At 43.5% G+C, this 114608-nt stretch carries 114 protein-coding genes (1 of these 114 running past the window's edge); 42 read left to right on the top strand and 72 right to left on the bottom strand.

Going from position 1 to position 114608, the window contains the following annotated elements; translation table 11 throughout:
* Positions 1-82: 82 nt before the first annotated feature.
* The 16 genes from BLS64_RS09425 to BLS64_RS09500 are packed head-to-tail and all read right to left on the bottom strand — an operon-like array spanning position 83 to position 17957.
* A complete protein-coding gene (locus BLS64_RS09425) occupies positions 83-1105 on the bottom strand; it encodes a glycosyltransferase family 4 protein (RefSeq protein ID WP_093113296.1) in 1023 nt (340 codons plus the stop codon).
* Positions 1077-2459 carry an O-antigen ligase family protein gene (locus tag BLS64_RS09430; RefSeq protein WP_245693417.1) on the bottom strand — a complete coding sequence of 461 codons (1383 nt, stop codon included), beginning with the start codon at positions 2457-2459 and terminating at the stop codon, positions 1077-1079. Before BLS64_RS09430 ends, BLS64_RS09425 begins: the two co-directional genes overlap by 29 nt.
* A gap of 22 nt (positions 2460-2481) precedes the next feature.
* Positions 2482-3600, bottom strand: a complete 1119-nt coding sequence (locus tag BLS64_RS09435; RefSeq protein WP_093113297.1) for a glycosyltransferase — start codon at positions 3598-3600, stop codon at positions 2482-2484.
* Between the two features lie 56 nt (positions 3601-3656).
* Positions 3657-4061, bottom strand: coding sequence for a four helix bundle protein (locus BLS64_RS09440; protein ID WP_093113298.1), 405 nt, complete (start codon positions 4059-4061; stop codon positions 3657-3659).
* A gap of 40 nt (positions 4062-4101) precedes the next feature.
* A complete protein-coding gene (locus BLS64_RS09445; protein ID WP_093113299.1) occupies positions 4102-5427 on the bottom strand; it encodes a glycosyltransferase family 4 protein in 1326 nt (441 codons plus the stop codon).
* Entirely contained in the window at positions 5424-6236 is an 813-nt protein-coding gene (locus tag BLS64_RS09450; RefSeq protein WP_093113300.1) for a class I SAM-dependent methyltransferase, read from the bottom strand. The genes BLS64_RS09445 and BLS64_RS09450 overlap by 4 nt, the downstream gene beginning before the upstream one ends.
* Positions 6226-7215, bottom strand: coding sequence for a glycosyltransferase family 2 protein (locus tag BLS64_RS09455; RefSeq protein ID WP_093113301.1), 990 nt, complete (start codon positions 7213-7215; stop codon positions 6226-6228). Before BLS64_RS09455 ends, BLS64_RS09450 begins: the two co-directional genes overlap by 11 nt.
* Positions 7215-9092 carry an asparagine synthetase B family protein gene (locus BLS64_RS09460; RefSeq protein WP_093113302.1) on the bottom strand — a complete coding sequence of 626 codons (1878 nt, stop codon included), beginning with the start codon at positions 9090-9092 and terminating at the stop codon, positions 7215-7217. The genes BLS64_RS09455 and BLS64_RS09460 overlap by 1 nt, the downstream gene beginning before the upstream one ends.
* A complete protein-coding gene (locus tag BLS64_RS09465; protein ID WP_093113303.1) occupies positions 9089-10648 on the bottom strand; it encodes a glycosyltransferase family 2 protein in 1560 nt (519 codons plus the stop codon). Before BLS64_RS09465 ends, BLS64_RS09460 begins: the two co-directional genes overlap by 4 nt.
* The gene (locus BLS64_RS09470) at positions 10645-11673 is read right to left on the bottom strand and encodes a glycosyltransferase (protein WP_093113304.1); all 1029 of its coding nucleotides are present in this window, start codon (positions 11671-11673) and stop codon (positions 10645-10647) included. Before BLS64_RS09470 ends, BLS64_RS09465 begins: the two co-directional genes overlap by 4 nt.
* Before the next feature lie 7 nt (positions 11674-11680).
* Positions 11681-12679, bottom strand: a complete 999-nt coding sequence (locus BLS64_RS09475) for an N-acetylneuraminate synthase family protein (RefSeq protein ID WP_093113305.1) — start codon at positions 12677-12679, stop codon at positions 11681-11683.
* A gap of 31 nt (positions 12680-12710) precedes the next feature.
* Positions 12711-13334 (bottom strand): class I SAM-dependent methyltransferase, encoded by a 624-nt coding sequence (locus BLS64_RS09480; protein ID WP_093113306.1) that lies wholly within the window; start codon positions 13332-13334, stop codon positions 12711-12713.
* Positions 13335-13342: 8 nt separating this feature from the next.
* Positions 13343-14422, bottom strand: coding sequence for a glycosyltransferase family 2 protein (locus tag BLS64_RS09485; protein ID WP_093113307.1), 1080 nt, complete (start codon positions 14420-14422; stop codon positions 13343-13345).
* Positions 14423-15604, bottom strand: a complete 1182-nt coding sequence (locus BLS64_RS09490) for a hypothetical protein (protein WP_093113308.1) — start codon at positions 15602-15604, stop codon at positions 14423-14425.
* Positions 15601-16746, bottom strand: coding sequence for a glycosyltransferase (locus BLS64_RS09495; protein WP_176763467.1), 1146 nt, complete (start codon positions 16744-16746; stop codon positions 15601-15603). The genes BLS64_RS09490 and BLS64_RS09495 overlap by 4 nt, the downstream gene beginning before the upstream one ends.
* Positions 16743-17957 (bottom strand): glycosyltransferase family protein, encoded by a 1215-nt coding sequence (locus tag BLS64_RS09500; protein ID WP_245693418.1) that lies wholly within the window; start codon positions 17955-17957, stop codon positions 16743-16745. The genes BLS64_RS09495 and BLS64_RS09500 overlap by 4 nt, the downstream gene beginning before the upstream one ends.
* 204 nt (positions 17958-18161) lie before the next feature.
* Between BLS64_RS09500 and wecB the strand changes: the two genes are divergently transcribed.
* Complete coding sequence (gene wecB / locus BLS64_RS09505; RefSeq protein ID WP_093113310.1) at positions 18162-19247, top strand: non-hydrolyzing UDP-N-acetylglucosamine 2-epimerase; 1086 nt, start codon at positions 18162-18164, stop codon at positions 19245-19247.
* Here the strand turns inward: wecB and BLS64_RS09510 are convergent.
* The 15 genes from BLS64_RS09510 to BLS64_RS09580 are packed head-to-tail and all read right to left on the bottom strand — an operon-like array spanning position 19234 to position 34033.
* Complete coding sequence (locus BLS64_RS09510) at positions 19234-20178, bottom strand: glycosyltransferase family 2 protein (RefSeq protein WP_093113311.1); 945 nt, start codon at positions 20176-20178, stop codon at positions 19234-19236. The genes wecB and BLS64_RS09510 overlap by 14 nt on opposite strands.
* Positions 20175-21143 (bottom strand): glycosyltransferase family 2 protein, encoded by a 969-nt coding sequence (locus BLS64_RS09515; RefSeq protein WP_093113312.1) that lies wholly within the window; start codon positions 21141-21143, stop codon positions 20175-20177. The genes BLS64_RS09510 and BLS64_RS09515 overlap by 4 nt, the downstream gene beginning before the upstream one ends.
* 34 nt (positions 21144-21177) lie before the next feature.
* Complete coding sequence (locus tag BLS64_RS09520; RefSeq protein ID WP_093113313.1) at positions 21178-22017, bottom strand: FkbM family methyltransferase; 840 nt, start codon at positions 22015-22017, stop codon at positions 21178-21180.
* A gap of 4 nt (positions 22018-22021) precedes the next feature.
* Entirely contained in the window at positions 22022-22945 is a 924-nt protein-coding gene (locus BLS64_RS09525; RefSeq protein WP_176763468.1) for a glycosyltransferase family 2 protein, read from the bottom strand.
* Complete coding sequence (locus BLS64_RS09530; RefSeq protein WP_093113315.1) at positions 22942-23784, bottom strand: glycosyltransferase; 843 nt, start codon at positions 23782-23784, stop codon at positions 22942-22944. Before BLS64_RS09530 ends, BLS64_RS09525 begins: the two co-directional genes overlap by 4 nt.
* Positions 23772-24908 carry a glycosyltransferase family 4 protein gene (locus BLS64_RS09535; protein WP_093113316.1) on the bottom strand — a complete coding sequence of 379 codons (1137 nt, stop codon included), beginning with the start codon at positions 24906-24908 and terminating at the stop codon, positions 23772-23774. Before BLS64_RS09535 ends, BLS64_RS09530 begins: the two co-directional genes overlap by 13 nt.
* 48 nt (positions 24909-24956) lie before the next feature.
* Complete coding sequence (locus BLS64_RS09540; protein WP_093113317.1) at positions 24957-25847, bottom strand: glycosyltransferase family 2 protein; 891 nt, start codon at positions 25845-25847, stop codon at positions 24957-24959.
* A complete protein-coding gene (locus tag BLS64_RS09545) occupies positions 25844-26800 on the bottom strand; it encodes a glycosyltransferase family 2 protein (RefSeq protein WP_093113318.1) in 957 nt (318 codons plus the stop codon). The genes BLS64_RS09540 and BLS64_RS09545 overlap by 4 nt, the downstream gene beginning before the upstream one ends.
* Positions 26801-26810: 10 nt before the next feature.
* Positions 26811-28031, bottom strand: a complete 1221-nt coding sequence (locus BLS64_RS09550; RefSeq protein ID WP_093113319.1) for a glycosyltransferase — start codon at positions 28029-28031, stop codon at positions 26811-26813.
* Positions 28032-28056: 25 nt separating this feature from the next.
* Positions 28057-28986: an FkbM family methyltransferase gene (locus BLS64_RS09555; RefSeq protein ID WP_093113320.1), complete on the bottom strand. Its 930-nt coding sequence runs from the start codon at positions 28984-28986 to the stop codon at positions 28057-28059.
* 36 nt (positions 28987-29022) lie between these two features.
* Positions 29023-30249 carry an ABC transporter ATP-binding protein gene (locus BLS64_RS09560; protein WP_093113321.1) on the bottom strand — a complete coding sequence of 409 codons (1227 nt, stop codon included), beginning with the start codon at positions 30247-30249 and terminating at the stop codon, positions 29023-29025.
* A 2-nt stretch (positions 30250-30251) separates the two neighbouring features.
* Positions 30252-31094 (bottom strand): ABC transporter permease, encoded by an 843-nt coding sequence (locus BLS64_RS09565; RefSeq protein ID WP_093113322.1) that lies wholly within the window; start codon positions 31092-31094, stop codon positions 30252-30254.
* 17 nt (positions 31095-31111) lie between these two features.
* The gene (locus BLS64_RS09570) at positions 31112-32251 is read right to left on the bottom strand and encodes a glycosyltransferase family 4 protein (RefSeq protein WP_093113323.1); all 1140 of its coding nucleotides are present in this window, start codon (positions 32249-32251) and stop codon (positions 31112-31114) included.
* Entirely contained in the window at positions 32251-33087 is an 837-nt protein-coding gene (locus tag BLS64_RS09575; RefSeq protein ID WP_093113324.1) for a polysaccharide pyruvyl transferase family protein, read from the bottom strand. The genes BLS64_RS09570 and BLS64_RS09575 overlap by 1 nt, the downstream gene beginning before the upstream one ends.
* A gap of 10 nt (positions 33088-33097) precedes the next feature.
* The gene (locus BLS64_RS09580; RefSeq protein ID WP_093113325.1) at positions 33098-34033 is read right to left on the bottom strand and encodes a glycosyltransferase family 2 protein; all 936 of its coding nucleotides are present in this window, start codon (positions 34031-34033) and stop codon (positions 33098-33100) included.
* 93 nt (positions 34034-34126) lie between these two features.
* On the opposite strand from BLS64_RS09580, the gene BLS64_RS09585 reads away from it, so the two are divergent.
* Positions 34127-34918 (top strand): sulfotransferase family protein, encoded by a 792-nt coding sequence (locus BLS64_RS09585; protein WP_093113326.1) that lies wholly within the window; start codon positions 34127-34129, stop codon positions 34916-34918.
* Here BLS64_RS09585 and BLS64_RS09590 read toward each other — a convergent pair.
* On the bottom strand, positions 34907-35758 hold the full coding sequence (locus tag BLS64_RS09590; protein WP_093113327.1) for a class I SAM-dependent methyltransferase: 852 nt from the start codon (positions 35756-35758) through the stop codon (positions 34907-34909). The genes BLS64_RS09585 and BLS64_RS09590 overlap by 12 nt on opposite strands.
* A 236-nt stretch (positions 35759-35994) precedes the next feature.
* Positions 35995-36888, bottom strand: a complete 894-nt coding sequence (locus tag BLS64_RS09595; RefSeq protein WP_093113521.1) for a polysaccharide pyruvyl transferase family protein — start codon at positions 36886-36888, stop codon at positions 35995-35997.
* 137 nt (positions 36889-37025) lie between these two features.
* Here BLS64_RS09595 and BLS64_RS09600 point away from each other — a divergent pair, with 137 nt between their 5' ends.
* The 4 genes from BLS64_RS09600 (at position 37026) to neuC (ending at position 41896) form a co-directional block, all read left to right on the top strand.
* Positions 37026-38423, top strand: a complete 1398-nt coding sequence (locus tag BLS64_RS09600; protein WP_245693420.1) for a glycosyltransferase family protein — start codon at positions 37026-37028, stop codon at positions 38421-38423.
* Positions 38396-39223, top strand: coding sequence for a hypothetical protein (locus BLS64_RS09605; protein WP_093113328.1), 828 nt, complete (start codon positions 38396-38398; stop codon positions 39221-39223). Before BLS64_RS09600 ends, BLS64_RS09605 begins: the two co-directional genes overlap by 28 nt.
* Before the next feature lies 1 nt (position 39224).
* On the top strand, positions 39225-40385 hold the full coding sequence (locus BLS64_RS09610) for a glycosyltransferase family 4 protein (protein ID WP_093113329.1): 1161 nt from the start codon (positions 39225-39227) through the stop codon (positions 40383-40385).
* A 353-nt stretch (positions 40386-40738) separates the two neighbouring features.
* Positions 40739-41896 (top strand): UDP-N-acetylglucosamine 2-epimerase, encoded by a 1158-nt coding sequence (gene neuC, locus BLS64_RS09615; protein ID WP_093113330.1) that lies wholly within the window; start codon positions 40739-40741, stop codon positions 41894-41896.
* A gap of 160 nt (positions 41897-42056) precedes the next feature.
* On the opposite strand, the gene BLS64_RS09620 is transcribed toward neuC, so the two are convergent.
* A complete protein-coding gene (locus BLS64_RS09620) occupies positions 42057-42356 on the bottom strand; it encodes a GIY-YIG nuclease family protein (RefSeq protein ID WP_093113331.1) in 300 nt (99 codons plus the stop codon).
* A gap of 750 nt (positions 42357-43106) precedes the next feature.
* On the opposite strand from BLS64_RS09620, the gene BLS64_RS09625 reads away from it, so the two are divergent.
* From BLS64_RS09625 to asnB, 4 genes are all read left to right on the top strand, one after another.
* Positions 43107-44090 (top strand): polysaccharide deacetylase family protein, encoded by a 984-nt coding sequence (locus BLS64_RS09625; protein WP_093113332.1) that lies wholly within the window; start codon positions 43107-43109, stop codon positions 44088-44090.
* Positions 44062-44850, top strand: coding sequence for a formyltransferase family protein (locus BLS64_RS09630; protein WP_093113333.1), 789 nt, complete (start codon positions 44062-44064; stop codon positions 44848-44850). The genes BLS64_RS09625 and BLS64_RS09630 overlap by 29 nt, the downstream gene beginning before the upstream one ends.
* 281 nt (positions 44851-45131) lie before the next feature.
* On the top strand, positions 45132-45839 hold the full coding sequence (locus tag BLS64_RS09635) for an acylneuraminate cytidylyltransferase family protein (RefSeq protein WP_093113523.1): 708 nt from the start codon (positions 45132-45134) through the stop codon (positions 45837-45839).
* Between the two features lie 141 nt (positions 45840-45980).
* Positions 45981-47780, top strand: coding sequence for an asparagine synthase (glutamine-hydrolyzing) (gene asnB, locus BLS64_RS09640; RefSeq protein WP_245693422.1), 1800 nt, complete (start codon positions 45981-45983; stop codon positions 47778-47780).
* A 36-nt stretch (positions 47781-47816) separates the two neighbouring features.
* Here the strand turns inward: asnB and BLS64_RS09645 are convergent, their stop codons facing one another.
* From BLS64_RS09645 to BLS64_RS09655, 3 genes are read right to left on the bottom strand one after another with little or no spacing between them, the layout of a single operon-like run.
* Positions 47817-48263, bottom strand: coding sequence for a four helix bundle protein (locus BLS64_RS09645; protein ID WP_317039636.1), 447 nt, complete (start codon positions 48261-48263; stop codon positions 47817-47819).
* The gene (locus tag BLS64_RS09650; protein ID WP_093113334.1) at positions 48256-50724 is read right to left on the bottom strand and encodes a GumC family protein; all 2469 of its coding nucleotides are present in this window, start codon (positions 50722-50724) and stop codon (positions 48256-48258) included. Before BLS64_RS09650 ends, BLS64_RS09645 begins: the two co-directional genes overlap by 8 nt.
* A 3-nt stretch (positions 50725-50727) precedes the next feature.
* On the bottom strand, positions 50728-51516 hold the full coding sequence (locus tag BLS64_RS09655) for a polysaccharide biosynthesis/export family protein (RefSeq protein WP_093113335.1): 789 nt from the start codon (positions 51514-51516) through the stop codon (positions 50728-50730).
* A gap of 183 nt (positions 51517-51699) precedes the next feature.
* Here BLS64_RS09655 and BLS64_RS09660 point away from each other — a divergent pair, with 183 nt between their 5' ends.
* From BLS64_RS09660 to BLS64_RS09720, 14 genes are all read left to right on the top strand, one after another.
* On the top strand, positions 51700-53565 hold the full coding sequence (locus tag BLS64_RS09660) for an ABC-F family ATP-binding cassette domain-containing protein (RefSeq protein ID WP_093113526.1): 1866 nt from the start codon (positions 51700-51702) through the stop codon (positions 53563-53565).
* A gap of 71 nt (positions 53566-53636) precedes the next feature.
* Positions 53637-54248, top strand: a complete 612-nt coding sequence (locus BLS64_RS09665; RefSeq protein WP_093113336.1) for a hypothetical protein — start codon at positions 53637-53639, stop codon at positions 54246-54248.
* Positions 54249-54268: 20 nt separating this feature from the next.
* Complete coding sequence (locus BLS64_RS09670) at positions 54269-55141, top strand: O-methyltransferase (protein ID WP_093113337.1); 873 nt, start codon at positions 54269-54271, stop codon at positions 55139-55141.
* Positions 55142-56125: 984 nt separating this feature from the next.
* On the top strand, positions 56126-56830 hold the full coding sequence (locus tag BLS64_RS09680; RefSeq protein ID WP_093113339.1) for an ABC transporter ATP-binding protein: 705 nt from the start codon (positions 56126-56128) through the stop codon (positions 56828-56830).
* 51 nt (positions 56831-56881) lie between these two features.
* On the top strand, positions 56882-57046 hold the full coding sequence (locus BLS64_RS15075) for a protein BatD (RefSeq protein ID WP_143019299.1): 165 nt from the start codon (positions 56882-56884) through the stop codon (positions 57044-57046).
* An 80-nt stretch (positions 57047-57126) separates the two neighbouring features.
* Complete coding sequence (locus tag BLS64_RS15230) at positions 57127-57303, top strand: hypothetical protein (RefSeq protein ID WP_176763469.1); 177 nt, start codon at positions 57127-57129, stop codon at positions 57301-57303.
* A gap of 110 nt (positions 57304-57413) precedes the next feature.
* On the top strand, positions 57414-57989 hold the full coding sequence (locus BLS64_RS09685; RefSeq protein ID WP_093113340.1) for a cob(I)yrinic acid a,c-diamide adenosyltransferase: 576 nt from the start codon (positions 57414-57416) through the stop codon (positions 57987-57989).
* 154 nt (positions 57990-58143) lie between these two features.
* A complete protein-coding gene (locus tag BLS64_RS09690) occupies positions 58144-58365 on the top strand; it encodes a DUF2795 domain-containing protein (protein ID WP_008272287.1) in 222 nt (73 codons plus the stop codon).
* Between the two features lie 87 nt (positions 58366-58452).
* A complete protein-coding gene (secA, locus tag BLS64_RS09695; RefSeq protein WP_093113341.1) occupies positions 58453-61806 on the top strand; it encodes a preprotein translocase subunit SecA in 3354 nt (1117 codons plus the stop codon).
* Between the two features lie 121 nt (positions 61807-61927).
* Positions 61928-62416 carry a DUF4199 domain-containing protein gene (locus BLS64_RS09700; RefSeq protein WP_093113342.1) on the top strand — a complete coding sequence of 163 codons (489 nt, stop codon included), beginning with the start codon at positions 61928-61930 and terminating at the stop codon, positions 62414-62416.
* Positions 62417-62505: 89 nt separating this feature from the next.
* The gene (locus BLS64_RS09705; protein ID WP_093113343.1) at positions 62506-63036 is read left to right on the top strand and encodes a hypothetical protein; all 531 of its coding nucleotides are present in this window, start codon (positions 62506-62508) and stop codon (positions 63034-63036) included.
* Between the two features lie 27 nt (positions 63037-63063).
* Complete coding sequence (locus BLS64_RS09710; protein WP_093113344.1) at positions 63064-63792, top strand: VIT1/CCC1 transporter family protein; 729 nt, start codon at positions 63064-63066, stop codon at positions 63790-63792.
* 166 nt (positions 63793-63958) lie between these two features.
* Positions 63959-64459: a PA2169 family four-helix-bundle protein gene (locus BLS64_RS09715; RefSeq protein ID WP_093113345.1), complete on the top strand. Its 501-nt coding sequence runs from the start codon at positions 63959-63961 to the stop codon at positions 64457-64459.
* 88 nt (positions 64460-64547) lie between these two features.
* Complete coding sequence (locus BLS64_RS09720; protein WP_093113346.1) at positions 64548-65126, top strand: DUF2911 domain-containing protein; 579 nt, start codon at positions 64548-64550, stop codon at positions 65124-65126.
* A 6-nt stretch (positions 65127-65132) separates the two neighbouring features.
* On the opposite strand, the gene BLS64_RS09725 is transcribed toward BLS64_RS09720, so the two are convergent.
* From BLS64_RS09725 to BLS64_RS09745, 5 genes are all read right to left on the bottom strand, one after another.
* Positions 65133-65831 (bottom strand): peptidoglycan DD-metalloendopeptidase family protein, encoded by a 699-nt coding sequence (locus tag BLS64_RS09725; protein ID WP_093113347.1) that lies wholly within the window; start codon positions 65829-65831, stop codon positions 65133-65135.
* Positions 65832-65853: 22 nt separating this feature from the next.
* Positions 65854-67230 (bottom strand): YggN family protein, encoded by a 1377-nt coding sequence (locus BLS64_RS09730; protein ID WP_093113348.1) that lies wholly within the window; start codon positions 67228-67230, stop codon positions 65854-65856.
* The gene (locus BLS64_RS09735; RefSeq protein WP_093113349.1) at positions 67211-67822 is read right to left on the bottom strand and encodes a hypothetical protein; all 612 of its coding nucleotides are present in this window, start codon (positions 67820-67822) and stop codon (positions 67211-67213) included. Before BLS64_RS09735 ends, BLS64_RS09730 begins: the two co-directional genes overlap by 20 nt.
* On the bottom strand, positions 67806-68351 hold the full coding sequence (locus tag BLS64_RS09740) for an RNA polymerase sigma factor (protein ID WP_093113350.1): 546 nt from the start codon (positions 68349-68351) through the stop codon (positions 67806-67808). The genes BLS64_RS09735 and BLS64_RS09740 overlap by 17 nt, the downstream gene beginning before the upstream one ends.
* A gap of 210 nt (positions 68352-68561) precedes the next feature.
* Positions 68562-68978: an Ohr family peroxiredoxin gene (locus BLS64_RS09745; protein ID WP_093113351.1), complete on the bottom strand. Its 417-nt coding sequence runs from the start codon at positions 68976-68978 to the stop codon at positions 68562-68564.
* Between the two features lie 45 nt (positions 68979-69023).
* On the opposite strand from BLS64_RS09745, the gene meaB reads away from it, so the two are divergent.
* On the top strand, positions 69024-70109 hold the full coding sequence (gene meaB / locus BLS64_RS09750) for a methylmalonyl Co-A mutase-associated GTPase MeaB (protein WP_245693430.1): 1086 nt from the start codon (positions 69024-69026) through the stop codon (positions 70107-70109).
* On the opposite strand, the gene BLS64_RS09755 is transcribed toward meaB, so the two are convergent.
* On the bottom strand, positions 70104-71045 hold the full coding sequence (locus BLS64_RS09755; protein ID WP_093113353.1) for an NAD-dependent epimerase/dehydratase family protein: 942 nt from the start codon (positions 71043-71045) through the stop codon (positions 70104-70106). The genes meaB and BLS64_RS09755 overlap by 6 nt on opposite strands.
* A gap of 134 nt (positions 71046-71179) precedes the next feature.
* Between BLS64_RS09755 and BLS64_RS09760 the strand changes: the two genes are divergently transcribed.
* Genes BLS64_RS09760 through BLS64_RS09770 form a run of 3 tightly spaced genes read left to right on the top strand, consistent with a single transcriptional unit; the run spans position 71180 to position 74115 of the window.
* Positions 71180-71896, top strand: a complete 717-nt coding sequence (locus tag BLS64_RS09760) for a glycosyltransferase family 2 protein (protein WP_093113354.1) — start codon at positions 71180-71182, stop codon at positions 71894-71896.
* Positions 71889-72512 (top strand): lipid-A-disaccharide synthase N-terminal domain-containing protein, encoded by a 624-nt coding sequence (locus BLS64_RS09765; protein ID WP_093113355.1) that lies wholly within the window; start codon positions 71889-71891, stop codon positions 72510-72512. Before BLS64_RS09760 ends, BLS64_RS09765 begins: the two co-directional genes overlap by 8 nt.
* On the top strand, positions 72505-74115 hold the full coding sequence (locus BLS64_RS09770; RefSeq protein WP_176763470.1) for an ArnT family glycosyltransferase: 1611 nt from the start codon (positions 72505-72507) through the stop codon (positions 74113-74115). Before BLS64_RS09765 ends, BLS64_RS09770 begins: the two co-directional genes overlap by 8 nt.
* On the opposite strand, the gene BLS64_RS09775 is transcribed toward BLS64_RS09770, so the two are convergent.
* From BLS64_RS09775 to BLS64_RS09790, 4 genes are all read right to left on the bottom strand, one after another.
* Positions 74081-74674, bottom strand: a complete 594-nt coding sequence (locus BLS64_RS09775; protein WP_093113356.1) for a phosphatase PAP2 family protein — start codon at positions 74672-74674, stop codon at positions 74081-74083. The two genes, BLS64_RS09770 and BLS64_RS09775, sit on opposite strands and share 35 nt — an antisense overlap.
* Positions 74675-74679: 5 nt before the next feature.
* On the bottom strand, positions 74680-74907 hold the full coding sequence (locus BLS64_RS09780) for a hypothetical protein (protein ID WP_093113357.1): 228 nt from the start codon (positions 74905-74907) through the stop codon (positions 74680-74682).
* 16 nt (positions 74908-74923) lie between these two features.
* Positions 74924-76294 (bottom strand): MATE family efflux transporter, encoded by a 1371-nt coding sequence (locus tag BLS64_RS09785; RefSeq protein WP_093113358.1) that lies wholly within the window; start codon positions 76292-76294, stop codon positions 74924-74926.
* A 69-nt stretch (positions 76295-76363) separates the two neighbouring features.
* Positions 76364-77785, bottom strand: a complete 1422-nt coding sequence (locus tag BLS64_RS09790; RefSeq protein ID WP_093113528.1) for a M20/M25/M40 family metallo-hydrolase — start codon at positions 77783-77785, stop codon at positions 76364-76366.
* 171 nt (positions 77786-77956) lie between these two features.
* Here BLS64_RS09790 and BLS64_RS09795 point away from each other — a divergent pair, with 171 nt between their 5' ends.
* Positions 77957-78550, top strand: a complete 594-nt coding sequence (locus tag BLS64_RS09795) for a hypothetical protein (RefSeq protein ID WP_093113359.1) — start codon at positions 77957-77959, stop codon at positions 78548-78550.
* Between the two features lies 1 nt (position 78551).
* Here BLS64_RS09795 and BLS64_RS09800 read toward each other — a convergent pair whose 3' ends face one another.
* The 7 genes from BLS64_RS09800 to BLS64_RS09830 all read right to left on the bottom strand — a co-directional run bounded on the left by BLS64_RS09800 (position 78552) and on the right by BLS64_RS09830 (position 85707).
* Complete coding sequence (locus BLS64_RS09800) at positions 78552-79715, bottom strand: sigma-54-dependent transcriptional regulator (protein ID WP_093113360.1); 1164 nt, start codon at positions 79713-79715, stop codon at positions 78552-78554.
* A gap of 1 nt (position 79716) precedes the next feature.
* Positions 79717-80613: a DUF6268 family outer membrane beta-barrel protein gene (locus BLS64_RS09805; RefSeq protein WP_093113361.1), complete on the bottom strand. Its 897-nt coding sequence runs from the start codon at positions 80611-80613 to the stop codon at positions 79717-79719.
* Positions 80603-81514, bottom strand: coding sequence for a mechanosensitive ion channel family protein (locus tag BLS64_RS09810; protein ID WP_093113362.1), 912 nt, complete (start codon positions 81512-81514; stop codon positions 80603-80605). Before BLS64_RS09810 ends, BLS64_RS09805 begins: the two co-directional genes overlap by 11 nt.
* Positions 81515-81516: 2 nt before the next feature.
* A complete protein-coding gene (locus tag BLS64_RS09815) occupies positions 81517-82809 on the bottom strand; it encodes an ABC transporter permease (RefSeq protein ID WP_093113363.1) in 1293 nt (430 codons plus the stop codon).
* Complete coding sequence (locus tag BLS64_RS09820) at positions 82802-83731, bottom strand: ABC transporter ATP-binding protein (protein ID WP_093113364.1); 930 nt, start codon at positions 83729-83731, stop codon at positions 82802-82804. The genes BLS64_RS09815 and BLS64_RS09820 overlap by 8 nt, the downstream gene beginning before the upstream one ends.
* A gap of 233 nt (positions 83732-83964) precedes the next feature.
* Positions 83965-85092, bottom strand: a complete 1128-nt coding sequence (gene dnaJ / locus BLS64_RS09825) for a molecular chaperone DnaJ (protein WP_093113365.1) — start codon at positions 85090-85092, stop codon at positions 83965-83967.
* A gap of 33 nt (positions 85093-85125) precedes the next feature.
* Positions 85126-85707 carry a nucleotide exchange factor GrpE gene (locus BLS64_RS09830; protein ID WP_093113366.1) on the bottom strand — a complete coding sequence of 194 codons (582 nt, stop codon included), beginning with the start codon at positions 85705-85707 and terminating at the stop codon, positions 85126-85128.
* Between the two features lie 157 nt (positions 85708-85864).
* On the opposite strand from BLS64_RS09830, the gene BLS64_RS09835 reads away from it, so the two are divergent.
* On the top strand, positions 85865-86542 hold the full coding sequence (locus BLS64_RS09835) for a YceI family protein (protein ID WP_093113367.1): 678 nt from the start codon (positions 85865-85867) through the stop codon (positions 86540-86542).
* Between the two features lie 39 nt (positions 86543-86581).
* Here the strand turns inward: BLS64_RS09835 and BLS64_RS09840 are convergent, their stop codons facing one another.
* The 3 genes from BLS64_RS09840 to BLS64_RS09850 form a co-directional block, all read right to left on the bottom strand.
* Positions 86582-87499: a TIGR01777 family oxidoreductase gene (locus tag BLS64_RS09840; protein WP_093113368.1), complete on the bottom strand. Its 918-nt coding sequence runs from the start codon at positions 87497-87499 to the stop codon at positions 86582-86584.
* A gap of 68 nt (positions 87500-87567) precedes the next feature.
* Positions 87568-88251 (bottom strand): tRNA (5-methylaminomethyl-2-thiouridine)(34)-methyltransferase MnmD, encoded by a 684-nt coding sequence (gene mnmD, locus BLS64_RS09845; protein ID WP_093113369.1) that lies wholly within the window; start codon positions 88249-88251, stop codon positions 87568-87570.
* A 2-nt stretch (positions 88252-88253) separates the two neighbouring features.
* Positions 88254-88757, bottom strand: coding sequence for a DUF4920 domain-containing protein (locus BLS64_RS09850; protein ID WP_093113370.1), 504 nt, complete (start codon positions 88755-88757; stop codon positions 88254-88256).
* A 109-nt stretch (positions 88758-88866) separates the two neighbouring features.
* On the opposite strand from BLS64_RS09850, the gene BLS64_RS09855 reads away from it, so the two are divergent.
* The gene (locus tag BLS64_RS09855) at positions 88867-89943 is read left to right on the top strand and encodes a branched-chain amino acid aminotransferase (protein WP_093113371.1); all 1077 of its coding nucleotides are present in this window, start codon (positions 88867-88869) and stop codon (positions 89941-89943) included.
* 2 nt (positions 89944-89945) lie between these two features.
* Here BLS64_RS09855 and BLS64_RS09860 read toward each other — a convergent pair whose 3' ends face one another.
* Positions 89946-90983 (bottom strand): Gmad2 immunoglobulin-like domain-containing protein, encoded by a 1038-nt coding sequence (locus BLS64_RS09860; RefSeq protein ID WP_093113372.1) that lies wholly within the window; start codon positions 90981-90983, stop codon positions 89946-89948.
* A gap of 56 nt (positions 90984-91039) precedes the next feature.
* On the bottom strand, positions 91040-91429 hold the full coding sequence (locus BLS64_RS09865; protein WP_093113373.1) for a pyrophosphohydrolase domain-containing protein: 390 nt from the start codon (positions 91427-91429) through the stop codon (positions 91040-91042).
* 33 nt (positions 91430-91462) lie between these two features.
* Between BLS64_RS09865 and BLS64_RS09870 the strand changes: the two genes are divergently transcribed.
* Entirely contained in the window at positions 91463-91651 is a 189-nt protein-coding gene (locus tag BLS64_RS09870) for a hypothetical protein (protein ID WP_093113374.1), read from the top strand.
* A 53-nt stretch (positions 91652-91704) separates the two neighbouring features.
* Here BLS64_RS09870 and BLS64_RS09875 read toward each other — a convergent pair whose 3' ends face one another.
* A complete protein-coding gene (locus BLS64_RS09875; RefSeq protein WP_093113375.1) occupies positions 91705-93741 on the bottom strand; it encodes a dipeptidyl-peptidase 3 family protein in 2037 nt (678 codons plus the stop codon).
* A 156-nt stretch (positions 93742-93897) separates the two neighbouring features.
* Between BLS64_RS09875 and BLS64_RS09880 the strand changes: the two genes are divergently transcribed.
* Both BLS64_RS09880 and crcB read left to right on the top strand, forming a co-directional pair.
* Positions 93898-94926 (top strand): SRPBCC family protein, encoded by a 1029-nt coding sequence (locus BLS64_RS09880; RefSeq protein ID WP_093113376.1) that lies wholly within the window; start codon positions 93898-93900, stop codon positions 94924-94926.
* Positions 94927-94932: 6 nt separating this feature from the next.
* A complete protein-coding gene (crcB, locus tag BLS64_RS09885; RefSeq protein WP_093113377.1) occupies positions 94933-95301 on the top strand; it encodes a fluoride efflux transporter CrcB in 369 nt (122 codons plus the stop codon).
* A 4-nt stretch (positions 95302-95305) separates the two neighbouring features.
* On the opposite strand, the gene BLS64_RS09890 is transcribed toward crcB, so the two are convergent.
* The 4 genes from BLS64_RS09890 to BLS64_RS09905 all read right to left on the bottom strand — a co-directional run bounded on the left by BLS64_RS09890 (position 95306) and on the right by BLS64_RS09905 (position 98334).
* Complete coding sequence (locus BLS64_RS09890; protein ID WP_093113529.1) at positions 95306-95902, bottom strand: DUF1684 domain-containing protein; 597 nt, start codon at positions 95900-95902, stop codon at positions 95306-95308.
* A 17-nt stretch (positions 95903-95919) separates the two neighbouring features.
* Positions 95920-97317: a hypothetical protein gene (locus BLS64_RS09895; RefSeq protein ID WP_093113378.1), complete on the bottom strand. Its 1398-nt coding sequence runs from the start codon at positions 97315-97317 to the stop codon at positions 95920-95922.
* A 122-nt stretch (positions 97318-97439) separates the two neighbouring features.
* Positions 97440-97631, bottom strand: coding sequence for a cold-shock protein (locus BLS64_RS09900; protein WP_093113379.1), 192 nt, complete (start codon positions 97629-97631; stop codon positions 97440-97442).
* Between the two features lie 88 nt (positions 97632-97719).
* Complete coding sequence (locus BLS64_RS09905) at positions 97720-98334, bottom strand: MarC family protein (RefSeq protein WP_093113380.1); 615 nt, start codon at positions 98332-98334, stop codon at positions 97720-97722.
* 177 nt (positions 98335-98511) lie between these two features.
* On the opposite strand from BLS64_RS09905, the gene BLS64_RS09910 reads away from it, so the two are divergent.
* From BLS64_RS09910 to BLS64_RS09925, 4 genes are read left to right on the top strand one after another with little or no spacing between them, the layout of a single operon-like run.
* Complete coding sequence (locus BLS64_RS09910) at positions 98512-99105, top strand: DNA polymerase ligase N-terminal domain-containing protein (RefSeq protein WP_093113381.1); 594 nt, start codon at positions 98512-98514, stop codon at positions 99103-99105.
* A 7-nt stretch (positions 99106-99112) separates the two neighbouring features.
* Positions 99113-99928, top strand: a complete 816-nt coding sequence (ligD, locus tag BLS64_RS09915) for a non-homologous end-joining DNA ligase (protein ID WP_093113382.1) — start codon at positions 99113-99115, stop codon at positions 99926-99928.
* Positions 99929-99946: 18 nt separating this feature from the next.
* Positions 99947-100360: a YkvA family protein gene (locus tag BLS64_RS09920; RefSeq protein WP_093113383.1), complete on the top strand. Its 414-nt coding sequence runs from the start codon at positions 99947-99949 to the stop codon at positions 100358-100360.
* Between the two features lie 3 nt (positions 100361-100363).
* Complete coding sequence (locus tag BLS64_RS09925; RefSeq protein ID WP_093113384.1) at positions 100364-100843, top strand: hypothetical protein; 480 nt, start codon at positions 100364-100366, stop codon at positions 100841-100843.
* A 44-nt stretch (positions 100844-100887) separates the two neighbouring features.
* On the opposite strand, the gene BLS64_RS09930 is transcribed toward BLS64_RS09925, so the two are convergent.
* Together BLS64_RS09930 and BLS64_RS09935 are read right to left on the bottom strand one after the other, a co-directional pair.
* On the bottom strand, positions 100888-101352 hold the full coding sequence (locus tag BLS64_RS09930) for a DoxX family protein (protein WP_093113385.1): 465 nt from the start codon (positions 101350-101352) through the stop codon (positions 100888-100890).
* 300 nt (positions 101353-101652) lie between these two features.
* Positions 101653-105084 carry a methylmalonyl-CoA mutase family protein gene (locus tag BLS64_RS09935; protein WP_093113386.1) on the bottom strand — a complete coding sequence of 1144 codons (3432 nt, stop codon included), beginning with the start codon at positions 105082-105084 and terminating at the stop codon, positions 101653-101655.
* Between the two features lie 183 nt (positions 105085-105267).
* Here BLS64_RS09935 and BLS64_RS09940 point away from each other — a divergent pair, with 183 nt between their 5' ends.
* On the top strand, positions 105268-105975 hold the full coding sequence (locus BLS64_RS09940) for a DUF4197 domain-containing protein (RefSeq protein ID WP_093113387.1): 708 nt from the start codon (positions 105268-105270) through the stop codon (positions 105973-105975).
* A 210-nt stretch (positions 105976-106185) separates the two neighbouring features.
* Positions 106186-106371 carry a Lacal_2735 family protein gene (locus tag BLS64_RS09945; RefSeq protein WP_093113388.1) on the top strand — a complete coding sequence of 62 codons (186 nt, stop codon included), beginning with the start codon at positions 106186-106188 and terminating at the stop codon, positions 106369-106371.
* On the opposite strand, the gene BLS64_RS09950 is transcribed toward BLS64_RS09945, so the two are convergent.
* The 3 genes from BLS64_RS09950 to prfA form a co-directional block, all read right to left on the bottom strand.
* Complete coding sequence (locus BLS64_RS09950) at positions 106353-107171, bottom strand: ABC transporter substrate-binding protein (protein WP_317039637.1); 819 nt, start codon at positions 107169-107171, stop codon at positions 106353-106355. The genes BLS64_RS09945 and BLS64_RS09950 overlap by 19 nt on opposite strands.
* A gap of 65 nt (positions 107172-107236) precedes the next feature.
* On the bottom strand, positions 107237-108046 hold the full coding sequence (pyrF, locus tag BLS64_RS09955; protein WP_093113389.1) for an orotidine-5'-phosphate decarboxylase: 810 nt from the start codon (positions 108044-108046) through the stop codon (positions 107237-107239).
* Between the two features lie 66 nt (positions 108047-108112).
* A complete protein-coding gene (gene prfA, locus BLS64_RS09960; RefSeq protein WP_093113390.1) occupies positions 108113-109189 on the bottom strand; it encodes a peptide chain release factor 1 in 1077 nt (358 codons plus the stop codon).
* Positions 109190-109320: 131 nt separating this feature from the next.
* Between prfA and BLS64_RS09965 the strand changes: the two genes are divergently transcribed.
* Together BLS64_RS09965 and BLS64_RS09970 are read left to right on the top strand one after the other, a co-directional pair.
* Entirely contained in the window at positions 109321-109794 is a 474-nt protein-coding gene (locus tag BLS64_RS09965; protein WP_093113391.1) for a peptide-methionine (S)-S-oxide reductase, read from the top strand.
* A gap of 104 nt (positions 109795-109898) precedes the next feature.
* Positions 109899-110234: a GxxExxY protein gene (locus BLS64_RS09970; RefSeq protein WP_317039638.1), complete on the top strand. Its 336-nt coding sequence runs from the start codon at positions 109899-109901 to the stop codon at positions 110232-110234.
* Positions 110235-110279: 45 nt separating this feature from the next.
* Here the strand turns inward: BLS64_RS09970 and BLS64_RS09975 are convergent, their stop codons facing one another.
* The 3 genes from BLS64_RS09975 to BLS64_RS09985 form a co-directional block, all read right to left on the bottom strand.
* Positions 110280-111461 (bottom strand): AIR synthase related protein, encoded by a 1182-nt coding sequence (locus BLS64_RS09975; RefSeq protein WP_093113392.1) that lies wholly within the window; start codon positions 111459-111461, stop codon positions 110280-110282.
* Positions 111462-111574: 113 nt separating this feature from the next.
* Complete coding sequence (locus tag BLS64_RS09980; protein WP_093113393.1) at positions 111575-113761, bottom strand: glutamine synthetase III family protein; 2187 nt, start codon at positions 113759-113761, stop codon at positions 111575-111577.
* Positions 113762-113882: 121 nt separating this feature from the next.
* Positions 113883-114608, bottom strand: partial view of a calcium/sodium antiporter gene (locus BLS64_RS09985; RefSeq protein ID WP_093113394.1) — the 3' portion only. It continues 222 nt past the right edge of the window; 726 of the gene's 948 nt are visible here — the last part of the coding sequence; its start codon lies beyond the right edge, outside the window; its stop codon occupies positions 113883-113885.

The following is a 114608-nucleotide window of genomic DNA, read 5'->3' on the forward strand; positions in this document are numbered from 1 at the left end:
ACAACTGAGAACTCACAACTGAGAACTCACAACTGAGAACTCACAACTGAGAACTCACAACTGAGAACTCACAACTGAGAACTCACAACTGAGAATCCAAAACCTTCCTCCACTCCTCCCGGACGATCTTCCAATCGAAACTTTCTACCTTCTCACGAGCTGCCTGTGCGATCTCAGCTGCTTTCTCCTGATCTTCCAATAGCTCTTCCAAGGCAAGCAGCATATCATCGGCGTTTTGTTGCGGCACCAGGTAGCCATCTTTCATGTGGTCAATGAGATAAGGCATACCACCCACATCTGTAGAGATCACCGGAAGGCCCAGGGCCATGGCTTCGATCACACTGATGGGGGTATTGTCAACATCGGTGGAATTAATAAAGAAATCATAGTTTACTGAAAGAGCAGCCCATTCCTTCTTTTTCATTTTTCCGGGAAAACTTATCGGGAGCTCCTTTTCTTTTGCATACACCATGCATTTTCTAAGGGAACCGTCCTTTTCAGGACCAACCATACAGAGTTCCGCATCAGGATATTTCTTCAGGAGCTTTTCATATACCTTCACCGTGAGCATAGGATTGTACCGCTCCTGGAAACGGCGTACCCAAAGCAGTTTTGGAGCGAACTCCGTCCGCTTTTTATAGGGGTAATCCTCAAGAATTATGGAATTTGGAACGATCTTTACATTCTCTATACCTGCTTCTTTAAAGGCCCTGAATAAGAATTGGGAGGGAGCAATATTCACCAGGGCTTTCCCAAAGAGTTCCCTGCTAAGGTCTTTAGAATTCCTAAGGCGGTGTGGCAGATTTCCCCCGTGTAAAATAGGAATATAAGGCAGGTTCAATTTTTGACACAGCTTTCCGGTGCTATAGGCATAGTAGAAGTTCTGGGCTCCATAGGTATCGATCAAAACAAGGTCGGTGGTTTTACGGTTGCGCCAGATGAGCTTAAGCATATCGGTGAGGCGCAGGATCTTGTTGTCTTTTGCCGATGCAGTTTTTACATCATAGCCCTCCTGCTTCAACACCTCGCTAAAAAAAGAAATATAGGTAGCGGTGAAGGTGGGATTCGTAAGATTGTTACCTATATAGAGTATTCTTTTTTTCATCAACTATGTATAAAAGCGCCAGTCCGTAAACAAAGGCCGGCAGGGCGATCCTCATGGCCGAATGGTTAATGGTAAGGAACCAAAAGGCAAGGAAAGCGAGAAAATAGTAATTATTTTTGAACTTGGTCCAGAAAACTATGGGAACAAATATAAGAATTAGGACGGCTACCACTCCTAAAATGCCATGTTCTGATAATAATCGGCTGATTTCATTGTGTGTGTTGATCTCAATTCCTAAATTTTCCTCGCGGTATTCCCGACCTTTTCCTACACCTATCCCTACGATAGGATGCTCATAAAACCCTTGTAACTCTGTTACCACCAATTCCACCCTACCTGTAGTAATATCCTTTTTTAAATTTCCGGCCGCATCCCGACCTTCATATCTATTTTCTAATAACCCAAACGTTTGAAGTGATGAAAAACTCCAAATACCTATCATTGTAAATAAAAGAACAAAAAGCTTGAACCTTATTTTCACTTGCTCCTGTATATCCTGTTTATAATAGAAAAGCATAATAAAAGCTACCATACAGATTACAGCGGTTATTACACCTCCCCTAGAAAAGGTAATTAGAGCTCTGTATCCCATCATACCTAACAGTATAAAGTCTATTAAATTGATAGTCTTATTTTTCACAGTAAAAAGACGAGTCACAAGCAGAAAAGCACCCAACCCAAAAACTGTAGAGATCTGGTTTGGCCCATAACCACCGGTTGCGGCATAATTTCCCGACAAACTAATGATACCTTCGTGTAACGATGGAGTATACAAGTACAAGTAAAGCATTTGTGAAAGCAATGGCAACAACAACATCAGGATCACCTTTTGGAAATGACTTTTTTTGATTTTTTTATAGTAACAATAAAGTGCGGCGATTCCTAAAGTCACAGGACCTGTAAGATTAAAAGCAACAAGTCTTCTAAAATCTGCTTCATAGCTTACTGTTACAGATGCCACAACAATACCAGGAATTAGAATTAATAAATAGGTCCAAAAAGGAACTGTTCGTGAAGAAGTTCCTTTGAAGAACATTCCAACTAATAAGAAAAGAATAACCCCATATTTTCCAGTTTCATAAAATAAAAGTGCTCCTGTCATCCGCCAATAAACCTCAGCCCCCGCAATATAGGCCGCGGCCATAAGGGCTTCATTGTTACGGTTCTCGTTCTGGATGGTAATGAACAGGAAGTAGCCAAATATTCCAAGGAAGTAAAAAAAGGAAATACCCTCATACAGGTAGATCGCGAAGGCGATCCCAAAATGCAGCAACAGCAGCCGCACATACTCGATCTTCCCCAGTTTTTCCAGGAGAGCTCTTTGTCGGCTAATATTTATACTTGCGGCATTCACAGGTTACAATATTAAGCAAAACTTATTGTTCGCTATTCTCCAAAAGGATTTCAGAAAAAAAGCCGATCACCTCCGGGAGCACCCCCTCCCGGGAATATTGCTCCATTACTGTCTTTTTCAGTCGGGCACTGTCATGCAGGCGTTTTTCTGAATCCTGCATATAGGATCGTATGGCAGTTGCCAGGGCTTCGGGATCACCGGGGGGCACCAGGACTGCGTCTTCCCCAACCACCTTCGGGATCTCTCCCACCCGGGTGGCTACCACAGGTAATCCTGCCCTCGCATATTCCAGCAGTGCCACCGGAAGGCCTTCCGAGGCTGATGACAGTACTCCCAGATCAGCTTGTCTCAACAGATCTGCAACATCCTCCTGCTCCCCGTAAACGAACACCTTTGGTCGTAGCTCGTTTTCTTGGATGAAGTGCTCGATGCTTTTTGAATAGGAGTCTTCTAATACCTTTCCTACCAGGTGGAGGCTAAGATGCTTATTATCTTTGAGTAAGGTCTCAAAAGCCCGTAACAAATTCAGGTGATCCTTCTGGGGTCGAAAGTTGGCCACACAGATGATCCGAAAATCATCAGCCTCTCCCTTGAGTTCTAAACGAGAAACAATTGCCTCCTCAGGAAGGAAATTCCTGAAATATCTTACCTGCTTCACCTGCAATTCCTGCAGAACCCAATTCCGTAGGTCTGAATTGACGGTTATCACCCCGTCAAATAAGGAAGAAAAACTTCTTAGCAGCCCGGCTTTCCTCTGTTTCAGGTCCTTCCCGTAATGATCGTGCCATACCACCTTTATCCCGGGTAGCGATAGTTTCAACATAACTGCCAGGAACCAGGAAGTACCGTGTGCCTGCACAAGACCGATCCTATTCTGTTTCACGAACTTTCTAAGCTTCCAAAGAGCTGGCAGATCTAAAGAATGCTTTCTGTTCAGATAAAGATAACCTACGTCACCCGACAATCTTTTCTTCAACAGTCCCTCTTTTCGGGTACAGCACAAAAAAGAACCATCGATCTCTTTCGCAAGGGCATTGGCGTAAGATACGGCCATTTGCTCGGCGCCACCGGATCGTAAGGTGTCGATTAGCTGTAATACTCGCATATTGCTTTGCGGGGAAGCTTCTTTTTTTCTACTCACGTAGGTTTTGTTTACCGTTCAATGTTTAACGTTCAAAGGAGCTTTCTAGTTTCAGACTATTGCCCTTGATCCTTTTTAAATTTTGAGCCTTTAAGGTTAGATCTATTTAAAAAAGCAATAAATGCCGTGATCTTGGCTATTTCCCTTTCACATTTGCTCGCCAGCCTTTGAAACTCATCTTCTGAGATCAGATTTTTATCTCTAGCTCGATAAAGTTGCGACTTTAATTCGGTACAGGACCCACGTGAGAAGCTGAGAAAATTGCGGAACTCCAGGTTTCCACCTCTACCAAAGCCTTCTGCTATATTATCCATGATAGAACCGGAACTTCTGTCCATTTGATTCATAAGAGAATATCTTTTACCCAGTGGTGTAGATTCAAAAAGCTCCTCCAGATCGCTACATATCTCCCTTGCCAGGACCCAAACCTCCAGATCCTCGAATTTCTCAACCTTACTCATAATTTTAATATTGGTTCAAAAGCACCTTGAACATTGAACGTTAAACGATGAACCTTTTCCCAAGAACTTCCTTTATCCCCCCCTCAAACCTTTCCAGGGTATACTGCTGACTCCATTTTTTAGCTTCATCAGACATTCTTTTCATTTCCTCCTGGTCACTTAACAAGCTCAGAATTTTCAGAACATTCTCTCCTTTATCCATTGTACATTCTCCTGTCCTGCCTTGAATCCTGAATTTTGAATTCTGAATGTCTGCCCTCTGTCCTCTGACTACTTCCTTTTCTTCCCCCGTCACTAGAGAAAAGCCTGTTCTCGATACATTCTTCAAACCTGCTGCTGCAGGCTCTGAAGAATACTCGAACTGACAGATTTTCTGAAGAAATGGGTCCGATAACAATATTCCCCTGCTCCCGTAATCAAGCATCCACGGCACGCAACTCACAGGAGTGGCAATGGGAATACATCCATAGAACATACCTTCTGCAATGGCTTTTGGCCAGCCTTCAGACCGGGAAGGGAGAATTACAAAATGTGCTTTTTGATAGGCTATTTTCAAATCCTGCAAAGGCCTGCTGCCATGAAAGATCACCTGCTCACCCAGACCGTGTTCTTTGCAGTAATTTTCCAGGCGGTCCCACTCGGGCCCGTCTCCGTAGACCTCCAGGCGGGCCCCGATCTCCTCATCTGTGCCTGCTGTATGTATGGCTTCCACCAGCTTCACGGCCTCCAGTGGCTGTTTTCCCGGTACAAGATTCCCTACAAAAAGAAAGGTCAGCGGACCTGAAAAACGTTTTTCTTCAACTTCCGGGATCTCTTTTTCAGAAAAGGATGCCGTAAAGAACGGCACCACATTTTTAGATCCCTTGTCCCATTCCCCGTAGACCAGTGCTTGCATATTCCGGGTTAAAAAAGGGTTTTTCAGGATCCACTTTTGCAACCTGTAGGTCCATGGCTGTTTAGCCGCCGGATCCCAGTTTCCCGCGTATTTAGCAGTCTTGGATTTCTTCGGAAAAAAGATCTGGCAGATGCAGGCAATAAGGCCAATGTTTCCCGGGCAGCGTAGATGCAGATGATCCGCCCGATGCATGGCGGCAAGAGTTCTGGCAAAGATCACCGGGAACTTCAGAATTGCTACCAGAGCGTTTTTAGGGCTAAGCAGATCAAAAGCGGGAATAGAGGTAAAGATTAGACGGTCATGCCGATAAGCTTCGGCATTGAATCTCAGTTCTTTTCTAAGTGGAGCAACGACCTCAACTTCCTTTACCAATTGCAACCACAAATTCATTTCCTTTATGTAGGGGGCATAGGCGAAATAGGAGCTGCCTTTCGGTACATGTTCTACATGAGTAAAAATCACGAATCTCATGAAAGAGATTTTTTTTGCAAGAATAAACTCAGGTGCATGCAGCGGAACATATACTCATCAGATTCTGCAGATTTTTCCCAATCTTCCCGGTGCCAGCTTTTGGCTCTATCCAGTTTTTTTTCCTCAGATACCGGCAGGACATTCAGAAGGAAAGTCCATTTGGTTTTTCCCAAAACCGCCCTCCGTTCCTTGATCTGAAATGCTTTTTCAAATTGGTAATATGTTTTTCTGGAAAACGGCCACTCCCAATCCTTGTCACTTTGGAAAGGACGGTAAACAGAACGAATGGTTTTTATAGGAAGGCTGGTCTCTAAGGGATCATGACTAACGATCATACCACCCGGTTTCAACTTTTCATTTAATCGCTGGATAAGTTCTTGCACATCTCTGAAGTGATGCAATACGCCATATGCGTAAATAAGATCAAAATCCTTTTCGGTAAATTCCTCCGAAAGAAAATCCATCACCTCGGCTCTTGCACCCTCCACATTTTTGAGACGTCTGCTTAAGTGCTCTATGCCCTTTCCGCTGAGATCAATGCCCAAATAACTTTTTGAATTTTCTGCCAGGTACATACTCAGGCTGTTACCCATATAACATCCCAGATCCAGTACTTTTTTATTTGAAAGATTCCCAAACCAGGTTTTATGGAGGTCATAAATATCCCTTTCAACGCCGATCCCTTTTTTGATTCGGTTCAGTAGCCCGTTCCTGAAATAGGACCAGATACGGGTAGGCAGGTTCTTGTTCTTCCTGTTATAGAATTCCTCCTGGCGTTTATTGATGGCTATCCTTTCTTCAGGCTTCATGTGAGGGTTTGTTAAAAATGAGACTCCACCAACCCGCGATCCTGCCAAGGCTTTCGGTAAAGGCTGCTTTCCTTTCCCTGGTGGTAAAGATATTTCCCATCCGCACCAAAGTTAGCAATAATGCAATGGCATTCCACTTCAGCCTGACCTTTAGTCCGGGGGAGGGATATTTGACCCGCCATACATACCAGCCGTTCCTGATCACCATTTTTCCATAATTATAGCGATTAGGCCTTCCCAACTCCTCGTGATAATGGTATAATTGAGCTGCAGTATTCAGATACAGCTGCCCGAACTCGGAAGCCCGTAAGCAAAAATCCATATCCTCATATAAGCCATAGCCTTCAAAATATGAGGAAAATTTTATTTTTTCAAAAAGTTCCTTTCGGTAAGAAGCCACGCCCCCCATAAAAAATTCCACCGGATAGGTCTTTCCTGTAGGAGGATAAAAACCTGTGGAAAACCCATTGGAAAAAGCGGGCATAATTCCCGGGGGCTGATCGCTCAGCAAGCCGAATTTCTTTCGAAGTACATTTCTGCTTCCCAGTTTCCTTGAAAAGCCTTCGATCCCGAATTCATCATAAAATGGTTCTCGTTTTTCCCATTTCACATCACTTAGTATATACCCGGCGACGCCTATTGCATCCGAATGGATATCGTAAGTAGCAATAAGCTGCTCAAAATAGACCTTTTTAAGAACGGTATCGTCATCCAGGAAACAAATGACCTCAGAGTCTGGAGAGACTTTTGAAATCCCGAAATTTCGCTGTCGGGTCAATCCGCGATCTTTCTCCTCTACCTGGAAATATTTTAAATTTTCAAACAGGTTCTGTTCCAGCATTTTTTTGGTCAGATCATCAGGGGAACCATCTACAACCAGGATCTCACTGGGAGCCAAAGTTTGCTCCTCCACCGACCTCAACAGCTTCAGCAGCGGTTCCGGCCTTTTATAGGTGCAGATTATCAGACTGAAATTCATCAGGTATTTTCCCCGGTTTTAAGGGTTTGCAGTGTTTCCTTTCTACCCGTTTTTATCAGATCTATTTCAGTGTTCAGACTCGAAACATTAATGATGTTCCAGTTGGCGAACGGCCATTGCTTCAGTTCTTTTCTTTGAACGGCCTGCTGAAAGAGGTTTTGATAAATAGCTGTGCCCAGGTGATTTCGTTTAAAGTATCCCTTGAGGTGTTCCTCCATTTGAGGCACCCTGTAGACCATCGCCCAGTTTATAGAAGGAAACCACCGGTAGCGTCTGCTGATGTCTTTTGTATTCATCAATCGTTTGATAAAATACTGGTCCATGAAAGAGCGAAATCCCCACATCCCGAACTTTACCAGGTCAGGAAAGGTTTGAGGGATCAAGGGCGCCTGGTTGGTAGGGACCTTATAGAATTTCTTGAGGTCGTTATTCTCTTTGAACAGCCTTTTGATAAACCTGTAATTCAATCTTTGGTTAGGGTGTATGCTACTGCTCATTCGCAGCATTTGAAGGGACATGGCAGGGGAATAAGCATCGAATTTAGCATTTGCCGTCAGTAACTGTTTGGAAAGCCGCATCCGGGTATAGGTGTACCAGGAAAACATTTCGTCATATAGCTCGGCATAAGGTAGTTCATGAGCCTCTATTCGCAAGAATATCTCATCCAGGTCATTTTTCAGGGCCTCTGTCAGTTCAGCCTGATCTAGCTTAAGGTCGAACTTTGAAAGATTCTTTTCGTGATAGTAGATCTTAAACCTTCTGAACACCGCCTGCTTCCAGGATCCGAAATTTTCAGAAGTGGCCGGCGTAAACCGGTAATCTTTATCTAAGATATAGTGTTTGATAAAATTCTTCTTCCTGAATTCTTTTGAAGAAAATGCAGAGATCTTTCTCGCGGGCAGGGCCTCGCACAGCTCCCCCAGGATCAAAGGCTCTTTTTTTTTATTATTAACCGATTCTGTTATTTCCAGCCAGGAACACAGTTCCAAACCTTCCGTTTCAAAAGTGTATTTTCTGAGTAACCCGGAAGATGGAAAATAAAGTTCGGGTTTATAGCAGGAAACAAAATCAGCTTTTTTCAGGTTTGCTAACCTGGCTGCTATGCGGGATTCATAATTTTGAGGATTTCCGAAGGTATAACAGGTTAGTTTTTTATGTTGGGGAATGGCCCCAAAAGCGATCCTGCTGTCCATTCCCCCGCTTAGTGCCATATTTGCTTTTTCAGAAGCATTAAGACAATATTCCACTTCCTTTTTGAAAGCTTTCCAGTATTCTTCGGGAGTTGGGTCCTCTTCAGAAATATTCTTAAAAAGCCTATTGTCGTATTGCACAGAAATTAACTCCCCTTCAAATGTATACCGCCTGCATTCCCCCGGCAATAACCTCTTGCATCCCTCCAGGATCGTTCGGGACCCTATATTTGAATATTCGCGACCAAGAGTTCGTTGGACGATACCGGCTTTATCAAATTCCAGATCTCGAAAAATTCCTGCCAGGATCACACTGTTGGTAATAAGAAAATCTTCCCCGGTTTGAACATAGTAAAGCGGGTATAAATTAACATGATCTGTACAAATGCTGATCTGCTCAGATCTTTCGTCAATCAGTAAGGCAGAAAAGGACCCTGTAATATTTTCGGGCAAGGGCCAGTCTCCTTTCAGGGCATCCAGAACCCCTTTTAGTTGTCCTTCCCTGTCATTAACGGGCTGATCCAGATCCCGCATATAGCCGTCGTTTAAAAGATAGCACCCATTGGTCTTTTCCGGAAGTTGGCCATTCTCAAGATACAGGTGCAAAGAATTTATACTGTGAAATTCCCCTCCTTCCTGTAACTTACCTGGATCTATTAATTCCTTATTGCTTAGAACGAACTTCATACGTTTACCGGCCTTCTCTTATTTTCTTCAAGGTGTTTTGACCATTTTTCACTTTCCTGCCAGCGTCTTCTCATAGTTTTGATATAAGTGAGGGGATTTTTGATCTCCTGTTTTAGGTAATACCTTAAGAACAGCTCCACTTTAAATCCCAGTAACTGCTCCCTGGAATAATATTTTTTCGCGTAGGCCATTAAGGTAGGAGAAGGTTTTGGTTCAACAGAACCTTTTTCCCAGGGCTTTTTTTCCTTATTCCTGAATCCACCCACCGGCGCCTTCAAATGTGTGAACTCCAGCCCCGGATGATAGATGATATCGCAGCCTTTTTTCCTTAATTGCATTCCATAATCCACATCTTCCCCATACCCATTTTCAAAAACTGCAGAAAACCTGGTGTTCCCCGCATACCTGCTGTTTACTAAACAGGTTCCGGCACCAAAACTCCCCCACTGTTTGATCTTATGAAAAATGGTTTTTTGCCCCGGTTGCTTACAGTTGATATTGAGACAGTCAACTCCTAGTCTTTTTAATTCTGCAAGACTCTCTTTAAGTAAGCCGGGAGGAATCCTTATGTCATCATCTGCAAAAAAGACCCAGGCTGAAGTGACTTCATTTAATGCCAGATTACGGGCATTACAGGCTCCTGCAAAATGTATAAAATGGTGAACGATCTCGAACGGATAGTTTTCTTGTAAATCTTTTAATTCTGAGCTTGAATCAGGATCCGGATTTTGTTCTACCACTATCACTCTCTTCGGAAGATGGGACTGGGCTTTTAGATCGTTTAACACCTGCTTTAAATGCTCAGGCCTTCCCAAAGTTGGAATTACCACATCCACCGAATTATTTTCCTGATCCTTATTTTTACCGGAAATCACCTCACCTGTTAAAAGTTGGAAATTCTTTCCAAAATATCGGGCATTAAAAAAACACATAATAAAACTGCCAAGGGGAAGTTTGGATTCGTATCTCCATAGACAGAAGATCAGGATAAACACCCACTGCCATTTATAATGCTGCCAGACAAATCGAAATAATTCAGTGAAACCGGCAGTAATATTCAGTTTTTCTTCCTTGTGTTGATCGAGCAACAGCCGGGGTTCTGAGTAACAAAACAACCCGTTCTGCTGTCCCAGCTTCGCGATGGAATTCAGATTGTACCCAAGATCATTATTTATTCTGACCACAGATTCAAAAACGAGTAATGTCTTACCCTTTACCCCCCCAATATCAGTACTCATTCGCCAGGTAGGATAGGTCACCTTGTAATCCGGGTTAACGAAAGGCCACTGGTCGACATAGCCAAGCCTTTCAGGCAAATACTGGTTCTTTATGGGAAAAGAACACATGATGAGATCTTGATGAAAAATTTCACCTAGAGCTGAAAGATTAAGCCTGTTCTCAAATGCTTCCTCACACCACAGGATAAGTTCTTCCGGGTATTTCTTTGCAAGACGTATTATTTCAGAATTCAGATCTTTCCCCACCGTAGCGATCTCCTCCTCATTCTGAAGAATTCGAATTACTCTTTCCGCGTTTTCATGGACAAGCAGAATCATGAACAGGTTGAAATTTTGTTACTTACCTGATCCAGAATACCCGTTACTTTCTTTCCGGGATGAAGATGACGGGTGTAATATTCCATGTTAATCTTCTGAAGCTTTTTCCGAAGATCCTCGTTCTTGACAAGTTCACTTGCCAACTCTACACATTCTTCTGGATTTTTATAAGTAAGGTAATTTTTTCCTTCTTCGAATCCCGGAATTTCATACTGATCTACAGGCGTGGTCAAAATGGCCAGCCCATTGGCAACATATTCCCCTACCTTTGCCCCTACACTACTCTCAAGACCTGGGGTCGCAATCCCTATGGTAGAAATTCTCATATTCTGAAGGTATATTTTTCTATGAAAATCTTTCATTGGAAGGCTAAGATCAGGACATTTTTTTTGTGAAAACTCATCCCTTCGAAAGCCTCCGGTAAAATTTTGACCGAATTTTTCCTTTAATAATCTATTGATCTGAATCCGCTCATCATTTAAAATCTTTCTTTTTTCTCTTTTCCATTGGGGATGATTCAAACCTTCATCCCATAATCTCGATCGAAATATAATTTGTTTTCCTTCTGCCGGATCCGACTCCATATATTCTAATTCATTCACAGAGATCCCATCCTTCAGATCAAGCAGCGCCGCAACACTTTTCCAGTACTTCAGTGAATATTTAAAAAATGAAAGATCTTTCAAGAACAGGTATTTCAGGCTTGGGCTTCTGAAATATACAGGGTAATACAAGCCATAGGGAATTAATTTCTCTGATCTCTGAAAGTCGGACTTCAGCAACATCCTTTTCGCATAAAGATCAGCTTCCTCATAAACTACCGGCTTAATGTCACTGCTATCTGCGAGGTCAAAGAATACTTTTGCTCCGTTTACTTCCACCAGGAAAATATTTTCCGGATACCTCCCAAGATCAAGCTTATATTTCAGGCGGATCTCATTTTTACTATTCAGAAATTCCAATCCTGCCAGTAACTGGCTGAAATGATGAAGAGTCGAATTTATGTGTACTACAACTTTATGCATATGGAATTTACTCCAGGTCTGAACTTTGTAAAAAGTCCCATTTTTTCAGATCCTTTTTCAGTCTTCTGCCCAGTATCTTTTCAAATTCGGAAGCGTCCACTCCATGACCTTTTGGTTTTTTAGCTTCGAGGTTCTCGAATGTCAATATATGCCCTTCTGCCAGATCTTTATTTACCGCCAGGGATTTTTCAAAAATATTCTTTAGTTCCCTGAATGAAGAATTATCACTTTTATCGATCGGATTTTTAAAAGCAGTTTCCAGATCGCGAACGGCTGTCACCAACTGAGTGATCTCATCCATTTCGAGAGAAGAGGAAGCATCGGGTCCCGGACTGTCGCGATCGAAGACCGCATGAAATTCCAGGATCTCAGCTCCCAGCGCGGTCGCCGCTATGCAGGTTTCTATTTTCGCGGAATGATCTGAATACCCCACCTTCACCCCGTATCGCTCTTTTAATTCAGGGATCACGTTCAAACCGTAATTCTCCGGCTGGGTGGGATAGGCCGTGGTACACTGGAGAATCGAAAATTCCACTTTTTTTGATCTTAAAAAATATACAGAGGCATCCAGCTCTTCAAAAGAACTCATCCCCGAGGACAGGATGACCGGTTTGCCGGTACGGGTGATCTTTTCCAGGAGCAGGAAATTATTCACCTCTCCCGACCCAATTTTATATCGCTTCACTCCTACCCTCTCTAAAAGATCTACCGCTGCATTGCTGAAGGGGGAAGCCATGAATTCTATTCCTTTTTCTTCACACCTCGCTTTAAGTTGTACCCATTCCTCCAAACTAAATTCCATGTGTTTCCAGTAATCGAACCGGGTTTTATAACGATCAGAAAACTTTATCCGGAAAGGTTCATAAATGCTGCTTTCCGCATCGGCTATATGCACCTGGAATTTAACCGCATCCACTCCTGTTTCAGATAGGGCATCAATATATGATAAAGCCTTTTCAAAGGAGCCTTCGTGGGCTTGAGCAATTTCAGCTATGATGAAAGACATGAGTTATTTATTTTTAAAATTGAAACAGCCTTCATCTCATCAGGAGGTATTTTAGCTTTGTCTTAACCTTTTCTTTTCTTCTCCACAGATCTTGTTTCAGGTTTGGTTCTGAAAAAATGATTTTTATTCCTCCCTGCCAGTTGTCTGAAGGAAATGGACTGTACTCAGGATTTTTTTTTGTGCTTATACAATGGACATACTTATGTTTTGGAAACAGGTTTCGCAACTTTTGCTCCTGCGGCATTCTATCCCCTTCTATGGAGATAATCCCCCTTTTATTGAGCAGCTTTTTGACTACCTCAAGTTCCCGATCCTTGCCGTCAATTATGATCAGATCAAATTTTCCTCTTTCAGGAACCTCTGCAAGAGACGAAAAAATTTTGAGTCGCTCATTCTTATTACCGAGATTCCCAGGAAGCGCCTGCAGGCAAAATTCGTTGGCCTCAGTTCCAGTATAATCCAGATCAGGATTTAGGTCCAACAAAGTCCCCGCTATACTTCCGATGCCCAAGCCAACTTCCAAAACTTTCCCCGGCCGAAAATATTCGATTAATTCCTGCAGTTTGATCACAGCATATTCGCTGGCCATATGCTGATTACCCTCAGCTGAGGAGAATCTTTGATAGCATTTCGAAATGGCTGCTTTAGTGGACATATTTAGAATTAAAGTTGAATGCGAAATTGAATCGATTTCAGATCTTCAGAGATCTGCAGGGAGTAATTGTGGTCCCTGTAACAAAACAGGATCTGCTTTAACAACATGTCGTTGACCTCCTTCATCGAGATGTATGGCTGGGATTGCCTGCCCAGTATTTTCTTGACTTTGTGCTTGAGGGAACCAAAATAAGCATCTTCCACAAAATCAACTTTTATAACCTCTCCTTTGCACGAGGGAAGTTCTTCCCGCAGGAAATGTTCCATTTGAGCTAAGATATTCGGGATCCTGAAGCAAAGTGTAGGTTTTTTTAATAGTTCCCTTTCCTGTTTCGGGATAATCTCCCCCATCCCCGTCTGCCTTTTGGGTTTAATAATCTTCCTTTCCCTGTTTCTTAGAAAATGTCGCTGATTGAGTCTCGTAATATTCTTTACCCGTGGATTCCCCGTGAGCAGTTCATCCTCAGATCCTGAAAAGCTCTGATGCCAGTTGTGATAGAAAAAGGCTGCTGTACTTTCCTCCCTTTGGTAACCTGCGATTTCCAGGCGAGCAAAAAGATCTTCATCCTCAGCGCCGTAAAAGTGAAAGAATTCATCCAGACCGTTCACCTCCAGCAAGGCCTTCCTGGGTGCCAATACCATGCCGTTAACTTTTCCATGCCTGGCTGGATGCAATTCTTCAAACCGGTAAGTGTGAGATAACTTCTTAGATTCCTTCTGCCCTAAATATCCCAGTTGAAAAAGAAAAAATTTTCGGGGATTCGCCAGCTTTCCGAACAGCTTAATCGACTCCGGATGAAATATCAGGTCCACATCAGCAATGAAGACCGATGCACGGGAAGCTTTATTTATGCCATAGTTAAGCGCCCTGCTCTTGTTCCACAACAAACCGGAAACTTCCAAAGGAAAGAACCGGGCAAAGTCATAAGCTGCCAGTAATTCCCGGTAGTTATCCACCAAAATATTGCCGCTGCCGTAATCCACAAAAACTACTTCAAAGTCAGTCGAGCTTTGCCGTCTTAGGGACTCCAAAGAATTTCGAATACGTTTTACATCCCGATCACGATTGGCGTAAATAATAGAAACCATTTAGTCTTTATTTGGATTCTTTTTAATTACTTTTCTAATCCTCTTTTTAAGCTTTTTATATTTGTAACTGGAATAATATCCATAATGTATCAGGGAAATTTTCCTTTTCTTCAATAATAACCGCAACAGATCCTTATTGAAAATATTTTCCTTCTTAGTTCCCAGGACCTTACCGATATACCGATTTTTATTGTTTTGATAAATGTCCAAATCAAATACATTTTTATATAAATGCAGCTTACCTAAAAGTTCCAGTGTTAAAGCAGTTCTCATACACTTATCACATGTAGAGCAGTTCTTACTGTTAAATTCATCCCTGAGATTGGTGCAGACATCTAAAAAATCATAGGTTTCAGGAAACTGACTTATAAAACTAGTTTTATCGATCCGGGTCCAGTATATATCACTGGAAAAGAAATTAATCGACTCTGTAGATAACATACTTAGGTTCAACAGATCGTAATATGAAGTATCTACAGAGTTAAGATTGAATTGGTCCAGGGGAAAAGAAGAAGCATAATAATAATTCTTAAATAACTTCTGAAGGTTAAGTATGCAGGAAGCACTTCTATAAGTATTGGTTTTCTGAAAATTTAATTTTAGAATTTCAGATAGGTTTGAATCAATACTGATAACTTTTTTACCTGCTTTTTCGGCGAATGTATTTACTGATCTCAATCTCTTCTGGTAAACCTTTCTCGCCTTTTCACCACCAAAATCTCCGTGAGAGCCAACATTGAAAAAAGTAAGATACTTAATATCGAAAGGAGAATGCTCTCCGCTATGGGAAAAGTAGGTTGCGAAGGAATCCACCCCACAGGAAAAGCCAGTTCCAGCAGTACTTCCAAGATTCATATCTTCATGATTTAGACTGTCTGCAATAATTTTAATTTCTTTAAATTCATTGTTAGCAAGACATAGGGCTTTTATCAGATAATGATTAATTGTATATAATAATCGTGCAGATACTGGCCCGTTCAACTTAATATCATTCCCGGTCTTTAATCCCAGAAACAAAAGCCCCACGAGGGAAGCATCAAGGGACTCAGTAACCAGATAATCTTCAAATTTACTTGAAAACCTGTACCATAGAATATTGTGCTCCCCTTCAACCTGAAATCTGGTCGAAAGAAGAACCTCCTTGCCATCCTTTTGCAATTCCGGCTTCTCTATTATTATCATAATTCTTTTTCAATCTGGTTGTATTTCTCTAGAACCTTTTTCCTGATAAATCCTCTTTCCAACGCAGGTTTAATTGTTTCAAGATTATAGCGAATTGCTTGTTCCATATTTCGCCTGTTCTGTAAGGCCTCTAAAATATGATTTTTGATTTCTTCAGGGTCCTCTGGATTTTCTATTAAACAACCATTTTTCTCTTGATTGATCAATTCTGCTGTGGCCCCACCGGGATTTGACTGTATGGGAAAGGCACCCATAATAACTGCTTCCAGCAAGGTATTTGGCATACCGTCAGACAAACTGTTTCCAATGTACATAAGACTTTGCCCCATTAATTCTAACACCTCCGCTCTTGGAATTCTCCCTTTGACCTTTAGGTTCTCCCAGGACCGAAACTCAGATTTGGCCAGAAATTTCTTTACCTCTTCCCCGGCTCCAAAGATGACCATGTTATACTTCTTTAATTCTTTTTGCAACCCCATCAATGCCTGTAAAACAGTTATACACCTTCCGTGTTTCCCCTGGTAACCCTTTATTAAAATAGTCTTGCGTTCAGCCGTCTGCTTTATTAATGAATCTGTCTCCTTAAGGTCAAATCCTCCGCCACCAGGGAAAACACCCAAGAACTTTCCCCGGAATCCAAGACCTTCAGCGATTTGATAGTCCCGGTGACAATCGGTAAACATATAATCCAAGCCAGGTAGGATCTGTTTCATCTTTTCAGATTCTTCCTTTTTATCCTGATAATAGTACAGATCACTACCCCAGGAGGAGTAAATCCATTTGATCTGCGGGTTTCTTTTCATCACTTCATAGATAGGAAAACAGGATAAGTGCATCACGAAGGAATGCACCACATCGGGGTTTATTTCTGCGAGTTTTTGCTCAAAAACCTTCTCCAGGTCCCTTTCATTAATATGATTTATTACAACATTAAGACCGGGCAGCTTGTTTTTAACAAAGTACCTTCCGGGATAATCCGTTTTATATCTCCAGCCCGTGATCTGCTGAACGAAATCAATTTTTTTTACCCTGGTTTTGGAATCAAAGACATCCAGCCAGTAAACCTCATGACCTGAATACTTCAACTGCTCGGTCCAGTTAAAAAAATGAGGGGCGAATATGGAGACCATCAGGATCTTCAACTATGCTCCAGTTTTAAAACTTCTTGTAAATATTCTTCTGACATATATCGTTGTAGATCCGGTCTATTGAGCACAAAAGTGTTTGGGGATTTTTTCCATTTGGAGTAAAGATTTTCAATTAAACCCGAAATTTTTTCCTCCTCATCTATTTCTGCCCAATACGGATAATTATAACCTAATAATCGTCTCGCCTCACTTTTGGCAGGACCCAGCAACAGGATCGGCTTTTCAGCTCCCACACAGTGAGGAAATTTTCCAGGGAGGAAAGGACTGATATCGGCTTTAGCTTCGAGAATAATATTGACAGCTGCAGCTTGCTGCATTTGGTACACCTGCTTGAAACTGATGTAACTCCTGCTGGAATATACATTCTCATTTTCTCTTGCAATTTTTTCCACGCGTTTATTGTGTCCACCCAAAAAAAGCAATTTTGCCACTCCCTTCGCTCCCGGGTTTTTCTTTAGAAATTCCTCAAAAGCTTTTACTAATCCCTTTGGATTTCTTGCTCCCAGCAAATTTCCTGCATGAAGAAGATTGAAATGAGCAGGGTTAAAATATTCAGGAAAATTTATTTCCTTTTCCGGGACAGGATCGATCTGATGGGGAATGATTATACCGGTCTTTGAAAAATTGGGGTAAAAGCGGGTCATCCATTCTTTCAGTAACAAACTAGGAAAGGCACTGAATTCTGCCCTTTCGGAAATTTGTTTTACAAAATTTTCTTTTTTAGCATAGCCGGGCTCATACCAGGTAAAAGGTTTTGGATAATGGTGCATAGGATACGGATCATGCATATAAGCTATCCATTTGTGATGCCACTCAGGGATCTTCAACAAGGCGTGGTGAGGTCTGAATCGGCCTCCCTGGCTTAGGGTAAGAATAAGGTCCGGATTAAACTCTTTACTTGATCGTAAAGTATCTAATATGCTATTACGGTCGTTAAAAAGGGTAAAGGAAAAACCAAATCTCTCTTCCAGAGGTTTGTGAAGATCCACGTTCAGTTTATGCCTCAATTGCCGCTCCAATCTGCTCAGAAAAAACATCAGACTTTTCCGGTTTTCCCGTATAGCGATACATCTTATCCCTTCTAAATGAATATCCTTTTGGCTATAATGATAAACCACCAGCTCATAACCCGCTCGTTGAAGATTTTTTATAAGTGCCACTCTTCCTTTGGCTCCACTGCTATCATCCACATTAATGGATTCCACAACAACTAATACTTTTTTGGGAACGCTCCGGCTCAATTGGCTTTGATGATTTGTTTCATGACGAAAATAGAAATTAAAAACGGTTTTTCAATTGGCGACCAGCAATGAGCAGAGGCTAATCTGAATTTAACAATAACCAGTTATCGGTTTGCCAGATGCTACTTGTCGAAAAAACTGTAGCTTTGTTCATATCTCACTATTTAAATGAAAATAGATCTCATTGCGGGAGCCCGGCCCAACTTCGTTAAAATAGCCGCCCTTATTCATGCCAACCTGGAAATGGGAGAGCCTGTTAATTTTCGGCTCATCCACACCGGGCAACATTATGATGAGGGTCTTAGCGGCAGTTTTTTCCGGCAGCTCGAAATACCTGCACCTGATATCAACCTGCACAGCGGCAGCGGGACTCAGGCTGAACAAACTGCTTCCCTTTTGATTAGTTATGAGAAGGTCCTACTCAAAGAGAAACCTGATCTATGTCTTGTAGTTGGCGATGTTACTTCCAGTATGGCTTGTGCGATTACAGCTAAAAAAATGCAGATAAAGGTGGCGCATGTGGAAGCCGGTATTCGTTCCTATGACTGGTGCATGCCGGAAGAAGTGAACCGTGTCCTGATCGACAGTATAGCCGACTATTTTTTTACTACCACTCTTCAAGCATCCAAACAACTTTTGACAACTGGAAAAAATGAAACTCAGATCCATTTCGTAGGGAACACTATGATCGATACCTTATTGAGATTTCTTCCAAAATTTAAAAAACCTACGATTTGGGAGGAGTTGAAACTTCAGAAAAAGAACTATCTGATACTTACCCTTCACCGACCTGGGAATGTAGATGAAAAAGTGCGATTAAAAAATGCCCTTACTCAGATAACAGGCAACTCTCGAGGACTTCCCGTCATTTTTCCGGCACACCCCCGGACCGCTTTAGTCTTGAAAAAATTGAACGTTTCTGCTAACAACCTCCACATTATTCCTCCTTTAAGTTACCTGGAGTTCAATTATCTGGTTCAGCAGTCCAAAGCTGTACTTACAGATTCAGGAGGAATTACAGAAGAAACAACTGTTATGGGTATCCCCTGCATCACTCTCAGGGAAAATACAGAAAGACCTGAGACAATTGAGCTCGGAACTAATGAATTAATAGGTACAAACCCCGCTGCGATTGGCCCCACCTTAGACAGGCTATTTCAGAAACAATGGAAAAAAGGCAGAATCCCTGAATTATGGGACGGTAAAGCTTCAATTAGAATTTTAGAAATCATCTCTAATCTCAAAAACGCCTAAGGCTACCTTTTAACTTCAAGAACGGCCTCACAATAGGGTACAACCTATACCCCCATATATACTTCATCTTTTTAAAACATCCTGAGTTCGCTTGCCGAAGTGTATAATCAATTATGGATAAATCTTTTAGGAAAAATCCTGTCTGCAGAAAATATTTCACCAGGGATGGAGACAAGAGATCCTTCTGTTTTAAATGGTCTATGACCAGCTTGACTGCTTTTATTTTAGACCTCCTCCTTACCGGATCCTGATTCCAAAACTCATATGTAGTAGAGTTAGCATGTTTCCTTCCAAAAAAAAGTATGTTCTCAATAGAAACTCCTTCTAGTCCCTGAGCCAAAAGCCTTGGATAATATTCCCATTCATCCCCATATACGATATTCTCGTTAAATCGCTGATCACCTATAGATGACCTTCGCCAGATCACATTACAGGTATTAAAAGGCAGTTCGTTTTTTAACAGTTTCTCAATAGCGGTTTGATCAATTTTTTTAACCGCCGAAACCTCCTGCCTCAAAAACTTGTATTCAAAATTTCCTTTAAAAGTGGCTCGTGAAAACCTGCAAAAATCAACATCATAAGTTTTCAGAAGATTTAAAGAAACTTCGAGATACTTCGGATGGGCTATATCATCACTATCAAACCAATGAATATACTCGCCTTTTGATTTTGCCAAACCATAATTCCTACAGGAATTTGCTCCTTTTTTCCTACTGGGAGGTCTTTTATAGAATTTAAACCTACTGTCTTTTGCAGTATACTCTTTAACTAATTCAACAGTATTATCTGTAGAGTGGTCATCTACAATTATACATTGCCAATAAGGAAATGATTGACTCACAATTGAGTCCAAACTTTCACATATTAAATGAGCCCTGTTGAATACAGGCATTATAATGGAAAAAGCAGGATCATGTATGGAGTAAGTCATTTTTCGAAACTGAATCTTCCCCTTCTCAGGTTCTTGGTTAATCTCAATAAATTTCTACTGACTGCAAAACGAACAATCATTCTATAAATATTCAGTTTTAGATCTGAAGGTTCTTCTTCTGGGATTGAACCAAAAAATTCCTTGTTTTGTTCAATTAATTTCGCATCTCCCCTGTATTTAATAAAGATTCGGCGTTTTGCCTCCTGCACAAAATTCAGATCCAAAATTTCAAATCTGCTCTCCAGATTCTTCTCAATCCTTGTCCAGCTATTAATTAACCTCGTGAATTGTTCGCGATCAATATTGCTTGTGGATTCAGAAGAATCTCTTCTATAAAGGACAAAACCTTCTCCGGAAAAATAAACCTTGTTTATGTGACAAAATATTCGAGAAATAAACTCTCCATCCTGATTAATTTCTAATCCTTCCAACCACAAACCAGCTTTATCAATCAATGTTCTCTTCATTAAATATGCATGGATTGGAAAATATCCTTGTGAATAAGTTAAAGTATTCAAAAATTCGGGAGGAGATTGAAAATTCTTATAGGACTGTAAGTTTTCAAAAATGAATGATTTACCAGTTTCTAATATTTTTCCCCATTTACAAGTCGCCAAAGATCCATCATGGGAATCCAAAAGATCTACCTGCGCTTTTATTTTTTTTGATGAGATCAGATCATCAGAATCAAGCCACTGAATATATTTACCTCTACTCAAATCGAACCCAAAATTCCTGCAGGAGTTTGCTCCTTTAGGTTTCATAGCTGGCCTGAAGTAATATTTTATTCTTTTATCGCGTTGGGTATAAAAATCCATAAGCTCTACTGTCCTGTCTGTCGAGCCATCGTCTATTACAAGGCATTCCCAATCTTCTATCTCTTGTAACAGAACAGAGTCCAAAGTTTCACCCAACAGATGAGAGCGGTTAAAGGTGGGAATTATTATGGAAACTAAAGGCTTCAATAGTTATGGTAGTTACAGAGTGGGAAAAGGCTCGCTACTGAACAATATCTTTTTTAAGCAACTTACCTGTGGGTGGAAATAAAAGAAAATCAGTTTCTGTAAATTGATCACCAGAATGAAACTTTTTTACCTGCACCAAATTTCGAACACTTTCGTTCGTTTTATTTATTAGGTATATGTCGTAATTCAATTTAATGATCATCTGTTCGAGCTCCCGTTGTCGATTTTTTTTCTTCAAGTTATTCCCTGGAGCAAGGACCTCCAACAGGATGAAGGGATGTTCTCTCAGTATAATATTTTTAAAAGACTTCATCACTTCTAATTCCGAGCCCTCCACATCTATTTTAATAATTGAGACAAAACTTAAATCATATTGCTTTGCAATTGTTTCCAGATTTAAAACAGGTACCAGCATCTTTTCTTTAACCGGCCTATGACTGAATCCGTCGATCATACTTGCGCTACTATCCAGTGGGCCACTGTACATGTTAAGTTCTACCAAGGCATTTGAATTGGAAATTCCTACCGGTATAATAGAAGCTTCCCGAAATTCATTAATCTTGATTAGCTGATGCAGGTAAGACACACAATCTGGATTGGGTTCGAAACCCAAATACTCCATGGAAGTCACAGCTCTTACTTTAAGTAATGTCTGGCCCACATTAGCCCCAACGTCTATAAAAACCCCAGAATCAAGGAAAAGATAATTTTTTAATAAATCGATCATCCATAATTCGCTCATCTTTTGATTAAAAAATTCTCCAGTACTAAACCGGGGTAAATAAAAATGCCTATTGTTTAGCACAAGAGATTGCGGTTGCAAATATTTTCTTTTAAAAATACCCTTTAAAAAGGAAATGAATTTTTTGTTCATTTGATTAGGCTCTTCTCCTTCTTTCTAAAAAATTAAGTATAACCCTTCTGTTGAATTTAATAACCTGAACAAAGGCTTTCTCTTTCAGATATATCCATACCATCTTTGTAAAGAATTTAAAATCGATTCGGCCTTCATCATAGATAAACCTCTCGAAGTAATGTAGTAAATCCAATCGTTGTGATTGATCAAAACTCTTCAGGTATTTAAAAATGATCAATTCGAGATAGGCTACCTTAGCTTCAAGTTTGAAACTTTGACCAAATGATTGTCTTGAAATATTCTCATTTGACATAGTAACGTAGGCTATGGCATCATTAATACAATAAATATTTCCAAAGTTTGAGAAATCAAGCCAGGCAAAATTATCAGCTCCCCATCCCAGAGGGAAATTCCTGAAACCTTTCTTTTGGTAAGCTGACCTTTTAAAGATATGTTCTGAAAGGGAAGCTCTTGTAGCTTTTTGAATGAATTTCCTGTGGAAAAAATCTGTTGACTTTTCAATCTCTGGGTGTGTAAAGATCTGAGAAAGCTTGCCGGTTTCTGAGAAAAAAATTTGACTCGCAAACCGCACTACTTTTATTTGTCGTTTTTCTACTTCCAATAAGTGATCATAAAAACTTTGGACATAATTTTCACTTAAAAAATCATCATCTCCAAGGACCATTAACCAATCTTCTTCTCCTGTAAGAGCTATACATCGATCCCATTGAGCTGTAAGAGAACTCTTCCCGACATTTTTTTCAAATCTGGTATATTCAATATTTATTTGGTCTTTAAATTTCCGGATGAGACAAGAAGGATCTTCCGGAGACGCATCATTTCCGATATATACCTTGAATTTTTTATTAGTTTGCCGGGCAAGGGAAACTAATGTTTTTTCAAAATGACCTATTTTAAAATAGGGAATTACAATGGCTAATCTCACCTGGCAACAAACATCTTTAAAATTCTCCAATGAGTTTTGGTAGAAGGTCTTAATTTCAAAATTTGACCCCACCAATAAAAAGCTTTTCTTCTCAGACCAAATCTAAGCAGGTGATGAATGCATTTTACTCCATTGTCAATTTCAAGTTTTTTGAATAAAGAAGAGTTTACCTCCCCAACTAGATGTGGTCCACAGTTATACAATTCATGTAATTTTATAGAAGACCTTATCCAGGATTCATCCAATTTTCCTGGAGACAAATGTTCCAGTAAAATCTGCTTTGTTACTACTATTCTTTTTTCTTTTTGGAAATGCTCAAAAGATATATTCAGATCATAATTATGGTATCCCTTTATTTTTGTGTTAAACCGAATAAAATCATTTTTCTTCATCGCCATAAAAACACCATCAATGGCCACCACATCAGTTTCCTTCTCTTCATTAAAACCTGTAAATCTTCTTTTCTTCGCTTGATCTTTGTGTTGAATGATATTGATAGCCTTAAAAGCTTCTGGACAATCCCACCAGGCTGAAGGCATTTTGGTTTTGATCTTAGTACCTGCAATCCCCATCAATCCAATATTTTCATCAGCAAAAATCTTCAAAAGAATTTCTCCCCATCTGGCAGTATGAAATATCACATCCTCATGAACAAAAAGAAGGTTAGAAAAAGTGGCCCTGTCAATGCCCATATTATATGCCGTGGTAATATTGTAGTTGTTCGTTTCATTATTAATCCTGATCATTTCATATTGAATGTCTCCTATGGTAAGAGCGATATTTTCACTCAAAGCAGAATAAGCTTCCTTATCAACAGAACAGACAATTACTGACAGCATTCTACAGAATTTGAGTGCTCTCCTTCACAAAGAAACTTATAAATTTCAGGAGCGAGATTTTCAACAGTAAAAGAGGAAAAAAGTTGTTTTGCCCGTTCACCGTCTGCATTTAATTTCTGCCTGTCATTATAGTAGTCCACGACCTTCTCAGCCATTTTCTCTATGTTCAGGTATGGCACCACTGCCCCTCCTCCCTTAGTTAATATTTCAGCTGTACCCGTAGCTTTTTCAAAACATATTATTGGTTTCCCCATCATACCTAACTCAATGCAGACCAAGGGAAAAGGATCTTCCCTTGAGGTCAATAGAAAAATATCAAAATGAGAAAATTCTTCTTGGGGATCTGCCTTTTCTCCTGAAAAATTGAATATTCCTTTAAGCCCCGCCTTCTCTATTTCGGCTTCATACATCAATCTTTGCGCAGGTTTTATTTTTCCAACCCATATGAACTTGATCTGAAGTCCCGGGTATTTTCTTTTAACGTATGCGGCCACCTGAATGAAAAGGTCAGTACCTTTCCTCCATTCTCCCGTGCCACTCCCCCCCACTACAAAGGAGGAAGATTTTTTCATGTTGGCAGGAGACATCTTTTTCGAAAATTCATAGATTATGCGAACCTTCTCACTCGGAATATTGTAATTACTAATTAAATTGTCTCTCACAAGTTCTGAAACGGCAATAAAACCGTCTACCCCAGAAACATATACCTTAAAATCAGGAAGATTCGTCTTAATGACTGTTTTTAGTTCATGTACGTGGACCACTAAGCGAGAATTGCGGTTTAACGACTTCAATTTAAAAGCTACAGGTAAAGAAACAATCGTATTTGCATAAATAAGATCAAAAGATTTGGCTGACAACAATTTGATGGTATCTCTTCCTGCTTTTTTCCCTTTCTTTTGAAATATACGATCCATAAGAGTGGGAGCAGCTTCAGGGCCGGACAACTGATAATAGCTGTCAGCAACAGCCTCGAAGTCTGTCCTTAGAGGACCCTCCCTGAGTGACAGAACCGATATTATACACTCCGAATTCCGTTGTTTTAACCATTGCAAAAACTGTAAGAGAACAAAAGGGGCTCCAGTTCTGCTTTCCTCATGATTTATAAAAAGTAGATTCTTCAATTCTTAATATTTATTGGCTCTTTTGACCGGGGATTGTTTTATCGCCAATTAAATTTTTTTAAGGATCCGAAAGGAAAGTTTGCCCAACCAATTCTTCTTGATGTTTTGAAGAAATCGAAAGGTTCGGGAATTTTCATAATCATTTATCTTCCGTTGCAGCCTTTTTAGTTCAATGTTTCTCTCCTGCATTTCTTTGAAGCTATAGTAAATATATTCTTTTTCAGATGCTATCTTTTTTATATGGGGAATTGCTTTACGCAGGTTCTCATCCATGAAAGAAAAATTTCCTGTCATACTATCGCCATGCCTTCTGTAGAGTGCTAATGGCAGATCAATAAATGAAACAGATGGATTGGACTTTAATAAATGTAGCCACATAATCCAGTCTTCAAAAGCTTTTAGATCTTCGGGAAACCGAAATTGGTCAAAAAGCCGAATGTCGAAAAGTCCGCAGTGGATGGGTATGCTCAAAACAGGCCATTTTACCAAAAGATCCTGGTAATTAAAATACTCTTGGGCTAATGTGCAATAGGGATCTGAAGTCTCTTCTTTGGTTTTGGAAAATATGCGGAAATTGGATATCGCTATAGAACTACCTTCTTTACCTGGCCCAGAAACAAGTGCAATAGCTGTTTCCAATTTCTTCGGGAAAATAATATCATCCGAATCCAAAAATTGGATAAAACTACCTTTAGCCCTATCCAACCCGTAATTCCTCGCACTGGAAAGCCCACCATTCCTTTTAAAAAAATATTTAAAGCGTTGGTCTCTTTCGCTCCACCTTTTTCCAACCTGTTTTGTTTCATCTGTGCTGCCGTCATCGACTATTATACATTCCCAATTCTTGTAAGTTTGCTGAATGACTGATTTCAGTGCATCATCTAAAAACGACGCCTGGTTGAAACAGGGCACTATGACAGACACTTTTTCAGCTTTCATTCTACTAAGCTTTTTTCTATACTTTTTTTTGCCTTGTTAGAAAAAGGTCCAAACTTGGAGAAAAACAAATAGGTCATCACCATTTTCATAAATTCGGATGGAAATAACACTCTATTACTAGAAGAAATTAAGAGTAATTTCAAATTCACTCCTCTCCTGTTAAAGAACGAATGGTTAATAAAATAATCCTTAAGATATCCTCTAAGCAGACGCTTATATCCAAACTTGTTACTTTCCGTTAACATCTGAGCCACACTGGGAATGAAAAGGATTAAGGAACTCAAATAGGCTTGCGCAAATTCTTTTTTATCTTTTTTTTCAAGAGCATATCGAAAAACACTATCTGGGAGCATACGGTTCATTACTAAATACTTTACTTTTGGCCTTAACATTGCCCTTATATGGATTTCCGGATCATTAAGTCTGGGTAACAGGGGGTCAAAGCCGCTTAATGATTTAACAAATTCTGTTTTCCAGAAAGTGCACATGGTTTGCCAGTGAATTTGGTAGGAAAGAAAATCACTGAGATACGATTTTCTTTTCGGAATTTCGAGGGGTTCCCTCTGACCATTTTTGTGCTCCAAAAGCATGGGGAAAATCCAGAAATCATGATCAGGATGAGAATTAGCGATCCTCATCCTCGAGGCTAGACAGAAATCGAGTAACAGATCATCTGAATCTAAAAATATGCAGAAATCACCTTTGGCTTGGTTTAATCCAATGTTCCGGCAGTGAGAAGCCCCTTTTGGCAGAGTTGTTCTTTTCAGGTATTTATACCGATTGTCTTTTTTAATATAATCTTGAATTACCTTTTCACTCTGGTCTGTACTACCGTCATCTACGATAATACATTCCCAATTGACAAAATGTTGGCTTTTCACCGAATCAAGAACGTCATTTAACAAATGAGCACGATTGAAGTTAGGGATTATTATTGAAATTAGAGCTGCCAATTATATCATGTTATAACAAATCACAGTAAATACTTTCCAATCTTTCTCCCAGTAAGGATGAATTATAATTATCAACCACAAAGTTTCTACCGTTTGCACCTATCTGCCTTTTTATAGAAGGATTCTTCACCAGAAACTCGATTTTATCTGCAAAACCCTTTAAATCGTTTTCCTTAATCACGAAACCTGTTTCTCCATCCATTATACCATATTTCATCCCTCCAACGTCTGAGATCAAGACCGGAAGCTCCATGGCCTGAGCTTCCTGAATGACCAACCCTTGCGTCTCTGCACGTCTATCTTTATCATATATTCCAGGTAAAAGAAATATATCTGATTCGTTCATTATCTGAACAATGCGTTCCTGAGGCAATGCTCCCAATAGGTTCACCTGACCTCCAAGGTCGTGTTTATCAATAAGAACTAAAAGACTTTCCTTCATTTCACCGTCTCCTGCAATCTTTAATTGGACATTCTTATATCCTCTACCGCACAAAATATTCAAAATTTCTACCGCCAAATGAGGACCTTTTAATTCTATAAGTCGACCAACAAAGAGAATATTAAAATGACCATCTCCAGATGTGCTTTCTTTTCTTCTAAAAAGGTCTGTATCCAATCCCATAGGGAGTACTTCGATTTCTTTTCTCCTGGTCATCCTTTTCAACAAATCCCGGGCGTAAGGAGTGTTCACTGTCATTAAATCCACCTCCTGAAAAAGTTTGAGATATTTTCTTTCCAATTGTGGAAGAAGAGCAGGATTAAGGTCATAACCATGAAAAGTTGTAACAAATCTTGAACGGGAAAAGAACCCCAAGGATAACAAATCTGCCATATAAACTCCAGTAAAACCAAAATGAGCATGGATTATATCGAAACTCTGATCTTCCAAAATCCAACTGTGCTTACGGAAAAAGTTAAAATCAAAGGATTTTGACTGATAAGAAAACAATTTAATTTTTTTAAAAAATCGTTTGAAATTGATGCATTCATGATTTCTAATTAAACAGCCCAAAAGCTCTAAATGTTTATTGCTCTTAGAAATAGTTTTAAAAGAAGTTATTTTCAACAAATTGTAACAAATAACCTTACTGTGGAGCAGAGGAGCATCAATTTCTTCTAAAGCGAACACCTTTACTTCGTGTCCTTTGTCTATCAGATCTGCAATTTGGTTTATAATAAAGGTCTGGCTAATTACCGGAAATTCACCTACTACAAAAGCAATTTTCATACTTCTTTTTCGCAAAATGTTGGAATCAGGCTCTTAATTCTTTTTTATAAAAAAGCTTCTTAGAAACCTTTTTGTAATGATATTCTTGAAAACAATACAAATTATCGTGATTTGGTAAATCTTCTAATCCTTTTACTTTAATTAACGGCGTTAAACTATCCTTTCCGTTTTTTTGCTTATAGATATCATATCGAAACTTCTCTTTGAGAATGTAATAGAGCATATCTGCATTATAATCGCTTTTAACTTCTCTGCTAAACTCTATGCAGATTATCGGTTTCTTAGGAGTCGTAAAATATTGCATCGATCCTTTCAACATAGGAATTTCAGATCCTTCTATATCAACTTTAAGAAAATCAATATTTTCAATATCGAAATTCTTAATAAAATTGTCAAGTTTTTCCTTTTTCACTTCTTTCCCAGCAGTTTTGGAATTTTTTATGAGAGATGCCGCTCCACGGTTTATGTGTAAATTTTCAAATATAAATCCTACACCATCATCATCACTTAAGGCAGAGTTGATGGGTATAACATTTTTTACATTGTTATGCTTAAGATTTTCCAATAAGAGATCATACGTTGATACCAGTGGCTCAAATGCAAAAACTTTTCCGTTCCTACCAGTTAATCTACTGGCATGAATAGCTGTTAGCCCTATATTTGCTCCTACATCAAATACGACATCGTTTCGATTGATTATATGATTAAAGCACCATAAGGTACCTTCTTCGTAAACACCGAATTCATAAATTTTTCTTTCAATTCCTTTGTCAGTCAAAGGATTTATTTTAAAAATATATCCATGTTTAGTCTTAACTGTCAAGTCATCGGCGAAATCTGGGATTAATTTTTTCAAAATTTTTTTAACCACTCTTTTGCCTCTGAACTGTTTCTTTTTAAGGAGTGCTTCAAATTTTCTTATTGAATATAAATTCCACAAAATTTTATTCCTCATTCTCTATAATCTCTGACAACCAGTTAAATATTATGTTCATTTGTTAATCTCTCCATTGATGCTTTCATATTCGGAATTCAAAAGAAAAGATGGCCATAGGTCTGTCTCGTGTAAAATTTGAAATACAAGAACATTGTTTATCCTTAAAAGGGGAGCCTCTATTCTTCCTTGAGATACATATAAGTTTAAGTAATAAAAACCTTTCGATAATTGTATTTCTTTATGTTTTAAGATAAATTCAATTCTATTATTTCTTATTTCAATTTGAGTGTTTTCTTGGTTTTCTTCTAAAAGTGCAACGGGGCGCTGTTCCTTATCAAAAATAAATATGCTGAATTTTGGAATTTCATTAAGGTTGATATTTTTAAATATGAAATGAATTTTAAATTCATCCCTCCATTTCAGCTGAGGTATATTTCGTTCGTAGCCCTCCACGTTGAGTAATTCCACTTTTTCAAGTTGTATGCTCTCATCATCAAATAAAACATTAGAATTATCACTACTAAAACTGGAATAATATAAATCTATAGCCTTTGAAACATTAGTTCCCTGAAAAATGGCTTCCCCTTGGTTGAGAAGTAAAATTTGATTACATATTCTGGAAACCATTGGCATACTATGGGAGACAAAAAGGATCGCTGTATTAGGTAAAATTCTATCTATGGTTTTAATACATTTTAAAGCAAAACCTAAATCACCCACTGCCAACACTTCATCAATAATTAGCACGTCCGGTTCCATCTGAGCGGCTACAGCAAAACCCAGCCGCACCTTCATCCCGCTGCTATAGTTCTGCACAGGCATATCTATAAATTCCCGTATCTCGGCAAAATCAATGATCTCCTCCAGTTTCTTATTGATCTCTTGCCTGCTAAAGCCCAAAACCGCCCCATTGTTATAGATATTTTCCCTGCCGGTTAGGATAGGATTAAAGCCGGCCCCCAATTCAATGAGTGCTCCAACCTTGCCCTTAATAGTAACCTTCCCCGCGTCAGGTTTGATAAGCCCGTTTAGGATCTTCAGTAAAGTGGATTTTCCGGCTCCGTTGTGACCGATCAACCCCAGGCACTCTCCCCGGCGAAGTTCAAAAGATACATCCTTTACCGCCCAGAACTCCTTTTCCCGTAACAAACGTTCTGATGTGTTACCTCGAAAATTTGAAAAAAGATCCTTCAATCCATACCATAAACTTAATTTCAAATCCTTACAGAACTTTTTGGAAAGCCCTTCAACCTTTACCAAGACTTCCTTTTCTTCCTTCATAATCAAGCGCTTCGTTCTACTATTATGGGAATTGAGATCCTGTAAGATAACAGGGCTACTACAAAAAGTGGCACAGTCAGAGCCAGGATAATCAAATAATACGTTAAATACTCAGGACTGGCACCGGTGATCAGGTCCCTACTGGTTAATATAATGGGTGTAAATGGGTTGATCTCCATGATCGTTCGCATGATTCCCTGTTCCGGCACCGAATAGACCACAGGAGTGATATACATTAAAAAACTGAAACCCATACCAATTATTTTTGAGACATCATTGTATAGCATCCCAATTGGCGTAAGGAATAATCCTATAGTCACCCCAAATAAAACCGCTCCTAAAATTACAATAGGAAGTAAAAGTAGACTCCAGTGGAAACCTATACCAAAGAGGAAAACAAAAGCCACCAACAAAAGGATCTTGATGGATGAATTGAAGAGGAGTTTATATATCCCTGAGACGATCAGCGCCTCCTTAGGAAAGTTGATCTTGCTAAGAAGCCCCCGTGCTGATTTCGTACTTCCCGATGGGGAATTAATTGCTTCTGTAATTATAGACCATAAGAGAGTCCCTGTAAAGGCATATACAGGATAGGGTATCCCTGTCTCAGTGATTTTAATTGTTCCTGATAGATTTAAAAATACCCACACCGCTGCAGTGGCAAGAGGGGTAAGGAAAGCCCATATGATCCCAAGATAGGACTGCCGGTACTGAGCTTTGATATCCCGCTCCGCAAGTTGTCGAGCGAGAAAACGGGAATTATAGATGTCTCTGAAACTTTCTTTAAAAAGTTTTCCCGGCCTAACATTGCTTTCTTTCTGATATATGCGCGTCTCTAAAGCCAATTTCTTTTAGGTTTTTGCTAAACAATAATTTCGCGACAGTCAGCAACTTTAAATTCTTCACGAAGAACTTTCCTGAATTCATTTGCAGCATTTTTTTTATCCATCCTTAAAAACTGCTCTGTCTCTTTCAGAGTTATAGAACTAATACCATTTTCCATTATACTCTCCATCTTTTCTACTAGCTCCCTGGTTGAAAACTCAGAGGTAACCTGTCGTAATTTATCGGGAACAGCTTCGAGGACCCCACCACAGGGAAAGCTTATTACCGGGATATTAAAAGAGGCTGCTTCCATTGCCGAAAGAGAAAAAGACTCGCTAAAAGACGTAAGGAGGTAACCATTTAATATATTCAAATATTCAAAATAATCGTCCTCACGTTTTTCAATAAACTGAACTTTTTCCTGAAGTCCTTTTTTCTTTACACTTTTTATTAAGTACTCTTCATAAATATCATTCCCTCTTGTTCCAATCCACAAAAATTTCACATTTTCAAACCTTTGGAGTAAAATTTCTGCAGCTGCTATGAACATCGCCGGATTTTTATTTAAGGTTAAGGCTCCGGACATTCCCCAAACAAAGTCTTTTTCTCCGAAACCTAATTCCTTTCTAATTGACCTCTGGGCTAGAGGTAAAGAAAACTTCTCAAAGTTTACAGCCGGATACAAAACTTTGATCTTTTCTTGCCTTCCCAGTAAATTCAAATATTGCTTTACATGATTAGAAGAACAGAAAACAAGATCTGCTTCTGCTAGTATCTTATTGAATTTCTGAGAATCTATTCCGGACAACATCTGCTCTGTTTCATGAACGTATAAAATAACTTTCGTTCCTCCTGAGCGAAACAGATCAAAATATTTAAAAGACAAGAATGTATTTAAAATAATGTAATCAAACTTTTTATTACCAAGACGCTTCTCAAAGTCCGTCGTTGGATTTAAGGCCTTCTTCAATTTGCCGATAAAACTCTTTCTTTTTGATCTTTTTCCAGAATGATAAACTTTAATCTTATCCGATACATCCTGTTTCAGATCAGGGTCTAATTGAGGAGTATAAATACTAATGTCAAAAACTTGATTTAAACCTTCACAAAGGTTGAACAGGGCAATTTCTGAACCCGATCTTCCGAAAAATGGAGTAATTGCTAAAATGCTTTCCATTATAAGTTGAAAAAGGGGCAGGTTCTAATTAGATTCATTTGCACCTTTTGTAAGGTAGGTAAATGTGGAAGGGAACGATCATTACTAAAAGAACGACTCATCAAGTCCTCTGTAAAATCAAATGGTTTGTACAACCTAATTCCAACAGACATGAAATAGTCATTAAATTTTATATCATCCCCGTCGAGGCGCTCTGAAAACTGTACCCAAATTGCCTTTATTCCGTAAGCATGTGCAACAATAAGTCCATGAAGCGAGGAAGAAAAAACTATTTTTGAAGTAGCGATCTTATCAATAATTAATTCCACATCGGTAACTTTTAAATCCAGGATCTCGTAACCCTTTTGATCCTTAAACTTTTTCTTTACATCACCATAATCCATATAATGTGGAATTATGGTGATAATATCCCTTTGTTTTTTTTTAGGCGCAGGATAAACCATTGGACATAGTAGGGCGGGATCACCCCAAATCGGCTCCATTTTTTCCCCACTAGCCAATACTCTACTATAGGAAATTGGTCCTCTAACTGCCAAAAAGTTAGACGGCTTAATTCTACTGTGAGAATTTATCACTCCCGCCCCCCAAACGATACAGTTTTTGTGAGCTTGTTCAAGTATACTCCCAATTACGAAGAAAATCTTAGTTTTTTTTAGAGTTTTTTTTGAATTCCATTCCACTCCTTTTCCAGAAATCTTCTTCACCAGCCAGGGTACCAGTGCATCCCCAAAATTCTCCCAATCCTTCCCCGCTATGTATTTATTGGAAGACCAAAATACCTTAATTGACTTTTCCTCGTTTCTCTTTTGAAAAATATATTTATACAGTCTCTTCAAATATCTATGTTTATAATAAAAAAAGGCTTCTTTTCAATGAATAAAGGTAAGATTTGAAAGGTCCAAGAGAATTAGATTTTTTCATAGCCTTCTGAAGCAAAGTAAAGGAATCCTGAAATTTTTTTTCTTTGTTGTAACTTGCCATTAATCCAAGTGTTCTTTTCTGAATTTCTTGCTCCACTATCTCTCTTCTATTATAGAATAAAGTATCTTCCTTGATCCTTTCAAGAATAGCGATAATTACTTCACCCATTTTGCTTTTACTTTTTCGCAAAGCTGTAGAGGTTCCATAATCCTTTCTGTAAACTGCTGTGATCTCATCCATGAATTTTATTTTCCCTCCCTCTTTAAGAATCCACAAGTAGGTAGGCCAATCTCCAAAGGGAAGATCTTTCATCCAGCCTTTCATGTTTTTGGAAAGAGGAATTTTCTGGAACATTGCCGTTACAGAAGTAATATAATTCCCTTTTAGCAGATCTTCAAAAGAAGATATTTCCCGCAGTTTAGAGACATCTCTAACATCTGCCTTTCCCGAGGGATAAATATTTCGGTTATTGGTAAAAACAATTTTAAATTCTGGGTTATCCTCTAAAAACTCGACTTGCTTCTGAAGTTTAAGAGGATCTATCCAATAATCGTCACCATCACATATTGCAACATATTTTCCGGTGCATGCTTCATAAGTTTTCACATAGTTAGCCCCTATACCCAAGTTGTTTTCATTCAGGAGAAGTTTTATATTGCTCGGATATTTTCGCTCATAAAGTTTACAAATCTCACGAGTGCCATCCGTACTGAAATCATCTCCAATAACCAATTGTAAAGTGAAATCGGTCTGCTGCATCAGCACTCCCTCAATCGCTTGTGCCACGTATTGCTCTTGATTATAGGTAAGCATAAATACGCTGACCATTGGTTGCATATTTTCTTTCTGTTGAGCTTTCATAGAGGCAATTTAATAAACCAGAAACGAGGACATTCAAAGATAAAAGAGGAAAAATGTTTTTAAGTAACTATTTTTATCTCCAAACAGGCGGAAATGGAATTAAAAGATTCAATCATCATACATGGGCCGGGAAAAAGCGGCACTACACTGCTGAACGATATCCTTGCTCTTCATCCCGACCTCTATTGGATCTCAACTTATTTAAACCGTTATCCTGATCTGCCTATTCTATCTGTTTTGAACAACCTCCAGGCGACTCGAATAGTTGAAAAGTACTCCAGAGATAAAAAAAAATTTCCCCGACCGGCCGAAGCATTTAATTTCTATTCTCATTACATACCTGATTTTCGTCTAAATAAGTCTTCTTTTGATCCCAAAGAGATCAAAAGTCTCCAACAGGCTTTACACAGAATTGGAAACTTTCAAAAAGGAGGGAGACTGATCACCAAGATCACCGGTCCATCCAGAGCTGATTTCCTGGAGCAGGTTTTTGAGAATCCTTACGTCATCTGGATAGACAGAGAACCAAAGTCCATTATCACCTCTTATTTCAAGTACAAATGGCGTTACAAAGACCGGGAGGAGCAATTTGCTGCTAAACCGAAAAAAGAACTTATCAAAGAATACACTGAATACTATAACTGGATCAATAAAGAAAAGGAGAGGCTTAGACACTTCCGGTTTAAAAAAGTTTCTTACGAAGCTTTTGTTGAGGATCCTACGGGTTTTTTCGAGGATCTGTGCCTGTTTCTCGATCTTGACTATTCACCTTCCTTTCAAAAAACGGTTTTGAGCTGGAATATTCGGAAAAACACTAATGAGCAATACAAGAAATTCTTCAATGAAGAAGAACTGGAGTATTTAAATGATCTGCTAACTCTTTAGATTATCCAAAGGCCTTCGATAAGCTATCAATTGGCTTCGAGTGAAAGGCCGATTAATAAAGTCGGGGAAATCTATTTCTTTCTCTAATGCCCATTTTTTAAAACGATTCCTTTTTTCTCCCCATTTAAAAATTTTACTGAACCTTTCGAGGGTTCCCACAGGTAGTACCTTCACGTCTTGGAAAATTTCTTTTCCTACGGTCTCGAAATGTCTGGAGCTTAGGGAACGCTCTGGATGCGGATCTGCTTCCTTCCATTTCCTGAAAGCCTTTTTATCGAATTTTGAAGGCCTCTTACCAACCGGAACATGCCATCTTATTTTATCTAATAGCATCGAGTTCACCGCAGGTTCAAAAAAACGGGCTTCTCCATCCGGCTTTAGCAGCCTTGCCGTTTCTTTTAAAAATTGTCTTTCAACCGGCAAAGTAAGATGGTGTAAAAAAGCTTTTCCCACCACAAAATCAAAACTGGCCGAAGGAAGATCATTCTTCAGAAAATCTCCTTCCACGAAGACAATTGGGTATCTGAAATTAAAATTTTCATTGAGCCTTTTAACAATCTCCCTGCTGGAAAAAGCAATATCATTGGCGTAGACCTCAGCTCCCAGGGCCGCCATCACCGCTGCGTTGATGCAATTGCCGCAACCCATTTCCAGTACTTTCTTGCCTTTCAGCTTTTCACGAAAATTACCCTGATACAAAGCGAACCAGCTGGTTTCGGTAGTAGTGGCCGAATCCAGGAATTCATCCAGGTGATTGATCCAGTACAGAATGTTCTTTATGTCATAATTGGCATAAAGTTTCTCATAATGGTCTTTATTCTTTTCCTGGTTATTTTTCATTGACTGTTAGCAATTGGCCTTTAGCTGTTGGCTTCTTGTCCTAAGTAGCGCCACTTGTCTCCGTAGCTAAGGGAAGGAGGTTTGGATATTGGAATTTGGAATTTGGTCTTTGGTTTTTAATTACGGCTTCGCCGCTGCCGGTCCCATTATGGACGGCACGGCTGTTGGTCAAATATATATAGTTTCAGGGGGTTTTCTTAAAAATTTTGTGTCTTTCATCGAGAAAACACACACTTTCATCCTCTAGGAGGAAACGGACAGCTTTTTAACAAACTATGCTGCAACAGCTTAAGGTTTTCGGCCTTAGGGGAAGCCGGAAATCGTTCGGTCAATTTAATAAATTCTTCAGTAGAAAAAGCACGGTTAAGAAATTCCGGTTCATAAACCGGAAGCCCTACCGACTCCAGGTAATCTGCGAATTTGACCCCGTCCCCAAAGAGCTTGTCTGAAAATTCTACCCATACCGAAGGGATCCCATAAGCATGGGAAACGATCAGGCCATGCAGGGAGGAAGAGATCGTGTTCTCACACTCCAGGATTTGCAGGGTCACCGCCTCCACATCCAGGGTCATCATGTCGATCACCCTTATTTCCTTATTATCTTTATAGGTTTCGGAAACTTCTTTAAAATCATGATAGTGCGGAATGATCCCGACCTTATATTTCTTCTCTACCTGCGGATCGTAATAAAGCGGCAGCAACAAGGCGGGGTCGCCATAGACTTCAGGACAATCATAGCCTAATCTGAGCAGGAACTCCCGTGTTCTCGGGCCGCGGACTGCACGAAATTCGGCCGGGGCGACCTGTTGTTTCCGATCAATGATCCCGCTCCCCCACACGATACTGTCTTCGGTAGCGTGGTGAATGATGCTCCCAATCGCCAGGTAATTCCTCTTATTTAGTTTATACCAGGGCTGCTTCTTGGGATGGACCCACTTCACCAGTCTGCCAGAGACCTTTTCCACCAGGTATTTGGAAAGCAGGTCGCCGTAATTCTCTTTGTCCTTGAAAATGAATTTGCGTTCGCTCCAGTAGAACAACGGGATCGTTTTTCCGTTTTCCGTTTTCTGTTTACCGTAATTCAGTTGTGGATTGCGGGTTCCGGGGTGTCGGTTTTTAGTCTGGGCCATAATTGAAGTAATCGATTGGTCTGATCCTGTAAAATTTGAACCGGAATTTAAATCTTTGGAGCAAAGTACAACAGAAAACTGAGAACAGTAAACAGAAAACGGTTTTTCCATATATTTGATCCCACCCATCTATTTCAATGGAAAAAATCAAAAAGAAAAAGATCCTTATCCTCCTCCCCGACGGTGTTGGATTGCGCAATTTCGCCTTTACCTCTTTCGTGGAGATCGGGGAGAAAATGGGTTGGGAAGTGATCTTCTGGAATCACACTCCCTTCGATCTGACCGAGATAGGATATTCAGAAATAAAGCTTGAGGGAAAACCTCGGGCAAAGACCGACCTGCTGAAGCGGGCGAAGATCGAAGCGGAACTGGATCATTTCAGCGAACAATTCAAGGATCAGGTATACCAGACCTATAAATTCCCGCCTTCTAACAAAGGACTGAAAAAAAAGGTGAAAAATATCCTGGTTTCTAATCTGGTCAAAACCCACAGGGGGGAATCCGGCCTGCGGGAGTTGAGGGACAAGATGAGAAAGTCCGAAAGAAAAGGCGATCTCTACAGGCATTGCAAGTCTGTGCTGGATGAGGAAAAACCCGACCTGGTCTTTTGCACCAATCAGCGGCCGGTAACGGCTATCGCGCCATTGACCGCGGCAGCAGACCTGGGCATTCCCACAGCCACCTTTATCTTTTCCTGGGACAACCTGCCCAAGGCCACCATGGTAGTGGAAACCGATCATTACTTTGTGTGGAGCGAATATATGAAGCAGGAGCTGCTCACCTATTACCCTTTCATTTCACCCGCACAGATCCATATCACCGGGAGTCCGCAGTTCGAGCCGCATTTTGATGAGAGCCTTAGAAGATCGCGGGAAGAATTCTTCCGGGAACACGATCTGGACCCCAACAAAGAATACCTGTGTTTTAGCGGGGATGACGTGACCACCTGCCCCGATGATCAGCATTACCTGGCAGATATAGCTGAAGCAGTGCAGGGGCTGAATAGGAAGGGGCATAACCTGGGGATCCTCTTCAGAAGGTGCCCGGTTGATCTTTCTTCTCGTTACGAAGAGGTATTAAGTAAGTACAATAACCTCATCATACCCGTAGTCCCAAAATGGAAAAAAGCGGGGAAAAACTGGAACAGCGTCCTGCCCACTAAAGAAGATCTGGAACTGCAGGTAAATACCCTTCTGCACACCAAAGCTGTGATTAACCTGGCCTCTTCAATGGTCTTTGATTATGCTGTTTTTGAAAAGCCCTGCCTGTACCTGAACTATGAAGTGGACAACAAAGAAGATGAAAATTGGAGTCCTGAAAAGGTGTATAATTTTGTACATTTTAGAAGCATGCCTTCGCAGGACGCTGTGGTCTGGCTGGATTCTAGAGAGGAGATCACAAAGAAACTCAAGGTGTTGTTGAACGGTTCATCAGAAATTGTCAAGAAAGCGCAGCAGTGGTTTGAAATAATTAATCAACATCCTCCACAAGAGGCTTCGAAAAAAATATGGAAGGAGATAGAGAACATAATATAAAAACTGTAGATCAAGAGATCATTTTTTTTAATTCCTATCTACCCAGAACAGGTCATAATTTCGCTGCAGAAGTAATAAAAATTTTTAGCGAGCATGAAGTGCTTGCCCATAACCGGAGTGAAACAAGGATCTCTACAATATTAGATTCTTATTACGAGATCAGGGCGCGGAATTTCTATGAATCGGACAGAAAATTCCTGGACACTCTTTTCATTAATGACCTTCGAAAAAAAATTCTTGATCAGTCACCAAGGAAGTATATTATGATCAAGGACACTTCCTTTAAAGGTGTAGAGCTGATGCCGGAAATTTTTCCGGATGACCTGCATTTTATCCTCATCAGAGATCCAAAAAGCGTATTTCTCTCACTACTAAAGGGAATGAATTTGAAAAAGCGATCTTTGAGAAATAAGGTAAAGCGATTTGGTATTCCGGCAGGTCTGTACCCTTATTTTTACAGTAAAAAGATCAGCTCTCAAGTCCTAAAGAAATTTCCGGATCTACGTGCACATACGATCATAAGGTATGAAGACCTCGTAAGGAAAGACGAAAAGACCCTGTTGTTATTAAAAGAAAAGTTTGCCACTAAGAAGAACCTGGAACAGATCAAAAAAGAAATTGATGATATTCAGGTGATAAACACTTCTTTTTTTGAAGAAACGGGAGCAAAAAACATTTGGGACAGAAAACCGAAAACTTCAACTTTTAACCCTTTAAAGCGAAAAAAATTCAGTTTCACAATTGTAAAGGCGGTTGAATTGGGGAGCAGGGAATTACGCAGAAAACTGAACTACATTTAATATGCATCTTGCCTTTCTCACATCTGAATACCCTCACCCCCGCACCGGACCGGCCGCGGGCATAGGTACCAGCATTAAGAACATGGCCGAAGCCATGGCGGAAAAAGATATTCGGATCTCTGTTTTTATCTACGGGCAACATGAGAATGACATTTTCACGGAGGGCGGCATAAAGTTCCACCTCATCAGACAACAAAAATTCAGGTTCCTGGGCTGGTACCTGCACCGGAAATTCCTTCAGAACTACCTCAACAAATACATAGCCGTGGATTGCATCGATGCTCTTGAAGCCCCCGACTGGACCGGGATCACCGCCTTCATGAGCCTGAGGTGCCCCCTGGTGATCAGGATGAACGGCAGCGACACCTACTTTTGTCACCTGGAGAAAAGGCCTCAAAAGAAGAAGAATTTCTGGTTCGAGAAAATGGCCCTTCACGGGGCAGAACATTTATTGTCAGTAAGCCGGTTCACCGCGGAAGAAACAAAGAGGCTGTTCGGAGTAAGGCGGGAGATAAACATAATACCAAATTCGATAGATGCAAAAACTTTTCAATCCAAAACCCAGGAGTATACTCCAAACAGGATCCTGTACTTTGGAAGCATCATCCGCAAAAAAGGCGTCCTGGAGCTGCCCGGCATCTTCCAGGAGGTGCTTAAGAAGGCGCCGGAGGCAGAACTTGTGCTGGTCGGGAAAGACGTGAAGGACAGGAACACAGGAAGGTCCACAAAAGAGCTGATGGAGAAGGAATTCTCTCCTGAAGCCCTGAAAAGAGTAAAATGGAGGGGCCCCATGCCTTACGATCGGGTGCTGAAGGAGATCGCCCAAGCCCATGTAGTGGTTCTCCCCTCCTTCGCCGAAGCCCTGCCCATGACTTGGATAGAGGCTATGGCCATGGAAAAAGCCCTGGTCACTTCAGATATAGGCTGGGCAAAAGAAGTGATGATCGACGGAGAAACAGGTTTTACTGTAGACCCCAAAGAGCATGAGCAATATGCTGCAAAGATCCTCCGGTTGCTAAAAGATCCAAGCCTGACAAAGAAGATGGGAAAGGCCGCGAGGGAAAGGGTTTTGGAGAAGTTCTCCACCGAGGTGGTGGTGGAGAAGAACATCACGTTCTATGAAGGAGTGGTCAGTGGGCAGAGGACAGAGGATGGTATTTGATTTGTTTGTGATTTGTGGTTTGTGGTTTGTGGTGCTAATTCGCGGGTCGTCATTGCGAGACGGCCGGAGGCCGGCGTGGCAATCTGTTGTGATTTTCTCTGAACATGATTGTGACTATGCTACATGAGATTGCTTCGGTCGTGCCTCCCTCGCAAAGACGGTTTCATATGAGGCTTTGAGCGAATCCGCAGGACGAGCGTGGCAATCTGCCGTGGCTTACTCTGCACATGATCGTGACTATGCTACATGAGATTGCTTCGGTCGTTCCTCCCTCGCAAAGACGGTTCCATTGAAAAAGAAGACCAGTCCTCACAAAGACGTTCCACAATGACATTTTTATTACTTTAGCTACCATGAACAAACGAAAGATCTGCGTCGTGGTTACGGCCCGTCCATCCTACAGCAGGATCAAAACGGCTTTGACCGCAATCCATAATCATCCTCAGCTGGAACTGCAGCTGGTCATCGCGGGCTCTGCCCTGCTCGACCGCTACGGAAACGCGGTGGATTTTATTGAAAAAGACGGTTTTCCCATTGCGGCAAAGGTTTTCATGGTGCTGGAGGGAGAGAATCCAACCACCATGGCAAAGACGACCGGACTGGGTGTGATGGAACTCACCAATGTATTCTATAATCTCAAGCCTGACGCGGTGATCACCATTGCCGATCGATTTGAGACGATCGCCACTTCTATCGCTGCGGCTTACCAGAACATTCCCCTGGTGCATGTACAGGGAGGGGAGGTAACCGGCAGCATAGATGAAAAGGTACGGCATTCAAACACCAAACTCGCCGATCTGCACCTGGTAGCTTCGGAAGACGCGCGGGAACGGGTGATCAAACTCGGGGAAGATCCCGAAAAGGTGCTCAACACCGGCTGTCCCTCCATTGATCTGGCAAAAACCATCGCGGAGAGTCCGAACCTGGATTTTGATCCGGTCGAAAAGTATGGCGGCGTGGGTGCCGATCTCGACTGGAAAAACGGATACATCGTGGTCATGCAGCATCCCGTAACCACGGAATACAAAGAATCCAAAAAACACGTTACCGAGACCTTAAAGGCTATTAAAGCTCTTGGATATCCAACCTTCTGGTTTTGGCCGAACGTGGACGCGGGATCTGACGGAACCTCAAATGCCATTAGAACATTTCGCGAGCTTGAAAAACCCCAGAACATTCACTTTTTTAAGAACATGGACCCCCTGGATTTTTTAAAACTGTTGAAGAACGCAAAGGCCCTGGTCGGGAATTCCAGCGCCGGCCTTCGGGAGTGCGCCTACCTTGGCATCCCCGTGGTGAACATCGGCAACCGGCAGCACCGTAGATGTCGGGCAGATAATGTCACCGATGTAGGTTACCATGAACAGGAGATCCTGGAAGCGACCCAAAATGCCATTAACCGGGAGCATTTTCCGGTCTCGCACTTATACGGCAACGGGAATTCCGGAAAAAGGATCGCAGAGATCCTGGCAAGCGTGGAGTTGACATTCAGTAAATATATTACTTACTAATAGAGGGCAAGGCGACAAACAAGCGCGGAACGTCTTTGCGAGGCTGGGAACCCAGCCGTGGCAATCTGCCGTGGCTTACACTGAACATAATCGTGACATTGCGACTTGAGATTGCTTCGGTCGTACCTCCCTCGCAAAGACGCTTATATATGTTATTCCCTTATTGAAAAAAGAACAACCAATCAGCTGCCAGATCATGCCACTCCGGGTTTAAACTGGCAATTAGCTTTTCCTTAGCCTTGCGACTGCCGGCCTTTATTTTTTTCTCATACTCTATAGCTTGTGAAATGTTGGGGAATTCCTGATAATAAACAAGTTGATCACAGTTATATCGCGCTGTAAATCCTTTGTAGGCCTTTATTTTGTGTTGATATATTCTTTTAATGAGGTTTGAAGTCACACCGATATATAGTACCGTGTGATTTTTATTAGTGAGAATATAGACATAGGAAAAGTGCATCTTCAAATTTACTTGATTACTACTACTAACTTATTAAAAGAAGTTAAATTCTAGTATTGCAGGTGAGATTGCTTCGGTAGTACCTCCCTAGGAAAAACGTCTTACAATGCGGATCGTCTTTGCGAGAACGCCAGAGGCGGGTGAAGCAATCTTCCATGGTTGACTCCAATTATGTTTGGGACTGTGCGACATGAGATTGCTTCGGTCGTACCTCCCTCGCAAAGACGTCTTACAATGCGGATCGTCTTTGCGAATACACCGCAGGCGGGTGAAGCAATTTGCCGTGGTTGACTCCAATTATGATTGTGACTGTACGACTTGAGAATGCTTCGGTCGTACCTCCCTCGCAAAGACATCTTACAATGCGGATCGTCTTGGCGAATACACCGCAGGCGGGTGAAGCAATTTGCCGTGGTTGACTCCAATTATGTTTGGGACTGTACGACTTGAGATTGCTTCGGTCGTACCTCCCTCGCAAAGACGTCTTACAATGCGGATCGTCTTTGCGAGCACGCTGCAAGCGGGCGAAGCAATCTGCCGTGGTTTACTGCAATTATGTATGATCGTGACTGTGCGACGTGAGATTGCTTCGGTCGTGCCTCCCTCGCAAAGACGTATCATAGAAATAGTGACTTTGGCAACTTATAAAATGTGAGGCAGGTTTAGGCTTTGCCTCGCAATGACGTTCGCCAAGGACATTTTTACTACTTTAGCTCAAACAGTAAACGGTAAACTGCAAACAGAACCAGAATGCTCATCATCTCCAACTACCATTACATCCGCGACGATTTTAGCGCAAGGTATCCGAGCGTTTTCGGGCTTACCCCTGCACAATTCCGGAAGCAGCTGGAGGAGCTTTCCAGGCATGGAGAATTCATCTCTCTTGAGAAATTACTGGAGTTTCAGCATAGACCGCTGGACAGGAATTACATACTCATCTCTTTTGATGACGGCCTCAAAGAACAGTATGAGCTGGCAAAACCCATTCTGGATGAGATGGGGGTACCGGCGGCGTTCTTTATAAATACTTCCAATTTTAAAGAGAAAATCGTGTCGCTGGTGCACAAGATCCATTTATTGCGATCTGAGATATCTTCTCACGAAATCCTTTCAGAACTGCAGAAAAAAGGAACAGCGCCTCTTTCGGAAAAGGAAAAAACGCTGGCAATTACCCACTACAATTATGATGAGGCGGAAACGGCCCTTTTGAAATACCTGCTTAATTTCAAGATGGTCCTGCCAGAGCAACAGGCTTTCATCGATCCGTTATTTGAGCAGATCTTTGACGAGCACCAGGTGAATTCAGCCTTATACATGGACAAAGAAATGCTGCAGGCCCTGCACGGTCAGGGATATCTTGGCTCGCACTCCCATCGGCACCTTCCGCTTGGACAGGTAGATCCTGAAGTACTTCAGGAAGAACTGAAAAATACCCAGGATTTCTTCCGCAGTAACTTCGGAAAACCTTCCGCAGCCATCAGCTATCCTTACGGCTCATTTGAGGCGAGTACGGGTATTTCCGAAGCAATAGAAAAAGCCGAATTCAGCCTTGGCTTTACTATGGAGAGGGCTGCCAATAAAGACCTGCAGGAAGATTCCCTGCTCCTCTCCCGTTTTGACTGCAATGACCTGCCGGGGGGCAAAAATGACCTTTTTAAAGGACAGCATATTTTTAAAAACCCTGAGCTAAGAAAATGGCACAAGAATGAAAGTAGTATTCCTCACAAGCGATAGTCTGCGGCACAAATACATTGCGGCCTCCATTGCACAGGAAATGGAGCTGGGCCTCATCATTAGTGAAAAAAAGTCACCAAAGATCCAGGATACCGCTGCCTATGGAAAAAAGGACGCCGAATTCCTGGCAGAACATTTTCAACAGAGAGCAAAAACCGAAGAAGAACTTTTTGGAACCTATACAGATTTCCCCCCCGAGGTGCCACGGATCGACCTGCCCCACGGGAACATAAATTCTGAAGAAGTTTTCGAGATCATCACTAAAACCAATCCCGATCTGATCCTGCTTTTTGGCACTTCCATAATTAAAGATCCTTTGCTGGGAGCGTACCAGGGAAAGATCATCAACCTGCACCTGGGCCTCTCTCCTTACTACAGAGGGTCGGCCACCAACCTCTACCCCTATCTCTTTGACGAACCTGAATGCATCGGAGCCACCATTCACCTGGCTACGGAAAAGGTGGATGAGGGAGGGATCCTGTACCAGCTGAGACCAGATATTGAAGAAGGAGATTCCATGCACATGACAGGAAACAAGGTGATCCTGAAGGCCGGAAAAATACTTCCTACAGTAATGCAGGATTATTTTGAAGGAAAATTAATACCCGTTCCCCAAACAGGCCACGGCCGACTTTGCCGGAATAAAGATGTGACTCCGTACGTGCTGCGGCAGATCTACAAGAATTTTGAAGAAGGGATGATCGGGAGGTATTTGAAGAACAAGGGGAAGAGGGATGCTAAACGACCAATTGTTGAGTAAGTGAGATGATTTTCAGTGGTCAGTGAGCAGAGGACAGAGGAAAGAGGACAATTGTAAAGGAACGTCATTGCGAGGCAGAGCCGAAGCAATCTGTCGTAGCTTTGCTTTAAACAAGTTAAGAAGTAAGCTACAACAGATTGCCACGCTCGTCCTGCGGCCTCACTCGCAATGACGGTCATCGACCGCATTTTTTACTACCTTAGCCTACCCACCCTCCTATGCTTAAGATTCGGCGGGCGGGCAACCGACAACTGATAACGGAAAACTCACAACTGACGACCATGAAAATCCTAGGACTCATACCCGCTCGTGGGGGCAGCAAAGGCATACCCGGTAAGAACATTAAGCCTCTAAGAGGAAAGCCGCTGTTGCAGTACACCATTGAAGCGGCGAAAAGATCTAATTTGCTTTCCCGCATCGTGCTGAGTTCAGACGATGAGGAGATCATGGCGACCGCCAGAAAATTAGGATTGGAAGCCCCTTTTCAAAGACCGGCAAACCTGGCGGGTGACAGCAGCAGCAGCCTGGAAGTTGTAAAGCACGCGCTGCGATTCTTTCTTGAAAATGGAGAGAAATTCGATGCGGTCTGCCTGTTGCAACCCACCAGTCCGCTAAGGAGAGAGAGGCTCATAGATGAAGCTATTGAGAAGTTCAGCAGTGGAAATTTTGATTCCCTGGTGACGGTGCGTGAAGTACCTGATGATTATAATCCGCACTGGATTTTTGAAGAGAAGAACGGCGGTCTGAAGATCGCTACAGGAGAGACCGAGATCATTACCCGCCGGCAGGACCTCCCAAAAGCCTACCACCGTGACGGCGCCATCTACCTTACCAAGACAGAAGTGCTGTTGGAACAGGATTCGCTCTATGGAAAAAATATCGGGTTTGTCGACACGACGGGAGATCCTTACGTAAACATCGATACACCCCGGGATTGGGAAGAAGCGGAGCGAATTTTGTCAATTAACAATCAACAATTAGCAGATTAAATTGTTTGTAGTTTATGGTTTGTGGTTTGTAGCTTGTCGTCGAAATTGAAGTGAAATCTCCGTAAAATTTTAGGCTGTTTGAGCGAACAAAATTCTTCTAACGCGCACCTAGATTTCCCGCGAGTTCCTAAAATTTAGGAGTTGAACGAAAATTTCAGGCATGTTTTCGTAAGCCTAGACTTTTTTGGTTCTTTTTTGGGCGATGCAAAAAAGAACAGATACATTTACCATATGTGCGGAATAGCAGGTATAATTGGACCAAATGCAAGCGAAGAAGACCTGGACAAAATGCTTCAGGTCCAAAAACATCGTGGACCCGATCACATGGGAGCCTATGTTGATGTAGGCTTCGCAACTATTGGCCATAACCGCCTATCGATCATAGACCTTTCAGCAGCAGCGAATGAACCTTTTAATGATAATTCCGGAAGGTATTTCCTGACCTTTAATGGAGAGATCTACAATTATAAGGAACTAAGAAAGGAGCTAAAGGATTCCTATGACTTCCGAACCGCTTCAGACACCGAAGTACTTTTGGCCGCTTATATTAAATGGGGCAAAGCCTGCCTGGATAAATTCAACGGCATGTTCGCCTTCGCTATCTGGGATTCTGAAGACAAAAAGCTTTTTGCAGCCAGAGATCGCTTTGGAGTGAAGCCTTTTTACTATACCCTACAAAAAGGTCATTTCTATTTCAGCAGTGAGATCAAAGCCCTGCAGGCGGCTACGGAAAGCAAGACTCCTAACCAAAAAGTATGGGCAAATTATTTCACCTGGGGTTCCTACGGAATGCCTTCAGAAACTTTCTTTTACGAAATACTACAATTGCCGGGAGGTCATTTTCTTGAACTTTCTGAGGGAAATCTGAATATCCAAAGATGGTATGACTTTGAGACCAGGGTCATGGACAACCAAAAACAATTGACTTTTGAGGAAGCAAAAGAGGCTTATCTCGAGCTCCTCAAAGACAGCATTAAACTCCGGTTTCGAGCTGATGTTCCGGTAGGATTTAACCTGAGTGGCGGGGTGGACAGTTCCCTCCTGCTCGCACTGGTCAACCTGTTCGAGGAGAAGAAAAGAATTCAGGCGTACACCTTTTACACCGGAGACTCACGATATGACGAACTTCGCTGGGTGGAACAGATGATCGCCACTACCGAAAATCCGCTGAAAAAGAACTATTTTTCAGCTTCTGAAGTTCGCGATACCGCTAAAAAAATTGCCAGACTCCAGGATGAGCCTTTCGGCGGAATTCCGACGCTGGCCTATTCAAGGATCTTTCGGCAGGCACACCAGGACGGAGTGAAAGTTCTGCTTGACGGACAGGGAATGGACGAACAATGGGCCGGCTATGATTATTATCAAACTGAAAATGCGGGAACCATTCAGGGCACGGGCCAAAAAAATCCTTTTCGGCCCAACGTTCTGGCTCCGGAATTTGCCGCTTTGGCAGAAAAACCCGAATACCCGGCACCATTTGACAACCGGCTGCAGAATCTGCAGTACCGCGATCTTTTTTACACCAAGATCCCAAGGGCGCTGCGGTTCAACGATCGGGTCTCCATGGTCCACAGCACCGAACTTAGAGAACCGTTTCTCGATCACCGCCTGGTGGAATTCGCTTTTTCACAACCTGCAGAATATAAGATAAAGAACGGCACCGGTAAATATCTGCTGCGGGAGTTGCTCAAACCGATGGTTCCAAAAGACATCTCTTATGCCCCAAAACGGCCGTTACAAACTCCACAGCGAGAATGGCTGGCAGAAGAACTTCGGCCTTTGGTGGAATCAAGCCTTGAAAATCTTAAAAACTCTTCTTTTTCAGAATGGTTTGATTTTCCAAAACTTGAAAAGGAATGGAAGAAGTATTTAGACGGAGACCGGGAAAGCAGTTTTCATGTGTGGCAGTGGGTGAACCTATCATTTCTCAGCGAGAAATGATAGGTTCACTGTTCGTAGTTCGTTGTTTTTTGTTCTTTAATCTCTCTTAAATTTAATCCCTTTAAGATCTGATTTTCTAAGGTATGCCATAAAAGCTCCTATACGATTATCAGCTTCTATACAGTGGGAAGAAACCTCATGAAATTGTTCTTCAGAGATCAACTTTTTATCCAGAGCCCGATACAACTGGGATTTGAATTCAGTTGCGGAGCCCTTTGAATAACTGAGAAAATTGATAAATTCCTGATTCCCTCCTCTACCATACCCTTCAGCTATATTATCCATTATAGAACCGGAACTTTTTTCCATCTGATTTCTTAGAACGTAGTTTTTTCCTAAATCAGTTTCCTGAAAGAGAATTTCAACCTTTTGACAAATTATACGGGCTAATTTCCACACTTCAAGATCTTCAAACTTCTCTATTTTCCCTATATCTCGATTTTTCAACAACAAACCACAAACAACAAACAAAAAACTACTCAAAATTCCTCATCCATTCCCGCCATTTCTTTTTGAGTCGGCTGGTGGTTGGGTTTTGCTCATGGTAAGCCTTACCATACTGGCCATAGCCATAGCCATAGCCATAACCGTAGCCATAACCATAGCCGTAACCATATTTGGCGCTGTGTACAAAGTGATTAAGCACGAAGCTGATGTTCTTGACCTCGCCCTTGTTGTACTTCTCGTTGATCACTTCAAGCATTCCGCGCTTGGTGTAATCCTGACGAATGAGGTACAGGGTGGCATCCGCATATTTGATGAGGTTGAGGGCATCTGCAACTACTCCTACCGGCGGAGTATCCAGAATGATGTAATCGTATCGCTCTCTTAATTCCTCCATCATCGCGTCCATTTGTTCGGTCATCAACAATTCGGAAGGGTTTGGAGGAATAGGTCCCGAAGTGATCACATCCAGGTGCGGGATCATACTGGGCTGGATGATACTGTCAAGGGTTTCCTGACCAATAAGGTAATTTACGATCCCATGGTCGTTATTGATCTTGAAATCATCAAAGATCTTCGGTTTTCTAAGGTCGGTTCCGATCAATACGGTTTTCTTTTCACTCAAGGCGAAAATGGTCGCCAGGTTCATGGAGCAGAAGGTCTTCCCTTCCCCCGAAACCGAGGAAGTTACAAGTAATGTTTTGGACCCGGTCACCCCAGCCTTTTTATACATGAATTGAAGGCTCGATCTCAGCCCCCTGAAGCTTTCAGCAATGGCCGATTTAGGTTTCGTAAATACAGCAAGATTCGTATTCAAACGGCTCTTCCCTATCATTCCAAGAATAGGAATAGGTGAAAGTCTTGTCACCTCCTGGGCGTTATGCACGTTGGTGTTTAGAAAGACCAGTAAAAATACGAAGGTGAGCGGGATCATTCCGCCGACCATTAAGGCCATCACATAGTTCAACTGAGTATTGGGTCCTATCTGTCCGCCGCCGGTATCCTTGGCGGTATCGATCACCATTACATCGCTTACGTTCGCCGCCTTGATAAGTCCGGCTTCACTCCTTTTTTCAAGGAAGAGGTTATAGGTCTTCTCGCTAAGTGAATATTTACGCTGGATCTTGAGCAGGTCCTGTTCTTCCTGCGGAAGTTTCCTGATCTCGGCTTCGGCATTGGCGATATCCTGATTGATGTCCCTCAGCTCCTGCCTCAGCAGCCTCTGGGAAGAATCCATGTTCTCCAGCAAAACTGCCTTAACGGCATTGATCTGCCGGTCGATATTGTCAAATACCGGGGAGTTCTCCTGAAGGGAATACTGGTATTTACGTCTTTCTTCGGCCAGGGAAAGGATACGCCCTACCCCGCTCACGATGCTACCTTCATTGATACCCGCCACAGAAGGGGCCGGCACATCAGAATAATCCTGCCGGGTCTGCAAATAGTCCTGCAGGGTCTGGTAATAAGCTAACTGCCTATTGATCTCTTCCTTCCGCATATCAAGGGAGGTAAGTTTGCTGTTCAGCTTGCTGGTTTCCGCGGAAAGGTCAATAATGGCATTCTTATTCCTGAAGTTATTCAGCTCATCTTCCACGTTCTGCAGCTCCATGGATTTAACTGCAAGACTGCTGTCAATAAAACGGATGGTCTTGGTAGCGAAAAGGTTCTTGCGCTCCAGCATATTCTCGCTCAAAACCCGAACGGTACCATTTAGATAATCTACGATCTCCGGTTTATTGTTACCCGTAAGCGATAAGTTAAGTACTGAGGATCCCTGGGCCTGCGGACTCACCGCAATTCCCTTGAACCTGCCCACCGTGCCGTCAAAATGGTTGAACCGCACATAAAATGGTTTGCCTATTGCAGGAGCCACCTCGGTAGGCACAAGCCTTCCGCTAAAGAACGGCAGATCGATATGCTCATTAATCTGATATTCCTTCTTAAATTCCCCCGGCTCTACCACAACCGAAGAATAATCCTTGGTACGATAATTAAAGACAGAAGCCGTGTTTCCCGAGAAATTGGTTTTCAGGGTGAAAGTTTCCGGGTCTGAAAATGTGATCGTAAAGGTATTTCCCTGCGCCTGATAGGCAGTGCTGTCTGCGACCAACTTAAAAGGAGTGAATCCATAGGCATTGACCCTTTGGTACTCCCCGTCCTGCTGATAGGAAATATAATACTGAAGCCGCTCTACCACCTCCTCGTTATGAGAACGCGATTTCAAAATGGTAATGGCCGTATTTACCTTGTCTGAAGTACCTCCCCAGTTAAAGGTGAGGCTGGTATTACTGGTAAAAAAGGGGTTCTGATCGTCTTTAATGCTGATGGAATTGCCCAGCCTGTAAACCGGCAGCTTCCTCACATTATTATAATAAGCCACGGCAAGGCTGATCCCGATGGACACCAGGATAAGCTGCCAGTAACTAAATATCTTAAGCACAAAACCTTTAAAATCAAAGGTGGAGCCTACGTCGGATATGTGATCATCTTCATTTGCCATACATCATCGGGTAAATAACAAGATACTTGACGTTAAAATAGCCAATACACTGGCTACCGTCCTAAAAACCTCCAGCCCAGTTGTGCCCAACCCAATGGTCTTCTGCGGAAGCGGGTTCACAATGATCAGGTCATTAGGCTGAATATAATAATAAGGGGAGCGCATGGCATCCATGCTGGTAAGGTCAATATGATGCCTTTTTTCGCCGCCCGGGTATTGCCGCACTATGATGACATCTGTACGGTCACCAAATTCGTTGATGTCCCCGGCGTTGGCAATGGCTTCCATGATGGTCACCTGTTCCTTATAGATCACCTGACTGCCCGAACCTATTTCTCCAATTGTCGTATAACGTATCCCGGCCAGCTTGACGGTGACGAATATGTTTGCTTCTTCTTTAAAATATTTTTCTAAAAGGGCTTTTTCTATCTTTTCCCTTACCTCATCCACCGTGTAGCCCAGCACGTTCACTTCTCCCAGGGTAGGAACCCGTATATTGCCGTGTTCATCAACTAAAAACCCGTCCCAGTACATGCGTTCCTCCCCGGTAGCATTGGAGTTTCCTTCGCCTATAGGGTTGAACATGCCCACCAGCTCCTGGTCCATCGCCTTTACCCTTATGCTGAGAAGATCATTGGTCTGAATGCGGTAAGGCTTCTGAATCCTTTCTACAGCGATGATGCTGTCAACAGCAGTCTCGTCCTCCTGCAGGTATTTCAGCCTCTTTGTTGGCACACAAGAGGAGACGAAAAGTAAAACACTAAGAATACCAATTATTTGCCTAACGCTCATTCGGGACTGATAAGGTTAAGACAAATATAATCTTTGAAGCCTAATAATAAAATATTTCGTTAAATACTTTGACTCGAGCCGCAAGCTGCAGTGCTTGCTCTATCTGTTGAATTTAATTGTTCACTGATAATTGTTAATTGCTAATTGACCATCGATTTAGCTACTTTTGCAAAAAACAACTGTGTGAATTACTTATCTGTAGAAAATATAGCCAAGGCGTACGGGGAAAGGGAATTGTTCTCAAAGCTTTCCTTCGGGATCAATGAAGGACAAAAAGTGGGTTTTGTGGCCAAGAACGGAACCGGAAAGACCTCGCTTTTGAACATACTGTCTGGAGCCGATACTCCCGATGAAGGCCGGGTAGTTTACCGCAAAGACATTACAACCGCCTTCCTTCCGCAGGAGCCCAACCTCGACCCTAACCTCACTGTAGAGCAGACCATATTCGCTTCTGAAAATGAGATCCTGAAGGTTATCGAGCGCTATGAAAAAGCTCTTGAAAATCCGGAAGACACCGAAGCTTATCAGAAAGCTTTCGAGCAGATGGAAGCGCACCAGGCGTGGGATTTTGAAACTACCTATAAGCAGATCCTTTTCAAACTGAAGCTGGAAGACCTGCACGCAAAGGTGGGCGGATTAAGCGGCGGACAAAAGAAAAGGCTGGCTTTGGCCGCCATGATCCTCAACAAGCCCGACCTTATCATCATGGATGAGCCCACCAACCACCTGGACCTGGACATGATAGAGTGGCTGGAAGAATTCTTCAGAAAGGAGAATTTCACCATCTTTATGGTCACCCATGACAGGTATTTCCTGGAGCGGGTGTGCAATGAGATCGTGGAGCTGGAAGATGGGCAGCTGTACACCTATAAAGGCAATTACTCCTATTACCTGGATAAAAAAGAAGACCGCATAGCCCTGGAGCAGACAAATACAGATAAGGCGAAGCAGCTTTTCAAAAAAGAACTGGAATGGATGCGCCGGCAGCCAAAAGCCCGTACCACAAAATCCAAATCCCGGATTGATGATTTCCACGACATCAAAGAAAGAGCTTCCAAAAGAAGAAAGGACCACCAGGTGCAGCTGGAGATCAACATGGAGCGACTGGGGAACAAGATCATTGAGCTGCATAACATCTCCAAGAGCTATGGCAACAAAGAACTGCTGCACAAGTTCAATTATAACTTTCAGCCGGGAGACCGACTTGGAATCATCGGGAAGAACGGAACCGGAAAATCCACTTTTCTGAACATCCTTACCGGGGCGGTGCGGCCCGACTCCGGAAAGATCGTGATCGGAGAGACCATCAAATTTGGATACTATACTCAACGAGGTATAGAAGTCAAAGAGGGTCAGAAGGTGATCGACGTGATAAGGGAGTTCGGCGATTACATTCCACTGAAAAAGGGGCGGCAGATATCTGCCCAACAATTGCTGGAGCGCTTTCTTTTTGACAGGAAGAAGCAGTATGATTATGTAGAAAAACTGAGCGGGGGTGAAAGAAAAAGGCTGTACCTGTGTACCGTGCTGATCCAGAACCCGAATTTCCTGATCCTGGATGAGCCTACCAACGACCTTGACATCGTGACCCTGAACGTGCTGGAGAATTTCCTGCTCGACTTTCCCGGCTGCCTTATAGTCGTTTCCCACGACCGGTATTTCATGGACAAGATCGTGAATCACCTGTTCGTATTCAAGGGCGATGCGGAGATCGAAGATTTCCCCGGAAATTACACAGATTACCGGGAGTACGAATCCAGCAAAGAACCTGAGCCGGCAGAAAAACCTGAAGCGTCTACCGAGAAAAAGGAATGGAAAAAAGAAAAGACCTCCACCGGCCTTAGCTACAATGAGCAGAAGGAATACCAGAAGCTGGAGCGGGAGATCCACAACCTGGAAAAGAAAAAGGAAGAGTTCCAGCAAAAATTCCTGCAGGAGCTGAGTCCCGATGAGATCGCGAAAGCTTCAATGGAATTGAAAAAAATTGAAGACGAAATAGAAGAAAAGACCGAAAGGTGGTTTGAACTGGGAGATAAGATGGAAGGATAACTTACAACCCTTTCAGGGTTCGGCACCCTGAAAGGGTTATTTTTTTATAACGTTTTTACAGAGGAAATAGAATGAAAATCGACAATTTAGCTCCCGGAAATTACTATCATATTTATAATCGGGGAAATAACGGTTCTACCATTTTCTTTGAAAAGGAAAATTATTCCTATTTCTTGCGCCTTTACGATAAATACATTCAACCGGTTTCCCACACTTATGCATGGTGTCTTCTAAAAAATCATTTTCATTTCCTCCTGTACTTAAAAGAAAAAGAAGAGATCAACCTTTCTGATCTTTCCTATTCCACAAAAAAACAAGTCACTAAAGCAGATCCTTCCCGCCAATTCTCTCATTTTTTTAATGCTTATACCCAGGCGATAAATAAGAAGTACGGCAGAACTGGAAGTCTTTTGGAGAAACCATTTGAAAGAAAAAGAATTGACTCTGAAGACTACTTGAGAAAGCTTATTTTCTATATTCATAATAATCCTGTCCATCATGGCCTTACCACCAACATGGAATCCTATCCCTGGTCATCTTACACCTCATTGCTTTCTTCACAGCCCACCACTTTGAAACGTGATGAGGTAATAAGCTGGTTTGATTCAGCTGAAAATTTCAGAGCTTTCCACAAAAAAGAATACTTTAAAAACGAAGAACCCTTTCAGGGTTTGGAACCCTGAAAGGGTCAGATCAAAGAACGATGTATATTTTTATTTCCTACATAAAGTTCCTCCTCCGCTCCACCAATCAGCATGGGGTGCATTCGCCATTCGTGTACAGCCTTGTGACGAAATGCTTATATGATCACGAGAAATATCCTTCTTATCAGAAGATCAAGAAGCATCGCAAGTCATTAATGAAAGACAAAAGAAGCATCCGCGTAAACGATTTTGGCGCCGGTAGCAGGGTGTTCAAATCAGATGAACGAAAGATTTCAGAAATAGCAAAAAATGTCGGGATCACACCAAAACGAGCTCGGCTGCTCAACCGCCTGGTGAACTATCTGAATGTAAAAAATGCCTTGGAACTGGGAACTTCTGTGGGACTGGGAAGCGCCGCCATGGCTGCAGATAATAAGGTGAAGGTGTTCACTATTGAAGGCTGCCCGGAAACATCAAAGATCGCTGCGGAAAAATTCAGGGAGTTCGGTTTGAATAACATTGAACTGAAAGTGGGGAAATTTATGGAAGTTTTAGAGGACAAAGGTCAGTGGACAGAGGACACGGAGAAAAATTCCAAATTCCAAATTCCAAATTCAAAATCTGTTTCCTTTAACCCAAAACAACCGACAACTGACAACTCACAACCGACAACAACCCACTACGACCTCATCTACATCGACGGCAATCACCGCAAAGAGGCCACGCTAAGTTATTTTGAACTTTTGCTTTCAAACGTGCACAATGACAGCGTCATGATCTTCGACGATATCCACTGGTCGCAGGAAATGGAGGAAGCCTGGGAAACGATCAAAGAACACCCGGCTGTAAAGGTCACCATAGACACCTTCTTCTGGGGATTTGTCTTCTTCCGAAGAGAACAGGAAAAAGAACATTTCGTCATCCGGGTCTGAAGAGAGAAATTTCGGCCACGAATGCACGGATTTCTTTTTTAAAATTCTGAAGGTCTTGATTCTTGACTCCAGATTCTTTTTTCTTTGAAAGACATACACTGTATTTGAAAAGCTTTGGCCACGAATTCACGAATATATTTTTGAAATAGTCGGACCTACAAAACAGAACCTTGGTTGATACTGAAATGTCACACTGAGCCAGCGACCGGAGGGAGCGGCGGTCGAAGTGCTTAGGTGCGCATATCATCATTCTTCCTGTATATGATCCATTCCTGAACTGCATCGGCGGGAAAATATTAGGATTTAATATTTTTGGCCACGAATGCACGAATATATTTTTGAAATAGTCGGTCGTACAAAACAGAACCTTGGTTGATACTGAAAAGTCACACTACCCAGCGACCAGAGGGAGCGGCGGTCGAAGTGCTTAGGCGCACATATCATCATTCTTCTTGCATATGATCCATTCCTGAACTGCATCGGCGGGAGAATGTTAGGGTTTAATATTTTTGGCCACGAATGCACGAATTTCTTTTTTAAAATCCTGAAGGTCTTGATTCTTGACTCCAGATTATTTTTTCTTTGAAAGACACACACTGTATTTGAAAAGCTTTGGCCACGAATTCACGAATATATTTTTGAAATAGTCGGACCTACAAAACAGAACCTTGGTTGATACTGAAAAGTCACACTGAGCCAGCGACCGGAGGGAGCGACGGTCGAAGTGCTTAGGTAGTTTTTGGCCACGAATGCACGAATATATTAGCCCCGGCTCTCGATCCTGAAATTGGAATTTGGAATTTGGTACTTGGAATTTGGAAGTTGGTGCTTGGAATTTGACCCTCCTTCGCAAATGCTCCGGCGGGTATATGCTTGAAATTCCCACTCATAATTCTTTTTCTGATAATTGATAATTGTCCATTGTTAATTGCATTGTAACATTATCCCTTACCTTGCGTCTTACCTTCAGAATCTATTCAGCATATGAGCAGCGTTATTAGGATACGGCAGATCACCCGCGATTTTTACCTGGGACAGGAAGTGGTAAAAGTTTTAAAAGGAATCGATCTGGATATTGAAAAAGGGGAATATGTAGCCTTTATGGGCCCTTCAGGCTCGGGAAAATCTACTTTAATGAACATCCTGGGTTGTTTGGATACCCCCACCTCCGGACAATACATCCTCAACGGCAACGACGTGAGCAAGATGAGCGATAATGAACTGGCCGAGATCAGGAACAAGGAGATCGGTTTTGTTTTCCAGACCTTTAACCTGCTGCCGCGCACCACAGCATTGGACAATGTGGCGCTGCCCATGATCTACGCCGGGGCTACCAAGGCCGAGCGCAAGGAACGGGCAGAAAAAGTACTTTCAGACGTGGGCCTGGCAGACCGCATGGACCATAAGCCCAATCAGCTTTCAGGAGGGCAACGCCAAAGAGTGGCTGTAGGTCGGGCGCTGGTCAATAAACCCTCTATCATCCTGGCTGATGAGCCTACCGGAAACCTGGACTCCAAAACTTCGGTAGAGATCATGAATCTTTTTGACGAAATCCACGCCGCCGGAAACACGGTGATCCTGGTCACACACGAGGAAGATATCGCCATGCACGCCCGCCGCATCATCAGGCTGCGCGACGGGATGGTAGAAAGCGACGAAAGAAAGGAAGTGGAGATCGGCAGCCGTTAGAGCCAAAATCTGAAATTCCCTAACTTCGCATTATCATAAAATCACATCTAAATGTCTTTTTTCGACAACGACCTGCTGCTGTACATCGTGATCATCGTGATCTTCCTGGGATTTTTCCTTTGGAACAAGCGGCAGACCAAAAAGAACAGGCAGGAGCAAAAAGACAGGAACTTCAGAAAACGCTACCACGAAAAGAAGAAGCGCAGAAACCGCTAAATTTACGTTAACTTCTTGCCTCCTACAATAGGAAGGAAAAAACTTTTTTGCTATCTTTAGAAGAGTCAAAATCACTGGCAATGAACGAGTTCCTCACAAACGAGATCTTCCTTTACCTCGCACTGGCGTGTGTAGCGGTAAGCTTTTTCCTGTGGCTTAGAAGCCGAAAAAGAAGAAAGAAGGAACTTGAAAGAAGGCGGTCGATTAGTCAGCGATTTCTTCAGAAAATGAAAAAAGAAAAACAGCGTATCGTCTAAGGTCAAAGGATCTTCAATTCCCGCATCTTACTTCAGAAACAACAGGAGAGTCCGCTCCTCTTTTCCCTAGCTGATATTTTCTTACCTTAGATTCCTTTAAAAAAAGGACCATGAAAATATACACCAAGACAGGAGATAAAGGTACGACTGCCCTTTTTGGCGGTACCAGGGTACCCAAACACCATATTCGCATAGAAAGTTACGGCACCATTGACGAGCTCAACTCTCATTTGGGAATGTTACGAGACCAGGAAGTGGATGAGCACAGCCATGAGCTCATCCTCAAGATACAGGAGCGGCTGTTCACCATTGGTTCCATCCTGGCCACAGATCCTGCAAAGGCTACTTTAAAAAGCGGAAAACAAAGGCTGGAGATCCCGCGGATCGCTGCTGGAGATATCGAGCTACTGGAACAGGAAATGGACAAAATGAATGAAGAGCTGCCGCCCATGACACATTTTGTGCTTCCCGGCGGTCACCAAACCGTGTCAGTTTGTCACATCGCACGCTGTGTCTGCCGTAGGGCAGAGCGTTTGGCCAGTGCCTTACATGACCTGGAGCCCTTTGAAAAGGAAGTTTTGCAGTATCTGAACCGCCTTAGTGACTACCTCTTTGTGCTGGCACGAAAGTTGTCTCATGATTTGCAAGCTGAAGAGATCCAATGGATCCCGAAGAAAGGATCTTAGAAAATACCTGCCAAAAAACCTTTTAAAACTTCAAATTTTCAAGGATTTATAGTTTCAGAAAACGTTCTTTTAAATTATTGATAAATAATAGATTTTTTTCTTGACTATCTCGTCAAAAAAATTATTTTTGCAAAAAACAAAAACCGATTAACCGATGTATTGGACATTAGAATTAGCATCCTACCTGAGCGATGCGCCATGGCCCGCAACAAAAGATGAGTTAATTGATTACGCCATCAGGACGGGCGCTCCATTGGAGGTTGTTGAAAACCTGCAGGCCATTGAGGATGAAGGAGATTCCTATGATTCGATCGAGGAGATCTGGCCAGATTATCCCACCGATGAGGATTACCTCTGGAATGAAGATGAATATTAAAAGCATTACACGATAAATAGAAGAAAAAAGTCTCAGAATTGAGGCTTTTTTTTTATGTACATTTGACATATTAAAACAATAAAAACTATGAGTTTTTTAAATTCAGTATTGAAAGTTTTTGTTGGCGACAAGTCCAAAAAGGACATTAAGGAGATCCAGCCTATCGTTGACAAGATAAAGGAGCTGGAAAAGGAGTTTGAATCCCTATCTTTAGATGAGCTCCGCGCCAGAACCACAACTTTCAAAAATAAGATACAGGAGGCCCTGAAAGAAGTGAATGAACAGATAGAAAGCCTCAATGCCGAAGCAGACGCCTCTGAAGACATTACCCGTAAAGAAGATATCTACGCCGAAATAGACAGCCTTAAAGACAGGGCTTACGAGATCTCTGAAGACGTACTAAACGAAATACTTCCGGAAGCTTTTGCTAACCTTAAAGAAACAGCCAAGCGCTTTGCCAATAACGAGCAGCTGAAGGTAACGGCATCATCTTACGACCGTGAACTTTCCGCAGAAAAAGATTACGTGAACCTTGACGGAGACCATGCCGTATGGAACAACTCCTGGGACGCAGCCGGGAAACCAGTGACCTGGGATATGGTGCACTATGACGTGCAGCTTATTGGAGGTGTTGCCATGCACCAGGGAAAGATCGCAGAGATGCAAACCGGGGAAGGTAAAACCCTTGTGGCCACTTTACCCATGTACCTCAACGCCCTTACCGGAAACGGGGTGCACCTGGTAACGGTGAACGACTACCTGGCAAAAAGGGACAGCGCCTGGATGGCACCTCTTTTTGAGTTCCATGGGCTTAGCGTGGACTGTATCGACTACCACAGACCAAACTCTGCAGCCCGAAGAAAAGCATATAATGCAGACATCACCTACGGAACCAACAACGAATTTGGTTTTGATTACCTGCGTGACAACATGTCCCACTCGCCCGATGACCTGGTACAGCGGCCGCACAATTTTGCGATCGTGGATGAGGTGGATTCGGTGTTGATCGATGACGCGCGTACGCCGTTGATCATTTCAGGCCCGATCCCAAAAGGAGATGTGCACGAATTCGATCAATTAAAGCCGGCTGTAGCCAACGTGGTAGAAGCTCAGCGAAAATATCTTACCGGAGTACTGGCCGAAGCCAAGAAACTAATAGCTGCCGGAGACAACAAAGAAGGTGGGTTCCAATTGCTGCGTGTTTACCGCGGACTTCCGAAAAATAAAGCTCTGATCAAATTTTTGAGTGAGGAAGGAATTAAGGCCCTGCTTCAAAAAACAGAGAATTATTACATGCAGGACAACAACCGTGAAATGCCTAAGGTTGATGCCGAACTGTATTTTACCATAGATGAAAAGACCAACCAGATAGATCTTACCGATAAGGGGATCGACTATCTCTCCGGAAAAGATGAACCCGATTTCTTCGTGATGCCCGAAATTGGAATGGAGATCGCCAAGATCGAGAAAGAAGGTCTTTCCAAAGAAGAAGAAGCAGAGAAAAAAGAGGAGCTTTTCCGTGATTACAGCGTGAAGAGCGAACGAATTCACACCCTAAGACAGCTCCTAAAAGCTTACACCCTTTTTGAAAAGGACACTGAGTATGTGGTGATGGACAATAAGGTGAAAATCGTTGATGAACAGACAGGGCGTATCATGGAAGGCCGCCGATATTCTGACGGGCTGCACCAGGCTATTGAAGCCAAGGAGAGCGTGAAGATCGAGGATGCCACGCAAACCTTCGCTACGGTAACCCTGCAGAACTACTTCAGGATGTACAGCAAGCTATCGGGTATGACCGGTACTGCTGTGACCGAAGCCGGCGAATTCTGGGAGATCTACAAACTCGATGTGGTGGAAATTCCTACCAACCGTCCTATCGCCAGAAAAGACAAAGAAGATCTCGTTTTCAAGACCAAACGGGAAAAATATAACGCGGTCATCGATCACGTGACCGAACTTTCCAAAGCCGGAAGACCGGTCCTTATTGGTACCACTTCCGTGGAAATTTCAGAATTGCTCAGCCGAATGCTGAAACTGCGCAATGTGCCTCACAACGTTCTGAACGCGAAACTTCATAAGAAGGAGGCCGATATCGTTGCCGAAGCCGGTAAAGGAGGAATCGTGACCATTGCCACCAACATGGCGGGTCGTGGTACAGATATTAAATTAAGCCCCGAAGTTAAAGAAGCCGGCGGACTGGCTATTATAGGTACAGAGCGACATGACTCGAGACGGGTTGACCGACAGTTAAGAGGTCGTGCCGGACGTCAGGGAGATCCAGGATCTTCTCAGTTCTACGTGTCGCTTGAAGATAACCTGATGCGTTTGTTCGGGTCTGAAAAGATCGCCAAACTTATGGACCGTATGGGGCTTGAAGAAGGCGAGGTGATCCAGCACTCCATGATCTCAAAGTCAATTGAGCGGGCCCAGAAAAAAGTGGAAGAGAACAACTTTGGGGTACGTAAGCGTCTGCTGGAGTATGATGATGTGATGAACGCCCAGCGTGAGGTGGTGTACAAACGCCGTTACCATGCCCTTTTTGGGGATAGGTTGAGAGTGGACATCGCCAACATGATCTATGATACTTCGGAAAATATCGCCGAGACCAATAAGCTAGCGAACGATTATAAGAACTTTGAATTCGAACTGATCCGTTATTTCTCCATGAGCTCCCCTATTTCTGCGGAAGAGTTCGAGAAAATGGATTTCCAGAAGATCGCAGCTATTATCTACAAGGCCGCTTACGAGCATTACCAGGCCAAGATGAAGAGCAGTGCCGATGCCGCTTATCCCGTGATCAAACAGGTTTGGGAAGACAAAGGCAATAATTTTGAGCGTATCTCTGTTCCGTTCACAGATGGAGTAAAAACTCTTTCGGTAGTTACTAACCTGGAGAAAGCTTATGAGTCTGAAGGTAAGCAGCTGATCACCGATTTTGAAAAAAACATAAGTTTAGCCATTATTGACGATGCGTGGAAAACACATCTTCGCAAGATGGATGAATTAAAACAAAGTGTACAGCTAGCCGTGCACGAGCAGAAAGATCCGTTACTTATCTACAAGTTCGAAGCCTTTGAACTGTTCAAGGTAATGCTGGACCAGGTGAACAAGGATGTGATCTCCTTCCTTTTCAAAGGAGAACTTCCGGCGCCGAGTCCGAGCCAGATCCATGAGGCGCGTCAGCAAAAACGCGAAAAAGTGGAGACCAGCAAAGAAGAGATCCCAAATATGGATGAACGTGCCGCGCAAAGCCGGGCTGCCGGAAACACCCAGCGCCGTCCGCAGGTTACCGAGACCATCACGCGCGAACGTCCAAAAATTGGAAGGAATGATAAGGTTACCATCAAGAACGTGATGACCGGAGAGAACAAAAGCATGAAATTCAAACAAGCCATACCGTTGCTTGATAAGGGAGACTGGGTGCTTGTTGATGAATAGAACCTGAAATATTTTAAATGGAAACCCCGAAGTTTGAGCTTCGGGGTTTTATTTTTGAGGAATTTTCAGCATACGGTAAAGTTTTTTCCTAATTTTATAGAACCCTGCCAAATTTAAACCAATGGAAAAACGTTCTATCGAGATCAAATGGAGCATTCTCTTTACCCTCGCCATGCTTCTGTGGATGTACGCTGAAAGATTGTTCGGTCTTCACGATGAATGGATCGAAAAACACGCTTTTTACTCCGGATTTTTCGCCATAGTGGCTATCGCCATTTACCTTTTCGCGCTATATGACAAAAGAAAGAACTATTACAATGGCTTTATGGACTGGAGAGAAGGCTTTATTTCGGGCCTTTTCATTACCTTGTTCGTGGTCATTCTCTCTCCTCTCACACAGTATATCATCAGCAGGTTTATTTCTCCGGAATTTTTTCCGAACATCATTCGCTACTCGGTCGAAACCGGTGAAATGACCCGTGACCAGGCTCAGGATTACTTTAGCCTGAAAAATTATATTATCACCAGCGCGGTATTTGCCGTGATCTCCGGGGTGATCACCTCTGCCATCGCAGCTTTATTGATGCGAAAAAGAAAAAAAAGAGCCTGATCTGCAGAAGCTGCTGATTTAACAGGCCTTTTGCATAAAAAGACTTGCAACTCCTTATCTTTAGTAGAGAAACCAACAAAATCTCGATCATGAAGATAGAAGACAATGAAAGAAAGACAGAACTGGCAGAACAACAGGGAAAAGCTTTTTCTGAAGCGTTGGACTATATGAAGAACATGGATAACCATGCGGAAAAGTCGGTTGAAGACTACATCATTAGCCTGGCTTCTGAAGAGGCAGAAGGAACATACCGGCTCAAGAACGGGAAGCTGGAATGGCAGGTGCCGGATAAAAATTTCAATACCCATCTTGAGATCGTGGTGCGCGATAAAAAAGACAAGCGCTTCATTCCGGGATTAAAGATAAAAGCGAAAATTTATAATGATAAGGACGAACTGGTGGTGGAAAAAGATTGTCCGTTCCTGTGGCATCCATTTTTGTACCATTACGGAGCCATGTTCGAGATCCCGGAAGAGGGAAAATATACTGTGGAAGTGAGTTTCCCGGCACCCGAATTTCACCGGCACGATGAGATCAAGGGAAAGAGATACGAAAAAGGGGTACAGGTAAAGATCCCTATTGAAATGGAAACCGGGAGAGAACCCCACGGCCCCGAATAGAACAACAACAACCAACTACCGTTTATAATGAAGGAAGCCCAACTTCATTCCCGGGAAAAGATCCTCTTCTTTAATAAAGAATACATCGCCGAATTCGTTTACGGCGGGATCGATGGTGCCATCACCACATTCGCGGTGGTAGCCGGTGCCGAAGGGGCCAGCCTGGGAATTTCGGTAGTGATCATTTTAGGGATCGCGAATCTCATTGCCGACGGATTTTCCATGTCTGTCGGTAATTTCTTTTCCACCAAGGCAGAGAGGGATTCCTTTGAAAAACATCGGCAGGTAGAATACTGGGAGATCGAAAACCTGAGGGAGCGGGAAGTCGAGGAGATCAGGGAGATCTATGCAGCTAAAGGCTTTAAAGGAGAGCTCCTGGAACAAGTGGTGGATGTGATCACGGCCGATAAGGAAGTGTGGGTAGATACCATGATGAAAGAAGAACTCGAAATGGTCAAAGGTGATAAAACTCCTTACAAGACAGCAGGGGCAACTTTTATCAGTTTCATCCTGGTAGGCTCTGTTCCCCTGCTTTCCTACTTTTTCGCCGGAGAAGATCTTTCTGTCAAAGACCCCCAACTTTTTCTATACTCCTGTATTCTCACCGGGGTGGCCCTGGCTATTGTGGGTAGCTTAAAAAGTATTGTTAACGAAAAGAACATTATTTGGGGTATTTTGGAAACTACACTTTTAGGCGGTCTTGCCGCCTTCCTCGCTTATTTCGTGGGCGATCTTCTTGAAAATCTCTTTCTCTGAAAGCTGCAGCAGGTAAGAATTTTCCATATAATTTAATTCTTAATTTTTTCTGACTATTCTTAAAAATACCTGAATATATTATTAAAAATCAGGGTTTTAACAATTGATTAGCAATACAATTCCTTCCTCCGTTCTTATATTGCCATACAATTTAAAAAGGTATCATATGGAAGATCGTTACTCTAAATTTAAGAAGTTAAACTGGCTCCTGGCAGAAAGCTTTGAGGCTGAACGGGTGTACTATAACGCCAGTGAAGACGTTCAGCAGGTTGAACTAAAACGGTTTTTCAATCATGAGAGTGTGAACCGCAACCGGTTTAGCTATGAGATCTCTGAACAGCTTGTACAGGCAGGAGTAGAACCCAAAAAAGACTGGGTGCAAAAAGGTAACCTGCATCGCGACTGGAGACAGGAAAGAAAAGCTCTTGTTCAGCAAAGGCCTCTAAAACTGCTGAAAAAGTGTAGGGAAAGAGATGAAAAGAACCTAAAACTCTATGACGAGATCCTCAAGGAAAAAAGATTACCCAAAGAAGTATTGAAGATGCTTAAAAGGCATCGCCGCACTATCCTTGAAAGTCTGAACAAAGCAGAGAAATTCAGGACAGGTGAAAAAACGCTTGACCCGAACAACAAGCCTACTAAGGTAAGAACGCTAAAAGCTATGTAAAAGAAAAAGATTGCCCCAATTCAAAAAATCCATCATCCTCAAAAGGTGATGGATTTTTTTTCGGCCCGGATTTTGTAAATTTCCTGCTATGAAAAAGGCGATCAAAAGAACATTTTTGGGTATGTTCATCCTGGGCGGGGTGATCATGTTGTCTTATTTCATATTTAAGACCAACACAAAATCTTTCAGTCCCGAAGATACGGTCACTTTTCAGCAGGATGAACTTATCCTGGAGGTCTTCTACAACCGGCCGTACAAAAAAGAGAGGCAGATCTTTGGCGGACTCGTTCCTTACGGGGAAGTATGGCGTACCGGCGCCAATGAGGCTACCACTTTTACCACTAATAAAGATATTTATGTAGACGGCTCATTGCTGCCGGCGGGGAAATATACCCTTTGGACCATTCCTATGGAAGAGTCCTGGAAGGTGATCTTTAATTCCGAAATGTATCCCTGGGGCATCACTGCCGACGAAAAACCTTCACGGGTACCTCAATATGATGTGCTTACGGTAGAAGTTCCCAGCAAGCGAATCGACGAACCTGTTGAGCAGTTCACCATCGATTTCACCACGGCCTATGACTTCATCCAGATGAACTTCGTCTGGGACCGCACTTTGGTAAGAGTTCCCATAAAGGATGTCGAAAAAGTGGAGAAATTCTCCTGATCTTTTTTACCCCGGAATTTTAAGAAGCAGGTTGGGGTCGGGACAGTCCTGAAGGTATTCTGCCAGAAATCTCCTGGAAGTCACCCCCGGAAAATCCCCTTTTTGCCCCTGCAGGTCTCTGATAAGCTGAAAATGCAGATGAGGGGCATAATCTCCATTTTCTGAAGCCGCACCTAACTCTCCAATTTTTTCACCCTTTACTACCTGGTCTCTCTCTTTTAAACCGGCCAGCGAACTTCGGCTTAAATGTCCGTACAAAGAATAGAATTTTTGGTTTTTTATTTCATGTTTCAGGATAATGGTGGGGCCATAATCCCCGAAATTATCATTATCCCTAAAACTGTGCACAGTACCGTCGAGAACCGCCAGCACATCTGTTCCTGCCGCGGCCCAGACATCAATACCCAGGTGGATGTTCCTCTTCAGTTCAGGGTCTTCTTCTGCGGAAAATAATCCGCTGCGCTGGTAGAGCTCCCGAAGCTCATTATAGCCGCGCCAGGCCACCTTTTTTCCCTTTTTCTGAAGGTATTTGGAAAGGTATTCTGAAAAAGCTTCGGCAGAGGACAGTTCCTTTTCAGAAAGATCTTTGTTCTTCACCGAAAGATCGATAGGTGTATAATCTGAAACAGAAAAACCGGCATCAACTACCGGAGTGAAATCCGAAGTGAGGCCGGTTAAAAGTTCAGAAAAGGTTTTTTCCTGCATTGGTTTTTCACCAAAGATAATCCTATTTCAATAACACGTCACTAAAGTTGGCGGTGATAGAGATGGTTGCATTTGCATTCTTATTGCCGTTAAACCCGTTCAACTTTTCAGTATCATAAGACTTGCTCGACTTCAACTTAAGACTCTCTGGAAACTTCACCTGACTTTTGGTGCCCGTATACTGAATGTTATAAGCAACATCAGGAAGGTCCAGTTTTAGATCACTGTTCTCAAGCATGATATCAATGCTTTTAAAATTATTTCCCAGCTTATCGATCACCAGTTCTCCAAAACTACCTCTTAAGATTCCCTGTTCTGCAAGTTCTTTGATGACCACATCACTGGAATTGGAAGTAAGCTTGATGCTTACGGCTTTATCAATACTTAGGTCCTGAACATAAGAAGCTTTCAACATGCCATAATCCCACTGCTTAACCTTGATCGGAGTATAGGCGATATTAAGATCGGTCTTTTCACCCGAGATGGTTCCGGCTGACAGATTACTGTGAGATAGCTGACCTCTCAGGTTCTTTACGTGTCCGTTCAGTTTCACATCTCCATGACGTACGTTCAACTTGAGTTGACCGTCTTTGGGCATTTTGATCTTTAGGGTCTTTTGTGCCTTGGCGCCCTTATTGATAATGATCACCTTATTATCGGCATTCCCGTACTTTGCTTCCACCTCTTTCTCCAGGTTTGCTGCCCAGGCTTCCATATCTTTCCCGAACTGTTCGCCCCAGGCTTCCATGCTTTTCCCGAAATCTTCACCCCAGGCTTCCATATCTTTTTCGAGTTTTTTGGTCATTTTTTCATGGTCCTTTTCAAAGTTGGCGGCCCATTCTTCCATAGACTTTTCAAAGTCCTTCCCAAAGTTCTTTTCCATCTTTTTTTCAAATTCGCTCAGGTATGCGTCTCCTTCTTTCCTGTAAGCCTGGTAGTCAAATTTTACATTATCCATCTTTTCATAGAATTCAGGCGGCAGGGGATTGCCGGAGATGCTTTCAAGTAGTGGCCCGATCATTTCCTGAAGCGGCGCCATCATTTCTGGTAATTTTGAAAGAGGTTCATCAAGCGAGGCCATATCAATTCTTTTAATGCCTACTACCGCGCCGGTAGATCTTATGGTGACTTCACCGGCACTGCCGGACAGGTCCAGTTTCCAGTCTTTCAGTGCCTTGTTCAGTTCCTCCTTTTCTGCTTTAGGCATATCGAGAAAAGCCTCCACCAGCACCTCATTTCTATCCCAGGGCTCCACCACCACATTGGTGTGGGTGGCATCAATGTTCAAAGTCACATTGGAATTTGTCTTAAAGGTCTTGTCAAGTTTTTTGGTCTGGGCCATGCTCAGCACGCTGCACAACAGGGCTGCGATCAGAAATTTATATTTGATAGTTTTCATAGTTCTTATTTTTAGATTGATTGAGGTCTTTTAATTTATTTTTCAGTTTAAGCAACAGTTCCAGTCTCAGTTGCAGGTTGGCGATAAGGGCTTCTACGCCGCTTTCATTAAGGCCGGTCTCACTTATCTCTGCGTTCAAGCGTTGGTATTCTTCATCAAGTTCTGCGAGCTGGGTCATAAAGGAATCAACCAGCGCCCTGTTTTCATCGTTCACCTCCAGTTTTGCCAGCTCAATATTGAGAGAGGCCAGGTAGTAGTTCTCGATCTTTTTGAACTCGGGCGAAACATCGCTTAGCTGGTACTCTTTCTTAACCGGCACTGTTTCCTCTTTTTCTACAGGAACTACAGTCTCTGTATCCACTACCTGCTCTCCGTTGAAAAGATCATTATTATTGAAAAAGATGAATCCAACTCCAAAGACCACCACCAAAATGGCTGCGATCTTTAAGAACATATACTTGTTCGAGGACTGTTTTTCCTGCGGAAAAGCCTTCTCCAGTTTGGCCTCAAATCTGTTTTGATGGCCTTTCTGCAATTTATCGGCAGGAAGACTCTTATCTTCCTGAAACATTTTTCTAATATCCTGTGCCATGACTTAGGTCTTTTAATTCTTCCTGTAATTTTTTCTTTCCCCTGTGCACCAGCGTCCGTGATGCCACTTTAGTGATATTCAATATCTCTGCGATCTCTTCATGATCATATCCTTCCAGCAGATACAACATGAGGGGATATCTGTATTTTTCCGGCAGCTGTTCCATTTTCTGCTTTACCTGTTCGATTCCCACGCCGTCATCAACGCTCCAGTTCTCCTCTTCTTCCACCGTTCCCAGTACCTGTTCATTAATGGCGACCAGTTCCAGTTTTTTGGCCTTGAGCTTATCAAGACACTTGTTGATCACGATCCTTTTCAACCAGGCCCCAAAGGTTACCTCCCCGTTGAATTGATGCAGTTTTTCAAATGCCTTTATAAAGGCCTCGTGCATGGCATCTTCAGCTTCAAATGAATCCTGAATGAACCGCTTCGCCACGTAATACATGCCCTCACAGTACTTGTTGTACAGTTTTAGCTGGGCCCGGCGGTCATTTTGCCTGCAAGCTTCTATTAACTGATGTTGTATCACTAATATTTTTTTTGGTTGCTGTTCACTTTAAAGACGATAGCTTTTCTTCCGCGTTGCAAAAAGCAGAAAAAATTTTGTCATTTTTTGAAAATAAAAATATGAACTTTCCTAAAACCTTTGGCAGATTGTCTTTTTCAGCTTTTTCTTCGAAATAAAAAAAGGAGCACCTTTCAGCGCTCCTCAGAAAAAATATTAATTTGCCTATCCCTGTTATTCTTCATCCAGAAGAAGGTTAAGGGTAACATCCATATTGTCCATAGTGGCGCGGGAAAAAGGGCAAAGCTCATAAGCCTCATCTACCAGTTCTTCCCCGGTCTCCACATCGACCCCCGGCAGATAGGAATCCAGTGTAAGGGACAGCTGCTGCTCCCCTTCTTCATTGGTTCCCAGCTCTACTGAAGCCGTTACGGTAAAATCTCCAAGATCGATATTTTGATTTCCCGCAGCTGCCTTAAGGGCACTACCGTAGCTGGCCGCATAGGCCGCCGCGAAAAGCTGCTCCGGATTGGTCTTGTCTTCTCCCGACCCGGGTTTGCCAAGATCCAGATCCAGAATTCCGTCGTCACTGCTAACGTGGCCTTCACGCCCGTCATGATTTGTGGCCGTTGCCATATACAAAGTCTTCATATTGATCTTTATTTTATTAATTTAGTACTTCAATATACAAATAAGATTTCCAGTTTGACCAAAGAATCGGCTTTAAATAAATCTGAAGGTACCCGGCCTTCTTCCGGAGTGAACGCCGACCTCGCTAAAAAGATAAGGGCACGGAGGAAACAGGAAATTTCCACAGAAACCCTTTTTCAAAAGATAAAGGCGGGAGACAAGACCGCCCTTAGCCAGGGGATCACCCTAATCGAGAGTCATACTGCCCAGGCACAGCAAAAAGCAGCCGAACTTATTGAAAAATGCCTGCCTTTTGCCAACAGATCTTTCCGGATTGGAATAACCGGGGTGCCGGGCGTGGGAAAAAGCACTTTTATTGAAGCTTTTGGAGGTCACCTGGCCGATGCAGGGAAAAAAGTGGCCGTTCTGGCCGTGGATCCCACCAGCACCGTTTCCCGCGGAAGCATCCTGGGAGACAAGACCCGCATGGAAACTTTGGTCAACCATGAAAATGCCTTTATACGGCCTTCGCCTTCGGGAGATTCTTTAGGCGGAGTCGCGAAAAAGACACGGGAAACGATCATCTTGTGCGAGGCTGCAGGCTTCGACACACTACTTATCGAAACTGTGGGCGTGGGACAAAGTGAGACCACCGTTCACAGCATGACCGATTTTTTCCTGCTGCTAAAACTGGCAGGAGCCGGCGATGAACTGCAGGGGATCAAGCGAGGGATCATGGAAATGGCAGATGCCATTGTCATTAACAAGGCAGATGGGGAAAACCTGAAGCCGGCCAGACAGGCCCGCTCAGAGTTCAGAAGGGCTCTACACTTGTATCCTGCAAAAGACAGCCAATGGCAGCCAAAAGTGCTTCTATGCAGCGCCCTTAAAAAGACCGGGATCGAGGAAGTCTGGGACCTGATGAAGGAATTTGAAGAACTGGTAAAGGAGAACGGGTACTTCAACAGCAACAGGCAGGCCCAGAACAAATTCTGGATGCTGCAGACCATTGATGAACATCTTAGGAATCGTTTTTACCGGCATCCCGAGATCAAGAAGCTGCTCCCCGAACAGTTGAAAGCCCTGGAGAAGAACGAAACCACTCCCTTTGAGGCGGCCGCTCACCTGCTCGAAAAATACCGCTCTTTATAGAAAATTTTCCATGTACCAGGTAATCTGCTTTTGCAGCCCTTCCCTAAAAGAAGTTTTAGGTTCATAGCCCAGGATCTTTTTGGCTTTCTGAATATTCGCAAGAGTTCTGTACTGATCGCCTGCCCTTCTTGGCACCACTTCCAGTTGGATCTTTTTACCCAGCAACTCTTCCACGAGAGCGATCCCCTCTCCGGTCTTATGTTCTTCTTCGGCTCCAAGGTTGATGATCTCCCCGTCGAGATCCTGGTATCTCTCAACCGCCTTATAGATTCCGTCTACTATATCCCATACATAGGTAAAGCTTCTAAGGTGTTTTTCACTGCCTTTGAAGATCGGGAATTTTTCATCTTTAAAAGCACAGGCGATCAGCTTGGTATAAAGCTTTTCGGGTCGTTCCCTGGGCCCATAGACCGAGAACAGTCTCAAGGATGAGGCCTTCAACTTGCCCGATCGGCTTTCTGCTAAAACAAGCTGTTCTCCGGTTAATTTGGTCACTCCATACCAGGAAGCCGGTTTGGGCGCGATGGTTTCCGGAAAAGTGGCTTCAAGTCCGTAGATGGAGGAAGTGGCGATATTGAAAAAATGCTTCAGGTCCTTATTCTTTCTGGCGAATTCCAGGAGGTTTTGCGTGGCCAGCACATTATTGCTGAAATAATCCTGAAAGGAACTGGAGGCCGAAATACCCGGCTGTGCCGCGAAATGTATGATAAAGTCAAAATCTGGTTCCAAAGCCTCATACTCCTGCACCTCTCGTAAGTCGATCTTATGGACAGGTATTCCTTTATCTCGCAGAACTTCGGCATTCCGCTCCTTCAGGGCAACATCGTAATATCCGGAAAAATTGTCTGCTCCTATCACTTCGAGGCCTTCTTGATGTAATTTTTCCGCAGCATGAGAACCAATAAACCCTGCTGCCCCGGTCACCAGTATTTTCATATTTCTATATTTAGCCGAAGATCCTCTCCGGGATATTCCTTCTGCAAATTAACAATCCTTTTGGATTCTTCCGAAATAAGCGCATTCTCTTTCATTTAAATTTATTGATACATTTGTAAGGCAAGCTTTTACGTATGGATCACCAGTTCACTATTTTGATCCCCCTATACAATGAAGAAGATAACCTGCTGCGCGTGGAGCAGGAGCTGTCTTCCTATATCAAAAAAGCACCTCTTCCCTCTCGGGTGCTCTTCATCAATGACGGTTCTACAGACAACAGCCTGAAACTTCTCGAGGAGATCTGCAAAAGAGAAAAAGACTTCAAATTTATCTCTTTTGAGGAAAACCGCGGTCTCAGCGCCGCGATCAAGGCCGGTTTTGATGAGGTGCAGACTCCGCTGACCGGTTACATTGACGCCGACCTGCAAACCCACCCAGAGGATTTTGACCTCCTCCTGGAACATATTCCGGAGTACGACCTGGTGACAGGAGTGCGTACAGACCGAAAAGATTCTTTTAAAAAGAACATGTCTTCGCTGATCGCGAACGGCATTCGCCGGAGCTTTACCCATGACGGTATGGACGATACCGGCTGCCCGTTAAAAGTGATCAAAACCGAGTACGCCAAAAGAATCCCCATGTTCAATGGCTTACACCGATTTTTACCCGCCATGGTGCTGCTTCAAAAAGGCAGGATCAAACAGGTGCCGGTGAGGCACTATCCCAGGATAGCCGGGAAGGCAAAATACCATTTGATGAACCGCCTGGTTGGGCCGTTGGTAGACTGCTTCGCTTACCTTTGGATGAAAAGAAAATATATAGACTACAAAATCGCCAGGCGTAATGAGTAGCTGGGAAGTCTACACCCTTGGTTTTATCGCCCAGATCCTTTTCTCTGCAAGGCTCCTCTTCCAGTGGATCGCTTCGGAAAAGCAAAAAAAGGTGCTCACTCCAGCAAGTTTTTGGAAGATCTCGCTGTTCGCCTCCTTCCTTCTATTTGTTTACGGTTACCTGCGCGATGATTTCGCCATTATGCTGGGCCAGGCGCTTACTTACTTTATCTATATAAGAAACCTGCAGCTGCAGGGGGAGTGGAAGAAACTCCACAGCGTCATGAAATGGTTCCTGTACCTGCTCCCGGTGATCCTTTTCATTTATTCGTACAACAATAACACCTACGATGTACACAAGCTGTTCTTCAACGAAGCGATCCCTTTCTGGCTGCTGTTCCTGGGCTCTGGGGCGCAGGTGATCTTTACTTTCAGGTTCGTTTACCAGTGGTATTTTTCTGAAAGGGTTCGGGAATCTGTCCTCCCAATGGGTTTTTGGCTGCTTAGCCTTACCGGTGCCAGTTTGATCCTTATATATGCCGTGCTTCGGAAGGATCCCGTGCTGCTGATAGGTCACCTGGGCGGAAGCATAATCTATATTAGAAACATAATTTTAAGCAGAAAGCAGTATGCCTGAAGTTTCCAAAAAGTACCTGTACATTCTAGTACTGGTAGGCGTGATCATTTTTATGAGCAATCTTGACGTGATGTATGTAAACATCATGGAAGCCCGAAATTTTATCACCGCCCGCGAAATGGTGAACATGGACAACTGGCTGCTCACCACCATGAACGCCGAACCCCGGTATGAAAAACCTCCCCTGCCTACCTGGTTTACAGCCTTAAGCGCCATGCTCTTTGGGTTCAACAGTCTTTTCGCCCTTCGACTACCGGCCGCTTTGCTGGCCCTGTTCCTGCTTTTCTACTTTTTCAGACTGATACCCCGCCTGAAAATAGGACAAAAACAGGCCTTTTTGGCTTCACTAATCCTTGCCTCTTCTTTCTACATCATTTTTGCCGGCCGCAACGGCCAGTGGGACATTTTCACGCATGGCTTCATGATGGCCGCAATCTATTACCTCTGGAAATTCTTCGGTCAAACCCATGGTTTGTACAAAAACGCCCTTTTGGCAGCCCTTTTCTTCGGATTCTCATTTATGAGCAAAGGTCCTGTCTCCTTATACGCCCTGCTGCTCCCGTTCCTGATCGCCTATGGCGTCGTTTACGGTTTAAAAGGGTTCAGCAGGAAGAAAAAACCCTTCCTGCTCTTTCTTTTTACTGCCATTATTATAAGCGGCTGGTGGTTTCTTTATGTGAGGCTGGTAGATCCCGTCGCTTTTACCCGCATCACCACCGTGGAAACCACGCGCTGGGCCAATTATAATGTCAAGCCTTTTTATTATTACTGGAGCTTTTTCACCCAAAGCGGCATTTGGACCATTCCGGCGTTTGTGGGACTGCTTTACCCTTACCTTAAACGGAGAGTGTGCAACCATAAAGCCTACGTTTTTTCCCTTTTATGGACCTTAAGCGCGGTAATTTTACTTTCTATTATTCCGGAGAAAAAAGCGCGCTACCTGTTGCCCGTCATGATCCCGCTTGCCCTCAACACCAGTTTTTACATAGAATACCTCTTTAGAAAGTTCAGGGAGATGCCGCTAAAGGAAAAATGGGTAGTCTATTTTAATCATGGATTGATCGCCGCAATAGGGATCGTTTTTCCCGTGGGCGCCTATTTTGTGCTGGACCTGGAAGGCTACTGGTTTTGGTATGTCATGACCTCTATTATTCTCTTCGGAATTGGCGCAGCTATAATTTATTTTCTGAAAAAACAGAAATACCCGAAGGTTTTCTACCTCACCGTGGTTTTCATATGCGGAATAATGCTTACCGGCTTTCCCCTCACCTATGCCCTTTTGGAAAACCCGAAATTCCGGAACATTTCTGAACTTCAGAATAAATACGAATTCAACATCTACGAGCTTCGCAACACCACGCCAGAACTTATCTGGGAGTACGGGGAACCCATTTCCAATCTTTCCGAAGAAGAAGTACTTCAGTTAGATGATGAAAAGATGGGACTGCTTCTTATGGAAAAAGACAGTGTTTTTGTGCAACAGCAGGATCGCTTCAGGATCATTTCTTCAGAAAGATATGACCTCAACTATGTGCACCCCGAAAAATCGGGTTATAAAGACAGGCTTATCAGGAGGTTTTATGTTCTGGAGAAGAAGGAATAGTGAAATACTTTTTTAGAATAACTTTCCAGCCTTTGTAAAATAACAGTCCCAAAATAATTCCGAAGAACCAGCCCACCAGGATATCTCCTGGATAATGCACGCCCACATAGATGCGGCTGTAGGAAACCAGGGCCGCCCAAACTGCAAGTACGATGAGGCTGCCTTTCCAGTAACGACGAAGGATAAGCCCTAAGAAAACGATAAGCCCGGCTGAACTTGCCGCGTGGGCAGAAAAGAATCCGAACCTTCCGCAGCGCACCGCCACGAAACGGGCCATCTCCATCACCCCTTCCTGTCGGCAGGGTCTTGGACGTTCTATCCAGTGCTTAAAAACATTTGCCAGCTGGTCTGTGCAGGTTATAAGACCGGCAACCAGAAGCAGGGTCACGAAGGTTTTTTTAAGCCCGATACTCCTGTACAAAAGGTACAGCAGCAGCCCATAAAAAGGGATTGAGGTAAACTTGTTTGTCACCAGGTTCCAGAAGGCGTCAAAGGCCGGATTACCGAGATTGTTCAAAAAGAGAAAGATCTCCTGATCTGTTTCTACCAGCTGCTCCATGAAATTTATTCTTCGTAACGGGAAACTTCCCTGTCATAAAAATCGGTAGCCTGCTGGATCAGCCCCTCGGCTTCAGAAGCGAGTTCCTTTTCATCGGAAGCGTCAAAATCTTCAAGCCACTCCACTTCATCATTCTCAAGGTTGAGAATGAACCGCGGAAATTCGGTATGAACGATGAAAATGGCATCGGGAAAATCGGTATTGTCACCGAGGAGAAATTTTGGAAATTCCATATTCAGAAATATATTTTTAAACTGTCATTTTTGGCTGCATTTCGGCCTGTACCAGCAGCTTCCTGCTGAGATAGTTGAACCGAATATACAACATTAATGCCGAAGCGGTCAATCCTGCCAGCAGCCCGAACCAGATTCCCATAGATCCCATTGCTTCCTCTTTTCCGAGGAAAAAGGAAACGGGAAATCCAATGATCCAGTAGGCTATGAAGCAGATCAAGGTGGGGAATTTTACATCCTGCAACCCGCGAAGCGCACCGAGGATGACCACCTGCAGCCCGTCGCTTAGCTGAAACAGTGCAGCGACGATCAACAGCTGGGCAGATAAAATGATCACTTCGACGTTCTCTATATATAAGGTTGGTAACCAATCTTTGAGGAGGATGAAACCTACGGCAAAGACCGCCTCAATTAAGAAGACCAGCAAAAAGGTGGAAAAAGCGATGCGGCGCAGATCTGCGAAATTGGCTTTCCCCTTTTGGTTTCCTACTCTTATTGTGGCTGTCACTCCCAATCCCACTGCGATCATGAAGGTCATGGAAGCCAGGTTAAGCGCGATCTGGTTCGCCGCCTGCGGGTTGGTTCCCAGCGTACCCGCCAGGAAAACCGTAGCTGTAAAAATGGCCACTTCAAAAAGCATTTGCAGCGCTGTTGGAAAACCCAGGGCAAATAACCTTTTAAAAATGTTCATTTTCAACAACTCTTTTCGGGACCAGACAAAGTACTGCCGAAACTTCTTCTTTCTTCGCAGGATCTCCCATACAAACCACAACATAAAGAACCGCGAAATAAGCGTACCCACTGCCGCGCCTTCCACCTCCAGCCTCGGAAAGATCCAGATCCCATAGATGAGCAGGTAATTGAAAAGCACATTCACCACGTTGGAAATAAGTGTGGCATACATGGCATATTTTGTCTGCGACAGGCCATCGGCAAATTGCTTGTAAGCCTGGAACAGCATAAGCGGGATCATGGAGAAGGCCACGATCTCCAGGTAAGGAATGGCCAAAGCCACCACTTCGGGCGGTTGGTCGAGATGATATAAAATGGGTTTTGCCAGCAGGAGTAACAGGAACAAAATTATTCCATTGATCCCGCACATGATGATGCCGTGGTGAAAATAGCTTTTTCCGGTCTCCACATCTTCAGCCCCGTCAGCTTCAGCGATCAAAGGGGTGATGGCAAAAGAAAATCCTATTCCAAGGGAGAGCGCGATGAATACCAGGCTGTTGCCCAGGGAGACCGCCGCCAGAGGCGCAGCTCCCAACCTACCTACCATGATATTATCAGCAAGGCCCACCAGGACATGACCCAGCTGCCCCAGCATCACCGGATAGGCGATGTGCAGGTTCTTTCGGAATTCTTTGGTGTAGGCAGTAATGTGCAAACTGGAAGGATTTTTAGAGCCGCAAAGATAATAAGTTTCTATGCCTGCCTATGCTAAAACCCCTTCTTTTTACTTCAGGATCTCGTCTTTCTGCTGAATCTTCTCAAATCCGTATTTGTCAACAAGATATACCAGGGAAGCCATAGTGGCTGCACCCAATTCGAGCTCCCTCTTGTTCACGGCATCAAAGGTATCTGTCGCCGCGTGGTGGTGATCAAAATAACGTTGAGAATCTGGTCTTAATCCGGCAAGGACGATATTTCCGCCTTTTAGCGGACCAATGTCTGCACCGCTGCCACCCTGCTCAAAATAGTGTATCAAATAAGGTTTGAAAAGGGGTTCCCAGCTCTGGATCTTTTTGAACTGTGCATCTGAAGCATCAAAAGAGAATCCTCTGGGGGTAAATCCGCCGGCGTCACTTTCAAGGGCGAAAATGTGATTTTCATTCTTTTCTCTCGCGACTTCAGCATATTTGTTTCCTCCCCTAAGTCCGTTCTCTTCGTTCATGAACAGCACTACTCTGATGGTCCTTTTTGGCCGAAGTCCGCTTTCTTTGAAAAGACGCAGCACCTCCATAGACTGCACTACTCCGGCGCCGTCATCATGAGAGCCGTCACCCAGGTCCCAGGAATCAAGATGGCCGCCCACTACGATGATCTCCTCGGGAAATTCACTTCCGGTTATCTCTCCAATGACATTGTATGATTCTACATCGGCAAAATTGCGGCAGTTCATCTTGTAGTAAAAATCCATTTCAGGATCAAGTTTAAGAAGGCTGCTCAGGTATTCGGCATCTTTGGTACTGATAGCCGCTGCCGGAATGCGCTTCTCATTCGGAAGTTCTCCATAGCTCATGGAACCGGTGTGCGGATTGTCATCTATCTTATGGCTAAGAGAACGCACGATCACTCCTTTGGCTCCATATTTAGCAGCCTCTTTTGCACCGGCATAACGCTGGTCCACACATCCACCATATGCTTCAAAAGTGTGAATAAGATCGGGGCGCATTGGCCTGTTGTAAAACACGATCTTACCTTCAATCTGTTCTTTTCCGTATCGTGTCAGGTCATCAATTCCCTGGACTTCGATCACCTTTCCTCGCAAGCCTGTTTCGGGCGTGGCCACAGAACCTCCCAAAGCAGTGATGTTCACTGTGGTGGTTGGGCCTTGAGAAGGCTGCACGTATGCATACTCCTGCACTCCACGAGTCCATTTAGGCACCATGACAGGCTGAAGCCAAACTTTGTCGAGGCCGAGCTTTTCCAGTTCGGCTTTGGTATACTCCACGGCACGCTGCGCATTCACAGAACCCGAAAGACGACCACCGATCTGGTTTGATAAATGGTCGAGCCATTCATAGCTCTGTCCGTTAAGCAGGGACATGTCATAAAGTTTCCGCAGGTTCAGGGAATCCTGTTCCTGCATTGACATTTGTGCCTGTATGGTATGACCTATGGCCAGAACTAATATTAAAGAAAGGATCTTTTTCATATCGTTTTTGTAGAAATTCGATTTTTTCAGAAAAACAAAAATAAAAAACCATTCCAAACAGGTCCTGATTTTCAGGGAAGATTGTCTTTTTTTAACCTTCTGTGAAGACTCGGGACATATACGGGGCAAGATTGGTCCTATTTTTTTATCTTTCGGCAAAATTTGAGACCCTTGAACAAAGAGCAGATCATAGAGAATGTTTCCACCTTACTCCAGGAGATCCCTACCTCAATGGAGATCGTAAAAGACGACCATAAGCGGGAGAAAAGGTTTCGATATCTCGCCAAATACATGGTGGAAAAGGCCATAGAAAAAGACGCCCTTATTGTTTCTGAAAACGGAAAAGGAATCGCCATCCTTTTTCAGACCAACAGCAAGGATAAAAATTTCTGGAAAGACACCATAATGGACATCAAGCTCGCGCTGAACGTGACTGGGATCAAAAAAGGCCTGAAGGCGATGAAGGTGCAGAGCTATGTGAAGAATCAGCGCCCTAAAGAAGGAGATTATCTTTACTGCTGGTTCTGGGGAGTGCTTTCTGACGCCCGCGGAAAAAGCGATGAGGCAAGGATAGCTTATGACATGAAAGACCAGTTCTTTGAGATAGCAAAAGAAAAGCAGCTCCCAATATATGCCGAAACCCGCATTCGCCGGATAAGCCTGGCATACCAACGTTACGGGTTTAAATTATTCAATGAGTGGGATCATCCTAGCGGCGATAAAATGTACTTTTTAAAGTACCTTCCGCCGGCAAAAGACGAATAGATCATTTGCTGGCAAACAGCCGCACATCTTCTTCGGTCACTTCACTTCCGCCAAGGATGATTAGCCGTTCTACCACGTTGCGAAGTTCACGGATATTTCCGGTCCAGTTGTATTCCTGCAACAGCTTAAGAGCGTCATCAGTAAAGGTTTTAGGGTTCACCCCCTGCTCTTCGGATATTTTTTCGGCAAAGAAATTTACCAGTAACGGGATATCTTCCCGTCTGTCATTTAACGCAGGAACCTTGATAAGGATCACGGCCAGGCGGTGATAAAGGTCTTCCCTGAACTTTTTCTCCTCGATCTCCTTTTTGAGGTCTTTATTAGTGGCCGCGATCACTCTTACATCTACCTTGATATCCTTGTCGCTTCCCACACGGGAGATCTTGCTTTCCTGCAGGGCTCTTAAAACCTTGGCCTGGGCCGAAAGGCTCATGTCACCCACCTCATCTAAAAAAATGGTACCTCCGTTCGCGGCCTCAAATTTACCGGCACGGTCTTTATTGGCCGAGGTAAAGGCTCCCTTCACATGTCCAAAAAGCTCGCTCTCTATCAATTCTGAAGGAATGGCGGCGCAGTTCACCTCTATCATGGGCCCTGCGGAGCGGTCGCTCTTTTGATGCAGCCAGTGGGCCACCAGCTCTTTCCCGGTACCATTAGGTCCCGTGATCAACACGCGGGCATCTGTAGGCGCCACCTTTTCAATGATATCCTTAATGCGGGAAATAGCGTCTGACTCCCCGATCATCTCAATGTTCTTCCCTACCTTCTTTTTTAGCCGGGTATTTTCAACCACCAGTTCCTTACGATCAAGAGCATTACGCACGGTATTCAAAAGTCGGTTAAGATCGGGTGGTTTGGAAATGTAATCAAAGGCGCCCATTCTCATTGTGTTCACCGCGGTATCCAGGTCTCCGTGTCCCGAGATCATCACCACGGGCACTTCAGGCTTGACCTTTTTGACAGCTTCAAGCACCTCGACGCCGTCCATTTTTGGCATTTTGATATCACACAGAATTAGATCGTAATCCTGATCCTTTATTTTTTCGATTCCTTCAAGTCCGTCAGCAGCTTCCTCCACTTCATAAGAATTATTCTCTTCGGTAAGGATCTTTATCAAAACCCTTCTAATCGCTGCTTCGTCCTCGATCAATAAAATTTTTGGCATGTTATATCTTGAATTTTAATCCGCTTCGGGCGTAAAAAGTATTAGTGTCATTGATGATATACACATCGTCCTTATTACCGTCCCTAAGACGAATATCGTTCATAATGGTATATCCCGTGTACAGGTAATATACTAAATGTTTGGTAAATTTGTATTCATATCCAATGCCGCCTAAAATGATGGTCATGGAAATACTTTCGGCAACCGCCCTGCTTGGCTGCAGCACCCTGTTCTCCTGAACATTGGCGAAAAAACCATCCAAAGTAGCAAAAGCCTGCAAATGGTGTTTCGCGTTAAAGGAATATTTCAGATTGGTTTTAGGCACCCCCAGTGAAAAAGACCAGTCGGGGAGGAATTCCCGGTAGTAGTTGACCACCGGCAGCGGAAAAGGAAATCCCGAAGTGGTGGAATAATGCAGGCCGGCTATTAGCCTCCAGGGCTTGGGCGCGGCATCTTCGCCGGTACGGTCCTTTATGAAAAAAACTCCTCCGGTGTAAATAAGGTCATCTTTTATGGCTTTTCCGGTCTCGAAATTGGAGGCGAACAACGCTCCTCCCCTTGCAGCAAAGCGCCAGTCCTCACCCAAGAGAAAGGTATATCCAAGGTTTAGGCTGAAGGACTGGTAAGGATCCAGCTCTCCCCGCTTGTCAAAAGGAGTATCGTCCAGGAATTTGAAATTGATGTTCTCATATTCCACTCCCGGAACAAGATAACTGTCATTGCCGAGTTCTATAGGAATATTGAGGAAGGTTTTAAATCTTCTGAAGGAGTTATCCGAATCGCTCTGCGGAAAATAGGTGAATTCCACCCGGCCAAGATCTGTAGACTGTGCCCGAAGCGAGGGCAACGAAACCAGAATAAGCCCAATGCAAAAAATTATTCTTAAACTATTCTTCATGGTCTTCTTCTTTACTACTGCGGTTAAAGAAATGTACATCTCTCTGCGGAAATGGAATAGTGATATTGTGCTCTCTGAACTTCTGATCGATATTATACCTTACCTGACTCTTGATCTTGGGATCCACGAAACTATCGGTCACAAAGAAATTGACCGAAAAGATCAGCGCCGAATCCCCAAAATCTTCAAAAAGCACAAAAGGGCTCGGCTTTTTGGTGATACCCGCCTGTTCGTGTACGCTTTCCAGCAGTAGTTTTTTCACTTTTTCGGTATCACTGCCATAGGCCACCCCTACCCTTACCAGTTCACGGGTGGTCCGGTGATTTTGGGTGAAGTTGAGGATGATCTCACTGGTGAATTTGTGATTGGGAATGATCATTACCTTATCATCGCGGGTGAGCAGGCGCGTAGTACGCAGTTTTATGTCAATGACCCGACCTACCCGGCCGTCCATTTCCACTACATCGCCTACCAGCAGCGATTTGTCTATTATGATAAATAAACCTCCTATTATATCCTGAAACAGCTCCTGCAAGGCAAGACCCAAACCTACGAACAGGGCAGCCGAGGCTGTAAGAAGAATGGTAATATCAATTCCTGCCGAACTCAGCGTTACTATGATCACCACCACATAAACGAGGTAGCGAATGAACTTGAAAACGCTGATGAATTTAAGCTTATCAGGCTCTTCCATTTTGCGGGTAAAGAAGATCCTTATTCCCCGCATCACAATGTTGGTGAGCAGAAAGGCCACTATTACTAACAGAATTACCCAGACGGTGATGCGAATTGGATTTTCTTCACTGCCTACGTTGATCAGCGAATAATTGAGAAAATCCTGTATGGTTCCCCAGATATCCTCTTCAATCACTTCTTTTACCTGATCTACTCCCTGCTGCATCTTTAATATTTAAGCCATTTGTAAAGTTCCTTGTAGCCTGGTTTTTTTCCGTACATCAAGATACCAACCCTGTAGATCTTGGCTGCAATCCACACGGTTCCCGCAATGCTCAGCAACAGTAGAGCTATGGATAAGGCCAGTTCCCACCAGGCCACTCCAAAAGGTATCCGCATCAGCATCACGATGGGCGAGGTTAACGGGATCATGGAAAATACTGTTGAGACCACTCCATGTGGGTTTTCTATTACTGAAAAGAATCCCACGTAAATCCCAAGCATCAATGGCAGGATCAAGGGAAACATGAACTGCTGGGTATCGGTCTCATTGTCTACCGCAGCGCCAATAGCCGCGTAGATCGAGCTGTATAAAAAATATCCTCCAATAAAATAAACCAGAAAGCTCACCAGCAGCGTCAACATTGGGAGCTTAGCAATGTCTATAACCAGTTGCTGCAGGTCATTTTCAGAAAGTTGTTCCAGTGCCTGCTGCTGCGGACTGTGGATCTGGGTAACATCCAAACCGGCAAAATAGGAAACTCCTGTGAGCATAATGCCTCCAAGGATCACCCAAATGATGAACTGGGTAATTCCGGCGAAGCTTGTTCCCAGGATCTTGCCCAGCATCAGGTGAATGGGTTTTACAGAGGAAATTATGATCTCAATGATGCGGTTGGTCTTTTCCTCGATCACACTGCGCATCACCATATTTCCATAGATGATAATGAACATCATCAACAGGTAACCTGCTGCCCCGCCAAAGAACATCTTGACGTAAGTCGACATTTTTGAGGTGCGTTCCCCGGCAAAGTTTTGGATCTGGATCACGACCCGGGCTTGTGACTCTTCAATAAGGTCAATATCTATACCTCTTGCCTGCAGCTGTCGGTTGGTCAGCTTTCCTCCAATGATCTTCTCTATCTGTGTAAGGAAGCCAAAAGCAGGAGCCTCCTGGGCGTAGAACTGGATATCGGGTGAAACATTGTTCTCTATTTCCGGAATGTGCAGCAAGCCATAATACTCCTTCTCTTTCACCAAATCCTTTGCCTCCTCCACGTTGACTTCAGAAAGGTCGATAAATTTTATCTCTTCGGAACTTCTGAATTCCCCGGCAAAAAGTCCGGTCTCGTCATTTATGCCCACTATCCGCTGTTCTTCGCTGTTGAGGCTGGCCAGGTAAGCTATGAGCATGATCATGGCCACCAGGATGAGCGGACTTAAAAAAGTCATCACCATGAAGGTTCTGTTCCTAACCCTTGCAAGATATTCCCTTTTTATGATCAACTTCAGGTTACGCATGGGTGGTGACGGTTTTGATGAATATGTCATTTACAGAAGGGATCACCTCCACGAAGTGGTTCACGGTGGCCCTGGAAGTGAGGAAGGTCAAAAGATCGTTTGGTGAAGCTGCTTCAGCTATTTGTATCTGCAGCTTCAGGTCATGATGTATACTTTTAAAATTGGTATCGGTAACAGCGAATCTTTCCTGCAGTTCCTTCCGAAGTGTTTCAGGGTCTGAAGTTCCCAGCCCTACCTCAAAAGTGTTCGATTTGTACTGTTGCTTGATCTCGGAAACCCTTCCGTCAAGCAGCTTATTCCCTTTATGGATCAAAGCCATGTATTCACACAGCTCTTCTACACTTTCCATGCGGTGAGTAGAAAATAGTATGGTAGCGCCATCTTCTCTCAACTGCAGGATCTCGTCCTTGATAAGATTGGCGTTCACGGGATCGAATCCGCTGAAAGGCTCATCAAAAATGAGCAATTTGGGGCGGTGCAGCACGGTGACCACAAATTGTACTTTCTGGGCCATACCCTTGGAAAGTTCCTGTATCTTTTTGTCCCACCAGTCTTCTATCTTCAGCCTTTCGAACCAGTACTTAAGCCTCTTTTTGGCTTCGGCCTTGGAAAGGCCTTTTAGCTGGGCCAGGTAAAGCGCCTGCTCCCCCACTTTCATGGATTTATAAAGGCCGCGCTCCTCGGGCAGGTAACCGATGTTCTGGATATCTGACGGCTGTAATGCATGCCCGTCTAACAGGATGCTCCCCCGGCTTGGTAAAATGATCTGGTTAATAATACGTATAAAGGTAGTTTTCCCGGCACCGTTGGGGCCTAATAAACCAAAAATGCTGCCTCTGGGGATCTCGAGGGAAATATTGTTGAGTGCAGTAAATTCCCCAAACGTCTTTGAGACATTTTCTGCAACCAAAAGATTATCCATAAAAAGGGTTTGACGTAAATATATTGAAATGCTGAAAAGGGTTTTTTAAAATTGGGAAGATTTTAATAAATCTTAACCCTCTTCCTGCCTCACAGGTAAAAGTCCCTTTAAAAAACAAAACCCACCCTTAATCGCTTAAGGGTGGGAAAAAAATTGCTATGAAAAAGAAAAATTATCACTAATTGAGCTTAGTGATGCTCAAATATATGTAAAATTTCTTTAACATTATTAAATTATGTAAACATATCTTTAACTTTTTCAAAAAACGATTTATCGCTTTTTTCCGGTTTCGGCTGGAAATGCTCGTCTGTAGCCATTCTTTCAAAGAATTCCCGTTGCTCACGGCTCAGGGTTTTTGGCGTCCAGACATTTACATGCACCAGCAGGTCTCCCTTACCGTATCCGTTGATGTTCGGAATTCCTTTTCCCCTAAGACGAAGGATCTTTCCGGACTGCACTCCTTCATCTATCTTTATCCTCACCTTTCCGGTAACCGTATCGATCTCTCTTGAGGTACCCAAAGTAGCTTCAGAAAAACTTACGTAAAGGTCGTAGTGCAGGTTATCACCTTCCCTTTGCAGCATTGGATGCTCTTTTTCTTCGATGGCCACCAGCAGGTCACCAGGGACGCCGTTGCCCGGAGCATCATTACCTTTACCGGTAACCTTAAGCTGCATGCCTTCCACTACCCCCGCAGGGATCTTGATAGACACGGTCTCTTCTTTCATGATAAGCCCATGTGCATCTGCATCGGCGGGTTTATGCTCAATGACCTGACCGCTACCTCCACAGGAAGTACAGGGAGAAGCGGTTTGCATTCTTCCCAAAATGGTATTGGTGATCCTGGTTACCTGGCCGGTACCATTACAGGTAGGACAGGTCTTATAGGTAGTATCTTTAGCCTGGATCTTACGTTTTACCTTGATCTTCTTCTCGACTCCGTTCGCGATCTCTTCAAGGCTAAGCGAAACTCTTATACGCAGGTTACTTCCTTTGACCCTGCGCTGGCCACCGCCACCGCCAAAGCCGCCAAATCCGCCGAAACCTCCTCCGCCGCCAAATGCGCCGCCAAAGATATCGCCGAACTGGCTGAAGATATCATCCATATTCATTCCGCCACCGCCGCCAAAGCCGCCGCCTTCAAATGCCTGGTGACCAAAACGGTCATAACGGGCCCGCTTATCCTCGTTGCTTAGAACCTCATAGGCCTCGGCAGCTTTCTTGAACATCTCTTCTGCCTTGGTATCACCCGGATTCTTATCTGGGTGATATTCTATAGCCTTCTTACGATAAGCCTTCTTGATCTCGGCTGTGGTCGCGTTCTTGCTAATTCCTAGTATTTCGTAATAATCCTGTTTCATTATAAACTCCTATTCTATATTTTTTGATATAAACTACTTGCCGGTCACCACCTTTGGATAGCGGATGATCTTGTCGCCAAGTTTATAACCTTTCTCTACCACGTCAACAATCTTGCCTTTTAATTTATCTGAAGGAGCAGGGATCTGGGTGATCGCTTCATGAAGGTCTGCGTCAAAACTGTCGCCTTCTTTCACTTCCATCAACTCCAGCCCTTTGGCGCGAAGCGTTTCCCTGAATTTGGTGTGGATAAGCTCCACCCCTTTCAGCAGGTTCTTGTCCTTGGCTTTTGCTATTTCGTTCAAAGCCCTGTCAAAATCGTCAAGCACAGGCAACATGGCAATGATCACGTCCTGGCTGGCAGTTTTGAACATCTCGATTCGCTCCTTGCTGGTGCGTCTCTTGTAGTTTTCGAACTCTGCAAAAAGCCTCAGGAATTTATCCTTTTCCTTCTCCAGGTCGGCTTTCAATTGATCTTTTTCTGAAAGCTGCTCCCCTTCGGCCTCTGCAGACTTTTCATCGGCCTCTTCTATGGCATCGTCCAGAATTTCTTCAACCTGATCTTTTATGTTCTCTTCTTCTGAAATATTTTCTTCGTTGCGTTCTTTTTCACTCATTTCAATAGGTATTTATTTCCGTGTTTCAACAGACAAAAGTGCTGCCAATAAATGGGAAATGTCAAAATGTCACCAGAAAGTTTTAGTAATATTTTAAGATTCTTTGCACCTCAAAAATCTAATTTTACTCTTTAATCCTAAAATAAACATTCAGGAAATGAAGAAAACAATAATGAACTTATTCCTTTTCACAGGAATTGCCGCAAGTACTATTGCCTGCAAAAATGAGGCAAAGAACAAAGTTGAACCGGGTGAGGCCAAAGAAGCTGCCACTCCAACCGAAGAAGCTGCCACTTATGAAATAGATACAACAGCGTCTACCATAGAATGGCGGGGAACAAAACCTACCGGGGAGCACAAGGGAACCATCAACATTGAAAGCGGAAATATCATGGCTACCCAGGAAGCGATCACCGGCGGAAAAGTCACTATTGACATGAACTCCATCAAGGTTACTGATGAGGGTATGGACGAAAAGGACCGTACCAGCCTTGAAAATCATCTGAAAGGAACCGTTGAAGGAAAAGAAACCGACTTTTTCAACGTGAAGAAATATCCTACCGCGACCTTTGAGATCACAGGGATAACGGAAAAAGACGGACAAAAAATGCTTGAAGGAAATCTTACCCTGAAGGATGAAACCAAGAACATCCAGTTCCCTATAGACTCAGACATAGATGAGGAGGAACTTAGTCTTGAAAGCGAAACATTTACCATAGACCGAACCAACTGGAAGGTGAACTATGGTTCAAAATCTGTTTTTGACAACCTGGGAGATAACTTCATCAGCGATGACATGGAACTTACCATCAAGGTAAAGGCCAAAAGATCTTGATTTTTAATTGAGTGAATTTTCGAAAAAGAAGCCGGCTTTTTAGCCGGTTTTTTTATGCAAGAGATCTTCCAGGGCTCTTGTAAGGCTTACGTAGTAAAAGGTAAATCCGGTTTCCTCAATTTTCTTACTGCTCACCAACTGACTGCCCAACACCACAGAAGACATATCTCCCATCACTACCTTCAAGATCCCTGCGGGCACATTAGGCAACCAGGTTTTCTTTCCCATCACCCCCGCTAATCTCTCTGTAAGTTCCTTGTTGGTTACCGGTTTTGGCGCTACCCCATTATAGACTCCCGTGAGGCCGTTTTCCAGGATATGAAGAAAGATCCTGGCAAGATCTTCAATATGTATCCAGGACTGCCATTGATCTCCGCTACCCAGAGGAGCTCCCACATTATATTTTACAGGCCTTTTCATCTGCGCCAGCGCTCCTCCTTTTTCAGAAAGCACCAGCCCAATTCTCACTTTGGCAACCCTCAGGTTGAGATCGGTAAACCTGTCAGCCGCCTTTTCCCATTTATCTGCCACCTCGGCAAGAAAAGAATCGTCTATTTCTGTTTCGTCCTCATAATGCATTTTTCGAAGAGAGCTTGGGTAAATTCCTATGGCACTGGCCGAGATCAACTGCCCTACCTCATGCTCCTGTTCGCTGAGCAATTTGTGCAAAACATTAAGAGAATTGATACGACTGCGAAGTATCCTGTTCCTGGCGCTTTTTGTCCAGGGCTGGAAAACATTTTCACCTGCCAGATTGATTATTGCCCCCACTCCGTCAAGACAGGCAGCATCTATTTCGCCTGTAGAAGGGTTCCAGTAATATCCTTTGTAATTTTCTTTTTGTTCCAGTTTGTCCTTACTCGTTGTGAGGTAGTTGACGTGAATGCCTTTTTCATGACATAACTGAGTGATCCTGGAACCTATTAAGCCTGTAGCACCGGTGATTAAGACCCGCATTTTATTTTATAAGTTAGAAAATTCAGCATTGATTGGGCAGTAATTATTAAAGGTTTAACAGCTAATTTCTAGCGTTCGCCTTTTTTAGTAGCCCGTAACATTTCACGCTTTCCGGGAGGTCCAGGCAGCCGTTCCACCAAAAACCCCACTGCCTGCATGGCACGCCTCACGCTGCCTTTTGCCGAATAGGTGACCAGCACCCCGTCCTGTCTTAAAGAATTGCACATCCTCATAAAGATCTCCTCTGTCCATAATTCGGGCTGTACCCGCGGACCAAAAGCATCAAAGAAGATGAGATCAAAATAATCCTGCGCCTTTATGTCCTTAAAGAACATTTGCTGCTTCTGTAGGCAAAAAAGCGGGGAGATCTCTGTTTTTCGACCCCACGGATTCTGGTGGAGTTTTGCAAAGACCTCTGCAGCGTCATCTTCCGGAAATAGTCCGGCATAATCAAGGGACTCCAGTTCTTCAACAGAAACAGGGTAGGCCTCTACGCCAGTATAGTCAAGGATCACTTCTCCTTTTTGCGCCTCGTAATAACTAAGGAGGGCATTAAGCCCGGTTCCGAAGCCGATTTCCAGAATATTCAAACGCTCTGGAGCCTTCTTTTCCAGGTAATGCCTTAGCCCGCTCTCAATAAAAACATGCTGCGCTTCCTGCAGGGCACCGTGTTTGGAATGATAGTGCTCATTCCACTCGGGCAGGTAAATGGTGGCAGAACCGTCTCCGGTCTTGATAATTTCTCTTTTCAAATCTATTTTTTAATATTGACCCCATCTGCCAGGAACAGGAGGGTCTTTTTGGGTTCTTTAATAGCTGCTATCTCTTCGGGAGAAAGGCCTGCATCTTCGGCATAATGTTTTTGCTCCTCAACCGGCATTTCCTCTACATAGGCCAAACCGTTAATAAAAACAGTGTGAGATTCAATGTCTTTAGGCACAAAAAAGGCGTAATCCTTGAACTTTATCATCACTTCCTCTCCAGCCGGCAACGCAATCTTCATCCAGCAGCCTTTATTTTTGCAAACCGAGGTTACTTCTGCAGTAAAAGCTACCTGCAGGCTGTCTCCGGGTTTTAGATCCCCATATTTTAACTCCATTTGGTAGGGTGATAATATGTTCTGAATATCGAATTTTTCTCCCAATGAAATACCGCCATTTTCATGAGCAGGATCTTCTGCGGAAACATTCTGGGCAAAAATGAAGTTTCCCGCTGCAAGCAATATCGCCAAAGTTAATAATGTTTTGAAATTAGGCATACCTGAAAGGATTGAGGATCACGAAATTGAAATTAAGATAAAATTAGTCAATTGCCGTCTTTAATTACCGCATTTATTTCGGTAAATTTGCACAAATATCTAAGAAAAAATGAGAAATGGTATATCCCACGCAATCGATGTAGTTGAAGCTCCGGCTTCAAAGATCGATTCGGTAGACTTTGATAATCTTGTATTTGGAAATGTTTTTACTGACCATATGATGGAGTGCGATTATGTAGACGGACAGTGGCAAAACCCAACCATAAAACCTTACGGTCCCATTCAGCTTGAGCCTTCAGCAAAAGTCTTCCACTACGGGCAGGCCATTTTTGAGGGAATGAAAGCCTTTAAGGACGATGAAGATCAGGTGTGGCTTTTCAGGCCCGAAGCGAACATTGACCGCTTCAATAAATCTTCTGTACGTCTTGCCATTCCTGAATTTCCAAAAGAAATGTTCCTGGAAGGGCTGGAAACCCTGTTAAACCTTGACAGGGATTGGATCAAAAAAGGCCTTGGAAATTCCCTTTACATAAGACCATTCGTGATCGCTACAGAACCGGGAGTCTCGGCTTCCCCCTCGAAAAGCTATAAATTCATGATCATTTGTTCTCCTGCAAAAGCTTACTACAGCGGAGAGGTGAGAGTGGTATTTGCAGAAAAGTTCAGCCGTGCGGCTAACGGAGGTGTTGGATATGCCAAAGCAGCAGGTAATTACGGGGCGCAATTCTACCCTACCAACCTGGCCAAGGAAGAAGGTTACCAGCAGATAATCTGGACAGATGCCAATACCCACGAATACCTTGAAGAAGCCGGTACCATGAACATCTTCTTTAGAGTGGGAGATAAATTACTTACTGCGCCTATCAGTGATCGAATCCTTGACGGGGTGACCAGAAAAAGCGTTATTGCCCTTGCCGAAGAGAACAATATTCCTATTGAGGTGAGAAGGGTAACGGTAAAAGAGATCGTGGAAGCCGCCAAAAAAGGTGAACTAAAAGAGATCTTTGGAGCAGGAACTGCTGCTACCATTAACCCTATCAAAGGTTTTGGCCACATGGGCGAAAAATATGAACTGCCAGAGCAGGCCGAATCTTACGCCAAATTCTTTAAGTCAAAATTGATGGATATCCAATACAACAGGGCCGAAGACAAATTTGACTGGAGATACCTGGTAGAGAAAAAATAATTCTAATTAGAAGAAAACCTCACCGGAACGCGATAAACTCTGTCGTGTTCCGGTTTTCCTGATGCATTGGAGCGGCTAAAGACAAGAAATCCGTGGTTAGCATCGGGTGCATCAAAAGAGATCTCGGCCTCAAAAGGCACGAAATCTTCGGTCATCCACTCCCCTTGTGCCCGCATAGATCCCGTAGCCAAAGTCCGGTGTTCCTCATCAACCAGCTTATAAGGCGCTTCAGCTTCAAAGAACCAGTATCCACGCGCTTTTCCTTTGATCTGCAGCGGACTTGTTATAACCTGATTTGGCTTAGGCTGCTCAACCCTGATGAGCTCTGAAATCACCTTTTTTGGAGTATTTTCTGCGGAAAAGTTCAGGCTTTCCAGAACCGAATTCAATGCTTCCATGCTTTCCGACGAAACTTCTCCGGAATATTCCACCCTGTCGCCACCTAAAGGATCGCATTGGTTCATGGGCTTTTTATCTCCCGAAGCTTCAGAAAAGCATTGGGCTTTAAAATCATTTACGGCATAGTGCACAAAGATGCTCCCATACTCATCCCACCCCGGCGGAGGAGAATAGAACCTGAGGCTAAGCGCCCACGGGCGCCCGTTCTCCAAAAGATACACCATAGATTCATTGGGGTTGATCTCAAATTGCAACGGAAAACCTTTGCCCCACTCTTTGAGGCTCTTTCTTTTCCCTGAAGGTGCGTCTACTCCAAAACCATTTGGCAGAAAGGCAATATAAGAAGCTGATGCATTCTCATGAATGGCGTAAGGAGGAGCCTTATCATTTTGAGGATGGTATATGTTGACTACCGGAGCCTTAGCCGGTAGCTCTCCTGAATAGACCTCATAAGCTGTAGGAACTTGCAGCGAAAAATACCATTTTTCACTGACGTAATCCTGAGAAGCTTGCAGTTCCTCTTCGGGTTCTACAGAAATACTGTCCTGTTGAATTTTCTTTTCTGTTTTTTTCTCTGCGTTTTGATCTTTGCAGGCGATCATCAGGAAAAAGGTGATGAAGGCTAAAATAAAACTCCGCATTTTTTCTTTTAAGGTAAAAAATGCGAATCAGAGTCCTTTTAAAAAAGTGCTAAAGTCTAATCTGCTTTAAGGATCCCGGCAAGTTCAGGAGGAAAATAATCAGGGCCTTTTAGCACTTTCCCGTCCTCGCGGTAAACAGGGTTTCCGTCGGCACCCAGCTTGCTCATATTGGATCTCTGGATCTCTTCAAAAACCTCTTCTATTTTGTGCTGCATGCCGTGTTCCAGAATGGTTCCGCAGAGAATGTACAGCATATCGCCCAGCGCATCGGCCACCTCCACAAGATCATTATTATCGGCAGCCTGCAGGTATTCTTCATTTTCCTCCTTCATCAGCTCAAAACGCAGCCTGTTCTTTTCCTTCCCCAGGTCGGCGGTTGGTTCATCCTTTATTCCCAGGCCAAAGGCGGTATGAAATGCCTTAACGGCTTCCAATCTTTTTTTCATCCTAAAGCTTTAACTTCGCATAAAAATAAATAAATGTTTACAACCGGACAGTTAATCTTTGCCATCCTCTTTTTCATAGCCTTTGTGGTGGTGATCTTTTACAGCTATCGTAAGGACTTAAAGCTGCACAGGAAATATTATAAGGGTACTTTATATGTCCTTGCCGGCTTCCTTTTGTTCGTGGCACTTTTGTTCGTCATCAAAACCTATCTGAAGCAATAAAAAAAGCCGCCATTCCGGGGAATGGCGGCTTTAGGATCTGAAATATTTTCAGTCTAGTTTTCCATAGGAAGAATGTCGTACTTCTGAGAGTAGTCTAACATCTGTTCTTCAAAAGATACCGGTTGCTCTACTTTGATCGCAGTGATCTCACCCTCTTCGTTCATTTCAGGTACCAACACAGGATTTACGAATCCGCTGTATGGAGCCGACTTGAACTGCTCGTTTCTTTTAAGCACCTCTCTGTGGATATCCTGGTCTACCTTCACTCCGTAATTTTCAACAAGGTTCTTAGCTGCTTCGTAGTCTCCTTCAGACTTGATTCGCTGAGTTTCCTTCAGCAATTGCCCGAAAAGATCGCGTAATGCAGCGTAATCCTTAATATCGAAATAGGTCTTCCCGTCTTTGGTCACCTTCTCAATAACTCCGTTTTCCTGACCTTTTTCAAAAACCCAGGCACTTACCCACTGGCGGTTACGCATGTGAGCTTCTTCAACATCTGCTCCCTGCTCTAACCTGATAAGTTGGGTCATTAATCCGTTTCTGATGTATCCGTCATAAGCAGCTTTCCCAACTTTCGTATGGTCATCTACAAGTCCCAGCTCTTCCAGTTTTGGATCCATTAAATAATAAAGACCAACAAGATCTGCTCTCCCTTCTTCCAAAGTAGAAGCATAACTCTTTAGCGTTTCTTTGGTCTCACCTACTCCGGGATTCAATTGACCCGACGCATGACCCACAACTTCATGAAGGGCAGTGTGCAGTTTATCGGCCAGTTGCCCGTACTCTTTTTCTAGAGCTACCTCTTCCTCATCATGTGCAAATTCTTCCAGCCTGCCGGTAGTACCTGCATTGTTGTAAGAATTGATAATGTTTCCAAGAGAAACAGATTTACTTCCATGAGCTTTCCTGATCCAGTTAGAGTTTGGCAGGTTCACCCCGATAGGAGTACTTGGAGAAGCATCTCCCGCCTCCCCGGCAACGATCACTGTCTTATAGGTAACACCCACTACAGAATCCTTTTTGTGCTCTTCCATCAACGGGGCGTTATCTTCGAACCATTGCACGTTGTCTTCAAGCACTTTCATCTTCTGGCTCATGTCAAAATCCTTGATCTGCACAATGGTCTCGTAAGAACCTCTGTACCCCAGCGGATCGTTGTACACTTCGATAAAACTGTTGATATAGTCAATGTTTCCTTCAGTAGCTTTTACCCATGCGATGTTGTATTCATCCCAGGTTTGAAGATCTCCGGTATTGTAGTAATCAATAAGAAGCCCAAGAGCTTTTGCCTGCTGCTCATTTTCGGCAACACCTTTAGCTTTTTCAAGCCAGAAAACGATCTTGTCAATGGCTTCCCCGTACATTCCGCCGCTTTTCCAAACCTTTTCAACCAGCTCTCCGTTCTCTTTTACCAGTTTGGAGTTCAATCCAAAAGCAAGAGGCTTGGCCGGGTTTGGAGATTGTTTTTTAGCGTAGAAAGCAGCAACATCATCGGCAGTCACATTTTCTCCGTAAAAGTTAACGGCAGACCCCTGTAACAGGCCTTTGCTCTCATCAAGGTTCACTTTCTTGCTGTCTTCATTGTTGAAGATCACTTCATAAGCCTCTCCGGTAAGTTCGGTGTCAGTTTCTGAAAGCAGGGTGTCAAAATATTCCTTGCTGAAAGCCGGCTTCAACTTGTCCATAGAATAGTGGTGGTGGATCCCATTAGAGAACCATACTCTTTTCAGATAAGTCTCAAAATTCTTCCAGTCCTCGGTAGATTTGTCACCTTCATAGTTGGCGTAGATGTTCTCAAGAGCCTCACGAATCTTCAGGTTGTGCCGGTAATTCTGGTCCCAGATGATATCACGCCCGCTTAAGCCGGCCTGGGTAAGGTAGTAAACCAGTTTTTGTTCCTTCAGGCTAAGGTTTTCCCATCCGGGGATCTGGTAGCGCAACACCTTGATATCGGCAAATTCGTCTACCTGGTAATCAAAATCATTTGTTTGGGCGATTTCCGCAGGAGCCGGTTTTTCAGCAACCGATTCAGCACACGAAAACAGCATCGTTGATGCCAAAAGCAGCATCAAATAGAACTTAATTTTCATTTGTTAGGGTTTTAATAATAAACTGAATTTAGATCCCGGTTTTTTTACTGCGACCGGGGGATTGACCTCTTGGATCAACTCGTAACAAATGTAAGAATAAGCTTCAAGCAAAATAACTATATTAGCGTAATAATCTAACAAACCAGCCATACAACCATGAAAATCATAAAATACCTGCTTTTTTTGATCCTGATCCTGTTCATTGCAGGTTCTATCTATGTAGCCACTAAAGAAGGTGATTTTAAAGTGCAATCAAGCAGGACCATCAATGCGCCCGCCTCACTTTTGTACAAAGAGATTGCAGACCTTTCCAACTGGAAAACCTGGGATGGCTGGAGACAACAGGATGAGATCAACTTTGACCTCAGCGAGGATACTTCGGGTGAAGGGGCAATGATAAGCTGGGAAGCCGATAATATGAGAGACGGCAGCATCACGACCACCTCGGCAATTCCTAACAGAAAACTGGAACAACAGTTGACCATGGAAACCAGCATTGGGGAAACCTCCGGAAATATTATTTGGGACCTGGAACCGGCCGAAAACGGAACGACGGTGACCTGGACACTCACCGGTTCTCAATCTTTTAAGGAGAAACTGGCATTCACCTTACAGGATAGGGACCTGCCTGAGATCTTCCAGCCTATATTCGAAGAGAGCCTGCAGGACCTGGAAGAGAACGTGATAAGGAAAATGGAAGAATATTCCATAAATGTGGACGGGGTAACCCAACATGGCGGAGGCTATTATATGTACACCACCACAGCCGCAAAACTGGGAGAAGTCAATTCAAGAGCTTCAGAAATGATAGACCAGGTAGGCATTTTCATGGAAAAGAACAATATCCCGATCAGCGGTAAACCTTTGGTTATCTACAACCAGCGAGACGACAGGAACGGCACTTCCATATTCTCTGCCGCGGTACCCACGCCCAGCCAAGTGATCACACCCACCGGCAGCGATGTGCTTAACGGATATCTTGAACCTCAAAAAGTGGTGAAAACAACTTTAAAAGGGAACCGGAAAAATGCGCCGCAGGCCTGGGAAGAAACCTACCGTTATATAGAGAAAAATGAACTGAAAGTAAATCCCCAAGGACAGCCTTTCGAGATCTACCTCACCAATCCTGCCGATATTGAAAATCCTGCCATGTGGATCACAGAGATCTATATTCCTATTGAATAAATTAACATGAAACAAATTTTACTGGTCTTTATTGGAGGCGGCACGGGCAGCATTCTTCGTTATCTCATTTCAAAAAGTCTGAATAACGCGACCGTTCTCCCCCTCGGCACGCTGGTAGTAAATGTTCTGGGAAGTCTACTCATAGGATTCATCCTTGGATTGGGATACCGGCAGCAAATGCTCTCAGCCAACGGCATGTTGCTGTTGGCTACAGGATTTTGCGGTGGTTTCACAACATTTTCGGCTTTCTCTTATGAAAACCATATATTCCTGAAGGCCGGCGACTTCATGAGCGTGGGAATCTACACCATTTCCAGCCTGGTGCTGGGTATCGCGGCTACTTTTGCCGGATTGTACGCTTCACGATTTATATAGAAGTTTATTTCTGATAGGCCTTCACCCCTGCCGGAATTTCTACGGCAAGATGATTTTCCTGCGGAACAAGCGGACAGGAATAATCCCCGCTGTAAGCGCAGTACGGATTGTAAGCCTTGTTGAAATCAAGAAGAACTTCGCTGCTTTTCGGAAGCATCATGTCCAGATATCTCCCGCCTGAATAGGTGGTTTCACCATTGGTGAGATCTGTAAAAGGCAAAAAAAGATAATCTTCATATCCTTTTTTTGGATCCTGGTTCTGGTACACGTTCAGTTTGAACTCTTTGCCTTTAAGGCTGAAGAAAAGTTCGCCGTATTTCACATACACCGGTTTACGGTCTGTGGTAGTCGGCATCTCAAATGGGGATTCATACGGAGTACGCACAAATTCGGCTACGACGGTAAAGGCAGTATCAATGCTGAAAAAATCCAGAGCGGTAAACTTTTTCCGCTCCTTCGGCGGTAAGGGTGAAGTTTCGGGATCTTTGAAATCCCGGTTCATTTGCTTCTGAAAATCCTTTACAGACCGAATTTTTTCGCTGTTCTGAGCATTTCCGAAGCCGGCTGCAAACAAAAGCAGCAACAAGATATATTTCTTCATGGCCAGGGGGCTATTGATCAATTGTCATAAAACCGGGAGGAACCCAGGTATTTCTCGATTAGCTGATTGTATTCGGGAGTAAGCTTAAGGCCTAGCGTTCCTTCAATATTGTAAAGGCCGTCTTTATTTTTATAACCGTGCTTAAGCATTTCTTCCAGGTAAAATAAAGCCGTTCCAAAATCGTCGTCCTGGGCGCTAAGAGTAATGATCTCCTTATAAGCCGCGTAATTCTTGGGATCAAAAATGGTCTGGATCATATTGGCCAGCAACTTCTTCTCCAAAGAAGCGCGGGTTTCCTTCAATTCATCGCGATAGGCGCGGGAAAGTTCGCCGATCAAACCTTCAAGCCGTTTTGCCATTTTTGCCTGCTCTCCCCCTTTTCGAACTAAGGAATCCAGCTGAATCTTCTGATAATTCCACCAGCCGAGATTTTCAAAATTCGCGGTGCGGATATCTTCCCCCAGGTAGTAAATGAAATCATCTATAAGCCGCAGTTCCTTTTCGTTCACTTCGGCTCTTTCCCGCTCCTGCAGATCATAATTGCGTGATCGCTTCAGCTGCTTTTGTTTTTCTTCGATCTCATTAAGATCCTTAAAGCCATCATACTTTTCTTCCAGAAGTTCTAAAAAGAGCATTGCACCAACAAGATCCTGATTGCTGATCATTTTATTTGCCAGGGCCAAGTCCAGAGAATACAGATCATCCACCAGCTGAGGATCGATGGGCCGCAGCTTATTTTTCATGGCATCCAGGGTAAGGGAACCCACGGCACTCGCGATCAACCTCATCTCGGGCCACTCATCATTTCCCTCATAAGTGTACACCCGGCTGGGAAATTTAAGATGGCTCAAGATCTGCGCCGTGTAATTCATTCCTGCGGAAGTGAACTGCTCATCACCCACTATACCTATAAAAGAAAAATCCCGTTTCTCATCCAGCAGGTCCAGGTTGATCCAGTGATTGCCTACTGCGATCACCCCATGAATATCTTTGTACAACAAAGGAATGGCGCTGGCTACTTTTCCGCCTTCATTGGACCCGGCCGAAGAGATCATTTTCATGTTTATAGGAAATCTCGGAACTGTTGCCTGCAACAGCCTGTCGGCAATTTCTAAGTTCGTCTTCAGGTCATTCTCTGAAGAAATATTGTTGGAAGAGATGAGGATGTATCCCTGTTCTTCGGCTGCAGCCCGAAACAAATGCGTTGCCGATTTCCCCCTGCCTTCCCCATCAAAAATGAACAGCACCGGCCAGGTTCTGGAGCTCTGAAAAGTAGTTGGCAGATATATGGAATAGCTCTCCTGAAGAGAATCTGAAACTTTCAGGGAATCAGTCACTATTCCTTTTTTTATCGCTATTTCCTGTGCAGAAACAGGCAAAGCCAATAACAGTATTGCAAGTAGAATTCTTCTCATGCAATTAAATTAGTTAATTTTCCAAAAACCGCAGACAAAAAGTGAAAGGGATCATATCTGAGAGAACAAAAAAAAAAGCCTTACTTTTCAGTAAGGCTAAATTTATAAATAAGAACCTGAAACTATGCTTGTTTCACGTTTACTGCATTTACACCTTTTCTACCTTCTTCAAGGTCAAAAGTCACTTCGTCGTCTTGTCTAATTTCATCAACCAGACCATTAGCGTGTACGAAGTACTCTTCGTTTAATTCTTCATCCTTAATAAATCCATAACCTTTTGATTCATTAAAAAATTTTACTGTTCCTTTATTCATTATAAAAATTTAAATTGGAGGCGAAGGTACAGTTTAATTTTCCCGCAATCTACTAAAAATCAATAAATTATTTTTTTAATTCAATTACCTAGATATCAAAGGCGATGTGGATCCCCTGTATGAGCATGTTCACACCTATAATTGCGATGATCAATCCCATGATCTTTTCGATCACCACGATCTTGTTAGCCCCTATATACCTCACCAGGTATTCGCTTGACAGGAAAGCCAGGTGGTTGAGCCACATCACCAGGGCGAACATGACCAGGATAATACCCAATTGCAGGTAGGTAGCGTTTGTGGTGAAGTTCATCGCGGTAACGATGGTACCCGGTCCTGCCAGGATAGGAATTCCCAATGGGGAAATGGATATCCCTTCGTTAAAGTTGACCTCCTCCTGGTTATCAATACTGGAAACCTGCGCCCTTATCATTTCAAAACCCACGAAGAAGACCAAAATTCCCCCCGTGATCTTAAAGGCAGGAATGGTCAATCCGAAGAAATCAAAAATGTATTTCCCCAGGATGATAAAGCCCGAGACGATCACAAAGGCCGTAAAAGTTGCTTTTTTGGAGATTACCTTTCGGGTGGGTCTGTCAGCCTGTCTGGTAAGGCTTAAAAAGACAGGAACATTCCCCACCGGGTTGTTAATGGCAATGAATCCGGTGAAGACCGCGATGGCAAATACTCCTATGCTTTCCATTTACAGGTTTTAAGGGGATAAAAGTATCTAAAATAAATTTTCTGCAAAAACCGATGGCAAAAGTTTAATTTTTGAGAGCTTTTCTGCGGAAGGAACTTCCTATTTTCAGACTTCTTTAACGCAGCTGCCCTTCCATTTTTCGTACTTTTTATTCCGAAGATCCAGAAGCAACCTTGTATGAAAAGCTATAATGAGAAAAGAGATTTCAGCAAAACCAAAGAGCCTCGCGATGAGCCTTCAAAAAAGAAGAACGAGACTCCCATTTTCGTGATCCAGAAACATGAGGCGACCAATCTGCATTACGACTTTAGGTTAGAAATTGATGGAACCTTGAAATCCTGGTCGGTGCCCAAAGGGCCCAGTACAGACCCTTCGGTAAAAAGAATGGCCATTCCCACCGAAGATCACCCTATAGCCTACGCCGATTTTGAAGGCACCATACCCAAAGAGGAATATGGCGGCGGCACGGTCATGATCTGGGACAAAGGTACCATTGAAAGCAACAAGCACGATGACAAAGGGAACCTTATCTCGCTGGAGGAAAGCTTCAAAGCCGGAAGTATTGAGATCATTCTCCACGGAAAAAAGCTAAAAGGCGGCTACAACCTCGTAGAAATGAAAGGCGGCAAGATGAAAGGAAACTGGCTGCTGATAAAACAGGATGACGAGGAAGCAGATGCGAGACGGAATCCTGTAAGCACCCAGGACAAAAGTGTGGTTACCGGCCGCAGCATGAAACAAATAGCCAAGGAAGACCAAAATCAAGAATGATTGAATTATGGAAATAGCACAGGTAGAAATAACCCATCCCGATAAGGTCATTTTTCCGAAGAAAAATATTACCAAAGGAGATATGGCAGAATATTACGACAAGATCGCAGACCAAATGCTGCCCTATCTAAAAGACCGGCCGCTAACCTTACACAGGTTTCCGAACGGCATTGGAGAAGCAGGGTTCTACCAAAAAAATATTTCAGATTACTTTCCCGATTATATTAAGACCGTAGAAATTGAAACTGAAGACGGTACCAATACCCAGATAATCTGTAATGACAAAAGAACCCTGCTGTACCTGGTAAACCAGGGCACGGTGGAGTTTCACATCTGGCTTAGCCGTAAGGACAAAATACGGGAACCAGATAAGGTGATCTTCGACCTGGATCCTCCCGAAAATGCTTTCGAAAAGGTAAAAGAAGCAGCCAAAGTGGTGAGAAATTACCTAAGAAAGCAGAAAAAAGATCCGCAGTTAATGACCACCGGGCAAAGCGGACTGCACCTGTATTATTCCATTCGCCGGGGTAAAGATTTTGATGAAATTAAAAAAGAAGCAAGAAAGGTGGCCGAGGAAGTCACCCGGTTACGACCTGATCTTTTGACAACAAAAATCAGAAAAGACCAGCGGGAAGGAAAGATTTTTGTAGATTACCTTCGCAACGCATATGCGCAAACAGCAGTTTGTCCTTATTCGTTAAGGGCGAACCAGGAAGCAGGTGTCGCCACTCCGCTGGAGTGGGAAGAGCTGTCAAAGCTGGAAAGCGCGTCTTTTTATACGTTAGAGAACATTTTTAAGAGACTGGGACAGATCCAAAAATAAAACTTCAAAAACAGTAAAATGAAGCACATTAGCCCCGAACAAGCAGATCACGCTTTAAATCAACAAGCTGAAAAGGTAAAAGAAAAAGACCTTGAAAAGGTCCTGAAAAAGCAGGAAAAGATCGAGAATAAATTCCGGAACAATGATTCCATAAGCGGGTATATAACCAAGGCTAAAAGCATGTTCGGCCTTATAAGGGATTACTGGAGCGGGGAATACACCGGGGTGCCATGGAAGACCATTGCGGCCGTGGCAGGAGCTTTACTGTATGTGCTTATGCCCCTTGACCTCATCCCCGATTTCATTCCGCTGGTAGGATTACTGGACGACGCCGGAGTCATCGCCGCCTGCCTCACCCTGGTCAATGATGATTTGGTAGCTTACGAAAAATGGAAGGTACTGCAGGAGCAGGAAGAAGAGGTAGAAGGATAAATTATGAGAAGCGAAGAGCTGGAAAAAATGCCTTTGTATCAAAAGGCAATGGAGATCCTCAAGATCGTTGAAAGGATAACCAGCCTTGTACCCGAAGATGACAGCCCACTTTCCTTTCTTGCCCGCGACATGCAGGCGGACGCTTTACAGATTCCCGCGAAAATTGCCGGGGCCTCGGGTGTTGATCTCTATGACATTAAAATGGAAAATGCCGCGGTGATTAGAAAATGCGCCAGGCAGATCTACGTGGGCTGCAACGGGTTCAGGATCTGGGATTTTAAGGAAACAGAATATCTCGAACTGTTAAGAGCTCAAATTGAAGATTTCCGTGTTCTTTTCGCGGAATGGGTCAAAACCTTTGACCAATGGAACTATGTCATCGACCGCTGGGGTTTGTTCAATCCTCCGGGAGTGAATTATGACGACAAGGATCCTGATGAAGATATTCCTTTTGACAATCCATTCGATGACCCGGAGGATTAAATTTTTTGTTCCGTTTTCAACCTTTTCCCGGATATTCTAATATTTCAGAGGGTAAGATAACGGTCCAGAGACCATTTTCCACCGCCTTTGATAATGAGAAAGAGCGACCCAAGCCACATTGCAAAATCGGTTCTCATTTCATGAGCCATGCTCCAAAAGCCATAGGTTTTTAGATCGCGTAGAACAAAAGGACCAAAACTTTCTCCCAAACCTATAGGTATTTTCGTCACTACAATAGCTACACTCATAATTATAAGAGTGACAACGGCTGCACCCCGGGTGTATAGGCCAAGCAGGAGAAGTATTCCCGCCAGCACCTCAAAAAATCCGACAAAATTTCCAAAAAAGTCAGCTTCCGGAAAACCCATTTTTTCGAACCTGCCCACACCCCTCATCGAAGGATAGAGAAATTTTTGAATTCCTTCTACCAGGAAAACAGCCCCCACCATTAGCCTGATAAGAATGGTTGTTCTTTGAGCGTCTGTACGCATAAAGCTGCGAATAGTCATGATCTAATTCTTTGGATGGATTTTAAAAATACGAAAAAGAGCAGCAGGAAAGAAAAACTGTGGAGTTTCTAAACCAGACCAAATCAAAAGGTAACAAAACAAAAAACCTAACAGGTCTCAAAGTCCTGTTAGGTTTGATCATTTAAAGAAGTCTTGGAAAGGAAAATCGGCTGCGCCTCTCGGATAAAGCCTGCAACTTTTCTAAGAATTTTTTTCAGTTCAAAAGATCCCGATACCGCTGCCGCTCATCGGGATAAGCGATTCGCACGGCTTTTACAAAAGTAAAAGCCGGCTCTCTGCTTACATATTTCTCCTGTACTGCCCTCCTACTTCAAAGAGAGCAGTAGTGATCTGTCCTAAAGAACAGACTTTGGTGGCTTCCATCAGCACCTCAAAGATGTTCTCATTTTGAACCGCCGCCTGCTGCACTTTTTCAAGCGTTTCCTTCTCCAGTTCTTTTTTGGCCTTGTGAAGGTTCTCCAAAGTTTTGATCTGGTTCTGTTTTTCCTCTTCGGTAGCCCTGATCACCTCTCCCGGAGTCACGGTTGGGGAGCCGGTAGAGCTAAGGAAAGTATTCACCCCGATAATTGGATAATCACCGCTGTGCTTTAAAGTCTCGTAGTAAAGACTTTCCTCCTGGATCTTGCTGCGCTGGTACATGGTCTCCATCGCTCCAAGCACTCCTCCCCTTTCAGTGATTCGGTCGAATTCCTGCAGTACCGCTTCCTCCACAAGATCGGTCAATTCTTCAATAATGAAAGATCCCTGGATAGGGTTCTCATTCTTGGCCAAGCCTAATTCCTTGTTGATGATCAACTGGATGGCCATCGCCCTTCTTACAGAAGCTTCGGTAGGCGTAGTGATCGCCTCGTCATACGCATTGGTATGCAGCGAATTACAGTTATCATAAATAGCGTAAAGCGCCTGCAGGGTGGTCCTGATATCATTGAAATCGATCTCCTGCGCATGCAGGGATCTCCCTGAAGTCTGGATGTGATATTTCAACATCTGCGCCCTTGGGTTCGCACCATATTTATGCTTCATGGCCTTAGACCAGATCTTCCTGGCTACACGGCCAATAACCGCATATTCTGGATCGATCCCGTTCGAGAAGAAAAATGACAGGTTAGGCCCGAATTTGTTGATGTCCATTCCCCTGCTCAAATAGTACTCCACGTAGGTAAATCCATTAGCAAGAGTAAGGGCTAATTGAGTAATTGGGTTTGCACCTGCTTCCGCAATGTGGTATCCGGAAATGGAAACCGAATAGAAGTTGCGTACATTTTCTTTGATAAAATATTCCTGCACGTCTCCCATTAACCTTAATGCGAATTCCGTAGAAAAGATACAGGTATTCTGTGCCTGGTCCTCTTTCAGAATATCTGCCTGCACGGTACCACGTACCTGACTTAAAGTTCGTTTTTTGATATCGGCGTAAACATCGGCCGGTAAAACCTGATCTCCGGTCACCCCAAGCAGCATCAGGCCGAGTCCGTTATTTCCTTCGGGTAATTCTCCCCTGTATTTTGGCTGGTCGACATCTTTTTCGGCATAGATCTCTTTGATCTTTTCCTGAACCTCACCCTCCAGGCCGTGCTCTTTGATGTATTTCTCACATTGCTGATCTATGGCCGCATTCATGAAGAATCCAAGTAACATAGGTGCCGGACCGTTAATGGTCATACTTACCGAGGTCATAGGATCGGCCAGATCAAAGCCTGAATATAATTTCTTGGCATCGTCAAGACAACAGATGGAAACTCCCGCGTTTCCGATCTTTCCGTAGATATCGGGGCGGTGGTCGGGATCATTTCCATAAAGCGTAACAGAATCAAAGGCTGTAGAAAGCCTTTTTGCAGGCATTCCAAGACTTACGTAATGGAAACGACGGTTGGTCCTTTCGGGAGAACCTTCCCCAGCGAACATCCTGGTAGGATCTTCACCCTGCCTCTTGAACGGGTATAGTCCCGCGGTATAAGGGAATTCTCCAGGTACATTTTCCTGCAGGCACCATCTCAAAATATCGCCCCAGGCCTGATATTTAGGCAAAGCTACCTTCGGGATCTGGGTGTGGGAAAGTGACTCTGTATGCGTTTTGATCTTGATCTCCTTATCACGAACCTTAAAGCTGTAGATAGGATCTTGGTACTTGTTCACTTTGTCATCCCAACCGATAATGATCTCCCAGTTGTATGGGTCAAGGTCCATTTTTACCTTATCGAATTCCTTTTTCAACAGGTCTATCAGATCCTTGTTTTCTTCGGAAGTAGCATTCTGCAGGCTCTCCTCCTCAAAACCGTACTGGTTCAGTTCCACTTTCACACCGGTAACCGACTCCACAGTCTTGTAAATTCCGTAGAGCTTTTGGGCCACCTCAGCCTGAGCTGTGGCCTTTTCGTCATAAGAGCGGTTGTTTTCAGAAATTTCGGAAAGATAGCGCGTTCTGCTTGGCGGGATCACAAATACCTTTTCGCTCATTTCTTCTGAAATGTGGAAAGTAGATTTGAATTTCGCGCCGGTCTTATCATCGATCCTGTCCATGATCTGCTTGTACAGCGTGTTCATTCCGGGATCGTTGAACTGCGAAGCGATGGTGCCAAACACCGGAAGCTTCTCAGGGTCTGAATGCCAAAGTCCGTGATTGCGCTGGTACTGCTTTTTAACATCGCGAAGGGCATCCAGGGCTCCGCGTTTATCGAACTTATTGATCGCCACAAGGTCTGCAAAGTCAAGCATGTCGATCTTTTCCAGCTGGGTAGCCGCACCAAATTCAGGAGTCATCACATATAGCGAAACATCAGAATGCTCCAGGATCTCTGTATCTGACTGCCCGATCCCTGAAGTTTCAAGGATAATAAGATCATAACCTGCTGCCTTTAGTACCTCAATAGCTTCAGCAACATATTTTGAAAGCGCCAGGTTTGACTGACGGGTAGCCAGGGAACGCATGTAAACTCGCGGATTGTTGATCGCGTTCATACGTATGCGGTCTCCCAAAAGGGCACCGCCGGTCTTCCTTTTTGAAGGGTCAACCGAGATGATCCCTATGGTCTTTTCAGGAAAATCTATCAGGAACCTGCGCACAAGTTCATCAACCAAAGATGACTTTCCGGCACCCCCGGTTCCGGTAATTCCCAGCACAGGAATGCTCCTCTCTTTATTTTCTTCATGTATCTTCTGAAGGGTGTCTTTTGCAACCTCCGGGAAATTTTCCGCAGCAGAGATCACCCTGGCGATCGCGCCGGGCTTTTTCTCTGAAAGCAGATCCACTTCCCCGTTCAGGTTTTCTCCTATGGCAAAATCAGATTTTTCAACAAGGTCGTTGATCATTCCCTGCAGCCCAAGATCTCTGCCGTCATCGGGAGAATAGATACGGGTAATGCCGTATTCTTCCAGTTCTTTGATCTCTTCGGGAAGGATCACTCCGCCTCCGCCTCCAAAGATCTTGATATGACCGGCGCCTTTTTCCTGTAGCAGGTCATACATGTATTTGAAATATTCGGTATGCCCGCCCTGGTAGGAGGTCATGGCTATGGCATTGGCATCTTCCTGTATCGCGCAGTTCACTACTTCCTCAACACTGCGGTCATGTCCCAGGTGGATCACTTCCACCCCGGTGGATTGAATGATGCGGCGCATGATGTTGATAGCGGCATCGTGGCCGTCAAAAAGCGAGGCTGCCGTTACTATTCTTACTTTATTCTTGGGTTTATAAGGAGCTTGTTGTTCCATCTTCTATCCTGAAATTTTAAGTGGCCGCAATTTACGAATTTAGGAAGGAACTTGCCATTTTTCGGGCTTTTTAAAAACTGAAGCTAAAAAAACTGAAAAAGCTAAAAATCGCTATCGTTTGAGGATAACTTTTTATTATGACTATCTTCCTGCTCAAAACAATAACTTTGAAAAAAATCCATCATGAAGAAATACCTGCTTGTTTTCATCGTTCCTCTTTTTCTTGGCTGTGCCGAATTACAACAAATAGCTGATAATTTACCCACCGAAGGCGGATATGTTTCCAATGCTGAAGTCGCAGCAGGTTTGAGGCAAGCCCTGAACTTTGGGATTGAGAAGCAAGTGAGTAAACTCACAGAAGAAGATGGTTTCTTTAGAAATGAACTGGTGCGCATCACCCTCCCGCCTGAACTGCAAAAGGTAGACCGAACTTTAAGGGATGTGGGCCTTGATGCCCTTGCAGATGAAGGTCTGAAAGTACTGAACCGTGCTGCCGAAGACGCGGTAAAAGAAGCTACTCCCATTTTTGTCAATGCTGTTAAGGAGATCACCTTTACCGATGCCCGCAACATACTTACCGGAAGTGATAAAGCAGCGACCACATACCTGGAAAACAAGACTACAGCCCAACTTTACAGCAAATTCAATCCTGTGATCTCCAACTCTCTTGATGAAGTGGGCGCCACACAGGTCTGGGCGAACATAATCGACAGATATAACGCACTGCCTCTGACTTCCAGCGTCAATCCAGACCTGCCGGATTATGTGACCAATGAAGCTTTGGAAGGCGTTTTCACCATGATCGCCATAGAGGAAAAAGAGATCAGGAATAATTTTAGCGCCAGGACCACCGAACTGCTAAAGAGGGTGTTTGCCCTCCAGGACCAATAGCCAATTACGTAGGAATTTTTCCACAAATGTAGGAGTTTATCTACAAATGTAAATTTCGCTAAAGGTGCATCAGCTCTGAAAATCACAGCCTTAAGTCAAAAGTTATTAACAATGTGAGATGGAAGAATTCCAACTTTTACCATAACGTTAACTTTAAGTTAGGAAATGTTCATAGCTCTGCTGAATATCTTTGTAACATAAACCTAACGTATGTTTAGACTTTTTGAACCAAGATCAACTTTGGAGAGGCTGCAGGAAAAGTATGCTTTTCTGATGCGCCGTTCTTTTGAGCTCGCTCTGTTCGATAAGACCCGAAGCGACATGCTCAACCAGAAGGCATGCACCATCCTCCAGGAGATCAAACGCATGGAGAGAAATCATGATGAGGAAGAATAGATCTTATCGTGAAGATTTCTAAAGTAGCTGAAAGCAGCTACCAGGCGTGATCCATACCAGCTAAAATATTCTCCATCCACAATGTGGATGCCATCCCTCCTCACCACTTTTTCGAACGCTTCTTTATCTTCTTCCTTGAACGGAAATGGCTCTGTTGATAAGAAAACAAGGTCAGGATTTTTATTGGCCACATCTTTCATTTCCACCTCGGGATATCGAGATTTTTCACCGAAAAAAATATTTTCAAAGTTGTTGAGTTTTAGCAGGTGATCTATGAAGGTATCTTTACCCACAACCATCATGGGTCGTTTCCAGATGAAATAAGCCACTCTCTTTACCGGCTTTTCCATTATGAATTTTCTGAAGTCATTGCGCTGATCCAGGATCTTTCCTGCGATCTCAAAGGCTTTTTCTCGCTTACCAAAGACCTCCCCGTATTCCCTTATCAATTCTATCGCGTCATCAATGCTCTTTACATCTGAAACATGAACCGGCGCCAGCTCTTCCAGCTCCTCCACCATTTTTGGGGTATTCTCTTCTTTGTTGCATAAAATAATATCTGGAGCCAACCTTCTTACCTTATCAATATCGACCTGTTTAGTGCCTCCAACCACTTCCTTTTTTTTCCTGAGATCTTCCGGGTGCACACAGAATTTCGTTACACCCACCACATTATCTTCGAGACCGAGATCCACCAGAAGTTCGGTCTGACTCGGCACCAGGGAAACGATCCTTTTTGGGATCTCCTCAAGCTCCACTTTTCTGTTCAACTGATCATAAAACACATTCATCTTGTTCATTTTTAAACAGTTGAATAAGTTAACAAGAAAAGCCCGGTTTTGAAAGTTCGGGTAAAGAAATAAACTTAGAGAAAAGCAGCCATTTGCTCCTGCAGTTCTTTGGCCTTGGCAGCAGCGGCTTCAGCGAAATCTACTCCCCCAGAAGCGTAGATGATCCCTCTTGCAGAATTGACCAGGAGTCCCACATTACGGTTCATCCCGAATTTGCAAACTTCCTCCAGGCTGCCCCCCTGGGCGCCAACACCCGGAACCAGAAGAAAACTTTCGGGTACAATATTCCTGATGTCAGCTAAAAACTCTGCTTTGGTGGCACCCACCACATACATAAGGTTTTGCCCGTTCACCCAGGATTTGGAAACTTTCAGTACCTTTTTATACAATTCTTCCCCGTCGATCTTTTCAGTTTGAAAATCGAAGGCACCGGCGTTAGAGGTGAGGGCCAGCAAGATAGTATGCTTGTCCTCATAGGCCAGAAAAGGCTCTACGGAATCTTTTCCCATATAAGGCGCCACTGTCACCGAATCGAAATTGAGGTCTTCAAAAAAGGCTTTCGCGTACATACCCGAAGTGTTACCTATATCTCCCCTTTTAGCATCGGCTATGGTGAAAATTTCCGGATGGTTCTTATTCAGGTAATCAATGGTTTTACCTAAAGCCTTCAGACCTTTTATCCCATAGGCTTCGTAGAAAGCGAGGTTGGGTTTGTAAGCCACCGCCAGGTGATGAGTGGCGTCAATAATAGTTTTATTGAAGGCGAAGATAGGGTCCTCTTCCTCGAGCAGGTGCTGCGGAATCTTGTTTAGATCCACATCAAGCCCTATGCACAAAAATGATCTTTTGCGCTTTATTTCCTGTACAAGTTGCTGGGTGGTCATTTGGTGTTGATTAGAAAGAAAAAAAGCTGCCGGATAGTCCGTGGCAGCTTTTGAATTTATGATCGATTAAAAAACATCCGAATTTTCCTTGAGTTTTTCGGTGTTCTCTACCAGTTGCAGTTCATCGATGATCTTCTGGATATCCCCATTGATAATGTTGGAAAGATCATAAAGAGTAAGCCCTATCCTGTGATCGGTAACCCTGCCCTGGGCGTAGTTATAGGTACGGATCTTGGCACTCCTGTCTCCGCTGGAAACCATGGAGTTCCTTTTGGCCGCATCGGCTTCCATCTTCTTGGCCAGTTCCTGCTCATATAACCTGGAACGAAGTACTCTAAAGGCTTTTTCCTTGTTCTTGTGCTGTGATTTCTGGTCCTGGCACTGCGCCACCAATCCGGTAGGAATATGCGTTAATCGCACGGCGGAATAGGTCGTGTTCACCGACTGACCTCCCGGCCCCGAAGAACAGAAGTAGTCGATACGCACATCTTTAGGGTCTATCTGCACGTCGAATTCCTCGGCTTCCGGAAGCACCATCACGGTAGCCGCCGAAGTATGCACCCTTCCCTGTGTTTCCGTTTGTGGCACACGCTGCACACGGTGCACTCCGGCCTCGAATTTCAAAGTTCCGTAGACATCCTCACCGGTCACATCAAAGATGATCTCTTTGAATCCGCCGCTGGTTCCTTCGCTAAAGTCAACGATATTGTGTTTCCAGCCTTTGCTTTCAATGTATTTGGTATACATACGGTACAGGTCACCAGCAAAGATACTGGCCTCGTCCCCACCGGTACCGGCACGAATCTCCATCACCACGTTCTTCGCGTCTTCAGGATCTTTTGGCACCAGCATCATTCTTATCTTCTCTTCCAGCGCCGGCAGCTCCTCTTTCGCTTCTTCCAGCTGCAATTTGGCCATTTCGGTCATTTCAGCATCACTGCCGTCGGCAATGATCTCTTCGGCCTCAGAAATATTTTGAGTAAGGGTCATGTACTTTTCCCGCTCTTCCATCAACGCCTTCAGGTCCTTGTATTCCTTGTTCAGCTCTATATAACGCTTTTGATCGGCAATCACATCGGGTTGAATGATCAGGTCATTCACCTCGTCAAAACGTTGCTTCACAATATTCAATTTATCGATCATAACATCTGCTTGTAAGGACACAAATTTACGATAATTCCACGGATTTAAAGAATGGATTTTTTCTGCGGAAGAATTTTGATTCCTCCTGGAAAAATTGGTGTTACTACAGAATTTCTCTTAACTTCAGAAGAATGAAAATTACAACAAAGATCGGATTAGGAGGGGGATGCCACTGGTGCACCGAAGCGGTTTTCCAGGCGGTAAAAGGTGTTGAAAACGTAGAGCAGGGATATATCGCTTCAGAAGGCGACGCGAGAGAATTCTCTGAAGCCGTCATCGTACATTTTCACCCTGAAATTGTTTCTTCAGAAGATCTTATCAGGATACATCTTCACACTCACAATTCTACCTCAGATCATTCTTTCCGGAAGAAATACAGAAGTGCGGTGTATTATTTCTCTTCTGAAGATGAAAAAGTAGTAAAGAAGATCCTGGAAAAACTGCAGCCTGAATTTGAGAAGAAAATAATCACTGAGGTACTGCCCTTCAAGGAGTTTAAACCTTCCCGGGAATCGCTTCAGAATTACTACAGGAAGAACCCTGATGCACCTTTTTGTAAAAGGTTTATTGAACCGAAGCTGAAGAAAGTAAAAAATTACTTTTAAAATCTCTCACGCAGAGAGCGCAAAGGTCCCGCGAAGTTCGCAAAGAATCACTATCTTAAAGAGATGGAAGAAAATGAAATTTCTTATAAGGTAATTGGTGTGCCATGGAACTTCACCGTAAAATAGGTCCAGGACTTCTAGAATCTGTTTATGAAAATGCTTTAGCCTACGAATTAATCAATACAGGTCTTCTTGTACAAAAACAGCTGCCTATGCCTTTTATCTATAAAGAAATCAAAATGGATATCGGGTACAGGCTAGACCTCCTTATAGAGAACAAAGTCATTGTTGAAGTGAAATCAATCGAAACTCTTGCACCCGTTCATTTTTCCCAACTTCTGACTTACCTGAAGCTTTCAGAAAAGAAGCTGGGACTTCTAATAAACTTCAACTGCAAAACTCTCAAAGAAGGAGTTCACAGAATTGTCAATGATCTATAGGATCTCTGCGGCCTCTGCAAATTCTTTGCGCTCTCTGCGTGAAATCTAATGATACTCAAACTCCCCAAACTCACTCTTAATCGTCAGTTTCTTTTCTTCGGAAGCCTCTACCCTTCCCACGATCCTGGCATCGACATTAAATGACTTTGAAATAGCGATAAGATCTTCAGCTATGGCTTCGTCGATATATAATTCCATACGATGCCCCATGTTGAACACCTGGTACATCTCTTTCCAATCAGTTCCGCTTTCTTCCTGAATAAGCCTGAACAATGGCGGCACCTCGAACATATTGTCTTTGATCACGTGCACGTTCTCCACAAAATGAAGCACTTTGGTCTGCGCCCCACCGCTGCAGTGAACCATCCCGGAAATATCTTTATTGGAGTACTTTTCCAGGATCTTTTTTATGACGGGAGCATAAGTGCGGGTTGGAGAAAGCACCAGTTTCCCCGCGTCAAGCGGACTGCCCTCAACCTTATCGGTCAGATTCTTTGAGCCTCCGTAAATAAGTTCGTTGGGAATGGAAGGATCAAAACTTTCAGGATATTTCATCGCCAGATAATTACTGAACACATCATGTCTTGCAGAGGTAAGTCCATTGCTGCCCATTCCGCCGTTGTATTCCTTCTCATACGTAGCCTGTCCAAAAGAAGACAGCCCCACGATCACATTTCCGGGTTTTATGTTGGCATTGTCGATCACCTCGCTGCGCTTCATACGTGCAGTTACGGTGGAATCGACTATTATGGTGCGAACAAGGTCACCTACGTCGGCAGTTTCGCCGCCGGTCGAATGAATGTTTATTCCGAAGTTCTTAAGATCAGAAAGTAATTCTTCTGTTCCGTTTATAATGGCCGAGATCACCTCTCCCGGCACCAGGTTCTTGTTGCGCCCAATGGTGGATGAAAGCATAATGTTATCAACTGCTCCCACGCACAGCAGATCATCAATGTTCATGATAAGCGCATCCTGGGCGATGCCTTTCCAGACAGAAATATCCCCGGTCTCTTTCCAGTAAAGGTAAGCAAGGGAAGATTTGGTACCCGCGCCATCGGCATGCATGATGAGACAGTGATTTTCATCTCCTGTGAGATGATCGGGCACGATCTTGCAGAACCCCTTCGGGAAAAGGCCTTTATCAACGTTCTTTATGGCATTGTGCACGTCTTCTTTTCCTGCCGAAACTCCTCTGCCGGCATACCTCTTACTAATTTCCTTACTCATGGTTGTGTGTTTGTGGCTCAAAGATAAACAGATTTACACTTTTAGTCCTGTTTAGCTTCAGAATTAAAAAAGCCACATCGCGAGGGATGTGGCTCTCAAAAATTGATTTTAGATTATCTTGTAAATAATAGTTCTCTGTACTTGGTTAGCGGCCAGATCTCATCATCGATCAACAGCTCCAACTTGTCACAATGATATCTTATCGATTCAAAGTAAGGCTTCACTTTATTACAATATGAAAATGCTTTTTCTTCGGCATCTTCCAGCTTGTTCGCCTTTTTACGGGCTTCGATCATCTCGGTTATCTCGGAATTTATCTTTTCTATATGGGCAGATATTTCCTGAATGATCTCTAATTGCTCTTTTGAATGCTTCTTGAAATCATTATCAAAGATCTCTTTTAAGCCGCGAACGTTCTTGATCAAGATGTTCTGATAACGAATTGCAGTAGGGATCACGTGGTTACGGGCAATGTCTCCCAAAATTCGGCTTTCTATCTGGATACGCATGATGTACTCTTCCAGCTCGATCTCATGACGGGCCTCGATCTCGACGCGGTTCATCACATTAAGCTCTTCGAAGAGCTTGATGTTATCCTCAGTGATCATCGCTTTAAGGGCTTCGGGAGTATTTCGATTATTGCTTAAGCCTCTTTTTTCTGCTTCTTTCTCCCATTCTTCGGAATAACCGTCCCCTTCAAAACGGATGTTCTTGGAATCTTTGATATACTCTCTCAAAACATTGAAAATAGCATCGTCCTTCTTCATCTTCTTACCTTTGGTAAGCCCATCCACTTCTTTTTTGAATTCCTTCAGCTGCTTGGCCACGATGGTGTTGAGCACTGTCATTGGCTGCGCACAGTTCGCAGTAGATCCTACCGCACGGAATTCAAATTTATTTCCTGTAAAGGCGAAGGAAGAAGTTCTGTTCCTGTCTGTGTTATCCAAAAGGATCTCAGGGATCTTGCCTACAACGTTCAGTTTTAATTCGGTTTTCTCCTGCGGAGAAAGTTTCCCGTCGGTCACTTTTTCAAGCTCATCAAGTACCTCGGTCAGTTGAGAACCGATAAAGGTTGATATGATTGCCGGTGGCGCTTCATTGGCACCAAGCCTGTGATCGTTAGACGCGCTGGCAATGGTGGCTCGCAGCAATTCTTCGTGATCGTGCACGGCTTTAATAGTGTTGATAAAGAAGGTTAGGAACTGCAGGTTCTTCATTGGAGTCGAACCAGGTCCTAATAAGTTTACTCCGGTATCTGTACTAAGAGACCAGTTATTGTGCTTCCCGCTTCCGTTAATACCGGCGAAAGGTTTTTCATGGAACAAGACCATGAAATTGTGACGCTCGGCGATACGCTGCATGATATCCATTAACAGCGAGTTGTGGTCTACCGCCAGGTTGGCCTCCTCAAAAATAGGAGCCAGCTCAAACTGGTTTGGCGCCACCTCATTGTGCCTGGTCTTCACCGGCACTCCCAGGATCATACATTCTTTTTCAAGCTCTCTCATGAAAGAAAGCACCCTTGGAGGAATTGAACCAAAATAGTGATCGTCCAATTGCTGACCTTTAGCAGGGGAATGCCCTAAAAGCGTACGGCCTGAAAGCTGAATATCGGGCCTGGATGCAGCAAGGGCAGAATCGATTAGGAAATATTCCTGTTCCCATCCTAAGGTAGCCTGTACTTTATTTACATTCTTATCAAAATATTTAGCAACATCTGTAGCAGCTTCATCTATGGCATGCAAAGCTCTTAAAAGCGGTGTTTTGAAATCCAGGGCATCTCCTGTATAGGATACAAAGACACTGGGAATACAAAGTGTGGTTCCGTAGATAAAAGCAGGAGAAGTCGGGTCCCATGCGGTGTATCCTCTGGCTTCAAATGTATTTCTGATCCCCCCGTGCGGAAAACTGGACGCATCCGGCTCCTGCTGCACAAGCTGTCCGCCTCCGAATTTTTCGATCGCAAGACCGTCTCCGATGGTCTCAAAAAAGGCATCGTGCTTTTCGGCTGTGGTTCCTGTTAATGGCTGGAACCAGTGAGTGTAATGGGTAGCTCCTTTAGAGATCGCCCATTCTTTCATCCCGGTAGAAATATGATCGGCGATGGTGCGATCGATCTTTTTACCGGTGGCATTGGCTTCCATGACGCTTTGATAAGCTTCCTTAGTAAGGAACTGGCGCATAACGCTCTCGGTAAAGACATTTTTCCCGAACAATTCTGAACGGCGTTCTTTTTCCTCTACTTCAACGGGTTTTCGGTTAAGGGTTTCTTTTAAGGCATTAAATCTCAATGTTGCCATAATAGATATGTGTGTTTGTGGTTTGAAGCCACAAATGTATTATTTTTTTATACACCCCCGTCAAAAATAGGGGTCTTTGTATAAATTTTAATACTTTTTAAGTTTTACCCCTAAAAATTACCTACCCTATGAAAGCAAGACCAACAAAAACAGCATAGCCAACAAAGAGAACCAGTCCCTTTACGCGCCCCATGGAAAATTTTCGCGGAAGAAAGGCCAGGGGAATAAGAATGAAGGCAATACCCATCATCCAAAAGATATCATTGGAGAGTATGGCGGCAGATTTCACGGCAATTGGCTGAATGACCGCCGTTATTCCCAGGACCGAAGCGATATTGAAAATATTGGAACCGATCAAATTTCCCAGGGAAATGGCTTTTTCCTGTTTCAAAGCGGCGATCACCGAGGCAGCGAGTTCAGGAACACTGGTCCCCACGGCTATCATGGTGACCGAGATCACCCGTTCACTCACCCCAAGGGCAGTAGCCAGGTCAACAGCACCGGTTACCAACAGTTCAGACCCGCCCCATAAAGCCGCACCGCCTATTGCCAGCCACAGGATCATTTTAAAGGTAGAGGTAGCCTGCAAGGCAGGATCTACCTCATCTGCCTGCAGTTCGGGTTTTCTTCTGGCCCGTCTTATCAAAAGAATAAGGTAAAGCGCTATTCCTGCCAATAATAGCACCCCCTCAATGCGAGATAGGGTCAATTCCGAAGAAAGAAAGAAATACAACAGAAATGAGAAGACCATCATTACCGGCCAGTTGAACCGGTAGAAATCGCGGTCTATGAGCAATGGGGAAATTATAGCGGTTATTCCAAGCACCAGGCCAATGTTAGCGATGTT

It is taken from the genome of Salinimicrobium catena, assembly GCF_900102915.1.
Lineage (GTDB): Bacteria > Bacteroidota > Bacteroidia > Flavobacteriales > Flavobacteriaceae > Salinimicrobium > Salinimicrobium catena.

What these genes read in the sequence shown, in the direction of transcription:
- BLS64_RS09830 (WP_093113366.1), bottom strand. Translation starts at nt 85,707, where the DNA reads ATGAGTGAAAAAGAACGCAACGAAGAAAATATTTCAGAAGAAGAGAAC.
- BLS64_RS09630 (WP_093113333.1), top strand. Translation starts at nt 44,062, where the DNA reads ATGAAAGTAGTATTCCTCACAAGCGATAGTCTGCGGCACAAATACATT.
- BLS64_RS09735 (WP_093113349.1), bottom strand. Translation starts at nt 67,822, where the DNA reads ATGGCACAGGATATTAGAAAAATGTTTCAGGAAGATAAGAGTCTTCCT.
- BLS64_RS09910 (WP_093113381.1), top strand. Translation starts at nt 98,512, where the DNA reads ATGAAAAGCTATAATGAGAAAAGAGATTTCAGCAAAACCAAAGAGCCT.
- secA (WP_093113341.1), top strand. Translation starts at nt 58,453, where the DNA reads ATGAGTTTTTTAAATTCAGTATTGAAAGTTTTTGTTGGCGACAAGTCC.
- BLS64_RS09600 (WP_245693420.1), top strand. Translation starts at nt 37,026, where the DNA reads ATGGAAAAAATCAAAAAGAAAAAGATCCTTATCCTCCTCCCCGACGGT.
- BLS64_RS09590 (WP_093113327.1), bottom strand. Translation starts at nt 35,758, where the DNA reads ATGAAAAATAACCAGGAAAAGAATAAAGACCATTATGAGAAACTTTAT.
- BLS64_RS09975 (WP_093113392.1), bottom strand. Translation starts at nt 111,461, where the DNA reads ATGAGTAAGGAAATTAGTAAGAGGTATGCCGGCAGAGGAGTTTCGGCA.
- BLS64_RS09595 (WP_093113521.1), bottom strand. Translation starts at nt 36,888, where the DNA reads ATGGCCCAGACTAAAAACCGACACCCCGGAACCCGCAATCCACAACTG.
- BLS64_RS09835 (WP_093113367.1), top strand. Translation starts at nt 85,865, where the DNA reads ATGAAGAAAACAATAATGAACTTATTCCTTTTCACAGGAATTGCCGCA.
- BLS64_RS09680 (WP_093113339.1), top strand. Translation starts at nt 56,126, where the DNA reads ATGAGCAGCGTTATTAGGATACGGCAGATCACCCGCGATTTTTACCTG.
- BLS64_RS09610 (WP_093113329.1), top strand. Translation starts at nt 39,225, where the DNA reads ATGCATCTTGCCTTTCTCACATCTGAATACCCTCACCCCCGCACCGGA.
- prfA (WP_093113390.1), bottom strand. Translation starts at nt 109,189, where the DNA reads ATGATCGATAAATTGAATATTGTGAAGCAACGTTTTGACGAGGTGAAT.
- BLS64_RS09465 (WP_093113303.1), bottom strand. Translation starts at nt 10,648, where the DNA reads ATGATTCTGCTTGTCCATGAAAACGCGGAAAGAGTAATTCGAATTCTT.
- BLS64_RS09490 (WP_093113308.1), bottom strand. Translation starts at nt 15,604, where the DNA reads ATGATAATAATAGAGAAGCCGGAATTGCAAAAGGATGGCAAGGAGGTT.
- BLS64_RS09890 (WP_093113529.1), bottom strand. Translation starts at nt 95,902, where the DNA reads ATGAAGAAATATATCTTGTTGCTGCTTTTGTTTGCAGCCGGCTTCGGA.
- BLS64_RS09715 (WP_093113345.1), top strand. Translation starts at nt 63,959, where the DNA reads ATGGAAGATCGTTACTCTAAATTTAAGAAGTTAAACTGGCTCCTGGCA.
- BLS64_RS09755 (WP_093113353.1), bottom strand. Translation starts at nt 71,045, where the DNA reads ATGAAAATACTGGTGACCGGGGCAGCAGGGTTTATTGGTTCTCATGCT.
- BLS64_RS09710 (WP_093113344.1), top strand. Translation starts at nt 63,064, where the DNA reads ATGAAGGAAGCCCAACTTCATTCCCGGGAAAAGATCCTCTTCTTTAAT.
- BLS64_RS09865 (WP_093113373.1), bottom strand. Translation starts at nt 91,429, where the DNA reads ATGAAAAAAAGATTGGAAGCCGTTAAGGCATTTCATACCGCCTTTGGC.
- BLS64_RS09665 (WP_093113336.1), top strand. Translation starts at nt 53,637, where the DNA reads ATGAAAATCGACAATTTAGCTCCCGGAAATTACTATCATATTTATAAT.
- BLS64_RS09855 (WP_093113371.1), top strand. Translation starts at nt 88,867, where the DNA reads ATGAGAAATGGTATATCCCACGCAATCGATGTAGTTGAAGCTCCGGCT.
- BLS64_RS09810 (WP_093113362.1), bottom strand. Translation starts at nt 81,514, where the DNA reads ATGCAGCAGGGAGTAGATCAGGTAAAAGAAGTGATTGAAGAGGATATC.
- BLS64_RS09480 (WP_093113306.1), bottom strand. Translation starts at nt 13,334, where the DNA reads ATGTCCACTAAAGCAGCCATTTCGAAATGCTATCAAAGATTCTCCTCA.
- BLS64_RS09440 (WP_093113298.1), bottom strand. Translation starts at nt 4,061, where the DNA reads ATGAGTAAGGTTGAGAAATTCGAGGATCTGGAGGTTTGGGTCCTGGCA.
- BLS64_RS09900 (WP_093113379.1), bottom strand. Translation starts at nt 97,631, where the DNA reads ATGAATAAAGGAACAGTAAAATTTTTTAATGAATCAAAAGGTTATGGA.
- BLS64_RS09620 (WP_093113331.1), bottom strand. Translation starts at nt 42,356, where the DNA reads ATGCACTTTTCCTATGTCTATATTCTCACTAATAAAAATCACACGGTA.
- BLS64_RS09470 (WP_093113304.1), bottom strand. Translation starts at nt 11,673, where the DNA reads ATGCATAAAGTTGTAGTACACATAAATTCGACTCTTCATCATTTCAGC.
- BLS64_RS09745 (WP_093113351.1), bottom strand. Translation starts at nt 68,978, where the DNA reads ATGAAGACTTTGTATATGGCAACGGCCACAAATCATGACGGGCGTGAA.
- BLS64_RS09625 (WP_093113332.1), top strand. Translation starts at nt 43,107, where the DNA reads ATGCTCATCATCTCCAACTACCATTACATCCGCGACGATTTTAGCGCA.
- BLS64_RS09880 (WP_093113376.1), top strand. Translation starts at nt 93,898, where the DNA reads ATGAAAATCATAAAATACCTGCTTTTTTTGATCCTGATCCTGTTCATT.
- BLS64_RS09950 (WP_317039637.1), bottom strand. Translation starts at nt 107,171, where the DNA reads ATGAACAAGATGAATGTGTTTTATGATCAGTTGAACAGAAAAGTGGAG.
- BLS64_RS09980 (WP_093113393.1), bottom strand. Translation starts at nt 113,761, where the DNA reads ATGGCAACATTGAGATTTAATGCCTTAAAAGAAACCCTTAACCGAAAA.
- BLS64_RS09905 (WP_093113380.1), bottom strand. Translation starts at nt 98,334, where the DNA reads ATGGAAAGCATAGGAGTATTTGCCATCGCGGTCTTCACCGGATTCATT.
- BLS64_RS09555 (WP_093113320.1), bottom strand. Translation starts at nt 28,986, where the DNA reads ATGAGGAATAAAATTTTGTGGAATTTATATTCAATAAGAAAATTTGAA.
- BLS64_RS09455 (WP_093113301.1), bottom strand. Translation starts at nt 7,215, where the DNA reads ATGAATTTCAGTCTGATAATCTGCACCTATAAAAGGCCGGAACCGCTG.
- BLS64_RS09560 (WP_093113321.1), bottom strand. Translation starts at nt 30,249, where the DNA reads ATGAAGGAAGAAAAGGAAGTCTTGGTAAAGGTTGAAGGGCTTTCCAAA.
- BLS64_RS09775 (WP_093113356.1), bottom strand. Translation starts at nt 74,674, where the DNA reads ATGGAGCAGCTGGTAGAAACAGATCAGGAGATCTTTCTCTTTTTGAAC.
- BLS64_RS09925 (WP_093113384.1), top strand. Translation starts at nt 100,364, where the DNA reads ATGAGAAGCGAAGAGCTGGAAAAAATGCCTTTGTATCAAAAGGCAATG.
- BLS64_RS09850 (WP_093113370.1), bottom strand. Translation starts at nt 88,757, where the DNA reads ATGCCTAATTTCAAAACATTATTAACTTTGGCGATATTGCTTGCAGCG.
- BLS64_RS09895 (WP_093113378.1), bottom strand. Translation starts at nt 97,317, where the DNA reads ATGAGAAGAATTCTACTTGCAATACTGTTATTGGCTTTGCCTGTTTCT.
- BLS64_RS09460 (WP_093113302.1), bottom strand. Translation starts at nt 9,092, where the DNA reads ATGAAGTTCGTTCTAAGCAATAAGGAATTAATAGATCCAGGTAAGTTA.
- BLS64_RS09760 (WP_093113354.1), top strand. Translation starts at nt 71,180, where the DNA reads ATGGATCACCAGTTCACTATTTTGATCCCCCTATACAATGAAGAAGAT.
- BLS64_RS09870 (WP_093113374.1), top strand. Translation starts at nt 91,463, where the DNA reads ATGTTTACAACCGGACAGTTAATCTTTGCCATCCTCTTTTTCATAGCC.
- BLS64_RS09730 (WP_093113348.1), bottom strand. Translation starts at nt 67,230, where the DNA reads ATGAAAACTATCAAATATAAATTTCTGATCGCAGCCCTGTTGTGCAGC.
- BLS64_RS09940 (WP_093113387.1), top strand. Translation starts at nt 105,268, where the DNA reads ATGAAGAAATACCTGCTTGTTTTCATCGTTCCTCTTTTTCTTGGCTGT.
- BLS64_RS09605 (WP_093113328.1), top strand. Translation starts at nt 38,396, where the DNA reads ATGGAAGGAGATAGAGAACATAATATAAAAACTGTAGATCAAGAGATC.
- BLS64_RS09450 (WP_093113300.1), bottom strand. Translation starts at nt 6,236, where the DNA reads ATGAAGCCTGAAGAAAGGATAGCCATCAATAAACGCCAGGAGGAATTC.
- BLS64_RS09790 (WP_093113528.1), bottom strand. Translation starts at nt 77,785, where the DNA reads ATGAAAAAGATCCTTTCTTTAATATTAGTTCTGGCCATAGGTCATACC.
- BLS64_RS09580 (WP_093113325.1), bottom strand. Translation starts at nt 34,033, where the DNA reads ATGAAAGCTCAACAGAAAGAAAATATGCAACCAATGGTCAGCGTATTT.
- BLS64_RS09725 (WP_093113347.1), bottom strand. Translation starts at nt 65,831, where the DNA reads ATGCAGGAAAAAACCTTTTCTGAACTTTTAACCGGCCTCACTTCGGAT.
- BLS64_RS09970 (WP_317039638.1), top strand. Translation starts at nt 109,899, where the DNA reads ATGGAACTTCACCGTAAAATAGGTCCAGGACTTCTAGAATCTGTTTAT.
- BLS64_RS09530 (WP_093113315.1), bottom strand. Translation starts at nt 23,784, where the DNA reads ATGCTGTCAGTAATTGTCTGTTCTGTTGATAAGGAAGCTTATTCTGCT.
- BLS64_RS09765 (WP_093113355.1), top strand. Translation starts at nt 71,889, where the DNA reads ATGAGTAGCTGGGAAGTCTACACCCTTGGTTTTATCGCCCAGATCCTT.
- BLS64_RS09700 (WP_093113342.1), top strand. Translation starts at nt 61,928, where the DNA reads ATGGAAAAACGTTCTATCGAGATCAAATGGAGCATTCTCTTTACCCTC.
- BLS64_RS09780 (WP_093113357.1), bottom strand. Translation starts at nt 74,907, where the DNA reads ATGGAATTTCCAAAATTTCTCCTCGGTGACAATACCGATTTTCCCGAT.
- BLS64_RS09690 (WP_008272287.1), top strand. Translation starts at nt 58,144, where the DNA reads ATGTATTGGACATTAGAATTAGCATCCTACCTGAGCGATGCGCCATGG.
- dnaJ (WP_093113365.1), bottom strand. Translation starts at nt 85,092, where the DNA reads ATGAAACAGGATTATTACGAAATACTAGGAATTAGCAAGAACGCGACC.
- ligD (WP_093113382.1), top strand. Translation starts at nt 99,113, where the DNA reads ATGGAAATAGCACAGGTAGAAATAACCCATCCCGATAAGGTCATTTTT.
- BLS64_RS09840 (WP_093113368.1), bottom strand. Translation starts at nt 87,499, where the DNA reads ATGCGGGTCTTAATCACCGGTGCTACAGGCTTAATAGGTTCCAGGATC.
- crcB (WP_093113377.1), top strand. Translation starts at nt 94,933, where the DNA reads ATGAAACAAATTTTACTGGTCTTTATTGGAGGCGGCACGGGCAGCATT.
- BLS64_RS09570 (WP_093113323.1), bottom strand. Translation starts at nt 32,251, where the DNA reads ATGGAAAGCATTTTAGCAATTACTCCATTTTTCGGAAGATCGGGTTCA.
- BLS64_RS09425 (WP_093113296.1), bottom strand. Translation starts at nt 1,105, where the DNA reads ATGAAAAAAAGAATACTCTATATAGGTAACAATCTTACGAATCCCACC.
- BLS64_RS09875 (WP_093113375.1), bottom strand. Translation starts at nt 93,741, where the DNA reads ATGAAAATTAAGTTCTATTTGATGCTGCTTTTGGCATCAACGATGCTG.
- BLS64_RS09445 (WP_093113299.1), bottom strand. Translation starts at nt 5,427, where the DNA reads ATGAGATTCGTGATTTTTACTCATGTAGAACATGTACCGAAAGGCAGC.
- pyrF (WP_093113389.1), bottom strand. Translation starts at nt 108,046, where the DNA reads ATGACCACCCAGCAACTTGTACAGGAAATAAAGCGCAAAAGATCATTT.
- BLS64_RS09930 (WP_093113385.1), bottom strand. Translation starts at nt 101,352, where the DNA reads ATGACTATTCGCAGCTTTATGCGTACAGACGCTCAAAGAACAACCATT.
- BLS64_RS09920 (WP_093113383.1), top strand. Translation starts at nt 99,947, where the DNA reads ATGAAGCACATTAGCCCCGAACAAGCAGATCACGCTTTAAATCAACAA.
- BLS64_RS15075 (WP_143019299.1), top strand. Translation starts at nt 56,882, where the DNA reads ATGTCTTTTTTCGACAACGACCTGCTGCTGTACATCGTGATCATCGTG.
- BLS64_RS09805 (WP_093113361.1), bottom strand. Translation starts at nt 80,613, where the DNA reads ATGAAGAATAGTTTAAGAATAATTTTTTGCATTGGGCTTATTCTGGTT.
- BLS64_RS09965 (WP_093113391.1), top strand. Translation starts at nt 109,321, where the DNA reads ATGAAAATTACAACAAAGATCGGATTAGGAGGGGGATGCCACTGGTGC.
- BLS64_RS15230 (WP_176763469.1), top strand. Translation starts at nt 57,127, where the DNA reads ATGAACGAGTTCCTCACAAACGAGATCTTCCTTTACCTCGCACTGGCG.
- BLS64_RS09820 (WP_093113364.1), bottom strand. Translation starts at nt 83,731, where the DNA reads ATGGATAATCTTTTGGTTGCAGAAAATGTCTCAAAGACGTTTGGGGAA.
- BLS64_RS09510 (WP_093113311.1), bottom strand. Translation starts at nt 20,178, where the DNA reads ATGACTTACTCCATACATGATCCTGCTTTTTCCATTATAATGCCTGTA.
- BLS64_RS09670 (WP_093113337.1), top strand. Translation starts at nt 54,269, where the DNA reads ATGTATATTTTTATTTCCTACATAAAGTTCCTCCTCCGCTCCACCAAT.
- BLS64_RS09655 (WP_093113335.1), bottom strand. Translation starts at nt 51,516, where the DNA reads ATGAGCGTTAGGCAAATAATTGGTATTCTTAGTGTTTTACTTTTCGTC.
- wecB (WP_093113310.1), top strand. Translation starts at nt 18,162, where the DNA reads ATGAAAATAGATCTCATTGCGGGAGCCCGGCCCAACTTCGTTAAAATA.
- BLS64_RS09475 (WP_093113305.1), bottom strand. Translation starts at nt 12,679, where the DNA reads ATGTCTTTCATCATAGCTGAAATTGCTCAAGCCCACGAAGGCTCCTTT.
- BLS64_RS09585 (WP_093113326.1), top strand. Translation starts at nt 34,127, where the DNA reads ATGGAATTAAAAGATTCAATCATCATACATGGGCCGGGAAAAAGCGGC.
- BLS64_RS09860 (WP_093113372.1), bottom strand. Translation starts at nt 90,983, where the DNA reads ATGCGGAGTTTTATTTTAGCCTTCATCACCTTTTTCCTGATGATCGCC.
- BLS64_RS09800 (WP_093113360.1), bottom strand. Translation starts at nt 79,715, where the DNA reads ATGCCAAAAATTTTATTGATCGAGGACGAAGCAGCGATTAGAAGGGTT.
- BLS64_RS09770 (WP_176763470.1), top strand. Translation starts at nt 72,505, where the DNA reads ATGCCTGAAGTTTCCAAAAAGTACCTGTACATTCTAGTACTGGTAGGC.
- BLS64_RS09520 (WP_093113313.1), bottom strand. Translation starts at nt 22,017, where the DNA reads ATGAACAAAAAATTCATTTCCTTTTTAAAGGGTATTTTTAAAAGAAAA.
- BLS64_RS09705 (WP_093113343.1), top strand. Translation starts at nt 62,506, where the DNA reads ATGAAGATAGAAGACAATGAAAGAAAGACAGAACTGGCAGAACAACAG.
- neuC (WP_093113330.1), top strand. Translation starts at nt 40,739, where the DNA reads ATGAACAAACGAAAGATCTGCGTCGTGGTTACGGCCCGTCCATCCTAC.
- BLS64_RS09720 (WP_093113346.1), top strand. Translation starts at nt 64,548, where the DNA reads ATGAAAAAGGCGATCAAAAGAACATTTTTGGGTATGTTCATCCTGGGC.
- BLS64_RS09815 (WP_093113363.1), bottom strand. Translation starts at nt 82,809, where the DNA reads ATGCGTAACCTGAAGTTGATCATAAAAAGGGAATATCTTGCAAGGGTT.
- BLS64_RS09685 (WP_093113340.1), top strand. Translation starts at nt 57,414, where the DNA reads ATGAAAATATACACCAAGACAGGAGATAAAGGTACGACTGCCCTTTTT.
- BLS64_RS09540 (WP_093113317.1), bottom strand. Translation starts at nt 25,847, where the DNA reads ATGAAAGCTGAAAAAGTGTCTGTCATAGTGCCCTGTTTCAACCAGGCG.
- BLS64_RS09935 (WP_093113386.1), bottom strand. Translation starts at nt 105,084, where the DNA reads ATGGAACAACAAGCTCCTTATAAACCCAAGAATAAAGTAAGAATAGTA.
- BLS64_RS09635 (WP_093113523.1), top strand. Translation starts at nt 45,132, where the DNA reads ATGAAAATCCTAGGACTCATACCCGCTCGTGGGGGCAGCAAAGGCATA.
- BLS64_RS09945 (WP_093113388.1), top strand. Translation starts at nt 106,186, where the DNA reads ATGTTTAGACTTTTTGAACCAAGATCAACTTTGGAGAGGCTGCAGGAA.
- BLS64_RS09650 (WP_093113334.1), bottom strand. Translation starts at nt 50,724, where the DNA reads ATGGCAAATGAAGATGATCACATATCCGACGTAGGCTCCACCTTTGAT.
- BLS64_RS09485 (WP_093113307.1), bottom strand. Translation starts at nt 14,422, where the DNA reads ATGGTTTCTATTATTTACGCCAATCGTGATCGGGATGTAAAACGTATT.
- BLS64_RS09550 (WP_093113319.1), bottom strand. Translation starts at nt 28,031, where the DNA reads ATGAAAATTGCTTTTGTAGTAGGTGAATTTCCGGTAATTAGCCAGACC.